Origin of the sequence: Streptomyces sp. M92 (genome assembly GCF_028473745.1) — a bacterium.
Lineage (GTDB): Bacteria > Actinomycetota > Actinomycetes > Streptomycetales > Streptomycetaceae > Streptomyces.
This window is the reverse complement of the sequence record NZ_CP101137.1, coordinates 1,373,644-1,483,628: the sequence shown is the minus strand read 5'-3', so window position 1 is coordinate 1,483,628 and position 109,985 is coordinate 1,373,644. Positions and strand designations below refer to the sequence as shown.

Annotated in this window: 114 protein-coding genes, 1 tRNA gene, 2 rRNA genes, 3 pseudogenes and 3 other annotated features (2 of these 123 only partly in view); of the genes and pseudogenes, 57 read left to right on the top strand and 63 right to left on the bottom strand. The window is 71.5% G+C overall.

From position 1 onward, the window contains the following. From phoU to M6G08_RS06640, 5 genes are all read left to right on the top strand, one after another. Positions 1-246: the 3' portion of a phosphate signaling complex protein PhoU gene (phoU, locus tag M6G08_RS06660; protein ID WP_073729698.1), read on the top strand. 444 nt of this gene lie to the left of the window's left edge; the window shows 246 of its 690 coding nt (coding positions 445-690); the start codon falls outside the window, past its left edge; it ends in the stop codon at positions 244-246. 110 nt (positions 247-356) lie between these two features. Next, positions 357-542: a hypothetical protein gene (locus tag M6G08_RS06655; protein ID WP_272586264.1), complete on the top strand. Its 186-nt coding sequence runs from the start codon at positions 357-359 to the stop codon at positions 540-542. Positions 543-658: 116 nt separating this feature from the next. Further along, positions 659-907, top strand: a complete 249-nt coding sequence (locus tag M6G08_RS06650; RefSeq protein WP_272586263.1) for an SCO4226 family nickel-binding protein — start codon at positions 659-661, stop codon at positions 905-907. Positions 908-1,031: 124 nt separating this feature from the next. Continuing rightward, the gene (locus tag M6G08_RS06645) at positions 1,032-1,403 is read left to right on the top strand and encodes an SCO4225 family membrane protein (RefSeq protein ID WP_272586262.1); all 372 of its coding nucleotides are present in this window, start codon (positions 1,032-1,034) and stop codon (positions 1,401-1,403) included. A gap of 124 nt (positions 1,404-1,527) precedes the next feature. Further along, positions 1,528-2,397, top strand: a complete 870-nt coding sequence (locus M6G08_RS06640; protein WP_272586261.1) for an AraC family transcriptional regulator — start codon at positions 1,528-1,530, stop codon at positions 2,395-2,397. A gap of 12 nt (positions 2,398-2,409) precedes the next feature. Here the strand turns inward: M6G08_RS06640 and M6G08_RS06635 are convergent. Further along, positions 2,410-2,484: transfer RNA gene (locus tag M6G08_RS06635), tRNA-Trp, on the bottom strand. A 150-nt stretch (positions 2,485-2,634) separates the two neighbouring features. On the opposite strand from M6G08_RS06635, the gene M6G08_RS06630 reads away from it, so the two are divergent. Further along, on the top strand, positions 2,635-3,195 hold the full coding sequence (locus M6G08_RS06630) for a DinB family protein (RefSeq protein WP_272586260.1): 561 nt from the start codon (positions 2,635-2,637) through the stop codon (positions 3,193-3,195). A gap of 67 nt (positions 3,196-3,262) precedes the next feature. Here M6G08_RS06630 and M6G08_RS06625 read toward each other — a convergent pair whose 3' ends face one another. After that, positions 3,263-3,598, bottom strand: a complete 336-nt coding sequence (locus M6G08_RS06625) for an ArsR/SmtB family transcription factor (RefSeq protein WP_272586259.1) — start codon at positions 3,596-3,598, stop codon at positions 3,263-3,265. A gap of 153 nt (positions 3,599-3,751) precedes the next feature. Here M6G08_RS06625 and M6G08_RS06620 point away from each other — a divergent pair, with 153 nt between their 5' ends. Further along, positions 3,752-5,359 carry an MFS transporter gene (locus M6G08_RS06620; RefSeq protein WP_272586258.1) on the top strand — a complete coding sequence of 536 codons (1,608 nt, stop codon included), beginning with the start codon at positions 3,752-3,754 and terminating at the stop codon, positions 5,357-5,359. 158 nt (positions 5,360-5,517) lie between these two features. Then, positions 5,518-5,649 (top strand): annotated as a pseudogene (locus M6G08_RS06615) (mycothiol transferase); the annotation flags it as partial. A 201-nt stretch (positions 5,650-5,850) separates the two neighbouring features. Here M6G08_RS06615 and M6G08_RS06610 read toward each other — a convergent pair. After that, on the bottom strand, positions 5,851-6,609 hold the full coding sequence (locus M6G08_RS06610; protein ID WP_272586257.1) for a GntR family transcriptional regulator: 759 nt from the start codon (positions 6,607-6,609) through the stop codon (positions 5,851-5,853). Between the two features lie 193 nt (positions 6,610-6,802). Here M6G08_RS06610 and M6G08_RS06605 point away from each other — a divergent pair, with 193 nt between their 5' ends. Together M6G08_RS06605 and M6G08_RS06600 are read left to right on the top strand one after the other, a co-directional pair. Next, entirely contained in the window at positions 6,803-7,243 is a 441-nt protein-coding gene (locus M6G08_RS06605) for an ATP-binding protein (RefSeq protein ID WP_272586256.1), read from the top strand. A gap of 86 nt (positions 7,244-7,329) precedes the next feature. Then, complete coding sequence (locus M6G08_RS06600; RefSeq protein WP_272586255.1) at positions 7,330-7,812, top strand: hypothetical protein; 483 nt, start codon at positions 7,330-7,332, stop codon at positions 7,810-7,812. 30 nt (positions 7,813-7,842) lie between these two features. Here the strand turns inward: M6G08_RS06600 and M6G08_RS06595 are convergent, their stop codons facing one another. Together M6G08_RS06595 and M6G08_RS06590 are read right to left on the bottom strand one after the other, a co-directional pair. Next, entirely contained in the window at positions 7,843-8,061 is a 219-nt protein-coding gene (locus M6G08_RS06595; RefSeq protein WP_272586254.1) for a hypothetical protein, read from the bottom strand. Between the two features lie 560 nt (positions 8,062-8,621). Then, on the bottom strand, positions 8,622-9,383 hold the full coding sequence (locus M6G08_RS06590) for a phosphoglyceromutase (RefSeq protein WP_272586253.1): 762 nt from the start codon (positions 9,381-9,383) through the stop codon (positions 8,622-8,624). 203 nt (positions 9,384-9,586) lie between these two features. Here M6G08_RS06590 and M6G08_RS06585 point away from each other — a divergent pair, with 203 nt between their 5' ends. Next, entirely contained in the window at positions 9,587-10,870 is a 1,284-nt protein-coding gene (locus tag M6G08_RS06585; protein WP_272586252.1) for an MDR family MFS transporter, read from the top strand. Positions 10,871-10,885: 15 nt separating this feature from the next. Here the strand turns inward: M6G08_RS06585 and M6G08_RS06580 are convergent, their stop codons facing one another. Next, on the bottom strand, positions 10,886-11,353 hold the full coding sequence (locus tag M6G08_RS06580; protein WP_272586251.1) for a PTH2-like family protein: 468 nt from the start codon (positions 11,351-11,353) through the stop codon (positions 10,886-10,888). Here M6G08_RS06580 and M6G08_RS06575 point away from each other — a divergent pair. Further along, the gene (locus M6G08_RS06575) at positions 11,352-12,164 is read left to right on the top strand and encodes an AraC family transcriptional regulator (protein WP_272586250.1); all 813 of its coding nucleotides are present in this window, start codon (positions 11,352-11,354) and stop codon (positions 12,162-12,164) included. The two genes, M6G08_RS06580 and M6G08_RS06575, sit on opposite strands and share 2 nt — an antisense overlap. 7 nt (positions 12,165-12,171) lie before the next feature. Here M6G08_RS06575 and M6G08_RS06570 read toward each other — a convergent pair whose 3' ends face one another. Both M6G08_RS06570 and mshA read right to left on the bottom strand, forming a co-directional pair. Next, entirely contained in the window at positions 12,172-12,747 is a 576-nt protein-coding gene (locus M6G08_RS06570; protein WP_272586249.1) for a type III secretion system chaperone family protein, read from the bottom strand. Continuing rightward, positions 12,740-14,113 carry a D-inositol-3-phosphate glycosyltransferase gene (gene mshA / locus M6G08_RS06565; protein ID WP_272586248.1) on the bottom strand — a complete coding sequence of 458 codons (1,374 nt, stop codon included), beginning with the start codon at positions 14,111-14,113 and terminating at the stop codon, positions 12,740-12,742. Before mshA ends, M6G08_RS06570 begins: the two co-directional genes overlap by 8 nt. A gap of 213 nt (positions 14,114-14,326) precedes the next feature. Here mshA and M6G08_RS06560 point away from each other — a divergent pair, with 213 nt between their 5' ends. The 3 genes from M6G08_RS06560 to M6G08_RS06550 all read left to right on the top strand — a co-directional run bounded on the left by M6G08_RS06560 (position 14,327) and on the right by M6G08_RS06550 (position 18,223). Next, on the top strand, positions 14,327-15,145 hold the full coding sequence (locus M6G08_RS06560; protein ID WP_272586247.1) for a class I SAM-dependent methyltransferase: 819 nt from the start codon (positions 14,327-14,329) through the stop codon (positions 15,143-15,145). A gap of 211 nt (positions 15,146-15,356) precedes the next feature. Further along, complete coding sequence (locus tag M6G08_RS06555) at positions 15,357-16,466, top strand: C40 family peptidase (RefSeq protein ID WP_272586246.1); 1,110 nt, start codon at positions 15,357-15,359, stop codon at positions 16,464-16,466. Between the two features lie 260 nt (positions 16,467-16,726). After that, positions 16,727-18,223, top strand: a complete 1,497-nt coding sequence (locus M6G08_RS06550) for a PP2C family protein-serine/threonine phosphatase (protein WP_272586245.1) — start codon at positions 16,727-16,729, stop codon at positions 18,221-18,223. Positions 18,224-18,253: 30 nt separating this feature from the next. Here the strand turns inward: M6G08_RS06550 and M6G08_RS06545 are convergent, their stop codons facing one another. The 4 genes from M6G08_RS06545 to M6G08_RS06530 form a co-directional block, all read right to left on the bottom strand. Next, positions 18,254-18,589: a DUF2516 family protein gene (locus tag M6G08_RS06545; protein ID WP_198941427.1), complete on the bottom strand. Its 336-nt coding sequence runs from the start codon at positions 18,587-18,589 to the stop codon at positions 18,254-18,256. A 97-nt stretch (positions 18,590-18,686) separates the two neighbouring features. Beyond that, entirely contained in the window at positions 18,687-19,292 is a 606-nt protein-coding gene (locus tag M6G08_RS06540; RefSeq protein ID WP_272586244.1) for a hypothetical protein, read from the bottom strand. A gap of 85 nt (positions 19,293-19,377) precedes the next feature. Continuing rightward, on the bottom strand, positions 19,378-19,851 hold the full coding sequence (locus M6G08_RS06535; RefSeq protein WP_272586243.1) for a helix-turn-helix domain-containing protein: 474 nt from the start codon (positions 19,849-19,851) through the stop codon (positions 19,378-19,380). 134 nt (positions 19,852-19,985) lie between these two features. Continuing rightward, a complete protein-coding gene (locus tag M6G08_RS06530) occupies positions 19,986-20,345 on the bottom strand; it encodes a winged helix-turn-helix transcriptional regulator (RefSeq protein ID WP_272586242.1) in 360 nt (119 codons plus the stop codon). Between the two features lie 51 nt (positions 20,346-20,396). On the opposite strand from M6G08_RS06530, the gene M6G08_RS06525 reads away from it, so the two are divergent. Further along, on the top strand, positions 20,397-21,287 hold the full coding sequence (locus M6G08_RS06525; RefSeq protein ID WP_272586241.1) for an NAD(P)-dependent oxidoreductase: 891 nt from the start codon (positions 20,397-20,399) through the stop codon (positions 21,285-21,287). Between the two features lie 52 nt (positions 21,288-21,339). Here M6G08_RS06525 and M6G08_RS06520 read toward each other — a convergent pair whose 3' ends face one another. From M6G08_RS06520 to M6G08_RS06495, 6 genes are all read right to left on the bottom strand, one after another. Further along, on the bottom strand, positions 21,340-23,397 hold the full coding sequence (locus tag M6G08_RS06520) for a HelD family protein (RefSeq protein ID WP_272586240.1): 2,058 nt from the start codon (positions 23,395-23,397) through the stop codon (positions 21,340-21,342). A 96-nt stretch (positions 23,398-23,493) separates the two neighbouring features. Further along, positions 23,494-24,099: a TetR/AcrR family transcriptional regulator gene (locus M6G08_RS06515; protein WP_272586239.1), complete on the bottom strand. Its 606-nt coding sequence runs from the start codon at positions 24,097-24,099 to the stop codon at positions 23,494-23,496. 9 nt (positions 24,100-24,108) lie between these two features. Further along, a complete protein-coding gene (locus M6G08_RS06510) occupies positions 24,109-25,104 on the bottom strand; it encodes an ATP/GTP-binding protein (protein WP_272586238.1) in 996 nt (331 codons plus the stop codon). An 84-nt stretch (positions 25,105-25,188) separates the two neighbouring features. After that, positions 25,189-26,265, bottom strand: coding sequence for a phosphotransferase family protein (locus tag M6G08_RS06505; RefSeq protein WP_272586237.1), 1,077 nt, complete (start codon positions 26,263-26,265; stop codon positions 25,189-25,191). A 187-nt stretch (positions 26,266-26,452) separates the two neighbouring features. Continuing rightward, positions 26,453-27,241 (bottom strand): HAD family hydrolase, encoded by a 789-nt coding sequence (locus tag M6G08_RS06500; protein ID WP_272586236.1) that lies wholly within the window; start codon positions 27,239-27,241, stop codon positions 26,453-26,455. Continuing rightward, on the bottom strand, positions 27,190-28,065 hold the full coding sequence (locus M6G08_RS06495) for a GntR family transcriptional regulator (protein WP_272586235.1): 876 nt from the start codon (positions 28,063-28,065) through the stop codon (positions 27,190-27,192). Before M6G08_RS06495 ends, M6G08_RS06500 begins: the two co-directional genes overlap by 52 nt. A gap of 148 nt (positions 28,066-28,213) precedes the next feature. On the opposite strand from M6G08_RS06495, the gene M6G08_RS06490 reads away from it, so the two are divergent. Beyond that, positions 28,214-28,402 carry a hypothetical protein gene (locus tag M6G08_RS06490; RefSeq protein WP_272586234.1) on the top strand — a complete coding sequence of 63 codons (189 nt, stop codon included), beginning with the start codon at positions 28,214-28,216 and terminating at the stop codon, positions 28,400-28,402. Here the strand turns inward: M6G08_RS06490 and M6G08_RS06485 are convergent, their stop codons facing one another. The 4 genes from M6G08_RS06485 to M6G08_RS06470 all read right to left on the bottom strand — a co-directional run bounded on the left by M6G08_RS06485 (position 28,403) and on the right by M6G08_RS06470 (position 32,745). After that, entirely contained in the window at positions 28,403-29,308 is a 906-nt protein-coding gene (locus M6G08_RS06485) for a winged helix-turn-helix domain-containing protein (protein ID WP_272586233.1), read from the bottom strand. 305 nt (positions 29,309-29,613) lie between these two features. Beyond that, positions 29,614-30,870: a GNAT family N-acetyltransferase gene (locus M6G08_RS06480; RefSeq protein WP_272586232.1), complete on the bottom strand. Its 1,257-nt coding sequence runs from the start codon at positions 30,868-30,870 to the stop codon at positions 29,614-29,616. A gap of 73 nt (positions 30,871-30,943) precedes the next feature. After that, positions 30,944-31,963 carry an asparaginase gene (locus M6G08_RS06475; RefSeq protein ID WP_272586231.1) on the bottom strand — a complete coding sequence of 340 codons (1,020 nt, stop codon included), beginning with the start codon at positions 31,961-31,963 and terminating at the stop codon, positions 30,944-30,946. 95 nt (positions 31,964-32,058) lie between these two features. Continuing rightward, positions 32,059-32,745: an RsiG family protein gene (locus M6G08_RS06470; protein WP_272586230.1), complete on the bottom strand. Its 687-nt coding sequence runs from the start codon at positions 32,743-32,745 to the stop codon at positions 32,059-32,061. Positions 32,746-32,924: 179 nt separating this feature from the next. Between M6G08_RS06470 and dtd the strand changes: the two genes are divergently transcribed. After that, positions 32,925-33,350 (top strand): D-aminoacyl-tRNA deacylase, encoded by a 426-nt coding sequence (dtd, locus tag M6G08_RS06465; protein ID WP_272586229.1) that lies wholly within the window; start codon positions 32,925-32,927, stop codon positions 33,348-33,350. Positions 33,351-33,374: 24 nt separating this feature from the next. Here the strand turns inward: dtd and ygfZ are convergent, their stop codons facing one another. From ygfZ to M6G08_RS06440, 5 genes are all read right to left on the bottom strand, one after another. Continuing rightward, positions 33,375-34,340, bottom strand: coding sequence for a CAF17-like 4Fe-4S cluster assembly/insertion protein YgfZ (gene ygfZ, locus M6G08_RS06460; protein ID WP_272586228.1), 966 nt, complete (start codon positions 34,338-34,340; stop codon positions 33,375-33,377). 10 nt (positions 34,341-34,350) lie between these two features. Next, positions 34,351-34,788 (bottom strand): Fur family transcriptional regulator, encoded by a 438-nt coding sequence (locus M6G08_RS06455; RefSeq protein ID WP_272586227.1) that lies wholly within the window; start codon positions 34,786-34,788, stop codon positions 34,351-34,353. A 16-nt stretch (positions 34,789-34,804) separates the two neighbouring features. Beyond that, a complete protein-coding gene (locus M6G08_RS06450) occupies positions 34,805-35,380 on the bottom strand; it encodes a heme-binding beta-barrel domain-containing protein (RefSeq protein WP_272586226.1) in 576 nt (191 codons plus the stop codon). Positions 35,381-35,549: 169 nt separating this feature from the next. Continuing rightward, entirely contained in the window at positions 35,550-35,843 is a 294-nt protein-coding gene (locus M6G08_RS06445; protein ID WP_272586225.1) for a DUF397 domain-containing protein, read from the bottom strand. After that, the gene (locus M6G08_RS06440; RefSeq protein ID WP_272586224.1) at positions 35,825-36,667 is read right to left on the bottom strand and encodes a helix-turn-helix domain-containing protein; all 843 of its coding nucleotides are present in this window, start codon (positions 36,665-36,667) and stop codon (positions 35,825-35,827) included. Before M6G08_RS06440 ends, M6G08_RS06445 begins: the two co-directional genes overlap by 19 nt. Positions 36,668-36,838: 171 nt before the next feature. Between M6G08_RS06440 and M6G08_RS06435 the strand changes: the two genes are divergently transcribed. From M6G08_RS06435 to M6G08_RS06425, 3 genes are read left to right on the top strand one after another with little or no spacing between them, the layout of a single operon-like run. Continuing rightward, complete coding sequence (locus M6G08_RS06435) at positions 36,839-37,231, top strand: hypothetical protein (protein WP_272586223.1); 393 nt, start codon at positions 36,839-36,841, stop codon at positions 37,229-37,231. Next, a complete protein-coding gene (locus tag M6G08_RS06430; RefSeq protein ID WP_272586222.1) occupies positions 37,228-37,488 on the top strand; it encodes a hypothetical protein in 261 nt (86 codons plus the stop codon). The genes M6G08_RS06435 and M6G08_RS06430 overlap by 4 nt, the downstream gene beginning before the upstream one ends. A gap of 28 nt (positions 37,489-37,516) precedes the next feature. Continuing rightward, complete coding sequence (locus tag M6G08_RS06425) at positions 37,517-37,879, top strand: DsrE family protein (RefSeq protein ID WP_003974797.1); 363 nt, start codon at positions 37,517-37,519, stop codon at positions 37,877-37,879. A 98-nt stretch (positions 37,880-37,977) separates the two neighbouring features. Here the strand turns inward: M6G08_RS06425 and M6G08_RS06420 are convergent, their stop codons facing one another. From M6G08_RS06420 to M6G08_RS06400, 5 genes are all read right to left on the bottom strand, one after another. After that, on the bottom strand, positions 37,978-38,856 hold the full coding sequence (locus tag M6G08_RS06420; protein WP_443048747.1) for a hypothetical protein: 879 nt from the start codon (positions 38,854-38,856) through the stop codon (positions 37,978-37,980). Next, on the bottom strand, positions 38,853-39,677 hold the full coding sequence (locus tag M6G08_RS06415; protein ID WP_272586221.1) for a hypothetical protein: 825 nt from the start codon (positions 39,675-39,677) through the stop codon (positions 38,853-38,855). The genes M6G08_RS06420 and M6G08_RS06415 overlap by 4 nt, the downstream gene beginning before the upstream one ends. Continuing rightward, a complete protein-coding gene (locus M6G08_RS06410; RefSeq protein ID WP_272586220.1) occupies positions 39,674-40,633 on the bottom strand; it encodes a hypothetical protein in 960 nt (319 codons plus the stop codon). Before M6G08_RS06410 ends, M6G08_RS06415 begins: the two co-directional genes overlap by 4 nt. Before the next feature lie 148 nt (positions 40,634-40,781). Continuing rightward, positions 40,782-41,546, bottom strand: a complete 765-nt coding sequence (locus M6G08_RS06405; protein ID WP_272586219.1) for a glucose 1-dehydrogenase — start codon at positions 41,544-41,546, stop codon at positions 40,782-40,784. A gap of 27 nt (positions 41,547-41,573) precedes the next feature. Then, positions 41,574-42,392 (bottom strand): SDR family NAD(P)-dependent oxidoreductase, encoded by an 819-nt coding sequence (locus tag M6G08_RS06400; protein ID WP_272586218.1) that lies wholly within the window; start codon positions 42,390-42,392, stop codon positions 41,574-41,576. Between the two features lie 162 nt (positions 42,393-42,554). Between M6G08_RS06400 and M6G08_RS06395 the strand changes: the two genes are divergently transcribed. Then, positions 42,555-43,184 (top strand): TetR family transcriptional regulator, encoded by a 630-nt coding sequence (locus M6G08_RS06395; protein WP_272586217.1) that lies wholly within the window; start codon positions 42,555-42,557, stop codon positions 43,182-43,184. A gap of 27 nt (positions 43,185-43,211) precedes the next feature. Here the strand turns inward: M6G08_RS06395 and M6G08_RS06390 are convergent, their stop codons facing one another. From M6G08_RS06390 to M6G08_RS06360, 8 genes are all read right to left on the bottom strand, one after another. After that, complete coding sequence (locus tag M6G08_RS06390) at positions 43,212-43,472, bottom strand: DUF3099 domain-containing protein (protein WP_272586216.1); 261 nt, start codon at positions 43,470-43,472, stop codon at positions 43,212-43,214. A 107-nt stretch (positions 43,473-43,579) separates the two neighbouring features. Next, positions 43,580-43,870 carry a DUF1416 domain-containing protein gene (locus tag M6G08_RS06385; RefSeq protein WP_073729733.1) on the bottom strand — a complete coding sequence of 97 codons (291 nt, stop codon included), beginning with the start codon at positions 43,868-43,870 and terminating at the stop codon, positions 43,580-43,582. Positions 43,871-43,903: 33 nt separating this feature from the next. Continuing rightward, positions 43,904-44,749, bottom strand: a complete 846-nt coding sequence (locus M6G08_RS06380; RefSeq protein ID WP_272586215.1) for a sulfurtransferase — start codon at positions 44,747-44,749, stop codon at positions 43,904-43,906. Between the two features lie 130 nt (positions 44,750-44,879). Further along, positions 44,880-44,960: a putative leader peptide gene (locus tag M6G08_RS35970; protein WP_350203226.1), complete on the bottom strand. Its 81-nt coding sequence runs from the start codon at positions 44,958-44,960 to the stop codon at positions 44,880-44,882. A 188-nt stretch (positions 44,961-45,148) separates the two neighbouring features. Next, a complete protein-coding gene (locus M6G08_RS06375) occupies positions 45,149-45,886 on the bottom strand; it encodes an LmeA family phospholipid-binding protein (RefSeq protein ID WP_272586214.1) in 738 nt (245 codons plus the stop codon). Between the two features lie 129 nt (positions 45,887-46,015). Then, positions 46,016-47,245 carry a hypothetical protein gene (locus M6G08_RS06370; RefSeq protein ID WP_272586213.1) on the bottom strand — a complete coding sequence of 410 codons (1,230 nt, stop codon included), beginning with the start codon at positions 47,243-47,245 and terminating at the stop codon, positions 46,016-46,018. Positions 47,246-47,247: 2 nt separating this feature from the next. Next, complete coding sequence (locus tag M6G08_RS06365; RefSeq protein WP_272586212.1) at positions 47,248-47,502, bottom strand: MoaD/ThiS family protein; 255 nt, start codon at positions 47,500-47,502, stop codon at positions 47,248-47,250. A 63-nt stretch (positions 47,503-47,565) separates the two neighbouring features. After that, positions 47,566-48,414: an alpha/beta hydrolase gene (locus tag M6G08_RS06360; protein WP_272586211.1), complete on the bottom strand. Its 849-nt coding sequence runs from the start codon at positions 48,412-48,414 to the stop codon at positions 47,566-47,568. 275 nt (positions 48,415-48,689) lie between these two features. Here M6G08_RS06360 and M6G08_RS06355 point away from each other — a divergent pair, with 275 nt between their 5' ends. The 5 genes from M6G08_RS06355 (at position 48,690) to M6G08_RS06335 (ending at position 54,071) form a co-directional block, all read left to right on the top strand. Further along, positions 48,690-49,499 (top strand): response regulator transcription factor, encoded by an 810-nt coding sequence (locus M6G08_RS06355; RefSeq protein ID WP_272586210.1) that lies wholly within the window; start codon positions 48,690-48,692, stop codon positions 49,497-49,499. Between the two features lie 42 nt (positions 49,500-49,541). Then, complete coding sequence (locus M6G08_RS06350; protein ID WP_272586209.1) at positions 49,542-50,564, top strand: LacI family DNA-binding transcriptional regulator; 1,023 nt, start codon at positions 49,542-49,544, stop codon at positions 50,562-50,564. Positions 50,565-50,689: 125 nt separating this feature from the next. Beyond that, on the top strand, positions 50,690-51,778 hold the full coding sequence (locus M6G08_RS06345; protein ID WP_272586208.1) for a S1C family serine protease: 1,089 nt from the start codon (positions 50,690-50,692) through the stop codon (positions 51,776-51,778). A gap of 98 nt (positions 51,779-51,876) precedes the next feature. Next, positions 51,877-52,623: a response regulator transcription factor gene (locus M6G08_RS06340; RefSeq protein ID WP_272586207.1), complete on the top strand. Its 747-nt coding sequence runs from the start codon at positions 51,877-51,879 to the stop codon at positions 52,621-52,623. Continuing rightward, on the top strand, positions 52,620-54,071 hold the full coding sequence (locus M6G08_RS06335; protein WP_272586206.1) for a sensor histidine kinase: 1,452 nt from the start codon (positions 52,620-52,622) through the stop codon (positions 54,069-54,071). The genes M6G08_RS06340 and M6G08_RS06335 overlap by 4 nt, the downstream gene beginning before the upstream one ends. Here the strand turns inward: M6G08_RS06335 and M6G08_RS06330 are convergent. Next, a pseudogene (locus M6G08_RS06330) lies at positions 54,062-54,256 on the bottom strand (hypothetical protein); the annotation flags it as partial. The gene M6G08_RS06335 and the pseudogene M6G08_RS06330 sit on opposite strands and share 10 nt — an antisense overlap. A 40-nt stretch (positions 54,257-54,296) precedes the next feature. Between M6G08_RS06330 and M6G08_RS06325 the strand changes: the two are divergent. Further along, positions 54,297-54,588 (top strand): annotated as a pseudogene (locus tag M6G08_RS06325) (hypothetical protein). A 163-nt stretch (positions 54,589-54,751) separates the two neighbouring features. On the opposite strand, the gene M6G08_RS06320 reads toward M6G08_RS06325, so the two are convergent. Continuing rightward, a complete protein-coding gene (locus M6G08_RS06320; RefSeq protein ID WP_272586204.1) occupies positions 54,752-56,590 on the bottom strand; it encodes a bifunctional metallophosphatase/5'-nucleotidase in 1,839 nt (612 codons plus the stop codon). A 182-nt stretch (positions 56,591-56,772) separates the two neighbouring features. Between M6G08_RS06320 and mshD the strand changes: the two genes are divergently transcribed. Beyond that, entirely contained in the window at positions 56,773-57,702 is a 930-nt protein-coding gene (gene mshD / locus M6G08_RS06315; RefSeq protein ID WP_272586203.1) for a mycothiol synthase, read from the top strand. Between the two features lie 7 nt (positions 57,703-57,709). Here mshD and M6G08_RS06310 read toward each other — a convergent pair whose 3' ends face one another. From M6G08_RS06310 to M6G08_RS06290, 5 genes are all read right to left on the bottom strand, one after another. Further along, positions 57,710-58,351: an ABC transporter gene (locus tag M6G08_RS06310; protein WP_272586202.1), complete on the bottom strand. Its 642-nt coding sequence runs from the start codon at positions 58,349-58,351 to the stop codon at positions 57,710-57,712. Further along, positions 58,339-59,865, bottom strand: coding sequence for an MFS transporter (locus M6G08_RS06305; RefSeq protein WP_443048746.1), 1,527 nt, complete (start codon positions 59,863-59,865; stop codon positions 58,339-58,341). Before M6G08_RS06305 ends, M6G08_RS06310 begins: the two co-directional genes overlap by 13 nt. Continuing rightward, entirely contained in the window at positions 59,862-60,728 is an 867-nt protein-coding gene (locus M6G08_RS06300; protein ID WP_272586201.1) for an ABC transporter ATP-binding protein, read from the bottom strand. The genes M6G08_RS06305 and M6G08_RS06300 overlap by 4 nt, the downstream gene beginning before the upstream one ends. Before the next feature lie 91 nt (positions 60,729-60,819). Beyond that, positions 60,820-61,656 carry a cupin domain-containing protein gene (locus M6G08_RS06295; protein WP_272586200.1) on the bottom strand — a complete coding sequence of 279 codons (837 nt, stop codon included), beginning with the start codon at positions 61,654-61,656 and terminating at the stop codon, positions 60,820-60,822. Beyond that, a complete protein-coding gene (locus tag M6G08_RS06290) occupies positions 61,653-62,195 on the bottom strand; it encodes an RNA polymerase sigma factor (RefSeq protein ID WP_272586199.1) in 543 nt (180 codons plus the stop codon). Before M6G08_RS06290 ends, M6G08_RS06295 begins: the two co-directional genes overlap by 4 nt. Before the next feature lie 198 nt (positions 62,196-62,393). Here M6G08_RS06290 and M6G08_RS06285 point away from each other — a divergent pair, with 198 nt between their 5' ends. The 7 genes from M6G08_RS06285 to pstB all read left to right on the top strand — a co-directional run bounded on the left by M6G08_RS06285 (position 62,394) and on the right by pstB (position 70,690). Beyond that, positions 62,394-64,679 carry an RNA degradosome polyphosphate kinase gene (locus M6G08_RS06285; RefSeq protein ID WP_383140157.1) on the top strand — a complete coding sequence of 762 codons (2,286 nt, stop codon included), beginning with the start codon at positions 62,394-62,396 and terminating at the stop codon, positions 64,677-64,679. Beyond that, the gene (locus tag M6G08_RS06280; RefSeq protein ID WP_272586197.1) at positions 64,660-65,841 is read left to right on the top strand and encodes a CHAD domain-containing protein; all 1,182 of its coding nucleotides are present in this window, start codon (positions 64,660-64,662) and stop codon (positions 65,839-65,841) included. Before M6G08_RS06285 ends, M6G08_RS06280 begins: the two co-directional genes overlap by 20 nt. Positions 65,842-65,872: 31 nt before the next feature. Then, positions 65,873-66,310: an NUDIX hydrolase gene (locus M6G08_RS06275; protein WP_272586196.1), complete on the top strand. Its 438-nt coding sequence runs from the start codon at positions 65,873-65,875 to the stop codon at positions 66,308-66,310. Between the two features lie 208 nt (positions 66,311-66,518). Continuing rightward, complete coding sequence (gene pstS / locus M6G08_RS06270; RefSeq protein ID WP_272586195.1) at positions 66,519-67,646, top strand: phosphate ABC transporter substrate-binding protein PstS; 1,128 nt, start codon at positions 66,519-66,521, stop codon at positions 67,644-67,646. Between the two features lie 133 nt (positions 67,647-67,779). Continuing rightward, positions 67,780-68,793 carry a phosphate ABC transporter permease subunit PstC gene (gene pstC, locus M6G08_RS06265; RefSeq protein ID WP_272586194.1) on the top strand — a complete coding sequence of 338 codons (1,014 nt, stop codon included), beginning with the start codon at positions 67,780-67,782 and terminating at the stop codon, positions 68,791-68,793. Then, complete coding sequence (gene pstA / locus M6G08_RS06260; RefSeq protein ID WP_272586193.1) at positions 68,790-69,860, top strand: phosphate ABC transporter permease PstA; 1,071 nt, start codon at positions 68,790-68,792, stop codon at positions 69,858-69,860. Before pstC ends, pstA begins: the two co-directional genes overlap by 4 nt. A 53-nt stretch (positions 69,861-69,913) precedes the next feature. Then, complete coding sequence (pstB, locus tag M6G08_RS06255) at positions 69,914-70,690, top strand: phosphate ABC transporter ATP-binding protein PstB (RefSeq protein ID WP_272586192.1); 777 nt, start codon at positions 69,914-69,916, stop codon at positions 70,688-70,690. 194 nt (positions 70,691-70,884) lie between these two features. On the opposite strand, the gene pitH is transcribed toward pstB, so the two are convergent. Both pitH and M6G08_RS06245 read right to left on the bottom strand, forming a co-directional pair. After that, positions 70,885-71,883: a low-affinity phosphate transporter PitH gene (gene pitH, locus M6G08_RS06250; RefSeq protein WP_073729768.1), complete on the bottom strand. Its 999-nt coding sequence runs from the start codon at positions 71,881-71,883 to the stop codon at positions 70,885-70,887. 7 nt (positions 71,884-71,890) lie between these two features. Then, positions 71,891-72,511 carry a DUF47 domain-containing protein gene (locus tag M6G08_RS06245; protein ID WP_030403626.1) on the bottom strand — a complete coding sequence of 207 codons (621 nt, stop codon included), beginning with the start codon at positions 72,509-72,511 and terminating at the stop codon, positions 71,891-71,893. A gap of 245 nt (positions 72,512-72,756) precedes the next feature. On the opposite strand from M6G08_RS06245, the gene M6G08_RS06240 reads away from it, so the two are divergent. Beyond that, positions 72,757-73,143, top strand: coding sequence for a metal-sensitive transcriptional regulator (locus M6G08_RS06240; RefSeq protein WP_272586190.1), 387 nt, complete (start codon positions 72,757-72,759; stop codon positions 73,141-73,143). 51 nt (positions 73,144-73,194) lie between these two features. Here M6G08_RS06240 and M6G08_RS06235 read toward each other — a convergent pair whose 3' ends face one another. Together M6G08_RS06235 and M6G08_RS06230 are read right to left on the bottom strand one after the other, a co-directional pair. Next, on the bottom strand, positions 73,195-73,392 hold the full coding sequence (locus M6G08_RS06235; protein WP_272586189.1) for a hypothetical protein: 198 nt from the start codon (positions 73,390-73,392) through the stop codon (positions 73,195-73,197). Positions 73,393-73,460: 68 nt separating this feature from the next. Beyond that, positions 73,461-74,357 carry an SCO4651 family lipoprotein gene (locus M6G08_RS06230; protein ID WP_272591267.1) on the bottom strand — a complete coding sequence of 299 codons (897 nt, stop codon included), beginning with the start codon at positions 74,355-74,357 and terminating at the stop codon, positions 73,461-73,463. A gap of 87 nt (positions 74,358-74,444) precedes the next feature. Here M6G08_RS06230 and M6G08_RS06225 point away from each other — a divergent pair, with 87 nt between their 5' ends. Continuing rightward, positions 74,445-74,627 carry a hypothetical protein gene (locus tag M6G08_RS06225; RefSeq protein WP_272591524.1) on the top strand — a complete coding sequence of 61 codons (183 nt, stop codon included), beginning with the start codon at positions 74,445-74,447 and terminating at the stop codon, positions 74,625-74,627. Between the two features lie 40 nt (positions 74,628-74,667). Here the strand turns inward: M6G08_RS06225 and M6G08_RS06220 are convergent, their stop codons facing one another. The 3 genes from M6G08_RS06220 to M6G08_RS06210 form a co-directional block, all read right to left on the bottom strand. Continuing rightward, positions 74,668-75,378, bottom strand: a complete 711-nt coding sequence (locus tag M6G08_RS06220) for a phosphatase PAP2 family protein (RefSeq protein WP_272586188.1) — start codon at positions 75,376-75,378, stop codon at positions 74,668-74,670. A 239-nt stretch (positions 75,379-75,617) separates the two neighbouring features. Further along, positions 75,618-76,637, bottom strand: a complete 1,020-nt coding sequence (locus M6G08_RS06215; RefSeq protein ID WP_272586187.1) for a C40 family peptidase — start codon at positions 76,635-76,637, stop codon at positions 75,618-75,620. Positions 76,638-76,648: 11 nt separating this feature from the next. Then, positions 76,649-77,119, bottom strand: coding sequence for an ATP-binding protein (locus M6G08_RS06210; RefSeq protein WP_272586186.1), 471 nt, complete (start codon positions 77,117-77,119; stop codon positions 76,649-76,651). Between the two features lie 177 nt (positions 77,120-77,296). On the opposite strand from M6G08_RS06210, the gene M6G08_RS06205 reads away from it, so the two are divergent. The 8 genes from M6G08_RS06205 (at position 77,297) to M6G08_RS06170 (ending at position 85,863) form a co-directional block, all read left to right on the top strand. Next, the gene (locus M6G08_RS06205; RefSeq protein WP_272586185.1) at positions 77,297-78,142 is read left to right on the top strand and encodes a helix-turn-helix domain-containing protein; all 846 of its coding nucleotides are present in this window, start codon (positions 77,297-77,299) and stop codon (positions 78,140-78,142) included. 11 nt (positions 78,143-78,153) lie between these two features. Beyond that, the gene (locus M6G08_RS06200) at positions 78,154-78,501 is read left to right on the top strand and encodes a DUF397 domain-containing protein (protein WP_272586184.1); all 348 of its coding nucleotides are present in this window, start codon (positions 78,154-78,156) and stop codon (positions 78,499-78,501) included. Positions 78,502-78,778: 277 nt separating this feature from the next. Next, positions 78,779-79,087, top strand: coding sequence for a DUF8827 family protein (locus M6G08_RS06195; RefSeq protein WP_019326783.1), 309 nt, complete (start codon positions 78,779-78,781; stop codon positions 79,085-79,087). A gap of 166 nt (positions 79,088-79,253) precedes the next feature. Continuing rightward, positions 79,254-80,051: a DUF8175 domain-containg protein gene (locus M6G08_RS06190; RefSeq protein WP_272586183.1), complete on the top strand. Its 798-nt coding sequence runs from the start codon at positions 79,254-79,256 to the stop codon at positions 80,049-80,051. Continuing rightward, the gene (locus M6G08_RS06185) at positions 80,041-81,384 is read left to right on the top strand and encodes a hypothetical protein (RefSeq protein WP_272586182.1); all 1,344 of its coding nucleotides are present in this window, start codon (positions 80,041-80,043) and stop codon (positions 81,382-81,384) included. The genes M6G08_RS06190 and M6G08_RS06185 overlap by 11 nt, the downstream gene beginning before the upstream one ends. After that, positions 81,381-82,940: an SCO6880 family protein gene (locus M6G08_RS06180; RefSeq protein ID WP_272586181.1), complete on the top strand. Its 1,560-nt coding sequence runs from the start codon at positions 81,381-81,383 to the stop codon at positions 82,938-82,940. Before M6G08_RS06185 ends, M6G08_RS06180 begins: the two co-directional genes overlap by 4 nt. 12 nt (positions 82,941-82,952) lie before the next feature. Continuing rightward, positions 82,953-84,365: an ATP-binding protein gene (locus tag M6G08_RS06175; protein WP_272586180.1), complete on the top strand. Its 1,413-nt coding sequence runs from the start codon at positions 82,953-82,955 to the stop codon at positions 84,363-84,365. A 22-nt stretch (positions 84,366-84,387) separates the two neighbouring features. Next, positions 84,388-85,863 carry a type IV secretory system conjugative DNA transfer family protein gene (locus M6G08_RS06170; protein WP_272586179.1) on the top strand — a complete coding sequence of 492 codons (1,476 nt, stop codon included), beginning with the start codon at positions 84,388-84,390 and terminating at the stop codon, positions 85,861-85,863. 21 nt (positions 85,864-85,884) lie between these two features. Here M6G08_RS06170 and M6G08_RS06165 read toward each other — a convergent pair whose 3' ends face one another. After that, complete coding sequence (locus M6G08_RS06165; protein ID WP_272586178.1) at positions 85,885-86,448, bottom strand: GNAT family N-acetyltransferase; 564 nt, start codon at positions 86,446-86,448, stop codon at positions 85,885-85,887. Positions 86,449-86,542: 94 nt separating this feature from the next. Between M6G08_RS06165 and M6G08_RS06160 the strand changes: the two genes are divergently transcribed. Next, positions 86,543-87,796 (top strand): sensor histidine kinase, encoded by a 1,254-nt coding sequence (locus M6G08_RS06160; protein WP_272586177.1) that lies wholly within the window; start codon positions 86,543-86,545, stop codon positions 87,794-87,796. Next, positions 87,793-88,461 carry a response regulator gene (locus M6G08_RS06155; protein ID WP_272586176.1) on the top strand — a complete coding sequence of 223 codons (669 nt, stop codon included), beginning with the start codon at positions 87,793-87,795 and terminating at the stop codon, positions 88,459-88,461. Before M6G08_RS06160 ends, M6G08_RS06155 begins: the two co-directional genes overlap by 4 nt. 61 nt (positions 88,462-88,522) lie before the next feature. On the opposite strand, the gene rrf (M6G08_RS06150) is transcribed toward M6G08_RS06155, so the two are convergent. After that, positions 88,523-88,639, bottom strand: a 5S ribosomal RNA gene (rrf, locus tag M6G08_RS06150). Positions 88,640-88,739: 100 nt separating this feature from the next. Beyond that, positions 88,740-89,607: a sequence feature (23S ribosomal RNA rRNA prediction is too short), on the bottom strand. Positions 89,608-89,611: 4 nt separating this feature from the next. Beyond that, positions 89,612-90,327 (bottom strand) — a sequence feature (23S ribosomal RNA rRNA prediction is too short). A 176-nt stretch (positions 90,328-90,503) separates the two neighbouring features. Next, positions 90,504-91,421: a sequence feature (23S ribosomal RNA rRNA prediction is too short), on the top strand. An 87-nt stretch (positions 91,422-91,508) separates the two neighbouring features. On the opposite strand from rrf (M6G08_RS06150), the gene rrf (M6G08_RS06145) reads away from it, so the two are divergent. Continuing rightward, positions 91,509-91,625 (top strand): 5S ribosomal RNA (gene rrf / locus M6G08_RS06145). 104 nt (positions 91,626-91,729) lie between these two features. Here the strand turns inward: rrf (M6G08_RS06145) and M6G08_RS06140 are convergent. The 5 genes from M6G08_RS06140 to M6G08_RS06120 are packed head-to-tail and all read right to left on the bottom strand — an operon-like array spanning position 91,730 to position 97,385. Continuing rightward, positions 91,730-93,040: a DUF58 domain-containing protein gene (locus tag M6G08_RS06140; RefSeq protein WP_272586175.1), complete on the bottom strand. Its 1,311-nt coding sequence runs from the start codon at positions 93,038-93,040 to the stop codon at positions 91,730-91,732. Then, on the bottom strand, positions 93,040-94,029 hold the full coding sequence (locus M6G08_RS06135; RefSeq protein ID WP_272586174.1) for an AAA family ATPase: 990 nt from the start codon (positions 94,027-94,029) through the stop codon (positions 93,040-93,042). The genes M6G08_RS06140 and M6G08_RS06135 overlap by 1 nt, the downstream gene beginning before the upstream one ends. Beyond that, positions 94,029-95,249, bottom strand: a complete 1,221-nt coding sequence (locus M6G08_RS06130) for a DUF4350 domain-containing protein (RefSeq protein WP_272586173.1) — start codon at positions 95,247-95,249, stop codon at positions 94,029-94,031. Before M6G08_RS06130 ends, M6G08_RS06135 begins: the two co-directional genes overlap by 1 nt. Next, a complete protein-coding gene (locus M6G08_RS06125; RefSeq protein WP_443048745.1) occupies positions 95,246-96,028 on the bottom strand; it encodes a DUF4129 domain-containing protein in 783 nt (260 codons plus the stop codon). The genes M6G08_RS06130 and M6G08_RS06125 overlap by 4 nt, the downstream gene beginning before the upstream one ends. 4 nt (positions 96,029-96,032) lie before the next feature. After that, positions 96,033-97,385, bottom strand: coding sequence for a DUF7847 domain-containing protein (locus tag M6G08_RS06120; protein WP_272586172.1), 1,353 nt, complete (start codon positions 97,383-97,385; stop codon positions 96,033-96,035). A 140-nt stretch (positions 97,386-97,525) separates the two neighbouring features. On the opposite strand from M6G08_RS06120, the gene mtnA reads away from it, so the two are divergent. The 7 genes from mtnA (at position 97,526) to M6G08_RS06085 (ending at position 106,203) form a co-directional block, all read left to right on the top strand. Beyond that, on the top strand, positions 97,526-98,668 hold the full coding sequence (gene mtnA / locus M6G08_RS06115) for an S-methyl-5-thioribose-1-phosphate isomerase (protein WP_272586171.1): 1,143 nt from the start codon (positions 97,526-97,528) through the stop codon (positions 98,666-98,668). 4 nt (positions 98,669-98,672) lie between these two features. Next, positions 98,673-99,362 carry a two-component system response regulator MtrA gene (gene mtrA / locus M6G08_RS06110; protein ID WP_191862447.1) on the top strand — a complete coding sequence of 230 codons (690 nt, stop codon included), beginning with the start codon at positions 98,673-98,675 and terminating at the stop codon, positions 99,360-99,362. A 1-nt stretch (position 99,363) separates the two neighbouring features. Further along, a complete protein-coding gene (gene mtrB / locus M6G08_RS06105) occupies positions 99,364-101,427 on the top strand; it encodes an MtrAB system histidine kinase MtrB (RefSeq protein WP_272586170.1) in 2,064 nt (687 codons plus the stop codon). Beyond that, positions 101,417-103,255 (top strand): LpqB family beta-propeller domain-containing protein, encoded by a 1,839-nt coding sequence (locus M6G08_RS06100; protein WP_272586169.1) that lies wholly within the window; start codon positions 101,417-101,419, stop codon positions 103,253-103,255. The genes mtrB and M6G08_RS06100 overlap by 11 nt, the downstream gene beginning before the upstream one ends. Positions 103,256-103,358: 103 nt before the next feature. Further along, positions 103,359-104,213 (top strand): ComF family protein, encoded by an 855-nt coding sequence (locus M6G08_RS06095; protein WP_272586168.1) that lies wholly within the window; start codon positions 103,359-103,361, stop codon positions 104,211-104,213. A gap of 314 nt (positions 104,214-104,527) precedes the next feature. Continuing rightward, positions 104,528-105,220 (top strand): ribosome hibernation-promoting factor, HPF/YfiA family, encoded by a 693-nt coding sequence (gene hpf, locus M6G08_RS06090; protein ID WP_272586167.1) that lies wholly within the window; start codon positions 104,528-104,530, stop codon positions 105,218-105,220. A 224-nt stretch (positions 105,221-105,444) separates the two neighbouring features. Next, on the top strand, positions 105,445-106,203 hold the full coding sequence (locus M6G08_RS06085; RefSeq protein ID WP_272586166.1) for a response regulator: 759 nt from the start codon (positions 105,445-105,447) through the stop codon (positions 106,201-106,203). Positions 106,204-106,232: 29 nt separating this feature from the next. On the opposite strand, the gene M6G08_RS06080 is transcribed toward M6G08_RS06085, so the two are convergent. Then, on the bottom strand, positions 106,233-107,408 hold the full coding sequence (locus M6G08_RS06080) for a winged helix-turn-helix domain-containing protein (RefSeq protein ID WP_272586165.1): 1,176 nt from the start codon (positions 107,406-107,408) through the stop codon (positions 106,233-106,235). 56 nt (positions 107,409-107,464) lie between these two features. Beyond that, on the bottom strand, positions 107,465-108,034 hold the full coding sequence (locus tag M6G08_RS06075; protein ID WP_272586164.1) for a GNAT family N-acetyltransferase: 570 nt from the start codon (positions 108,032-108,034) through the stop codon (positions 107,465-107,467). A 277-nt stretch (positions 108,035-108,311) separates the two neighbouring features. On the opposite strand from M6G08_RS06075, the gene secA reads away from it, so the two are divergent. Then, positions 108,312-109,985: the 5' portion of a preprotein translocase subunit SecA gene (secA, locus tag M6G08_RS06070; protein WP_272586163.1), read on the top strand. The gene runs 1,173 nt beyond the window's last position; only the first 1,674 of its 2,847 coding nucleotides appear in the window; the start codon lies at positions 108,312-108,314; its stop codon lies beyond the right edge, outside the window.

Here is a 109,985-nt window from a genome sequence, read left to right as displayed (position 1 = left end):
CAGCTGGAGCAGGACGACGACGCGATGGACCTCCTGCACCGCACCCTCTTCCAGCACCTGATGGACGACCGCTGGAAGCACGGCATCGAGACGGCCGTGGACGTCACGCTCCTCGGCCGCTACTACGAGCGCTACGCCGACCACGCCGTCGCGGTCGCCAAGCGGGTCGTCTACCTGGTCACCGGCGAGCACGCGGACGAGCTCCAGCCGGACATCCAGCCGACGACCCAGGCCGAGGGCGCCTGAGCCCACCGGGTTCCCGCCGGGGGCGCGCGCGGACACCCCAATGCGCCGTTGATGCGACTGCCACCCCGGGCGTGCAATGGACCGAGGCACACCAGCCTCCAGGAGGAACCATGCCCGTTTCCCCCAGCACGCCCGGCACCCCCGGCACTCCCGGCACGAAGCAGCCCGACCCCACCCGGCAGCGCCCCACCGAGCAGCCCCCGGAGCCGCGCGCCCTGCCCCTGCTGGCCGCCTGCGGCTGCGGCTCGGGCTGCGGCTGCGGCTGCCAGTCGGGCAGTCCCTGCCAGTGCGGCTGACGGTGCGCTAGCGGCGCAGGCACACGCGACGGGCACGGCGGCCGGTTCGCCCCGGCCGCCGTGCGCGCGCACCCTGGAAGGAGCAGGAAAGCCGCTCCTGAAGGAGGTGCGAGGCCATGGCTCGCTTCATGGACGTGCACCACGGCATGCACGGCATCACCGCGGACCAGCTCCACCGTGCCCACCAGGCGGACCTCGCCCTGGAGAAGGACGAGAACGTCCACTTCGAGCGGGCATGGGCGGACCCCGCCTCCGGCACGGTCTACTGCCTCTCCGAGGGCCCGTCGGCCGACGCGGTCCAGCGCGTCCACGAACGCGCGGGCCACAAGGCGGACGAGATCCACGAGGTCCCGCTGACGGTCTAGGTCCGGTCTCCACTTTGAGTACGGGTACTCAGGCCCCGGAGGCCGCTCCCGCCCGACCCTGGACACACACGTCCAGGCCGGGAGCACCCAGCCGGAAAGCGACCTCCGGGGAGACCGAAACCCGATGAACGCCACCCGCACCACCCGCATACGCACCCTCACGACCCTCACTCGCCTGACCCGCCTGACGGTCGCCAACCGCGTCTCGGCGGCCTACCTCGCCGTGGTCGGCGGCGCGATGGCGGTTGCGGCGCTGACGCCCCTCTTCGCCACCAGCCCCGACGCCTCCCTCATCTGGATCTGGCCGGCCCTCTTCACCTTCCCGGCCTTCGGCTTCGTGGCCTGGCTCGGCGAGTCGGTCTGGGGCGGCGAGGCCCCGACCTGGTTCTTCATCGGCGGCATCGTGCTGTCGGCCCTGGTCCAGTCGCTGGCCCTGGGGGCGACGTGGGAGGGCCTGCGCGGCCGACGCCGGGGGCGGCTGACGACGGCGAGGTGAGCCGGCCGCGACAACCCGTACCGCCGCCTGATCCCGCGCCCTCCCGCACCCGACCGAACCGGACCACGACGATCGGGAAGCGCGCCCCCGCCCCCTGCCACGGTGGATGTCGAAAGGAGGCCTCGTGATCTCGGCACTCAACAAGCTCGTCGACCTCGTCGAGGAACACCTCACCGAGGAACTCGACGTCCCCGCACTGGCCGGAACGCTCGGCACCACCGAGTACCACCTGCGCCGGATGTTCTCGTCCCTGGCGGGCATGCCGCTGTCGGAGTACGTGCGCCGGCGCCGCATGACGGTCGCCGCCGCCGACGTCGTACGCGGTGAGGACGACCTGCTGAGCATCGCCGTCCGGCACGGTTACGGCTCCACGGAGGCGTTCGGACGTGCGTTCCGGGCGGTCCACGGTGCCGCAGCGCGTGACGTACGCCGTGACGGAGGCCCCCTTCAGACACAGCCGCAGCTCAGGTTCCGCCTGACCGTCGAAGGGAGCACCCCCATGGACACCCGCTTCGCCGACCGCCCCGCCTTCCGCCTGATCGGCCACGCGACCCGCGTCCCGCTGATCCACGAGGGCGTCAACCCGCACATCCAGCAGCACATCGCCGCGCTGCCCCCACAGGAGCACGCCCGCCTGAAATCCCTCAGCGACACCGACCCCGCGGGTCTGCTCCAGGTCTGCGACGACCTGGAGCCCGACAGCCCGGAGGGCAGCGAACTGACCTACCTGCACGGGGTCGCCGTCACCCGGGCCACCCCGGCCCCCGACGACCTCGACGCCATCGTGGTCCCGGCCGGCCGCTGGGCGGTCTTCCGCAGCTCGGGCCCGTACCCGGCGACCCTCCAGACCACCTGGGCGGCCACGGCAACCGAGTGGTTCCCGTCCAACCCGTGGCGCCTGCGCCCGGGCCCCTCGATCGTCGCCGTCCTCGACCGCGCGGAGGACTTCTCGACGGCGACCTGCGAGCTGTGGCTCCCGGTGGAGCCCGCGTAAGTCCCCGGGGGGGCGGGACGACCGGATTCGAACCGGCGTCCTCGCGGTTCTGGAGACCGCTCGCGTCGACCACTGCGCTACGTCCCGCCCTTGGCCGCGATCGTATCGGCCGAGGGCGGGACGGTCGCGCGAGATTCGCAGGCGGCCCGCCGCGAAGTAGGACATGATCTGTCCTCAATACTTCTTAACGTGTGCCTACACCGACGGAGCAGGAACCCCGGAAGGCGGACACACACCATGACCTCCAACGAGCAGACCACCCGCGAGGCGACCACCGCGACGACCGCCCTCACCGGTGAGCGCGCCGACCTGCTGGAAACGCTGGCCAAGCACCGGCACTTCCTGCGCTTCACCACCCGCGACCTCACCGACGAGCAGGCCGGGCTCCGGACCACCGCCAGCGAGCTGTGCCTGGGCGGCCTGATCAAGCACGTGGCCTCGGTCGAGCGGGGCTGGGTGGACTTCATCCTGGAGGGCCCGTCGGCGATGGGCGACTTCACGGCTATGACCGAGGCCGACTGGGCCAAGCGGACCGATGAATTCCGCATGCTGCCCGGCGAGACGCTCGACGGCGTACTGGCCGCCTACGCCGAGGTGGCCGACCGCACCGACGACCTGGTCGCCACCCTCCCCGACCTCGACGCCGCGTGGCCGCTGCCGAAGGCCCCGTGGTTCGAGGCCGACGCGCAGTGGTCGGCCCGCCGCGTGCTGATGCACATCATGACCGAGACCGCCCAGCACGCGGGCCACGCCGACATCATCCGGGAGTCCCTGGACGGCGCGAAGAGCATGGGCTGACGCCCGGCGGTACGCCTCTCACCTGCGGCGCGCGCGGGTGAGAGGCCGCGATCGCGCGCTCTCCGCGTCAGGATGTACCGGCGCGAGGCTGCGGCGGGTTCTTCCTGATCAGGTCGAGGAGGCCCGGGAACCGTGTCTCCAGGTCGTCCGCGCGCAGCCGCGCCATCCGGCTGTTGCCGCGGTCGACCTGGCGGATCAGCCCGGCCTCGCGCAGGACGCGGAAGTGGTGGCTGCGCGTCGACTTGGAGACGGGGAGGCCGAACGACGAGCAGTGCCGTTCGGCGTCGTCGGCGGCATGGGCGAGGACCGAGACGACCTCGTAGCGCAGCGGGTCCGAGAGGGCGTTCATCACGGAACGCAGGTGCATCTCTTCGAGTGAGGGGTGTCCCTCTGCGTCGGGCATGGCGGCGGCTCCTCTATCGGGGGCGTACCCGGGTACGGCGCGCCCAGGGGCGGGTCGGGCTGATTCGCAGGGGAGGTTCTACTTGCATCCTACCTACACCGCGTGCCACCTTTAGGTTCGATCAAAACCGAACCTTTATCGGAGTGCCCACGCATGTCCACAGAGACCGAGCCCGCCGGTTCCGCGTCCACGCCCGACGCCCCGGCAGACGCCGCCGGCCCCGCCTCCGCTCCCCCGCCGGCCGCCCCCCGGCAGACGCTCACGCTCGCCGCCGTCCTGCTCGCCGTCTTCGTCGTCCCCACCTCCATCTCGGGCACCGCCGTCGCCCTGCCCGGCATCGGGGCCGACACCCAGGCGGGCCTCGTCCCGCTCCAGTGGGTCGTCAACGCCTTCAACGTGGCATTCGCCTGCTTCACCCTCGCCTGGGGCTCGATCGCCGACATCATCGGCCGCGTACGGGCGTTCGCCGCCGGCGCCGCCGTCTACGCCGTCGCCTCGCTCGGCAGCGCCCTCGCCGGGAACGTGCTGCTCCTCGACGTGGCCCGCGGCCTGGCCGGCCTCGGCGGCGCCGCGATCTTCTCGTGCGGCAGCGCGATCCTGTCGACCGTCTACGCCGGCCCGGCCCGCGCGAGGGCCTTCGCGCTCTTCGGCACGGTCGCGGGCATCGGCGTCGCGATCGGCCCGTCCCTCTCGGGTGTGCTCGTGCAGACCCTCGGCTGGCGTTGGGTCTTCGCCCTGCACGCCGTGGCCCTCGGCCTGGTGCTGCTCGCCGTGCCCGCCATCATCCGCTCGGTGACGGAGCAGCGCCGCACCGGCGTCCGTGTCGACCTGGCCGGCAGCGCGCTCTTCGTCGTCGCCATGCTGCTGCTGACCACCGGCATCGTGCAGGGCTCGCAGTGGGGCTGGGGCAGCGCGGGAGTGCTCGGCCTGTTCGCCGGGACGGTCGTCGTCCTCGCCGTCTTCGCCGCGGTCGAGAAGCGCCGCGCCCATCCCATGCTGGATCTGAGCGTGCTCGCCAACACCCGGTTCCTCGCGCTGTGCCTGGTCCCGGTCGCCGCGTCCTTCGGGTTCGTGACGATGCTGACGTACCTGCCGACGTACCTGACGGCCGTCGGCGGCTACACCAGTGGCAGCGCCGGTCTGGCCATGGTGCTGCTCACCCTGCCGGTGTTCGTCTGCCCGATGCTCGCCGCGAAGCTGGTCTCCCGGGGAGTCCCCGCGCTGGGCCTGCTGTACGCGAGCCTCGCCTGCCTGGTCGTCGGCGACATCGCGCTCACCTTGTTCAGCCCGGACGTCGCCCTCGCCGTCGTCGCCCTGCCGATGCTGGTCACCGGCGCCGGCATGGGCCTGTCCGCCGGGCTCGTGGACGGCCAGGCCCTGGAGAACGTCGCCCCCGAGAAGGCCGGCATGGCGGCGGGGTTCCTCAACACGCTGCGCCTCGGCAGCGAGGCCGTCGCCGTCGCCGTATACGGCTCGATGCTGGCCACCGCGCTCGGCGCGAAGATCGGCACCGGCATCGACGGCTTCCCGGGCGCCGACGGCCCCACCCGGATCGCCAACCAGGTGGCGGGCGGCGACCTCGCCGCCGCGGCCGAAAGCGTCGCGGCCGACCAGCGGGACCGCTTCGCCGGCTTCCTCACCGGCGCCTACGACTCCGCCTTCGACACCCTCCTGTACGCCCTGGCAGCCGTATGCCTCGTGCTGTTCCTCACCGTGGTCGCCCTGTGGCGGCGCGGCGGGCGCGCGGCCACGAAGGCGTAGCGGGAAGAGGACCCCTTCATGTCCCCGACACAGCACTTCGGTCTCGCGGTCGTCGGCGGCGGGCCGGCATGCTGCTCGCCGCCGAACTGGGCCTGCACGGTGTCCGCACCGCCCTGGTGCACGCCGGGAACGGGTGCGAGGCCACGGTGAGCTGGGACGGCACCCGCGTGCTGCTGCACATCATCGCCGAGACCGCCCAGCACGCGGGCCATGCCGACATCATCCGCGAGTCCCTGGACGGCGACCACCGGAACCTGAGTATCAGAATCAATGTCAGTGGTCGCGGCTAGTGTCCTGAACGCGTGGTCGGCTTCCGAGGTGTCCAGCTCCTTAGAGCAGCTGCATCCCCGGTCCTGTCTGGGGGCGGCCCGGGGACAACCCGGGACCCAACCGACGGCCGGGCTTCGTCGATGGCCAAGAGAGACCTGCCAGCGCCGACCACGCAACCGACGTGCGGCGGGGCCAGACACGCCGGCCGGCCGCGCTCGCGCTCAGGCGTCGAAGTCGTACTCCAATACGTACGACGCCGCGTCCAGCGTCATCTCGTTGACCTCGACGGAGCGACCCTCGACCGTGAACGCGGTACGGCAGATGAGGATGGCCGGAGTGCCCGCCGACATGCCCAGCTGTGTCGCCTCGTCCTTCGTCGGCATGCGTGAGCGGATCTCCTCGCGGAAGTGCACCGGCTTGTGGCCGAGTTCGGCGAGCCGGGCGTACGTCCCGCCCTCCCCGGTGTCCTCCTGGGTGATCGCGGACCCTGCGACCAGGGACATGGGCAGGTAGCTCGTCGCGAGCAGGACGGGCTTGCCGTCCAGGACGAAGCGACGCCGCCTCACGCACACCGGCTCCTCGTCGGCCAGGCCCAGCACCGCGCCGACGCGGTCGGGCGAGGGCTCCTCGGACACGGTGAGCCGATCCACCTCGAGGGACCGGTTCTCGATCTCCGCCGACCAGACGGAACGGCCGTTGCCCCACTGCTGCTCGGCCAGTCGCTGGATGCCGCGGCGCCGGAGCGGGCGGAAGGTGCGGACGAACACGCCGGCTCCTTTGCGGGCTTCGGCGATGCCCTCGTCCCGTAGCACGCCCAGCGCCTGGCGTGCCGTCATGCGTGCCACGCCGTGCGTGGACATGAGGTCGTTCTCCCCCGGAAGCCGATCACCAGGACCGTACCGGCCCGCCCGGATCGCCTCGCGCAGAGTGTCCGCGATCCGCTGGTACTTGGGCCGAGGGTCGTCTTCGGCGTGGGCCATCCCGCAGGTCTCCTCCCTCTCTTCTCTAGACACCTTAGGCCACAGGTTGAGCGTTCGCTCGCTGCGCGTAGCCGTCGACTCCGGGCGGCGGCCTCTTCTCGCGTTTCGATTGACGTCTCTAGAGATGTTGCTCCAGAGTGAGATGTATAGAGAGGCCACACGGGGCCTCTGAAGCGAGAGGTGCTGCCCGCCGATGGCCTACACAATCGACCGCTCCCCCTGTGAAGAGTCGCCGCGCCTCGGCGCGATGACCTTGCCCCCCGTCGCGGAATCCGTACCCCGGGCTCGACACTGGTTCCGGAAGTTCATCACCCCCTACGAGCCGGCCCGCCCCGTCGACGACTGCGTACTGCTGCTCTCGGAGCTGGTGACCAACGCCATCCTTCACGGCCGGTCGGACGACGAGCCCTGGGTCGTGCGGGTGGAGTGGTTCCGCGAGGGGAGCGCCCTCCGGGTCGAGGTGCACAACCCGGGGCTCCCGGACGACGTGAGGCTGAGGTGCCCCGACTCCGACGACGCGCACGGGCGTGGGCTGCTCCTGGTCGACGCCATCGCCGACTCGTGGCACTGCGGGCGCAGCCGTTTCGGCGGGACGGTGGTCTCCTTCGAGTTGGCCGGTGTCTGGCCCCTGTGAGAACGCGGCCGGTAGCGATCGGCACGGTTGCCGCACGTCCGAGCCGGCACTCAAGCGCTGTCAGTGCCTCATGTCAGTGTGCCGCCATGACAGAGACCACGGAGCTCACCCTCTTCGCCGACTACTTCCAGCTCCACGTGTCCGACGCGGATTCAGACGGTGACCTGAGCGACGCGTGGACACCCCAGGCCGTTGCCGATCACCTGGCGGTCGCACGGAATGCACTGGGCATCGGCACCGCCGTGAACGTCCACGTGTCCGTCACGGTCGCTCTCCTCCCCCAGGAACCCGACGATGACAGTTCCGAGTTCGACCACGTCGTGGAAGCCAGCCTCGATGTGTCGCGGGGGCGACTGTCGGTTCAGGGATGCACGGACTACGCGCCGGAAGCGGCGGCTTTTGAGGTCCTCCCGGGCTGGAACCGCGTTCGCGCGTCCCGGAGCAACTTGGCACGGGCCATTGAAGCGGACGTCGACTCCGACGACGGCCCCGAGACGACCGAGAAGGTCCGCATCCAAGTGTGGCCGGCCCCAGAAGCCCCCTCAGAAGTCATCAAGCCGTGGACGTAAAAGCCACGGAACGCCGCGAGCGCCCTCAGGTCAGGTACGTCGTCGGGCGAGCCGGAACACCAGGTACGTGAAGCCGAGGATGATGTCCGTCGCCGCCCACAGCCCGATGACGAGTCCGGCGCCGACAACCGTTCCGGCGTCGCCCGCGTCCTCGCACAGTGTGAGGTCGTCGCCTGTCAGGCCCCTGCACGCAGCGGGCGTCTCGCTGCCGCTCACCGCGCCTACGATCACCCAGACCAGGAACAGCACCTGAACGGCCAGGAAGACCCAGGGGAAGACCCTGCGCCGCTTTCCCGGCGGCAGGCCGGACCGGGCTCGGTAGGAGCTTGCGGGCGGCGGACCCTGCGGCGGCGGTGCCGGCCATCCACTCGGCGGCGGTCCGGGATCTTGTGGGGCGCTCGGTCCCCACTGCGGCCCTCGAGCGCGGTGTCTTCTGCTCATGGCGCGCCCTCCTTGTGCTGCTTTCATGGTGCGCTCGGCGCGACGCATTCGCTCGGCAGCGCCCCGACGGCCCCACTCCCCTTTGGCTTCGTCACCGTGAAAGGCTCCTCAGCGGTGACGGCACGCCCACCGCCACTCGGCCCCTCGCTCGCGCAGCACGGCAAGCACCGTGATGGCGAGAGCGGTTGCCGTGAGGGCAGGCCGGCAGCGGACACGCGGACGGATGGGAGTGAAGGGCCGTGTCATGGGCGCGGTCTCCGTGACCGCGAGTTCTTCCCACGCCTCACGCCTCACCCGTCGACGCTCCCAGCACAGGAACAGGCCCCTACCCGCGAGCAACAGCAGGTAGGGGCCCTGATCAGTTCGGGTTACTTCTTCTTGCCCTGGTTCTTGACAGCCTCAATAGCCGCCGCGGCCGCGTCCGGGTCCAGGTACGTCCCGCCCGGGTTCAGCGGCTTGAACTCGGCGTCCAGTTCGTACGTCAGCGGGATGCCCGTCGGGATGTTCAGGCCCGCGATGTCGGCGTCGGAGATGCCGTCGAGGTGCTTGACGAGGGCGCGCAGGCTGTTGCCGTGGGCGGCGACCAGGACCGTGCGGCCGGTGAGGAGGTCGGGGACGATGTTGTCGAACCAGTACGGCAGCATGCGGCCGACGACGTCCTTCAGGCACTCCGTCTGCGGGCGCAGCTCCGGCGGGAGGGTCGCGTAGCGGGCGTCGGAGAACTGGGAGTACTCGGCGTCGCGGTCCAGGGCGGGCGGCGGGGTGTCGTAGGAGCGGCGCCACAGCATGAACTGCTCCTCGCCGAACTCGGCGAGGGTCTGGGCCTTGTCCTTGCCCTGGAGGGCGCCGTAGTGGCGCTCGTTCAGGCGCCAGTGGCGGTGGACCGGGATCCAGTGGCGGTCGGCGGCCTCCAGGGCGAGCTGGGCCGTGCGGATCGCGCGCTTCTGGACGGACGTGTGGACCACGTCGGGCAGCAGGCCGGCGTCCTTGAGCAGCTCGCCGCCGCGCGTCGCCTCCTTCTCGCCCTTGGGGGTGAGGTTGACGTCCACCCAGCCGGTGAACAGGTTCTTCTCGTTCCACTCGCTCTCGCCGTGGCGGAGGAGGATCAGCTTGTACGGTGCGTCGGCCATGCTTCCGAGCCTAATCGAACCCGCGCACCGGCCGCGCGGGGCGCCCGAGGCGCGGACGGTTGACGGGAAGTGTTAATCGAGTGGCTCCCGTACCGGCGCTTTCGTAGGTTGTTCGTACGTCACGTAAGACGTGCTTCCCGGCTCAGCCACTTACAGCTCAGCCGCTTACAGTCTTCGCCGCTCACAGTCTTCTCGGGGGTCCCATGTCCGTCACCGGTGTCAGGCGTGCCGTGCGGGAGTCCGTCTCCGGGCTCCCCCGCGAGTTCTGGTGGCTGTGGACCAGCACCCTGGTCAACCGGCTCGGCGCCTTCGTCGCCACCTTCATGGCGCTGTACCTGACCATCGACCGCGGGTACTCCGCCTCGTACGCCGGTCTGGTCGCCGCGCTGCACGGGCTCGGCGGGGTCGTCTCCTCGCTGGGCGGCGGGGTGATGGCCGACCGTCTCGGGCGGCGGCCCACGCTGCTCGTCGCGCAGGTCTCCACCGCGCTGTCCGTCGCACTGCTCGGCTTCGTGCGGGACCCGGTGGCCATCGCGGCCGTCGCCTTCCTGGTCGGCATGGCGAGCAACGCCTCCCGGCCGGCCGTGCAGGCGATGATGGCGGACATCGTGCGGCCCGAGGACCGTATCCGCGCCTTCTCGCTCAACTACTGGGCCATCAACCTCGGTTTCGCGATCTCCTCCATGGCGGCCGGGTTCATCGCCGAGTACAGCTATCTCGCCGGGTTCCTGATCGAGGCCGGGATGACGCTCGTGTGCGCCGTGCTCGTCTTCGTGAAGCTGCCCGAGTCCCGGCCGCAGGAGGACGTCGTCAACGGGGCTTCCGGTGCCACGGAGGTTCCCGTCTCGCTCGGGACCGTGTTGCGCGACGGGCGGTACATGGGGGTCGTCGGGCTGTCCTTCCTGATCGCCCTGATCTTCCAGCAGGCTTACGTCGGGCTGCCGGTGGCCATGGGCGAGGCGGGGTTCACGCCCGCCGACTTCGGTATGGCGATCGCCGTCAACGGGGTGCTGATCGTCGTGCTCCAGATCCCGGTCACGCGGTTCATCGAGCACCGTGACCCGCGGCTGCTGCTCGTCGGCTCGGCGCTGCTGGCCGGGTACGGGTTCGGGCTCACCGCCTTCGCCGGGTCGGTCGCGGTGTTCGCGCTGACCGTGTGCGTGTGGACGCTGGCCGAGATCGTCAACGCGCCGACCCAGACCGGGCTCGTCGTGCGGCTGTCGCCCGTGCGAGGGCGCGGGCGGTACCAGGGGATGTACACCATGTCCTGGGCGGTCGCCTCCCTCGTCGCCCCGCTGATGTCCGGGTTCGTCATCGACCGCTGGGGCGCCGAGTGGCTGTGGGGCGTGTGCGCCGTCGTCGGTACGGTGGCGGCGGCCGGGTACTGGGGGCTCATGCGGGGGCTGCCGCGGGAGGACGCCGCGGGCACGGAGACGGTTCCCGGCACGCCCTCGCCCGCGAAGACCGCCGAGGTCACACCCACCTGACCGGCGCCGCCCCGCTCACGGGTGCATCCGCGCCCCCTTCAGCACCTTGTCCACCGCGTTCCTCGGGCCGTACACGGCGAGGCCGACCAGGTCCAGGTCCGCCGTCGGTACGGCCCGTACCGCCGCCCGGTTGTCGCGGTCGTTGCCCGTGGTGAACAGGTCGGACGTGAACAGGGCGCGCGGCAGGGCGCGGGACAGCACGCGCGCGTGGGCGGTCGTCAGCGTCTCCTTGGTGCCCTCGAAGACCAGCACCGGCTGGCGGAACATCGGCAGGTAGCCGACCGCGTCGGCGTCCTCGTACGGCTCGCCGATCACCTCGGGACACTGCGATCCCAGGCCGCTCACCAGGAAGGCGGTGACGTTGAGGCGCTGCCAGGTCTCCAGGTCCTCGCGCAGCAGTACGGCGATCTTGGTGTCGAAGCGCGTGTTCATACGGTGAGACTGCCGGGCCGGGTACGGGCGGGTCTTGTACGTTCTTTGCATGGCCGCCGACCAGCGGACGCGCACCGTCTCCGCCTGGCGACCCCGCGTCCCGGGCGTCGTCGAGGTCTTCCACGCCCACTACACCGAGTACGCCTACCCGATGCACGTCCACGACGCCTGGACGCTGCTCATCGTCGACGACGGGGCCGTACGGTACGACCTGGACCGGCACGAGCACGGCACCCCGCACGACACGGTCTCGCTGCTGCCGCCGCACGTGCCGCACAACGGCTCCCCCGCCACCCCGGACGGCTTCCGCAAGCGCGTGCTGTACCTGGACGCCTCCCGGCTGGGCGAGGAGCTGATCGGGCCGGCGGTCGACGGCCCCGACCTGCGGGACCCCGTGCTGCGGCGGCGGGTCGGGCAGCTGCACGCGGCGCTCGCGCTGCCCGGGGAGGAGCTGGAGGCGGAGAGCCGGCTGACGTTGATCGGGGAGCGGCTGCACACCCACCTGCGGCCCCGGGGGCCCCGGGGCCGGGCACGTCGCGATCCCGTGCTCGCGCGGCGGCTGCGGGAGTTGCTGGACGAGCGGGTCGTCCAGGGCGTCACCCTCGACGAGGCCACCGCGCTGGTGCCCGCACACCCTGCCCACCTGGTACGGGCGTTCAGCGGCGCCTACGGCATCGCACCGCACCAGTACTTGATGTCCCGGCGCGTGGAGCGGGCGCGTCGGCTGCTGCTCGCGGGGCGTGCTCCGGCGGAGGTGGCCGGCGCGACCGGCTTCTACGACCAGGCCCACCTGACCCGGCACTTCAAGCGGCTGGTGGGGGTTACGCCCGGGGCCTATCGCACCGGCCGCACCCGGGGCTGACCGGGCGTCAGCCCTCGGAGTCCTCGGAGTCCTCGGAGTCCTCGGAGTCCTCGGAGCGCTCGGAGCGCTCGGAGCGCTCGGAGTCCTCGGTGCGCTCGATCAGGCGCTGGAACGCCTCCAGGTTCCGCGTCGACTCCCCGCGCGCGGTGCGCCACTCGTACTCCTTGCGGATGGCGGTGGCGAAGCCCAGCTCCAGCAAGGTGTTGAAGGCGCCGTCGGCGGCCTCCAGGACCTGGCCGAGGAGGCGGTCGATCTCGTCGGGGGTGACGGCGGCCAGGGGGAGCTTCGCGGTGACGTACACGTCGCCGAGGCGGTCGACCGCGTAACCGACGCCGTACAGCTTGAGGTTGCGTTCCAGGAGCCAGCGGTGGACGGCCGGTTCGTTCTCGTCGGGGTGGCGGACGACGAAGGCGTTGAGGGACAGGGAGTGCCGTCCGACGAGGAGGGAGACCGTCGTGGAGAGCTTGCGGGTGCCGGGGAGTTTGACGACGTAGTTGCCGGGTTCGGGGCTCTCCCACTCCAGCTCGGCGTCCTTCAGGGCGCCCTCGACGACCTGTGCTGCCTTCTGCGCTGCCTCAGCCATGGTGGGAGGGTACGCGACGGCGGTGGGCGTGGACCGCGGCCGTGTAGACGTCGGCGGTCGCGGCGGCGGCGCTGTCCCAGCCGAAGGACTGGGCGTGCCGGGCGGCGGCGTCGCCCATCCGGGGCACCAGCTCCGGGTTGTCGGCGAAATCGCCCAGCACGCGCGCGTACGCGGCGGGATCGTGGCCCTCGACGAGGCGGCCGGTGTGCCCGTCGCGCACGGCGACCGGGAGGCCGCCGACCGCGGCGGCGAGGACCGGGGTGCCGGCCGCCTGGGCCTCGATGGCGACCAGGCCGAAGGACTCGCTGTAGGAGGGCATGACGAGGACGGAAGCGGCCCGGAACCAGTCGGCGAGCTGTTCCTGGCCGACGGGCGGGCGGAAGCGGACGACGTCGGCGATGCCGAGCCGCGCGGCGAGTTTCTGCAGGCCCTCCGGCTTGGCGAGGCCGCTGCCGCTGGGGCCGCCGACGACGGGGACGAGGATGCGGGAGCGCAGCTCGGGGCGCTCGTCGAGGAGGACGGCTACCGCGCGCAGGAGTATGTCGGGGGCCTTGAGGGGCTGTATGCGGCCGGCGAAGAGCGGGATCAGGGCGTCCTGGGGCAGGCCGAGGCGGGCGCGGGCGGCGGCGCGGGCGTCGGTCCGCTCGCCGGGGCCGGGCTCGGCGCCCTTGGGGAAGGGGCGGAAGCGTTCGAGGTTCACGCCGGGGTGGACGACGGCGACCCTGGCCGGGTCGGCGGCGTAGTGGCGGACCAGTTCGTCGGCCTCCTCGGCGGTGTTGGCGATCAGCCGGTCGGAGGCGGCGACGATCTGGGTCTCGCCGATGACGCGGGCGGCGGGCTCGGGGGTGTCGCCGTCGGCCAGGTTGGCGTTCTTGACCTTGGCCATGGTGTGCATGGCGTGCACCAGGGGCGCGCCCCAGCGCTGGGCGGCGAGCCAGCCGACGTGGCCGGAGAGCCAGTAGTGGGAGTGGACCAGGTCGTAGTACCCGGGGCGGTGGCCGGCCCAGGCCTGCATCACTCCGTGCGTGAAGGCGCACAACTGGGCCGGGAGGTCTTCCTTCGCCAGGCCCTCGTACGGTCCGGCGTCGACGTGGCGGACGAGGACGCCGGGCGCGAGCTGGACGGAGGGCGGGAGTCCGCCGGCCGTCGCGCGGGTGAAGATCTCGACCTCGATGTTGATCGCTGCGAGGCGCTGCGCGAGCTCCACGATGTAGACGTTCATGCCGCCGGCGTCGCCGGTGCCGGGCTGGTGGAGCGGTGAGGTGTGCACGGAGAGCATGGCGACGCGCCGGGGCCTGCGGTGCAGCCTCAGCCGCGGGGAGGCCGCCGGTGAGCGACGCCCGAGCCTGCTGACGTACTGGCTCACGAGCCATTCCTCCTCGCTGCGGGCATGCCGGTCGGAGGAACGCGCCGCCCTCCGAAAGGTGCGAACGCCGGAGCGGGGCGCTCCATTTCCGGATTCCCCACCTTTGCCGAATCATTACCGGTGGTCGATCAACCGTTCGATGGGTGGCTGCGTCACCATCGCGGGGGGCGGACGCGTCCGGACGGACGGCCCCGGCCGCATACCCTCGTACGCATGCCCTCCCGCGCCACCGCCCGCACCGCCCCCGTGGGCACGGTCACCCGCGGGACGACGAACCCGAACCGGCTGCGCCGGATGGACCGCTGGATCGCCGCCGTCCACGGAGCCGAGCTGCGCCGCGCCGCCGACCCCGTCGCCGTGGACCTCGGGTACGGCGCGGCTCCCTGGACGGCCGTCGAGCTGCTGCACCGCCTGCGCACGGTCGCGCCGCACGCGCGTGTGGTGGGCGTCGAGATCGACCCGGCGCGGGTGGCGGCCGCCCAGCCGTACGCGCGCGCGGGGCTCGACTTCCGGCACGGCGGCTTCGAGGTGCCCGTCTCCCCGCGGCCTTCGCTCATCCGCGCGGCGAACGTGCTGCGGCAGTACGACGAGGGCGAGGTGGCCGCGGTCTGGCGGCGGCTGTGCGCGCGGCTCGCGCCGGCGTCGGAGCCCTCGCGCGGGGGGCTCCTGGTCGAGGGGACGTGCGACGAGATCGGGCGCCGGCACGTGTGGGTGGCGCTCGGGCCCGAGGGGCCGCGCACGGTCACCCTCGCCACCCGGCTGGGCTCCCTGGACCGCCCTTCCGACCTGGCGGAACGGCTGCCCAAGGCACTGATCCACCGCAATGTCCCCGGCGAGCCCGTGCACGCCTTCCTGCGCGACTTCGACCGCGCCTGGGCCGCCGCCGCGCCCTACGCCTCCTACGGCGCCCGCCAGCGCTGGATGCGGGCGGTGCGGGACCTGGCGGCCGACTGGCCGGTGACCGACGGGCCGGGGCGGTGGCGCCAGGGCGAGGTGACGGTGCGGTGGGAGGCGCTGGCGCCGCGCGGCTGAGCCGGACGACGGACCCGCCGGGTCCGGCGATGGCTCAGGGGGAGGAACGATCTCCGTGCGGCGTTCGTCACACAAGCGGGGGAATCGTCGTACGGCGCGGCAGAAGGGGGGATGCAGGAGGGAAGCACGACCTCTGTCGCTTTCCGCGCGGGCATGGCACGATCCCCCAGGCGACGTAAGTTACTGACGGTTAATCAGTTGGGGGCGAGGTATGCGCACGGGGAAGCATGGCTGGACGACCGCTGCCGTGTCCGTGGTCTGCGCGGTCACCGTGCTGGCGGCACCGGGCACGGCGTTCGCGGACCCGGGGCCCTCCCCCTCGCCCGGCACGCCCAGCGCCTCGCCCTCCGCCCCTGCCGCCACCCCCGGCAAGGACCTGGAGGCCGTGCGCAAGAAGCTCGACGGGCTCTACCGCGAGGCGGCCTCGGCCACCGAGGAGTACAACGCGGCCGAGGAGAAGGCGGACAAGCAGTCGGCCGAGATCGTCGAGCTGGCCAAGAAGATCGTCAAGGGCCAGGAGAAGCTGGACGGCCTGAAGGACCGCGCGGGCGCGGCGGCCCGCTCCCAGTACCGCACCGGCGGCCTGCCCGACGAGGCCAGGCTGATGCTGAGCGACGACCCCGAGGACTTCCTCGACGGCACCGGCCGCGTCGTCCAGGGCCAGCGCGCCACCAAGGGCCTGCTCGCCGAGATGACCCGCACCCAGCAGGACCTGGAGGCCTACGCGGCCGACGCCTCGGCACAGTTCGAGAAGCTGGAGGCGAACCGCAAGGCCAAGGCCACCGCCCAGAAGAAGATCGAGAAGCGGATCAAGGCGGCCGAGAAGCTGGAGTCCGAGCTGGAGCAGGAGGAGAAGGAGCGCCTGGCCCGGCTGGAACGTGAGGCCCAGGAGCGGGCCCAGACCGCCTGGCTCGGCTCCGGCATCCTGAAGGACCTCGACAGCGAGGCGACCGATCGGAGCCGCAAGGCCGTCGAGTACGCCACCGCCCAGGTCGGGAAGCCGTACCAGTGGGGCGCCGAGGGCCCTGAGGCCTACGACTGCTCCGGCCTGACCTCACAGGCCTGGGTGGCGGCCGGCACGGCGATACCGCGCACCTCGCAGCAGCAGTGGAAGCAGCTCCAGCGTGTCGACATCAAGGACATGCGCCCCGGCGACCTGATCATCTACTTCGACGACGCCAGCCACGTCGGCATGTACGTCGGTGACGGCTCCGTCGTGCACGCCCCGCGCCCGGGGCGCTCGATCACGATCGCGGGGGCGGGCACGATGCCCATTCTCGGGGTGGTACGACCCGGCACGGACGCATCCGCCCCCAAGTGACCCCTCGCGCCGGGAACGTGAACCGGGCCACGTGACCCAGTCCACGCCCGGCGCCCCGCCCCGCGTGACGTTCGTCATCCCGGGCCCCCGGTCGACGTGTCCAACTCCGGTACACAACGCGGCATATGACAGGGGCCGACGACCGTCCGGCGTGTCCTGGACCATTCCGCAGCGGCGGCGTCACCCGCTATGGTCCCCGTCGGTGGGTCGAGGTCCCTCGCCCCGCCATGCCCTCGGGGGGAGGGAAGGAAACCAAGACGATGCCCGTACCCGTACCGCGGCCAAGGGCGATCCCGGCCGTGGAGTGCGGTCAGGCGCCCGCCGCGTCCCAGGACCGCGGCCCCTCCACGGAACAGGCCCCGCCCGGGACAGCCCCGGCCGAGAACCTCTCCGGCCGGCCGGAGAACCGCACCCAGAAGCGCGAGAAGACCACGGAGAACCGCGAGAACACCCCGCCCCGGACCGCTGCCCAGACCACGGACCGGACCACGGACCGGGCCCCCGGCCGTGCCACGGACCACCATGGGAGCGCCGTCCCCACGAACCTGACGGTGCTGCTGATCGAGGACGACCCGGGCGGCTCACCGATCGTGCCCGACCTGCTCGACCAGTCCGGCAAGCCGATCCGCGTCCGCACGGCCCGCAACCTCACCGAGGCCGGCCGGCTGCTGACCGACGACGTCCACTGCATCCTGCTGGACCTCGCCCTGCCGTCCCCCGCCCCGGCCCCGGCCCCGCCCCGCACCAGCGCCGACGACGACGGCGACGGGGACGCGGAGGGACACGACGAGCTGGCGGTGCTGAGGCACGTGCTGGAGCTCGCGCCCCGGCACGCCGTGCTCGCGCTCACCTCCTCCAGCGACGCCGAGCGCGGCGCGGAGGCCGTGGCCGTCGGCGCCCAGGACTACCTGTTCCGCGACGAACTCGACGGCCGGCTGCTGAGCCGCGCGATCCGCTACGCCGTCGAGCGCAAGCGCTCCGACTCGGCGGAGCGGCGCCTGGCCGAGGGCCGGCTGCGCGCCCAGGAGAACCGCCGGCTGGAGCGCGGTCTGCTGCCGACCCCGCTCCTGGAGGGCTCCCCGCTGCGCTTCGCCGCCCGCTACCGTCCGGGCCGCTCCCGTGCCCTGCTCGGCGGCGACTTCTACGACGTCGTCCGCACCCCGGACGGCACCGTGCACGCCATGATCGGCGACGTCTGCGGGCACGGCCCGGACGAGGCGGCGCTCGGCGTGGAGCTGCGGATCGCGTGGCGCGCGCTGACCCTGGCGGGGCTCTGCGGCGACCAGCTGCTGGGCACGCTGCAGCAGGTGCTGGAGCACGAGCGGGCGCACGACGAGATCTTCGCGACGCTGTGCGCGGTGGACATCGCCCCGGACGGCCGCCGCGCCGGCCTGTGCCTGGCCGGGCACCCGGCGCCGCTGGTCGCCGGTCCGGGCACGCCCGCGAGGCTGCTGCCCTACGACAACAACGGCCCGGCGCTCGGCCTGCTGCCGGGCGCCCGCTGGCCGCGCATGCAGGTCGAGCTGGGCGCCGAGTGGAGCCTGATGCTCTACACCGACGGCCTGATCGAGGGCCACGTCGGCGAGGGCCGGGAGCGGCTCGGCCAGGACGGCATGGTGGAGATGGTGCGCCGGCAGTTCGCCGAGGGCCTGCAGGGCGAGCAGTTGCTGCGGGCGACCGTCAACGAGGTGCGCGAGCTGAACGGCGGCGAGCTGGCCGACGACGTGGCCGTGGTCCTGCTGGACCGGACGCCCTGAGCCGCCCGGTCCGCGCGCCGGTGGGGCGGGTCAGCGCCCGCCGTTGTACGGACCGTACGGGCCGTCGCTGCTGGAGCCTCGGCGGGTGCTGCGCCCGCCGCCCGGCAGGCCGCGCAGGGCGGGCCGCACGTCGACCATGTAGACGATCGTCGCGATGAGCCCGATGATCGGCAGGAACGACAGGATGTTGAAGACCAGGTTCACCACGAAGGCGAGCCCGAGGATGATCAGCCAGAACGGCTTGGTCTTCTTGTCGGCCGCGCGGTAGGCGTCCTCACGGCGCGTGGCGGCGTCGATCAACGCGAAGCCGCTGAAAAGGATCAGGGCGATGCTCAGCAGCCACATGAAGCCTGCGAACCCCTGCATCAGCACAACGTCCACCACCCGAGTCGGAGCGTCCTTACGCGGTCACCGTACCCGTTGAACGGGCCGGACATCCCAGAGGTGCCCGGCCCGGAGCCGGCTACTTCGCGGGCGGCGTCGTCTTCTTGGCGGCGGCGCTCTTCTTGGCCGGGGCCTTGCGCGGCGCCGGCGTCTTCTTCGCCGCGGCGGGCTTGTCCTCGGTGACCTCGACCGGCTCGGACTTGGCGGGCTCGGCGGGCTCGACGGCCACGGCGAACTCCTCCACGCCCTCGGCGACGTCCTCGATGCCGTCGGCGGCCTGGCCGCGCCAGGTGCGCACCGCCTGCTCGCCGCGCTCGGCGACCTTCTCGTAGGCCTCCCGTGCCTTGACGGCGTACTCGGCGGCGACGCCGACCGAGCGCAGGGCGAGGTCCTGGGCGTTCTCGCCGAGTTTCTTGAAGTCGGCGTCGAGGGAGCCGAAGAGCTCGTTGGCCTTGGCCTGGAGGGTGCCCTGGGTCTCCTTGACCCGGGCCGTCGCCTTCTCCTGGACGGCCTTCGGGTCGGTGTTGCGCACGGCCTCGATCCGCGCCGGAGCCTCGGCGCGCAGCTGCTCCACCAGTACCGGCACCCTCTTGGCCTGCTGGAAGGCCAGGTCGGCGGTGCCCGCGGCGAAGTAGAGCGGGGTGGGGTCGCTGAAGGTCTTGCGCAGGTCGTCGGTGATGGCCATGGTGTCTGGTCCTCCGGAATCGCGTTCTGCTGAGGGTTTTGGGGTTGTGCGGTGGTCCCGCGCCCGGCCGGCCACCGGTTGTCGGCTACGGCTCGCCGCCGCCGGCCGTACGGGTGCCGGGACCCGGTATGGAGTCCGCGCCCCCGGCGGCGTCGCCCGCCGCCGCGTCCTGGGCCGGCGCCGCTTCCTCCGCGTCGGTCCCGAACCCGTTCTCCTTGCGGAAGGACTCGTAGATCTGGAGCAGCACCTGCTTCTGCCGCTCGTTGAGCGAGGGGTCGGCGAGGATGACCGCACGCGTCTCCACGTCGTCCCGGTCCCGCTCCGCGTCGAGGATCCCGGCCCGTACGTACAGCGTCTCGGCGGAGATCCGCAGCGCCTTGGCGACCTGCTGGAGCACCTCCGCGCTCGGCTTGCGCAGCCCGCGCTCGATCTGGCTCAGGTACGGATTGGACACGCCCGCGGCGTCGGCGAGCTGCCGCAGCGACAACTGCGCGTTGCGCCGCTGCTCGCGCAGGTACTCACCGAGGTTGCCGAGATTGCCGACGTTGAGCGAGGCCATGCCTCCACCATGCACCAGCTTGCTAACTATTGCAAGCAGGTGCTTGCAATAGTGCCCGCACCCACTTTTTTGTGCGTACTGGGCAACGCGCCCCGCCCCGTTCGAGACTGAAGCGGCAGGCAGGCAGGCAGGCGTCAGGAGGCCGCGCGGACGGCGGCCTCCGGTTCCGCCAGCAGCTCCAGGCGACGGTGGCCCCAGTCGGAGAGGGGGGAGAGGGCCTCGGCGAGATCGCGGCCGAACGCGGTCAGGGAGTACTCGGTCTTGGGCGGCAGCACGTCGTACACCTCGCGGTGCACCACGCCGTCCGCCTCCATCTCGCGCAGCGCCTGGGTCAGCACCTTCTCGGTGAGACCCGGTGCCTGACGGCGCAGTTCGGCCGGCCGGTGGGGCCCCGACTCCAGCAGCCACAGCAGCGTGGTCTTCCACTTGCCCTCGATCACGGCGATCGCGGCGGTCACTCCGCAGACGTTCGGATCGATGCGCCGGTGCGCCATGCCCTGCCCCCATTCATCAGCAATTATTCTTCACAGTACGGGAGTTGAAGCATGTCCGCACACACCGACCAGCCCTTGGCCGTCACCGTGCTCGGCCTGGGCCCGATGGGCCGGGCGCTGGCCGCCGCCTTCCTGGCCGCCGGGCTGCGCACCACCGTCTGGAACCGCACGCCCGGCCGGGACGCCGACCTGGTCGCCCAGGGCGCGATCCCGGCGGCCTCCGCCGAGGAGGCGGTCGCCGCCGCCCCGCTGACCGTCGTCTGCGTGGTGAACTACGACGCCTCCGACGCCGTACTGCGCCAGGACGCCGTCACCGCCGCCCTCAAGGGCCGCACGGTCGTGAACCTGAGCGCCGACACCCCCGCGCGGGCCCGGGACACGGCCGAGTGGGCCGACCGCCACGGCGTCCGCTACCTCGACGGGGCGATCATGACCCCGACCCCGACCATCGGCACGGACGACGCGGTGTTCCTGCACAGCGGCCCCGAGGAGCTGTACCGGGAGCACCGGCCGGTGCTGGCGGCGCTCGGCGGCACGCACACCCACCTCGGCGAGGACACCGGGCGGGCCGCGGCGTACGACATCGCGCTGCTCGACATCTTCTGGACGGCGATGGCGGGCTACGCGCACGCCCTCGCCGTGGCCCGGGCGGAGGGCGTCACCGGCGCCGAACTCGCACCGTTCGCGCAGGGCATCGCCGCGATCCTGCCGCCGCTGTTCACCGAGTTCGCCGCCGACACCGACGCCGGTACCTACTCGGGCGAGCTGAACCCGATCACCTCGGCCGCCTCGACCATGGCCCACGTCGTCCACGCCTCCGAGGCGCACGGCATCGACGCGAGCCTGATGCGGGTCGTCGAGGGGCAGGCCCGGCGGGTCATCGCGCGCGGGCACGGAACGGACGGGTACACCCGTGTCGCGGACGTGATCACCGGGCGCTGACCCGGGCGGCGGCCGCCGGAAAGGCACGGGGCCGGCAGGAGGGCGGCGGCCGTCAGAAGGGCAGCGGCCGCGCGTGCACCACGTCCAGCCGGGACACCGCGCGGGTGAGCACCACGTACAGCCGGTGCAGGCCCCGCCCGCCGGCGCCCTCCGCCTCCGCGATCGCCGCCGGTTCGACGGCCACGACGTGGTCGTACTCCAGCCCCTTGACGACGCCCGCCGGCGCCACGGTCACCCGGGCGCCCAGCTCCTTCGGCCCCCCGGCCGGGATGCCGGCCGCGTCGAGGGCGTCGCGCAGCCCGGGTACGTCCGCGTCGGCGGCGACGACACCGACGGAGCCGTCCCGGGTGAGGGCGGCCCGTACGGCGTCGACGGCCGCGTCCACGACCCGGCCGTCGGCGACCGGGCGGACCGACAGCTCCCCGTCCGCGCGCAGCGAGCGGGCCTCGGGCACGTCCACGCCGAGCCGCGCCAGCAGCCGGTTGGTGAGGCCGACGACCGCCTGCGGCACCCGGAAGCCGGTGGTCAGCGGTGTCACCGGGGCGTCCGGACGACCGAGGTGGGCGAGGGCCGTGCGCCACGACCGGGCGGCCCACGGCGTGGTGCCCTGGGCCAGGTCGCCGAGGACGGTGAGCGAGCCGAAGGCGGCCCGGCGGGCGATGGCCCGGTACTCCATCGGGGACAGGTCCTGGGCCTCGTCGACGACGATGTGCCCGTAGCCCTCGGGGTGTTCGAGGAGTCCGGCGACCTCGTCGAGGAGGACCAGGTCGGCGGCGGTCCAGCGGGCCGACCGCCACGACCGCCGCGCGTCGGCCGCCGTCCACAGCAGCGCCTTCTGCTCCGCGTCGTCCAGCAGCCCCTCGGCGGCCCGCGCCAGCGCGCCCGGATCGCCGAGGAGCCCCGCGACGACCTCCTCGGGACACACCCGGGGCCAGGCCGCGTCGAGGAACGCGGTGACGGGCCGGGCGCGTTCGATCCGGCGCGTCCAGGCGGCCGTCCGCGGCCCGCTCCGCCGCTCGGCCTGCTCCTGGACGTACCGCACGATCCGGGCCCGCACGCGTTCCCGGCCCACGGTGTACGGCGGCCCCTCCTCCCGTACGTCCGCCACGATCCGGATCAGCTCGCCGGCCGGGACCCGCCAGCGGTACGAGCCGTCCGGCACGGCGAGGGAGCCGGCGGCGTCGGGGCTCACGCGGGCGTACAGGGCGCGGCGCAGCACCTCGGCCGTCCGGGCGTCGTGCTTCACGGCGGCGGCCCGCTCGTCGTCGGTGGCGGTGACCGGGTGCCGGGCGATCTCCCGGGCGAGGGTGGACTGCCGTACGCCGGTCTCGCCGAGGGCGGGCAGCACCTCGGCGATGTAGGCGAGGAAGGTGGGGTTGGGGCCGAGGATCAGCAGGCCGCCGCGGGCGATGCGCCGCGGGTGGGTGTAGAGCAGGTAGGCGGCCCGGTGGAGGCCGACGGCGGTCTTCCCGGTGCCCGGGGCGCCCTGGACGCAGACCGTGGCGGTGAGGCCGGCGCGGACGAGGTCGTCCTGCTCGGGCTGGATGGTGGCCGCGATGTCCCGCATGGGTCCGACGCGGGGCCGTTCGATCTCCCGGGCCACGATGTCGCTCGCGCGGGACTCGCCCCGGCCGAGGTGTTCGTCCTCCAGTCCCGTGAGGTCGGCGCAATCCCCGCGGCTGCCTGGCGCCCAGCCGAAGCGCCGGCGGACGGCGACGCCGCGCGGGTCGGCGGCGGTGGCCTGGTAGAAGGCGCGGGAGACGGGGGCGCGCCAGTCGACGACCAGGGGCGGGGCGGCGGGGTCCTCGGTGATCCGCAGCCGGCCCAGGTGATACGTCTGCCCCGCGTGATCGCCCGCCGGGTCCGTCCCGGCGAAGTCCAGCCGCCCGAAGAACAGCGGGCCCTCGGGCAGTTCGCGCAGTTCCTTCGCCCGGCTGCGCAACCGGTACCCGAGCACTTCGGCGTCGGCACCGGAGGCGGAGACGTCCTCGCCGGTGACGACGTGTTCCCGGGCGCCGTCGGCCATGGCGGCGAGGGCGGTGCGGCAGTGGTCGTGGTGGGCGCGTTCGCGGGCGAGGGCGTGCCGCAGGGCGGGGTCGGGTGAGCTCATTCCGTCGAGCGTACCCAAATTCCGAGACTAGGTTAAATTATTTACCGCAACTCAACCTGGCTCGACTCAACCCGACTCATTCCGACTCGGTCCGGCTCAGGCGATCCACGGCAGCCCGGCCGCCAGCACCCCGAACGCCCGCTCCGCCGCCGCCACCGCGTCCCCGCGCACCGCGGCCACCCGCTCCCCGGCCGCGATCCGCCGCCAGTTCTCCAGCGCGAGCACCCGCTGTACGGCGATGATCTGCCCGGCCGCGAGCCTGGCGTCCAGGTCCCCGCCCAGGGCCTGGCCCAGCGCCGCCTCCGACCGCTCCAGGTGGGTGTGCAGCCGGGCGACTAGTGCGGGCGTCCCGTACAGCAGCGTGTGGAAGGCGAGTACGCCCGGATCGTCGTTGAGCCCGGTCACCGGGTCGCACCGCTCCAGTCCCGCCAGGAAGTGCCGGCGCAGCGCCGCCAGCGGCGTGGGCCCCTGCGCCACCACCCGCGCCGCCTCGCCCTCGTGGTCGGCGACGCGGTGCAGGACCAGGTCCTCCTTGGCCGGGAAGTACCGGAAGAGCGTCGGCTTGGACACCTCGGCCGCGGCGGCGACCTCCGCCACGGACACCGCGTCGAAACCCTTCTCCACGAAGAGCTCGATCGCGACGTCCGACAGCACCTGGAACATTCGCTGCTTCTTGCGCTCACGCAGACCGGGCTCACTCATGGGGCGAGCCTACGCACCGCTCCCGCCACGCGCGGACCGTGCCTCCAGCGAGGTCGCCGCGTCCCAGAGGGTTCCGAAGAACGCGCGCCTGCGGGCGACGACCTCGCGCCCCAGCTCACCGTCGTACCGGCTCCAGCGGGTCAGCAGCGAACCGTGTCCGATGAGGTCGAGCAGCTGGTCCCCGTCGGCCTCCGGGTCCGGCGGCACCGGCGCACGGTACTCGTCCGGCCTGACGTCGAGCTTGTCGTAGATCCCCTCGTACACCACCTCGTCGCCGACGACGTACAGCTTGAGGAAGGGGGACATGTGCACCGTCCGGAACTCGACGGACAGTGTGCCCTGGGCCTTGCGGGCCATCCTGCCGCGCATCGTGCGCAACCCCCGCTCGTACCCGGTGATCGTCTCCACCAGATGCCGGCGGAACCCCGGGGCGTCCGCCAGCCTGCCGTCCGCGAGCCGCACCAGGCCGGGGACCTCGATGGGGCGGGTGAAGTCCGGCACCAGAACGCGGACCGACACGCTTCTCGACGGGTCGGGCGGCAGGTCCTCCAGCACTCTGCGCAGCGGTTCGACGAAGGTCTCCCCGGTGAAGCACATGGCCCACAGCTCGATCTCGCCGCCGCGCCGGAGCGCCTGCGCGCACTCCTGGAGCAACCGGTCCGCGGTGGCTTCCTCGCCCGACTGCGGGCGCAGCCGCGCGGTCAGTTCCCGCACCTCGTCGCTCAGCCGCCGGACGGTCTCGTGCAGCTGCCGCGTCCCCTCCCGCTGCGCGTCGTGCGCCGTGTTCAGCCGCAGCACCTCGGCGTAGAGCACATAGCCCACGATGCTGAGCAGCGCTCCGCCGATGTAGGTCTTTCCCTGCAGGGCGTCACCCACCGGCTTGACGAACTGGGCCAGGAGGCCGACGCAGAAGACCGCCAGGAGCAGTCCTTTGGTCACCGTCGTCTCGGCACGACTCCAGCGCGCCGCCACTCTGCCGCCCAGCGACGGTCTGCCCTCAGCCACCAAGTCCCCCCGCCGGCACTCGGGTTGGAGCCGACCGGCCCATGGTGCCCGCCGCGGCGGCGGTCCGGAAGAGGGTGGTGCGCCTCATTCCCGCGCGGCGTGCCACTCCCGCAGGGCTTCTACGACCCGGTCCCGGCCCGGCAGGTCGACCAGCCGCAGCGGCTCACGGGCCCGCCGCGTCGCCCGTTCGATCCGGTCGGCGGCGGCGTGGAAGCGGCCCGTGTCCGCGTCCTCGGGCAGCTCGAGGGCCGCCCGCATGATGTCGGGGAACACCGACTGGGCGTACTCGAACGCGATGTAGACGGGAAGGTCCTCGTGCAGGCCCGCGGTCAGCTCGGCGAGCCCGGCGTCCGTCATGGCCTCGGCCCACAGCCGCGTCATGCGCTCCTGCTCCTCCTTGCTGTACGCCATGCGCACCAGGTGGGTCGCGAGGTCGTGCAGAGGATCGCCGAATATGGCCAGCTCCCAGTCGATCACCGCGAGCCGGCTGCCCCGTACGACGACATTGGCCCGGTGCACGTCCGTGTGCAGGAGCCGGAACGGACGCGAGGCCCGGCAGCGGTGGTGGGCGGCGAAACGCCCCATCGCGTCGTCCGGGACGCCGACGGCGTCGAACAGGGCGCCGAACCGGTCCCGGTTCGGCGCGTGCACGCGCTCCCGCGTGAAGCGGACCAGCCAGTCCAGGAACCCCTGGCTGTCGCCGTCGGGCGGCCAGTCCTCGGGGCGGGCCGGCAGTTCCGTCACGGGGATGCGCGCGGTGCGGACGAAGAAGGACGCGAACGAACGCATGATCTCCTCGCCCACGTCCGCGGCCGCCCCGCTGTCGCTGAGCGCCCGGCCCGGCCGGTACCGGTGCACGGAGCCGCCCCCGAGGTCGGCGAGGCAGGGCGGGACCTCCCGCAGGTACCGGCAGACGACGCCGAGCACCTCCGCCTCCCTCGGCCAGATGCGCGGCACGACCTCCACCGTCCGCAGCGGAACGCGGTACTTGAACCGGGTGAACGGTACGGCGCCCAGCAGCAGCGCCAGCACCAGACCCGAGCGCCGGACGTAGTTGACGTTGTGGTGCCCTCGCAGTACCTCACCCCGGCCACGGAGTCTGCGCGACTCCACGAGCTGGTGCACGAGCGCCTTGCGCGCCCGGTGGTGCAGACGGTGCATGGCCGGAGAGTAGCGCTCCCGGCCCGTCTCGGAGGGCGGCGTGACGGAGCTGTGGGCAAGAGCTCCCCGGGACACGGGCCGGCGCGGACCGGGCTCTGTCCGGCAGATCAGGTCACAGGGAGCTGACGGCACCCGATCAGTGCAGGTGAGCGGAGCCGACGGGGTCCCTCCAGCCGCCGGACAGGCCCTAACGGCCCGGACCGCGCAGTAGCTCCAGCAGCGGCGCGAAGGAGTCGACGACCGTGTCGGCGCCGGCCTCGGTGAGGAGCCGCGCCTTTCGGCCGTCGCGCCCGTACCCGAGGAAGGGGACCCCGGCACGCCGGGCCGCCTCGCAGTCGGAGGGGGAGTCGCCGATGAACAGCGAGGCCGACGGTTCGGCCCCCATCGCGCTGAGGGCCCGGACGAGGGTGTGCGGGTCCGGTTTGAGCAGCCGCAGCTCCTGAGTGCGGCCGTAGATGTGGGGGGCGAAGCACGGCAGCAGGCCCCGGCCGGCCAGGTAGGCGCGCACGACCCGCGGGGAGTTGTTGGTGGCGACGGCCAGCCGCACCCCGATGCCCGTCCAGGTGCGGATCAGCGGGTCGGCGTACGCGGTGGGCATCGCGGAGGCGGTGGCCCGCAGCTCCTCCTGGGTGAGGCGTTCCTCCAGCTCCTCGACCAGGTCGCTGCGCGGGTGGCGGCGGTCGACGGCGCGCAGCACCGCGTGGGGGTCGGGTGACTCGCGTTCCGTCTCGGTGAGCAGGCCGTGCAGTCCCCGGCTGCCGAGCCAGTCGACGAGGTCCGCCGCGACGTCTTCCGCCGTGTGGCCGGCGAACAGGCGGCAGATCGGCCCGTCGAAGTCCCACAGCACGAAACGGGCGCCGCCCATCAGCCGCCCGAGCCGAGTCGTGTCCGTCACCGCTGCGGTCCGCGTCGTATCAGAAGTCACTAGGAGAGTGTCATGTCCGAGGTGATGGTTTCCCAGAGGGCGTCGAACCACTTCTGTGATTCCTCCACGAACACCGCGTCCCGGTGGCCCGCCCGCTTCAGGAAGGAGAACAGCAGCGACTGGGAGCCCAGGGCGTCGTACATCTCCAGCGTCCGGCTCTCGTACTCCTCCTCGCGCCGGGTCAGCATGTAGTAGCCGTACAGGGCCTCCTCGCCGTTGAGCAGGTAGAGCTTCATCGGCGGGGTGAAGGGCAGCGCGCGGAAGGCGATGCGCACGTCGACGTGGTGGGTGGAGCGCACGGCGTGCAGGTTGTGCTGGAGGACGCGGGCCTGGGCGTTGCGCATCTGGAGCCAGCGCTGGTGGACCGGGTCGTCGTCCTCCTCGTCCACCAGGACGGGGAAGGCCAGCTCGATGTCCCGCGACGGCATCAGGACGCGGAAGTCGATGGACTGGGGGCGGATGCGGCCCTCGTGGATGAGGCGGAGCGGCTCGCTGAGGGCGAGCATCAGCGTCTCCGAGGTGTGGCAGACGACGTCGACCTTCACGCGCGGTACCGAGAACGCGTCCGACAGGCGGGGCCCGAGGGCCACCATCGTCGGCTGGGGCTCGTCCCGGGGCGTGGCGGGCTCGGCGATGCGGGGCGGGCTGCCCTTGCTCACGTTGGTGAGCAGGCCGTCCTCCTGGAGCGCGCGCAGGGCCTGACGGACGGTGCCGCGCTCCACCCCGAACTCGTCGGCCAGTTCGGCCTGGGTGGGCAGGCGGTCGCCCGCCTTGAGGTCTCCCTCGCGGATCCGCTCCCGCAGTATGTCGGCGATCTCCTGGGACGAGAGCCTTCTGCCGCCGTTCACGGACACGTTCTCCTGGGTCACGACCAAACGCTACAACTTCGAGCTATCTATAGGGAGTTGTTTGGAACTTGTTTATAGGTAGCAGCCAAGCGGGGACAACCTAAGTGGAGTTGGTTGCCAACTTTAGCCAGTTGGCGGAAGTTCTTCTTCCCGAACCTCCGAAGGGGGAAAGACAGTGCCCGTCCTCGCCTTAGTCTCCGCGATCCTCTTCGTCGCCCTCGAGCAGCTCGTCCAGTGGAAGTACGGCGCCGCCGGCATCGTCGGCCTGCTCCTGCTCACCGTGGGCGTCAAGGCCAAGAGCCCGTCCGTCAGCTCCGCCGGAGCGGTGGTGCTGGCCCTCCTGGTCGCGGCCCCGGCGCTCTGATCACGTCGTGAGCAGCAGCTCCGAACTGATCGTCTCCCACAGCGCGTCGAACCACAGCCCCGACTGCTTCACGAACACCCCGTCCCGCACGCCCCCGGCCTGCGCGAACGCGAAGAGCGTCGAACGGATGCCCTCCACGTCGTACATCTCCGTCGGCTCGTGATCGATCTCGCGCTCACGCCGGCCGAGGGTGTAGTACGCGAAGAGGGCCTCCGCGCCGTTGAGCAGGTACAGCTTCACCGGCGGAGTGAAGGGCAGCGCGCGGAAGGTGACGCTGACGTCGATGCCGTGCGTCGCCCGCAGGCTCAGCAGGTTGTGCTGGAGCACCTGCCCCTGCGCGTTGCGCATGGCCAGCCACCGCTCGTGCACCGGGTCGCCGTCCCCGCGGCCGGCGACCGCCACCGGGAAGGCCAGGTCGATGTTCCGGCCCGGCAGCAGCACACGTACGTCGATCTTGGCCGGTTTCCGCCGCCCCGCGTGGATCTGGCGCAGGGGTTCACCGAGGGCGAGGGCGAGGGAGACCGAGGTCAGGCACAGGGCGTCGATCTCCACGTGCGGGGACGCGAAGGCCTCGGCGATGCGGGGCGCGAGGGCGACCGTGGTGGGCGCGGGCAGGGCGGCCGGGCCGGTCAGGGCGGCGCCGGGGTCGGGTGCGACGGTCGCCGGGCTCCCCTTGGACACGTTGGTGAGCAGGCGCTCCGACTGGAGGATGCGCAGGGCCTGGCGGACGGTGCCGCGCTCCACGCCGAACTCGTCGGCCAACTGGGCCTGGGTGGGCATGCGCTGGCCCGCCCGCAGCCGACCGGACCTGATCCGGGCGCGCAGCTCGTCGGCCACCTCGCGATGTGTCCTCTGCGGCCGCTGCGCTCTCCTGCGGTCGTCGACGAGGGCGTGTTCCGGCTCCACGACCGAACACTACAACTTCCCGCCATCTTTGGGCAGTTCAGTGGAAGGTGGTTATGAGACGCGCCCAAGCGGAGATAAGTACAGAGAAGTTGGCAGCCAACTTGAGCAACGTGGTCAGACCTCCAGAGGGTTGGCCGACCGAGCCGGCCCACTGCTGTCCGGGCCCCCTTCCGGAGGGGAGCCGGGGACCCGGACGGGCAGTCGCACCACGCACCACGCACCACGCACCACAAGCACACGCACGACCACAACCGAAGAGCGCTACGGATGCGCACACCCACCGTCACCGGCAGAAGGGAGCCGCCTCAGAACAGGTCCGGGCACCAAGGCCGCCTGGACGTACGCAGCAGGGCGTCGGCCACACGGGCGGCGCCCGCTCGTTCTTCCCGGACCCGCCCGAGCGCGGCCAGCCGCACGGCCGACTCGTCGCCGAGCCACAGCGCCGCCAGCTCGCCCACGTCGAGCTCGAGATGGGCGCTCTCGGTGGTCGGCGTGCAGGACGCCCCGTCCGGTCCCGCCTCCAGCCGCCACCGCCCGCCGGCCGGCCCCGCCCGGTCCGCGACCTCCAGCACCAGCGACCCCCGCCCCTCGTACGCGCGCGCCTCCAACGCCCGTACGACGTCCAGGATCCGCACCCACAGCCAGTCCGCCTGCGTGGTGATCCTGGCCGCGCGCGGGTCCGGCAGGAGGTACGGGAGCAGGTCGTCGGGGGCGCGCCAGCCGCTCTTGACGGTCGTGATCCAGTCGATCGAGCACAGGTAGCGCCACAGCGCGCGCTCGGCGGCCGGGGAGACGGCGATCAGCCACTCGACGGTCGCCGTGTTCAGCGGCTGCTTGCCGTCGCCCCAGTGGTCGTCGCTCCGGTAGCAGACCAGGCCCTCCACCTCGCCGTCCGCCGAGCGGTACAGGGCGTAGTAGGGCTCGGTCCACGGGGCGCCGCTCCAGTTGACGGCGCCCGTCCGCATCTGCCACCACAGCTCGGTCCGGCTCACCGCGCCCGGCTGGGCCCGGCGCAGCCGCTCGTGCAGTTCGGGGCCGAGCTTGCGGACGTCCTCGCCGTCCACGAGGTCGATCCGCCCGCCGTCCTCCGGGGCCGACCGGCGGGGGTCGAGTCCGGCGCGGGGGACGTCGACGGTCCACTCGGTCATGGTGGTGGCGGGGCCGAAGCCGTAGCGGCCGTAGATCGGGTACTCGGCGGCGATCAGCGTCGCGACGACGTCCCCGCGGTCCTTCGCGGCGGCCAGGTCCCGCGCCATCATCCGGGTCAGCAGGCCGCGGCGGCGGTGGGTCGCGGTGACGGTGACGTTGGAGATCGCGTCGGCTTGGACGGGGGTGCCGCCGACGGCGGTGACCTCCTGGTCGAAGGACCGGAAGGTCGCCACGCACCGGGCGCCGTCGAAGGCGCCGAGCAGCCGGCCCGGCACGAACTCGGCGCGGCGGCTCTCCGCCTCCTCCGCGGTGACGGCGGGCGGCCTCAGGAACCCCGTCTTCAGGGCCCGGAGCCAGTCGGCGTACTCGGCTTCGGTGATGGGACGTACGTCTGTGTCGGTGCGGCTGCTCATGGGCTCACGGTAGGCCGGTCCCCCCGCCCGCGTCGCGGGGATTTGCGGGCCCCGGTGCGGGCTGCCGGGCTGGTCAGAAGGCCGCCCGGATCTCCCCCACCTCGCGCCCGCCGCCCAGCAGCGGCGTACGGCCGATGCGCTCGACCACGGGGCCCTCCACCCCCATCAGTGTCAGGGCGCGGGCCAGGACCGGGCCGAGGGCGCGGGTCGCGCCGTCCTCGACCTTGAAGGCCAGGGCGCGGCCGTCCGGCAGGGCGACGGCCTGGACGGCCTCGGCGCCCATCTTGGAGAGGGCGCCGGGCACCTCGCGCATCAGCCAGGTGTCGGGGCGCCGGGTGCCGGCGACGTACTCGGGATGGGCGCGCATCGCGTCGGCGACCCGGCGCTCCGCCGAGCCCGGCTCGGCGGCGACGAAGGAGCGGAAGGCGCGGGCCAGCCCGACCAGGCTGATCGCCATCAGCGGCGCCCCGCACCCGTCCGTGCCGACGGCGGCGACCGGCTCGCCCGCGGCGTCCTCCACAACCCTGTGGATGATCCGCTGGAGCGGGTGCTCCGGGTCGAGGTACGTCTCCTGCGACCAGCCCCGCTCGGCGCAGACCGCCAGCATCGCGGTGTGCTTGCCGGAGCAGTTCATCGTGACGCGGTCGGCGACGGCGCCCGAGGTCAGGTACGTGTCCCGCTCCTCGGGGTCCAGCGGCAGGTCGGGCGGGCACTGGAGCTGGGCCGGGTCGAGGCCGTGCTCGTCGAGCATCTTGCGGACCAGGTCACGGTGAAACGATTCTCCGGAGTGGCTCGCGGCGGCCAGCGCCAGTCGTTCCCCGGCGAGCTCCAGTCCGGCCCGCAGGACGCCGGCCGCCTGCATCGGCTTGTTGGCGGACCGCGGGAAGACCGGCTCGGTCACCTCCCCCAGCGCCAGCTCCACGGCCCCGTCCGCGGCCAGCACGACGAGACTGCCCCGGTGCCGCCCCTCGACGAACCCGGACCGGACGACCTCGGCGAGGACGGGCGGCACGACGGGCGACAGGGCGGACGTGGGGGCGGACTGGGGCGACCGGCGCGGCTGCGACGGTTGGGGCTGCTGGGGCGCGGACATCGGCGGTGGGGCCTTCCGGACGGGTGACCCGCCGCGCGGCGACGGCCCGGGATCACCGGGCCTGCGGTGGGCGGCCGGACCGGCCGCCCCTCACGTCACACGAGCAGGTCGTCGACTTGTGCTTCCCCTTCACGGTACCGGCGTGCGATCTCGCCGCTGCAGTCGTCGGCGGTCCGCTGGAGCCGCTGCCTGCGCCGGGAGACCTGCTGCTCGTACCGGACGAGCCGGCCCATCCCGCCGGTCAGCTCCGCGTCGGTGCGGGCCGTCAGGTCGGACAGCTCCACCTCGCCCAGCATCTCCGCGGCCAGCCGCCGGCACTCCTCGGTCCGCGGAGTGGCGAGCGTCACATGCCGCGCGGAGGACCGCTGGCGGGCCGGGGCGTCCGCGAGGATCTCCGACAGCCGTTCCACGACGGACCCCGTCGCCGCGGTGGTGACCACGGACGACGACGGGCCCGGACCGCGCCGCGCCAGCTCCGCGCGCAGGATGTCGATCCGCCCCTGAAGCAGCCGTCGTACGTAGCTGAGATCGGCCTCCTCGCGCTGGGCGTCCCGGCGCAGCGTGCGCAGCTCGGGCAGGCTCAGCGTGGTCAGGTCGTGCGCCCCCGTGTCCCCCGTGCCCCCCGTGCCCGAAGGGCCCGGGGGGCGGTCCGCGGGAAGCTCCGCGGGCAACTCCGGGCTGTCCGTGCGCTGCACGGGCGGCCGCGGTGCCTCCAGGCCGCCCGGATATGTCAACGCGACAGCCCCCAGCGACTGCCCCGTCCCCGTACTGGTTGTGCTCATGCGCCTCTACCGTCCCCTCGACCGGCGTCTGGGAGCATCGTGCCACCCCAGGTGGTTGTTATGTGACCGAGTGCCCACGATCGGACCCGATCGGCCCCAGATGGGGGGTTAGGGAGCGAAAAGAAACCCCGTACGGGCCCGCCTGCCCGCGCCCTGGGGGCGCACGGCATCATGACGGGATGCGTGCAGTGGTACAGCGGGTGGACGGCGCGAGCGTCGTGGTGGACGGCGAGACCGTGGGGGCGATCGAGGGCGAGGGCCTGTGCGTCCTGGTCGGCGTCACCCACGACGACACCGAGGAGAAGGCCGCGCAGCTCGCCCGCAAGCTCTGGTCGGTGCGGGTGCTGCACGACGAGAAGTCGTGCAGCGACATCGACGCACCGCTCCTGGTGATCAGCCAGTTCACTCTTTACGGTGACGCCCGCAAGGGCCGCCGCCCCACCTGGAACGCCGCCGCCCCGGGCGACGTGGCCGAACCCCTGGTCGACGAGGTCGTCGCGCGGCTGCGCGCGCTGGGCGCGACGGTGGCCACGGGCCGCTTCGGCGCGCAGATGCGGGTGTCGCTGACGAACGACGGCCCCTTCACGGTCCTCGTCGAGGTCTGAGCGCCGGGGTCCGAGCGCGGCCGGCTACGGCTCGACGACCGTCTCCTGCGCGGCGGCCGTGTCCTCGGCCACCAGCCGGGCGTCCACCGGAACGTTCCGCTTCACCAGGGCGAGGGCGACCGGCCCCAGCTCGTGGTGGCGTACGGACGTGGTCACGAAGCCGATCTTCCGGCCCTCCGGCCCGTCGTCCGCGAGCCGCACCTCCGCCCCGTTCGGCGGCAGGTGGACCTCGCTGCCGTCCAGGTGCAGGAAGACCAGCCGGCGCGGCGGCTTGCCCAGGTTCTGCACCCGGGCGACGGTCTCCTGCCCCCGGTAGCAGCCCTTCTGCAGGTGCACGGCGGTACCGATCCAGCCCAGCTCGTGCGGGATGGTCCGGTGGTCGGTCTCGAAACCGAGCCGCGGGCGGTGCTGCTCGACCCGGAGGGCCTCGTGGGCGAGGATCCCGGCCGGCGGCCCGGCCTGCGCGGCGTACGCCTCCAGCTCCTCCCTCGGCAGGAACAGATCACGTCCGTACGCCGTCTCGCGGACCACGGCGCGCTCCGGCGCCTCGGCGATCGACCCGGCCGGCAGGTGCACGACCGCGGTGTCGGCGGTGCGGTCGGCGACCTCGACCCGGTAGAAGAACTTCATCGACTCCAGATAGCCGATCAGCGACTCCTGACTCCCTGGCTCCACGTGGGCCCAGGTGGTCGTGCCGTCGTCGACGAGGTACAGGGCGTGCTCGATGTGGCCGTTGGCGGAGAGGATCAGCGCCTCGGTGGCCTGCCCGGCGGGCAGCTCGCTGACGTGCTGGGTGAGCAGCAGGTGCAGCCAGCTCAGCCGGTCGTCGCCGGTGACGGTGACGACACCGCGGTGGGAGAGGTCGACGAATCCGGTGCCGTCGGCGAGGGCACGCTGCTCGCGGAACAGGTCGCCGTAGTGGGCGGCGACGCCTTCGTCCACGCCCTCGGCGGGGACGGCGCCGGGCAGGGACAGCAGGGGGCTCTTCATACGCCCTAGCCTACGACTCGGTAGTTGAACCCTTCGGGGAGCAGTCCTCGCACCGGCCGAAGATCGCGAAGTGCTTCAAGTCGGTGTCGAAGCCGAACTGCCGCCGCAGCTTGGCGGTGAACTCGGCGGCCACCGACAGGTCGGCCTCGATCACGTTCGTGCAGTCCCGGCACACCAGGTGGATGTGGTGGTGCCGGTCGGCCAGGTGGTACGTGGGCGCCCCGTGCCCCAGATGGGCGTGGCTGACCAGCCCCAGCTCCTCCAGCAGCTCCAGCGTGCGGTACACCGTGGAGATGTTCACCCCCGACGCCGTCTTCCGCACTTCGCCGAGGATGTCGTCGGGGGTCGCGTGTTCGAGGGTGTCCACGGCTTCGAGCACCAGCTGCCGCTGCGGGGTCAGCCGGTAGCCGCGCTGTCTGAGGTCGCTCTTCCAGTCGGTGCTCACCACACCCCTGAGTCTAGGACTACTTGAAGAAAGCGATCCCGTCGTCCGGCATGTCGTCCGGGAGGGCCTTGGCCCAGCGCTCGACGTCCTCCGGGGTGACGACCTTCTTCAGGTGCGCGGACATGTAGGGGCGCAGCTCGACCTCGGGGGTCTGCTTCTCGCCGACCCACATCAGGTCGCTCTTGACGTAGCCGTAGAGCCGCTTGCCGCCGGTGTACGGCTGAGAGGCCGCCGTGCGGGCCACCGCGTCCGTCACCAGGTCGATCTGGGGCTTCTGCTCGGCCATCTCGCCGTACCAGATCTCGATGACGCCGTCGTCGCGGGTCATCGTCACCTCGACCTTGCGGTTGGCGTCGATGCGCCAGAAGCCGTGCTCGGACTCCAGCGGGCGGACCTTGTTGCCGTCGTTGTCCAGCACCCAGGTGTGCGACTGGTACTCCAGGAAGTCCCGCCCGTCGTGGGTGAAGGAGACCTCCTGGCCGAAGTTGCACTTCTCGGCGCCGGGAAAGTCGTGCACGCCCGCGCCCGCCCAGTTCCCGAGGAGGAAGGCGAGGGGGACGAGGTCCTTGTGGAGGTCGGACGGGATCTCGATCATGAGGGGTACTTCCTGGCGTCGGTGATCAGCGCTGGCCCTGGTACAGCTTCTTCACGGTCAGACCGGCGAAGGCGAGGACGCCGACGCAGACCAGGACCAGCAGGGCTTCGAAGAAGATCTCCACGGGGTGCTCCTTGAGCGGGGGGCATACGACAGGGCCGCCCCCAGCTTACGCGGCCCCTCCGGACGCTTCCCGTCGGACTCCGCCCACGAAGGCGGCCCACGCGGGCGCGGTGAAGAGGAGTGCTCCGCGGGAGGGGTCCTTGCTGTCCCGGACGGGGACGAGGGAGGGGAGGTTGGGGGCGACCTCGACGCACTCGCCGCCGCTCGCGTTGCTGTAGCTGCTCCTGCGCCAGTCGGCGGCGCGGAGGAGGTCGTCGGAGACCTCCACGCAATCGCCGCCGCTCGTGTTGCTGTAGCTGCTCCTGCGCCACGAGACGGCGCTCAGATCGATGACTCGCACGGCGCTTCCTCCAACGTCCGCAGGATGAAATCGCGCGACTGCGCCGGGGACAGCGCCAAGTCGCGCATCGCATCGTACCTACGTTGCAGCAGCTCAACTGAGGCGTTTTCCTCCACGAGTTCACCGCGCAGATCGTTCTCGGTGTAGGCGACGACGCGGCCGTTCGGCAGGCGCAGGAACTTCACCGCGGTGTTCATCAGGCCGTGCGGGCCCGCACGGAACGGCAGGACCTGGAGGGTGATACTCGGGCGCCCGGCCATCTCGGCCAGGTGGGCCAACTGCTCGCGCCAGGCCCCCACGTCGCGCAGCGACGTGCGCAGCACCGCCTCGGAGAGAATGACGCGAAACGGCGGTGGAGCCTCCCCCTCCAGCAGTTGCCGACGGCCGAGACGGGCCTCGACCTGCTGCTCCAGTTCTGGCCCCTTGAGCCAGCCCACGGCAAGCGTCTCGCGCGCGTAGCCGGCGGTCTGGAGCAGGCCCGGCGGCGCGCTGACCGCGTAGTGCCACAGGCTGATCGCCTCGGCCTCCAGGATCATGTACCGCCGGTACTGCTCCCGGAACTGCGTCGGATCGGCGACCGCCAGCTCCCACAGCGTGAGCAGCATTCCGCCCGTGCCGAAGTACTGGTCCAGCGCCTCGACGATCTCCGGGCCGCCCAGCGTGTGGCCGTTCTCCATCTTTCCGAACTGGGACGCGTCCCAGCCCACCGCCTCCGCCATGCCCCGCAGGGACACGCCCCGCCCCTGGCGGAGCAGCCGCAGCTCCTCCGCGAACCGTGCCCTCGGTTCCTGACTGCGACCCGTGATCGCCCTCCGCTGCGGCACCGCACCCCTCCCGGCTGTGGAATTTGTGGAATTTGGAGCGCCCGGTGTGGCACTAGCGGCCGTTCCGGGCCTGGCGACCCCCGGTCTGGGTCATGCTCTTACTGCCCACCACTACGCAGAGTAGGGCAACTGTCGCATTCCGTATAGATGTTGACGTAAGGGAGCGAACTCGTGAGAACAGAACCGGCCACCTTCCAGCTCGGTGCCGTGCTGTACGACCCGGCCGCCGCGAAGGTCGGCGCGTACCAGGGCCGGTCCGGGCCCCGCGCGCTGCTCCGTCCCGTCGGCGGTGGCCGGGAGTGGGAGGCGGACCCGGCCTCGCTGCGCCCGGCGACGGACCGCGAACGCCTCAGCGCGGGCGTGCGCGCCGCGAACGACCGCGCACGTACCGCACCCCCGGACCCCGGTGACCTGGACCGGCCCCCGGCGCCCGTCCCCGGCTGCGCGGCCTGCGCCTGGCTGGACGACCGGCGGGAGGCGGCGCGCACGGAACGCGACCACAGCGCGGTGACGGACGCGAACGTGCTGCTGCGCCAGCACCAGCGGGCGGAGCACGAGGCATGACGTACGAAGGCGGCCTGCCCTACGAGGAGTGCCGACGGGCCCAGCGGCTGTCGCCCCGGCGCGACCGGACGCCCCTCTCACCCGGTTTCGCGATGCCCCCGTTCCACCCGGACCACCCGCCGAGGCCCGCTCCGAGGCCCGCTCCGAAACCCGCGCGGTCCCGGCCGTACGTCAGGCCGGACGGCGCCACCGTCAGCGGCCTGCTCACCGTGCTGTGCGTCGCGTCGCTGCTGGTGACGATCGCCCTCACCGTCTGACGCCGCCCGCGAGGGCTACGCTTCCGGCATGGCGAAGAAGCTCGTGATCAAGGTGACAGCGGGGGCCGATGCCCCCGAGCGCTGCTCGCAGGCGTTCACGGTGGCGGCGGTGGCCGTGGCCAGCGGGGTCGACGTGTCCCTGTGGCTGACCGGGGAGTCCGCCTGGTTCGCGGTGCCGGGGCGCGCGGCCGAGTTCGAGCTGCCGCACGCCGCGCCGCTGCCCGACCTGCTCGACTCCCTCCTGGCCGGTGGCCGGGTGACGCTGTGCACCCAGTGCGCGGCCCGGCGCGACCTGACCGAGAAGGACGTCATCGAGGGCGTGCGGATCGCCGGCGCCCAGGTCTTCGTCCAGGAGGCACTGGCCGACGACACCCAGGCCCTCGTCTACTGACCCCCTCCCCAAAAAGCGCGAACACCCAGCACCCGAGTGTCCTCCAACCGCTCATTCGAGCGCCCCGAGGACACTGGAGGGCGAAGTGTTCGTGCTTCTCAGAGAAGCAGTCGGGTCTGCAGGGCCACGGTCTGCTGGAAGGGCACCTCCGCCGCCCCGCCCGCGCGGCTCTGCACCACCACCGCCAGGACGTCGCCGGCCCCGAGGTAGGCCTCGCGGACCTGTTCGTCGCCGTACGGCTCAGGTTCGGTGAAGACGGCGGTGAGTACGTCGTCGGACTCGGCGGCCTCCGGGAAGTCCTCGTCGGGTTCCACCGTCTCCGCGCCCCGCACGGCGTAGACCGGGCTGTCGTACGGCGCCAGCTGCATGGTGTGCAGGTCGTCCACGACGGCCGCCGTACCGAACTGGAGCAGGTAGATCCGCGTGTGCGTCCCGTCCTCGGTGGTCCAGCCACGGGCGGCGATGTGACGCAGCCCCGCGTCGACGATCTTCAGCCGCAGTGCCTCACGGTCGGACTCCTCCCCGTACTCCGCGAGGAAGGTCTCCGTCGCCAGCCAGCCGTCCGTGCCGCGCAGAGCCGGGTCAGCTGTCGCCCCGTCGGGCGCCGGCAGGACCAGGTCCCGCAGATCGGCGTAGTGGGCACCGGCCGCGTTCCCCTCGGCGAACGGCCCCGGGCTGCCGGACGGCAGCGGCGCCGCGGTGAGTGTCGGGTACTTCCAGCGCCCGTCCGACGCGGTCGCGAGCCCCGGCACGTCCGTCCGGTCCATCCGCGTGACGCCGTACGCCGTGGCCGATCCGACCGCCGCGAAGACGGCGACGGCGGCGGTCCAGCGGAGCACGGCGCGCAGGACGCGGCGGTCCTTGCCCGACGGAGTCGGAGCGCCGGGCGGCGGGGCGTCCGGCAGGGGCGGCAGGGCGGGGGCCGACGGGGTGGGGGCCGACGGGGCGGGGGCCGACGGGGTGATCTGCTCGGTCACACGGACTCCCCGGGTTCGACTATGCGGTCCAACTGGTCCTTCAACAGCGCGGCGACACCGTCGGCGTCGAACGGCTGCACTCCTTCGGCGGTGGCGACGACCGCGATGTCTCCGGTGGAGGCGGAGCAGAACATCGCGTCGAGTTCCTCGTCGTCGCCGGAGCCGGAAGGCGAGCGATAGCAGGCGGCGTTCTCGTAGCCCTCGATCTCGGGGCCCTCGCGGAAGATGTCGAGGGCGTCCAGAAGCTCGTTCCGGCCCGTCGTCACGGAACTGGCCGCGGCCTGGTCCTCCATCCGGGCCAGGACGATCGTCATGGTGGCGGCGCCCGCCATACGGCTGGCGTCCTCCTCCATGGTGAAGGCGTAGCTGCGCATCGCCATCTCCTTGACGCGCCGGCGGTCGATCTCCTTCTCCAGCTCTTTGCGCTCGGTCCGGGGCAGCCCGGCCAGCGACTCCTTGAACAGGGCGGCCGTCCGGTCTCCGTTCAGCACGGCGTCCGAGCCGAACTCGCCCAGGTCGGGGCCGCGCCGCCAGTTGTGGGGCCGGTACGGCACGAGGGTCCAGGCCAGACTGCCCGGCTCGGCCGCGGCCGCCGTCCGGTCCTCGGTGGGCTGGGGACGCGCCCAGGAAGGGACGCCCGGATCGCGGTCGGCGTCCGCGACGGCCACGGCGGTGTACGCGACGGCTCCGACGACGGCACCGGTCAGCAGGAGTGCTCCGGTGACGGCGGCGATCCGGCGGCGGCCTCGGCGTCCGGGGGCGGGAGAGGGCGGTTCGGTGGGCTCGGCCGTGGACGGGGCGTCGTTCCGGTTCTCGTTCACAGCCGCTCCATCTGCTGCTCGGCCAGGTCCAGGATCATCTTCTTGTCGATCGGCTCGGCACCGCTCACCCAGATCTCCATGGCGATGTCGCCTCGCCGGGCGTGCGCTTCCGCCCGGTAGGGGAACTCCGAGCTGTCGAGGCCGGGGACAGGCTCATCGTTGACGAACACGCGGCCGTCCCCTGTGCCCGGGATGCTCCAATCGCCGACGCGGAGGCCGTCGCCGGGCACGAAGTACTCGTCCGCCAGGTCGGTAGCGAAGTACTGGTTCTTCTCGTTGGCCTCGGTGGCGCCGAGGACCTCTTCCTGCCGGTACTGGATCAGCCGGATCTCCACGGAGTACGTCTCGCCGACCTCCCAGCCGGTGACGGCGGCCCGGCGGAACTCGTTGCGGAGCAGGTTCTCGTACGCACGCTGCGGATACCCGAAGGTCCCGGCGTAGCCCGCCAGGTCCATCCAGCCCTCGGAGCCCTTCAGCCAGTCGAACTCCTCCGCCCCGCGCGGCTTCTCCAGCAGCAGGTCACGCAGGTCGCCCTCGGTGCGCACCTGGCGGTCCTGGTCGGCGGGCAGCGGCTTCGGCGCCTTCCCGGTGCTGGGTGCGAGCGCGGCCTGCGACAGCGGCGGCAGCTTCGTCGGCTTCCGGTCCGCCTGCACGAGCACTCCGGCGCAGGTTCCGGCGACCAGTCCCAACACGGTGGCGACACCGATGAGCAGTGCCGTACGCCCGCGCCTCCGGGGGCGTACGGGCTCCTCGACGGGCGCGGAAGGGCCACCGGCCGGCGGCGCGTCCTCGTCCGGCGCCACCGGCCCGTCCGGCGGCTCGCGATCCTGCTCGTCGGCTGTCGCCCTCTCCGGCGACGTGTGGCCCGCGTCCACCACGGACTCGACCGGTGGCGTGCCGTCGTCCGGCGTCGTCGGCTCGGCGGGTGCCGCGGGTCTCCCTGGTTCCTCTTCCATGACGTCCCCCCACAGAATGTGAAGCGCGCGTTCCGTATACGCGCACCCAGGAGACCCACCGCCGACGTCCGGGGTTGCGGCGAAGTTGATCACGATTCGGCCATGGTGAACCCGGTGGCCGCGTCTGCGGCAGTCTTGAGACTGACGCTCACTTCCCCATGACGTACGCCACCGTCGGGCCGGTGGTCCAGCCGCCGTCCACCGCCAGTTCCGCGCCGGTGACGTAGGACGCGGCGTCCGAGAGCAGGAAGACGACCGCGCCGGCGATCTCGTGGGCCTCGCCCACCCGGCCCATGGGCGTGTTGGGGTAGTTGCCCTCGCCGCGCTCGATACCGACGGCCACGGTCATCGGGGTGTACGTCATCCCCGGGTGGACGGAGTTGACGCGGATGCGGGCGGTGCCCAGTTCCACGGCGCCGATCTTCGTCAGCCCGCGCACGCCCCATTTGGAGGCGCCGTAGCCCGCCGTGAGGGCGAGGCCCATCAGGCCCGCGGCGGACGAGACGTTGACGATCGAGCCGCCGCCGGCCTCCTTCAGCGCGGGGATCACGGTCTTCATGCCGATGAAGACGCCCGTGAGGTTGATGTCGAGCACCTTGCGGAAGTGCTCGACGGACTCCGCCTCCAGCAGGGTGCCGGTCGAGATGCCGGCGTTGTTCACCAGGCCGTGCAGCGAGCCGAACGCGTCGACCGCGAGGTCGGCGGCGCGGCGCCAGTCCTCCTCCGAGGTCACGTCGTGGTGCAGGAAGCGGGCCCGGTCGCCGAGTTCGCGGGCGGTGGCCTCGCCCTCGTCGTCCAGGACGTCGGTGATCAGGACGTGCGCGCCGGCGGCGACCGCCTGGCGGGCGGCCTCCGCGCCCAGGCCCCGGGCGCCGCCGGTGATGATCAGGTTCTTGCCGGTCAGGTCGTGCATGTCGGGCTCCTTCCAGGGGCGGGCAGGTCAGAAGTGGGTGCCGCCGTCGACCCGGATCTCGGTGCCGGTGATGAACCGGCCGTCCTCGGAGCCGAGCATCGCGACCACGGACGCCACGGTCTCCGGGCCGGCGAAGCCCCGGCCGAGGGCGGGCGACAGCTTCGCGAAGAGGCTCATGTCGGCGTCCGCGGGCAGCCCGGGACCGGCGCTCTGGCCGCTGGCCCCGCTGCCGTCCGTCATGCCGGAGGAGATGGACCCCGGCTGCACGGCGGTGAAGCGGATGCCGCGGCCCGCGTACTCGCCGGCCAGGGCGTGGGTCATGGACTGGATGCCGCCCTTGCTCGCCGCGTAGGCCGCCATGTACGGGTGGGCGAACGCCGCCGAGGTGGAGCTGAAGTTGACCACGGCCGCGTCCCGGCCCGCCAGGAGCGCCGGGATCGCCTCGCGGATCACCAGGAAGGTGCCGACGAGGTTCACCGTCAGGACGCGGGTGAAGTCCGCGAGGCTGGTCTCCTCGGTGTGCGAGGAGCGCAGGATGCCGGCGGCGTTGACGAGGACGTCCAGTCCGCCGAGGGCGTCCGTCGCGGCCTTGACGCCCTCGCGCACGGAGGTCTCGTCGGCGATGTCGACGACGCCGGTGGTGAGGCGGTCCGTGTGACCGTGAGCGGCCGCCTTCTCGAAGGTGTCCTTCAGACCCTTCTCGCTGACGTCCGCGGCCACGACGGTGCCGCCCTCCGCCAGCAGCCGCAGCGCGGTGGCCTGGCCTATGCCCGAGCCGGCGCCGGTGACCAGGGCGCGGCGGCCTTCGTAGCGGTTCAGGGGGGTCAGGGGGTTCAGGTGGTTCATGTGTGCTCCAAGCCGGGTCGGCGTTGTCCGCCGGCCGGTCCCTTGCGGCGCCCGCTCTCTTCCTGCGGCGCCCGGATTCCACTTCACGGTACGCCTAGGTGACACGGTTTGCCACTACGTCACGGCATGCCGCCGAGTGGTCGCGGGTCGTACGCTTCTGGGGTGAGCACCGAGCCGCCGACCCCGTCCCTGACCGAGCGCCGCAAGGCCGCCACCCAGCTCGACATCGCGCACGCGGCGGCCGAGCTGTTCGCCACCCAGGGCCCGCACGCCACGACGGCCGAGGAGATCGCCCGGCGCGCCGGGGTCGCGCTGCGCACCTTCTACCGGTACTTCCGCTCCAAGCAGGACGCGGTCGGTCCGCTGCTGACGGTCGGCGCCGACCGCTGGCGTGGGCTGCTCGCCGACACGGAGCCGGGCACCCCGCTCGGTCCTGCGCTGCGCACCGCGGTCGAGGAGGCGCTGGCGGTCCCGGACGACCGGGCCGCCGAGGCGATGCTGCGCACGCGCGGGCTGCTGCGGGCCGCGCAGGACGATCCGGCGCTGCGCGCCGTGTGGTACCGCGTGAACCAGGAGTCGGAGGAGCGGCTGGTCCCGGTCGTCGCGCGCCTGACGGACGGCGCCGCCGACCCGCTGGAGGTACGGCTGCTGGCGGCCGCGGCCACCGACGCCATCCGGATCGCCATGGAGACGTGGGCCGGCACGGAGGCGGGGCCCGAGGGCCCCGGTTCACCGGCCGAGCTGGCGGTGCGCTGCCTGGGAGGACTCGTCGGGGGGCTGGACCAGATGTAAATGACGGGGGGCGGTGGGGGAGGGTGGCTAGTGGCGCCCCTTCTTGCCGTCCAGTTCGGCCCACCACTCGTCGGACTGCGGGTCGCCGGACGGGTCGTCCCACCAGCGGTCGTCGGGGCCGCGACGGTTGGCGACGACGGCGGCGAGCGGCGGGATGACCATGGCGACCACGCACATGGCGACGGCCGCGGGGACCGACCAGAGCCGGACGACGCCCCAGGCCAGGACGAACAGCGCGATGCAGATGCCCATCATCACGAAGTAGCGGTGCCGCCGCCGCGCGTACATAGGTCCAGGGTAGGTCCGCAACCCGGTCCCCGGACATGCCGAGGGGCCGCACCCCGGGTGTCCAACCCGTGGGGTGCGGCCCCTCGCCGTCACCGTCGCCGTCGCCGTCAGACGGCGATCGCGACCTCCGCGAGCCCGCCCTGCTGGGCGACGACCGTGCGGTCGGCGCTGCTGCCGCCCGGCACGAGCGCGCGGACGGTCCAGGTGCCCTCGGCCGCGTAGAAGCGGAACTGGCCCGTCGCGGAGGTCGGGACCTCCGCCGTGAACTCGCCGGTGGCGTCCAGCAGACGGACGTAGCCCGTCACCGGCTCGCCGTCGCGGGTCACCTGGCCCTGGATGGTGGTCTCACCGGGCTTGATCGTCGAGGCGTCGGGGCCGCCGGCCTTCGCTCCGCACATGTCGTACTCCTGAGGGGTTGAGAGGGGGCGGGCTTACTTGTTGGCGCCGAGCTCGATCGGCACGCCGACCAGGGAGCCGTACTCGGTCCAGGAGCCGTCGTAGTTCTTGACGTTCTCCACGCCCAGCAGCTCGTGCAGCACGAACCAGGTCAGGGCCGAGCGCTCACCGATGCGGCAGTAGGCGATGGTGTCCTTCGCCAGGTCGACCTGCTCGTCGGTGTAGAGCTGCTTGAGCTCGTCGTCCGACTTGAAGGTGCCGTCGTCGTTGGCGTTCTTCGACCACGGGATGTTGCGGGCGGACGGGACGTGGCCCGGACGCTGCGACTGCTCCTGCGGGAGGTGGGCCGGGGCGAGCAGCTTGCCGGAGAACTCGTCGGGCGAGCGGACGTCGACCAGGTTCTGCGCGCCGATCGCCTTGACGACGTCGTCGCGGAAGGCACGGATCGAGGTGTCCTGCGGCTTGGCCTTGTAGTCGGTGGCCGGGCGCTCGGGCACGTCGGTGCCGTCGACCAGCTCGCGGGCGTCCAGCTCCCACTTCTTGCGGCCGCCGTCGAGGAGCTTGACGCTGTCGTGGCCGTACAGCTTGAAGTACCAGTAGGCGTAGGACGCGAACCAGTTGTTGTTGCCGCCGTAGAGGACCACGGTGTGGTCGTTGGAGATGCCCTTCTTCGACAGGAGCTTCTCGAAGCCCTCCTGGTCGACGAAGTCGCGGCGAACCGGGTCCTGGAGGTCCTGGGTCCAGTCGATCCGGATCGCGTTCTTGATGTGGTTCTTGTCGTACGCGGACGTGTCCTCGTCCACCTCGACGATCGCGATGGTCGGGTCGTCCAGGTGGTCCTGCAGCCAGTCGGCGTCGACCAGGACGTCGCTGCGGCTCATGATTTCTCCTCCGGGGCAGGTGCGGCGGGGCGTGCGGTGAGAGGGTGCGCGCGCTCGGGCCGGTGGGCGGCGCGCGGGTGCCCAGGGCAGGGCGAGGTGAGGGGACACGGACGGCGGCGTCGCCGTCCGCTCAGACGGTGCGACAGAGCATGGCGGCGACACGGCACAGGTCGACTGCCCGCCGCTTCGTGAGATCCGCCTGTCGCTTCATAGGCCCGATCGTAGGGACGGACGGCGGGGCGTGTCACCGGCGTGTCGAATTATGAGACATCATTGTCCGTCATATGGGATACACACTCCTACCGGGCACCCCCGCGCGCCTCCCTCGACCGGATGCGCCCGCCACCCATCTACGCTGCGGACGGCCACGTCTCGCCAGTCGGACGCCCCGGCGCCGTCCTACCCGGCCAGCCTGACGTCCGAACCCTTCACCGTGATCTCGACGCCGTCCTTCGCCGCCTCGACCTTGTCCAGCTGGACGCCGCCGGGCAGCTCGTCGATGGTCTGCTGGAAGTCGGTGATGGCCCGGATGCGGGACTCGGCCAGCTCCTTGCCGCCGATCTCCGGCAGGCCGTCGGCGACGACCTCGACGTTGTTGTCCTTGACCGTGACCGAGCTGAGGACGTCGACCGGCTCGGGCAGTTCGACGCCGAACGCCGTGGCCTGGAGGGAGACCTTGATCTTGCCGTTGCCGCCGTCGGAGAGGCCGACGACCTTCGCGGTGACGCCCGGCGCGACGGTGGTGGGCTCGGACTTGGCGGCCTTCATCAGCTCGTCGTAGGCGATGGTCGCGGTGCCGGTGGCGGTGGCCGCGGTGGCGGAGCTGAAGTCGCTGGAGAAGCCGACGCCCTTCATGTTCGCGCGCAGGTGGTCGATGCGGATCTTCTCGGCGCCGTCGCCGGTGGACGCCTCGTAGCCGTCGATGCCGATCTCGACGTCGTCCAGTTCGCCGCCGACGACCTGGGTGAGGAAGGGGAAGCCGTTGATGGAGACGTCGGGCGTCGAGGCCAGGTTCTCGGTGCTCTTCAGCTGGTCCGCCGCCTCGCCCTCGGCGAAGTTGACCGCCACCCGGTCCGCGATCACGAAGAGACCGCCCAATATCACAACGACGATCAACAGTATTCGCAGTGCACGCATGCGGTGTTCCCCCACCTCGGGCGGTCGACGACGGCGGTCTCCGACGACCGGCGGCCGTCCAGCGCGAGAGTAACGCGCCGGACAAGGGCCACCGGAATTTTGTCGATCACCTGTGACAGGCGGCCGGTTTCAGCCGAGCGCCCGGCCCAGCAGGTAGACGGCCGGCGCGGCGGCCGCCAGCGGCAGGGCCACGCCCGCCGTGAAGTGGACGAAACGGGACGGGTAGTCGTACGCCGCCACCCGGTGGCCGATCAGCGCGCACACCGCGGCGCCCGCGCCGAGCAGCGCCCCCGACGATCCGAAGTCCGTCATCGCGCCGGCCGCGATCCCCGCCCCGGCCGCCGCGAGCAGCGCCACGACCATGGAGGCCGCGGTCGGCAGCGGCAGGGCCCGCGCCACGGCGGCGACGGCCACCGCGATCGCGCCGACCGTCACGGCATCCGCGCCGGCGGCCAGGTACCCGCCCGCGACCACGGCCAGGGCCGCCGCGACGATGGTCGCCATCAGGCCGTACATCCGCTCGTCCGGGTCGGCGTGCGAGCGCAGTTGCAGCACGAGGGAGAGCAGCACCCACACCCCGAGGGTGCCGATGATCGCCGCCGGGGAGCGGTCGGACACCAGCATCGCCGCGTCGGCGGCGAGCGCGGCGGCGAAGCCCAGGGCGATGCCCTGCCGGGCGGGCCACATGCCGTTCAGCCGGAACCAGCCGGCCGCGGTGACCGCCTGGAGGACGACGAGCGGGACGAGTAGCGCGTACGTGCCGAGCGCCGCCCCGCCGGCCAGCAGCAGACCGAGCAGCGCGGTGAGTCCCGCCGGCTGCATGCCGGGGTCGATGATCGGCGAGCGCCCCTCGGCACGGGCACGCTGGGCGTCCGTTATCCGCGTGTTCCCGGCGAGGGTCGCGGGGCCGTAGCCGGGCTCGTCGGCGGAGGCGGGGGGCGCGGCGGCGGGTGCGGCCGGGGCGGGAGCGGCCGGCTGGGGTTGCGGCTGCGGCTGCGGCTGCGGCTCGGGGTAGTAGCCGTACGTCTGCGCGTGCGCCTGGTACGGCTGCTGCGGCTGCTGCGGCTGCTGCGGCTGCTGCGGCTGCTGCGGCTGCTGCGGCGGGAGGTACGCCGTCTCCTCCACGGAGACCGGCGGCTGCACCTGGGTCTCCCAGGTCTGCCCCTGCCACTGCTGGGTGTACTGGGCGGCGTCCAGGCCCTCGTACCCGTTCTGGTGCCCCTGCTGGTCCTGGGTGCCCTGATACGCCTGCTGCCCGGACGGCCACGCCTGGGCGTCGTATCCGTCGTATCCGTTGTATCCGTCGTATCCCTCGTACGGCTGGTTCTGCCCGTACGGCTGATGCGGCTGGTCGGTCATGCTCACCCTCCCGCGAACGGCGGGAGGACCTCGACCGTGCCGCCCTCGGCCAGCCGTACCGTCTCGTGCTCGCGCGTTCCCACGGGGTCGCCGTCGACGAGGAACGAGCAGCGCAGCAGCACGCGCGTCAGTTCGCCGGGGTGCCGCTCGCGCACCGCCCCGAGCGCGTCCGCGAGCGTGGCCGCGTCGTACGCCTCCTCGGCCACCCCCGCCGCGGCCTTCGCGGCGGCCCAGTAGCGCACCGTGACCTTTGCCATCTGGATCCTTCGTCGCCGGTGCCGATCGGCGTCGGGTGCCGTTCGGCGGTGAACCATGTCAGGCTAGCCCGCCCGCGCCACCGCCCAGTCGCCGATGCGGCGCAGCAGTTCCTCGCCGGACGCGTGCTCGGCGTGGCCCATGCCGGGCTCCACCCAGAGTTCCCCGTGGTCACCGGCCGCCTCGGCCAGCATCCGGGGGTGGTCGAGGGGGAAGTAACCGTCCCGGTCGCCGTGCACGACGAGCAGCGGCCTGGGCGCGATCCGGGGCACCGCCTCCACCGGCGACAGCGGCACCGGGTCCCAGTCCCGGTGGTGGATTCGGGTGCGCATGCCGTAGCGGCCCACCAGGCGCCCGGCGGGACGCATCACCAGCCAGTGCAGCCGGCGCATGGGTGCCGTGCCCCGGTAGTACCAGCGGGCGGGGGAGCTCACCGACACGACGGCGTCCGTGCGCGCATCGCTGTCATCGCCGTACAGCGCGGCGTGCCGCAGCACCACCGAGCCGCCCATGGAGAAGCCGACGGTCACCACGCGGGCGTGCCCGAAGCCGCGCGCCCAGGTGACCGCGGCCGCCAGGTCCAGCACCTCGCGGTCGCCGACGGTGGACCGGCCGCCGGAGGCACCGTGCCCGCGGAAGGAGAACGTGACGACGGCACCGTCGCGCGCGAACACCTCCGCGATGCGGCGCACGTGCGGGCGGTCCGCGTCGCCGGTGAAGCCGTGGGCGACGACGAACACCAGGTCAGAGGCGCCGTGGGCGGTCGCGCCGGGCTCGTACACGGCGTCGATCCGCACCCCGTCGGACGTGCGGAGGAAGGTGCGTGCGGGCGTGCGGCGTTTCGTTCCACCCGGCGTCTCGGCATTCGGACGAATGGTGGAACGCGCCACATGACCTGCCGGTCGGTTGCTCATGTCGGCTATTCTGCTGGGCAGAGGACTCGGGCAACGTAGCCCCCGGGTCCTTTTGTGCTTTCGGGAGCGACGCGGAGCGGTCGCCGAACGGCCGCCGGGCGTTCACCTCCCGGACGCGCGGCAGGTCCCACGGGCACGGGACCCGCCACCCGCACAACCGTACGAAGCAGTGCCGCAAACGTCCTCGCAGGGACCCAGGAGGAACCAGACGTTATGGGCGAGCGAACCGGGCACGACCAGCACGACCACAGGACGACCCAGGCAGGTGGGGCGCGATGAGTTCTCTGCTGCTCCTGACCAACGCCCTCCAGCCGTCGACGGAGGTGCTTCCCGCCCTCGGCCTGCTGCTGCACAACGTCCGCGTCGCGCCCGCGGAGGGCCCCGCGCTTGTCGACACCCCCGGCGCCGACGTGATCCTCGTCGACGGGCGCCGCGACCTCCCCCAGGTCCGCAGCCTGTGCCAGCTGCTGCGCTCCACGGGGCTCAGCTGCCCGCTGGTCCTGGTCGTCACCGAGGGCGGCCTCGCCGCCGTCACCGCCGACTGGGGCATCGACGACGTACTGCTGGACACCGCGGGCCCGGCGGAGGTCGAGGCCCGGCTGCGCCTCGCCATGGGCCGCCAGCAGATCGTCGGCGACGACTCCCCGATGGAGATCCGCAACGGCGACCTGTCGGTGGACGAGGCGACGTACTCCGCGAAGCTCAAGGGCCGGGTCCTGGACCTGACCTTCAAGGAGTTCGAGCTGCTGAAGTACCTCGCCCAGCACCCGGGCCGGGTCTTCACCCGCGCCCAGCTGCTCCAGGAGGTGTGGGGCTACGACTACTTCGGCGGCACCCGCACCGTCGACGTGCACGTACGGCGGCTGCGCGCCAAGCTCGGCCCCGAGCACGAGTCGCTGATCGGCACCGTCCGCAACGTGGGCTACCGCTTCGTCACGCCGGAGAAGCCGGAGAAGTCCGAGCGTCAGCCGGAGAAGGCCGAGCGTTCGGCGGAGGAGGCGAAGGGGAAGGCCGAGGAGAAAGCCGAGGCCGGGACCCGGTCGCAGCCGGCCCCCGCGGCGCGGGCGACGTCAACCAAGGTGTGATACGCCCTGCCCAGGGCGGTTCCATCCGCGTAGACTCCGCGCGTGGCCAAGGTGACTCGGGATGATGTGGCGCGACTGGCGGGGACTTCCACCGCCGTCGTCAGCTACGTCATCAACAACGGACCCCGGCCGGTCGCCCCGGCCACGCGCGAGCGTGTCCTCGCCGCGATCAAGGAACTGGGGTACCGCCCGGACCGGGTCGCCCAGGCGATGGCGTCGCGGCGCACGGACCTCATAGGGCTGATCGTGCCGGACGCGCGCCAGCCGTTCTTCGCGGAGATGGCGCACGCGGTCGAGTGGGCCGCCTCCGAGCGCGGGAAAATGGTCCTCGTCGGCAACTCCGACTACGTCGGCGAGCGCGAGGTCCACTACCTGCGCGCGTTCCTCGGCATGCGGGTCTCCGGCCTGATCCTGGTCAGCCACGCCCTGAACGACCTGGCCGCCGCCGAGATCGAGGCCTGGGACGCCCGGGTCGTCCTGCTGCACGAACGCCCCGAGGCCATCGACGACGTCGCCGTCGTCACCGACGACCTCGGCGGCGCCCAGCTCGCCGTGCGCCACCTGCTGGAGCACGGGTACGAGTACGTCGCGTGCATGGGCGGCACCGCCGAGACCCCGTCCGTCGGCGACCCGGTCTCCGACCACGTCGAGGGCTGGAAGCGGGCGATGAAGGAGGCCGGCCTCTCCACCGAGGGCCGGCTCTTCGAGGCCCCGTACAACCGCTACGACGCCTACCGCGTGGCGCTCGACCTGCTCTCCGGCCCGCAGCGCCCGCCCGCGATCTTCTGCTCCACCGACGACCAGGCCATCGGCCTGCTGCGCGCGGCCCGCGAGCTGCGCATCGACGTGCCCGGCGAGCTGGCGGTGGCCGGCTTCGACGACATCAAGGAGGCCGACCTGGCGGACCCGCCGCTGACGACGGTCGCCTCCGACCGCTCGGCGATGGCGCGGGAGGCCGTGGACCTGGTCCTGGACGACGGCCTGCGGGTGGCGGGCTCGCGGCGGGAGCGGCTGAAGGTCTTCCCGTCCCGGCTGGTGGTCCGCCAGTCCTGCGGCTGCGGGTAGCCTCCGGCGGCCTTCCGGGCAGTCACGCGGGCCTTTGCCGCGCAGGTCTTTATATCGGGCATACGAGGTTCTGCCGGGCTTCTCAGGCAGCACTCAGGCCGCTCTCATACGCGGGCGGGACGCTCATGGACATGACCGAGAGCCTCCGCCGGAACGGCGAGTACGAGCACGCGCAGGAGAACCCGCACCAGAACCCTCACCAGAACCCGTACCAGGGAACCCACGAGCACGCCTCCTCTCCCGTCGACCCCACGTGGCCGCCCCCGCCGCCCCGGCCGACCCAGCCGCCCGCCGCCCCCTTCGCCTCCTTCCAGGACGGGCAGCCCGAGCAGCCGCGCGAGAAGCGCCGGGCCCGGCGCGGCCCGGTCGCCCTCCTCACGGCCGTGGCGATCGTCGCGGCGGCCGTCGGCGGCGGCACCGCCTTCGGCATCCAGGAACTGACCGGCGGCGACACCGTCGCCTCCAGCTCCAGCAGCACCAACGTGGTGCCCTCCAGTCAGAAGGGCACGGTCTCCGGCGTCGCCTCGGCGGTCAGCCCGAGCATCGTCGAGATCAGCGCCACCTCGCCCGCCGGTTCCTCCACCGGCTCCGGCGTGATCATCACCGGTGACGGCGAGATCATCACCAACAACCACGTCGTCTCCGGCGCCTCGTCCGTCAAGGTGACGACCAACGACGGCAAGCAGTACGCGGCCGAGGTCGTCGGCACCGACAGCAGCAAGGACCTCGCGCTGATCAAGCTGGAGAACGCCTCCGGCCTCAAGGCCGCGACCCTCGGCGACTCCGACGCCCTGAAGGTCGGCCAGCAGGTCGTGGCGATCGGCTCCCCCGAGGGCCTGACCGGCACCGTGACCAGCGGCATCGTCTCGGCCCTGGACCGCGACGTGACCGTCTCCACCGACGGGGGCCAGCAGCAACAGCAGCAGCGGCAGGGCGGCGGCTGGCCGTTCGAGTTCGGCGGCCAGGAGTTCAACGGCGACACCGGCTCGTCCACGACGACGTACAAGGCGATCCAGACCGACGCGTCCCTGAACCCGGGCAACTCCGGCGGCGCGCTGATCGACATGAACGGCAACATCGTCGGCATCAACTCCGCGATGTACTCGTCGGCCGAGTCCTCCGCAAGCGCGGGCAGCGTCGGCCTCGGCTTCGCCATCCCGGTCAACACCGTCAAGGCCGACCTGGCCAAGCTGCGCGCGGGCGCGGACGGCTGAGCGGGCGTCCCGCGCGGCTGCCCGAGGCCGCCGCGAACATGCGAGGCTGAAGAGGCCCGCAGCCGCACCCCGACACCGCACCCGAGGAACCCGAGCCCATGAGCCCCGCAGACGGCGACCGTGACCGCGACCGCGAGATCCAGCGCATCCTGATCGTCGACGACGAACCGGCGGTCCGCGAAGCCCTCCAGCGCAGCCTCGCCTTCGAGGGCTACGACACCGAGGTCGCCGCCGACGGCGCCGACGCGCTGGAGAAGGCGTCGGCGTACCGCCCCGACCTGGTCGTCCTCGACATCCAGATGCCCCGCATGGACGGCCTGACCGCCGCCCGGCGTATCCGCGGCGCGGGCGACACGACGCCCATCCTCATGCTCACGGCCCGCGACACGGTCGGCGACCGGGTGACCGGCCTGGACGCCGGCGCCGACGACTACCTGGTCAAGCCCTTCGAGCTCGACGAACTCTTCGCCCGCATCCGCGCGCTGCTGCGCCGCAGCTCGTACGCGGCGGCGGTGGAGGCCACCGCCGAGGACGACGACACCCTCGCCTTCGCCGACCTGACCATGGATCTGTCGACGCGGGAGGTCGTACGCGCCGGACGCCCGGTCGAACTGACCCGTACGGAGTTCACGCTCCTGGAGATGTTCATGGCCCACCCGCGCCAGGTCCTCACCCGGGAGCAGATCCTCAAGGCCGTCTGGGGCTTCGACTTCGAGCCGTCCTCCAACTCCCTCGACGTGTACGTCATGTACCTGCGCCGCAAGACCGAGGCGGCCGGCGAGCCGCGCCTCGTCCACACCGTGCGCGGCGTCGGCTACGTCCTGCGGCAGGGCGGCGCGGAGTGACGAGCCTGGCCCGCCGCGTCCGAGCCCTGCCCATCCGGGCCCGGCTGTCGCTGCTGGTGGCGTCGGCGGTGGCGTTCGCTGTGGCGGCGGTGTCGGTCGCCTGCTGGTTCCTGGTCCGCGAGCAGCTGTACAACCAGCTGGACGACCAGCTGCGCGGCGAGCAGGTGTCGAAGGGCCTGCTGAACAGCATGCTGCGCAACTGCCAGTCGGGGTCCCCGCAGGAGATCCCCCAGGTACCGAACGCCCCCGTCGTCACCATCCTGTACTCCGACGGCTCGACCTGCGTCAATCCAGGCGACGAGGAGGTCCCCGTGCAGCGGGAGGACCTGGAGGTCGCGGACGGACGCGCGAAGAACGCCCTGCACACCACGCGGTCCACCGACGGGACCGCCATGCGGGTCTTCACCGGGCGGGTCCTGGACGCGACCACCGGCCAGGTGCAGCCCGGCATCGCCGTCTCCATCGCGAAACCGCTCGAGGACGTCACCAAGCCCCTGTCCTCCCTGGTCTGGATCCTCCTCATCGTCTCCGGCATCGGAGTCGTAGGAGCCGGTGCCGCCGGTCTCGCCGTGGCCCGCGCGGGCCTGCGTCCCGTCGACGAACTCACCGACGCCGTGGAACACGTGGCCCGCACCGAGGATCTGGCGATCCGCATCCCCGTCGAGGACGACAGCGACGACGAGATCGCCCGCCTCTCCCGCTCCTTCAACAGCATGACCTCCTCCCTGGCCAGCTCCCGCGACCTGCAACAACAACTGATCGCCGACGCCGGCCACGAACTCCGCACCCCCCTCACCTCCCTCCGCACCAACATCGAGCTCCTGACCCGCAGCGAGGAGACCGGCCGCCCCATCCCGGAGGCGGACCGCAAGGCCCTGCTCGCCTCGGTGAAGGCCCAGATGACGGAACTGGCCGCGCTGATCGGCGACCTCCAGGAACTCTCCCGCCCCGACACCGGCCAGCACGAGGGCCGCACCCGCATCCTCGCCTGGCACGACGTCGTCGAGTCCGCCCTGCGCCGCGCCCGCCTGCGCGGCCCGGAGCTGACCATCACGGCGGACGTCCACCCCTGGTACGTACGCGCGGAACCGGCCGCCCTGGAACGCGCGGTCGTCAACATCCTGGACAACGCGGTGAAGTTCAGCCCCAAGGGCGGCACGGTCGACGTACGCCTCACCGACGGCGCCCTCACCGTCCGCGACCACGGCCCGGGCATCCCCGCCGACGAACTCCCCCACGTCTTCGACCGCTTCTGGCGCTCCCCTTCCGCCCGCGCCCTCCCCGGCTCCGGCCTGGGCCTGTCCATCGTGGCCCGCACGGTGCAGCAGGCGGGTGGCACCGTCAGCCTGACGCCGGGCGAGGGCGGCGGCACGACGGCGACCGTACGGCTGCCGGGAGCGCCGGTACCGCCGCCGGAGACGGGCGGGGACGGCGGGAGTCAGTGGTAGCCGAGCATGCCGGGGGAGTCGATGTCGACGGTGACGACACCGGGCGGGTAGGCGTCCTCCCTGTCGGTGAGGAGGATGGACATGCCCGTGAACTCGGGGCGCGGCAGCGCGCAGTACAGGGCGTGGCAGGTGTCCGCGCCTCCGTACCCGTCCCGCACCATGGTCCCGACGGTGACCGAGCCGATCGGTAATCACCACCGGTCAGACGCCGAAGGGACATGAGCCATGAAGTCGTCGCCACTGCGCCTCCTCCCCTGGACCACCCCCGAAGGCAACCCCTGCTACCTGAGCACCGACAACGACGACAGTCGGCTCTCCCGGCTCGCGGACGACGTCGAGGAAGCGCTGGTGGAGTCGGGGGAGGAAGTGCTCGCGGGGGCCAGGGCCGTGCTCGGGGACCGGCGGGCCGGGGAGCGGGCGGTGCGGTGCGCGTTGGTGAGGGGCGGCCGAGGCGCTTCAGGATGTGCTCCGGGTCGCGGTCAGCCGGGGAGCGCGGATCGGCCTCGGTCGCGAGTGACATCCTCGCGGCGAGGACAGTCGCGGGTCGTCTGTTGGCCGCGAGCTCATATGAGCGCGGCGCGGACAGTTCGCGGCTGAGTGTTCACGCTTCGGGGCAATACAGAGGGGCCCGGCACCCGCACCCCTGCGGACACCGGGCCCCTCTCCCAGACGCGCAGCGCCTACTGCACGACCGTGATCCGGTCCGCCGCCGGCGGGGCGATCGGGTCGGTGGCCGAGGAGTTGGCCGTCAGGTACTGCTCCAGGGCCGTCAGGTCGTCCGCGCCGACCAGTTCGTTCGTGCCCTCGTTCAGGGTGGGGAAGCCGTCGCCGCCGCCCGCGAGGAAGCTGTTGGAGGCGACGCGGTAGGTGGCCGACGGGTCGATGGGCGCGCCGTTGAGGCGGATGGAGTCCGTCAGCACGCGGTCCGCGCCGGACTTGGTCAGGTCCAGGGTGTAGGTGAGGCCGGAGGAGATCTGGAGGATCTTCGGGGAGGCCTCGTTCGGGCCGGTCACCTGCTCCTTGAGGATCTGGATGAGCTGGGCGCCCGTGTAGTCCTTCAGGTTCACCGTGTTGGCGAAGGGCTGGACCGTGAAGCCCTCGGCGTAGGTGACGACGCCGTCGCCCTCGGCGCCCGAGGCCGCGTAGGTGAGGGGCGCGCGGATGCCGCCCGGGTTCATCAGGGCCAGGTCGGTCTCCGGGTCCTGGGACTTGCCGTACGCGAGTTGCGCGTCGGCGATCAGGTCGCCCAGCGGGGACTCGGTGCCGCCCCGGTCGATGTCGCCGGAGACGTAACCGATGGCGCGGTTGCCGATGGGAGCGGCGAGGGTGCTCCACTTGTCGATCAGGCGCGTCATGTCCGGCGCCTTCGGGACGTCCCGCGTCACCACGTGGTTCGCCGACTTCACGGCCGTACGGGCGATGTCGCCCGTCGCACGGTCGTAGGTCAGCGTCGTGTCCGTGTAGAGGCGGCCGAAGGACGACGCCGAGGTGACCATGCGGGGCTTGCCCGCCGGGTCGGGGATCGTGCAGACATACGCCGCGTGGGTGTGGCCGGTGACCAGCGCGTCCACCTGGGGCGTCACGTTCTTCGCGATGTCGGCGATCGGGCCGGAGATGCCGTCGCCGGCGCCCGGGGAGTCGCAGTCGTAGTTGTAGGCGGAGGAGGCCGGGAAGCCGCCCTCGTGGATCAGGGCGACGATGGACTTCACGCCCTGGCGCCGGAGCACCTCGGCGTACTTGTTGATCGTCTCGACCTCGTCCTTGAAGGCCAGGCCCTTGACGCCCTCCGCGGAGACGATGTCCGGGGTGCCTTCCAGGGTCACGCCGATGAAGCCGACCTTGACGCCCCGCTGCTTCCACACCCAGTAGGGCTTCAGGATGGGCTTCTGCGTCTTCTCGTCGAGGACGTTCGCCGCCAGGTACGGGAAGTCGGCGCCCTTGAACTCCTTGTCGGTGTAGCAGCCGTCGGTGGGGTGGCAGCCGCCGTTCTGGAGGCGGGCCAGTTCCCTGGCGCCCTCGTCGAACTCGTGATTGCCGACGCTCGTCACGTCGAGGTCCAGCTTGTTCAGCGCCTCGATGGTCGGTTCGTCGTGGAAGAGGCCGGAGAGGAGGGGGGACGCGCCGACCATGTCGCCGCCGGCGGCGGTGATGGAGTAGCGGTTGCCCTCGCGCGCCTCGCGCAGGTGGGTGGCCAGGTACTCGATGCCGCCCGCGTCGACCGTCTCCGTCGTGCCGTCCGGCTGGATCTCGGTGACCCGGCCGGAGGAGCCGGCGGGCGGTTCGAGGTTTCCGTGCAAGTCGTTGAAGGAGAGGAGCTGGACGTCCTGGTAGCGGCCATGACCGTGGCCATAACCGTGGCCGTGGCCGCCGTGGCCCCGGTGGTTCCCGGCCGTGCTCGCCGACGCCGGCAGTGTCGCCGCGGCGAGCGCGCCCGCGGTGACGACGGTGGCGGCAGCGGCGAGGAGACGGGTCGTGCGGCGTCTGCGGCGCGGATGGTGCGACTGTGCTGTGGCTGGCATGCGCCCCCCTGTGGGTGTGCGTGACGCGGGCCGTTGAGGAGACGGCCCACCGGCGCGACAGCCTAGAGTCAACGCGCGTAGCGCGACAGGGGGTGACGGGTTACATCCTGGTGTACCTCCGCATCGGGCCGACTCCTGCGACCACCGCCCCTTTGCCGTGCCCGCCCTTTACCCTCGTACGCATGACCAGCGACGACACCGTGCGGCCCGGCCGCTCCCGTTCGATCGACACCCTCTCCGAACTCGCCCCGGAGCAGACGGGGGCCGTCCTCGCCCTGCTCGCCGAGGCCGCCCGGTACGACGGTCAGCAGGCCGTGTCCGAGCAGGGGCGGTTGCAGCTGCGCGGGCCGGCGCGGGAGGGCGTCTCGCACCTGCTGCTCACCGTCGACGGCGGCGAACTCGTCGGCTACGCCCAACTGGAGGGCACCGACCCGATCGAGCCCCCGGCCGCCGAGCTGGTCGTCCACCCCTCGCACCGGGGGCAGGGACACGGGCGGGCGCTGGGCTCCGCGCTGCTCGCCGCCTCCGGCAAGCGGCTGCGGATCTGGGCGCACGGCGGCCACTCCGCCGCCCGGCACCTCGCGCAGGTGCTGGGGCTGACCCTCTTCCGCGAACTGCGGCAGATGCGGCGCCCGTTGGAAGGCCTGGAGCTGCCCGATCCGCGCCTGCCGGAGGGCGTGACCGTGCGGACGTTCGTGCCCGGCCGGGACGACGCGGCGTGGCTCGCGGTGAACGCCGCCGCCTTCGCCCACCACCCCGAGCAGGGCTCGCTCACGCAGCGGGACCTCGACGACCGCAAGGCCGAGGCGTGGTTCGACCCGGAGGGGTTCTTCCTGGCGGAGCGGGACGGGGAGCTGATCGGCTTCCACTGGACCAAGGTGCACGCCGAGGAGCGGCTCGGTGAGGTGTACGTCCTCGGCATCCGCCCCGACACCCAGGGCGGCGGTCTCGGCAAGGCCCTGACCACCATCGGCCTGCGGCACCTGGCGGAGCGCGGGCTGCCCACGGCGATGCTGTACGTCGACGCCGACAACACGGCGGCGGTGTCCGTCTACGAACGGCTCGGGTTCGGCACCCACGAGACGGACCTGATGTACCGCACGGAGTCCTGAGGCGGCCTCACCGGACGCGCCCGCCGCGCCGCCCCACCGGCTCCGGTCCGCACACCGCCCACGCCACGGCCACCGCCGCCAGCAGCACCGCCCACCGGTCGTGGGCGTCGGGCCACCGGGGGTCCTCGGCCGGGACGAACAGCGCCCAGCCCTCCGGCGTCAGCAGGGGCGCGGCGACGGCCGCCAGGAGCAGGGCCGCCGCCACCGCCGGGCCGGGGCGTGCCTCGTCCGTCAGCCGTACCGCGGTCGCGGCGGCCGCGAGGGCCAGGACGCCCACCGCCGCCGCCTCCAGGGTGATGTCACCGGCCGGGGGCCGGGACGCCGACGGGGCGATCAGCAGTACGGCCGCCCACCACAGGGCGACGAGCGGGGCGGCCAGGGCCACCCGCAGGGCCTGCCGCAGCGGGCGCGGGACGGGGACGGGCGCGGTGAGGTGGCGGGCCGGGTCGTCCAGGAGGAAGGCCAGGCCGAGGGCGCCGATGAGCGCGACGCCACGGAGCAGGACGAGTGTCTGCCAGGGGGCGGGCTCCGCGCCCGTCAGGGCGGGCGCGGCCGCGGCCAGCAGGCCGAGTGCTCCGGCGGCGGCCAGGGCCGGCCACGGCAGCGTGCGCCACACGGGGACGACCAGGGCGCGCGTCACTCCTCGCACGAGTCCGGCCTGTCCGGTCCCCGCACACCCAGCAGCTCGGCGACACGGGCCGTGGTGACGCCCGGCTCGGTCAGCTCGTCCCAGTGCGCCTTCACGCGCTGCCCGGTTCCGGCCGGCGGGTTCTCCAGCAGCCGGCGTACGACGTCGGTCTGGCCATCCTTCATGATCATCGGATCGGTGGGCGACAGGACGACCGCCGTGCCCCTCACGTCGTCGTCGAGCCGGACCCGGCGCAGGGCGTCCATCGGGTCGTCCTGCCAGGCGAGGGACAGCCACATGGCGGTGACCATCCGCCCGTCGCAGAGCTCGCTCCCGGCCGCCTCGGTGCCCGCGACGAGCACGGCGGCGACGGCGCTGGAGAACTCGGGGACGCGGTTGCCGCCCCAGGCGGTGCCCACGGTGACCTGGCCGGGCTCGGTGAGCGCGGGGATCGCGGCGTCGCCCGCCGGCCCGTACCGGGCGTCGATCCGCTGCCGTACGACGATCCGCCGCTCCCCGGCCGTACCGCCCGCCAGGGACCGGACGCGCTCCACGACACCGGCCCAGGCGCCGACGCGGGGGACCCACTCGTCGAAGGCGCAGTACGTCGCCCCGTCCCGCTCCACGCACGTCTGCTCCGGCCGCACCGAGGCACGCTCCCGGGCCGCGGTCAGCTCCGGCGACGGTGCCGCGCCCCGGGCCTGGAGGACCCCGCCCGTCACCGCCAGCGCCAGGGTGAGGGCGAGGCCCGTCCGGACGGCCAGGTTCCGTCCGCCGGAGAGGAGCACGGCGAGGAAGGCGGCGCACAGGGCGGCGCCCGTCAGGTAGAGGGCGTGCCAGGCGGCGGGCCGGCCCAGCAGTTCGGAGGGCAGGGGGTCGCCGCCGATCGCGGCGACGACCGGCGAGAGCCAGGAGGTGCCGTCCGAGCCGCTGGGTCCCGTGCCGAGCACGAAGGCGAACAGCAGCAGCACCACCGTGAGCGGTGCGGCGAGCGGCGACCGCAGCACCCGCGCCAGCAGCACCCCGAGCATGCCGAACAGCAGCACCGTCAGCGGCCCGACGGCCAGCTCGGCGAGCGAACCGTGCCCGACCGCGCCCGGCTTGAGGGCCGCCCAGGTGAACTGCCCGGCCACGCACACCGCGGTGAGCAGGGCGGCCGGTACGACGGACAGGGCGTGGGCGGCCGTGCGTTGCCAGGCCGGCAGGACCAACACCGCGAAATGCGGTTCGGTGCCGTGCCGCCGGGACCGCAGCATCGCGGAGTTGACGCCGACCAGGACCGCCAGGCCGACGAACATCGGCATGCTCTGGGTGGCGCGGTCGGCGTCCTGGAGGGCCGGGTAGCCGTCCCATGCGCTGCGGCCGCGCCAGACGATCCAGGCGACGTATCCGAGGAGGACCAGCACGACGGGGACGCTCGTCAGCATCCGGCGCGCCTCGAACCGCGCGAGGGCGAACACGGCCTTCGCACCCGTCCCGCGGGGACCGGAGTCCACGGTGTCCGGGGCGGTCGTCGTCAGTACGGCGGCGCTCACGCGGCCACCTCCGTGTCGGCGCCGGCGCCGTCGAGGGTGAGCAGGTAGCCGTCCTCGAGCGTGGGCTCGACCAGTTCGGCCCCCTCGGGCGGATCGCCCACGTTCCGGAACGACCCGTCGCCCGTGCGCCACCCGGCCCTCGCCCCCGCGTCGCGCGCCGCGCCGCTCCACACGCGGCCGGCGGCCCGTGCGGTCAGTTCGGCCGGGGTGCCGTCGAAGCGCACCGTGCCGGCGGCCATGACGACCACCCGGTGGCAGAGCATCGCCACGTCCTCGGTCTGGTGGGTGGAGAGCAGCACGGTGCGTCCCTCGCCCGCCCCGGCGATCAGCTCCCGGAAGCGCATCCGCTGCTCCGGGTCGAGGCCCACGGTGGGCTCGTCGAGCACGAGGAACCCGGGGTCGCCGACCAGCGCGGCCGCGAGCGCGACCCGCTGCCGCATCCCGCCGGACAGCTTCTTGATCCTCCGGCCGCGCACGTCGCCCAGCCCGACCTCCTCCAGCACGCGCCGCACCTCGCGGTGGCGGGCGGCACGAGGCGTCATCTCCTTCAGGACGGCGACGTAGTCGACGAACTCGAACGCGGTGAAGTCCGGATGGAAGCCGGGCGTCTGCGGCAGGTACCCGAGCCGCCGCCGCACCTCCTGGCGCCCGCGCGCGCTCCCCGGGTCGTGCCCGAGCACGGTGAACGCGCCCCGGTCGGCGGGCACTGCGGTGGCGAGCACCCGCAGGAGGGTGGTCTTCCCGGCTCCGTTGGGTCCGAGCAGCCCGGTGACGCCCGGGGTGAGCCGCAGCGACACGTCGTCGAGGGCGCGGGTCCGGCCGTAGGAGAGGCTGAGCCCGGAGGCGGAAACGGTGGGGGTCATACGGCACTCCCGTGCGAGAAGTCCAACGAGCGGATCAACGAGAAGTTCGGAAGGAGGAAGGAGGAAGGAGGAAGGAGGAAGGAGAAGGGGCTCACGCGACACCGCGCGCGGACACGTCGAACCGGTCGCGCAGCAGGAACAGCAGCCCGGCGCCCAGCGCGGCCACCAGCCCGGACACGCCCTGCCCCACCGCCGTGAACGGCGCCGGCACCGCGTCCCCGGCCCCACTCGCCGCGTCCGCGGCCAGCAGCACCGCCGCCCACGCCCCCGCCACGACGGACGGCGCGGCCACCGGCCCCAGCCGGGGCGTCAGCGCCAGCCCGGTCGTGGTCAGGGCGAGCCCCGGCAGCAGCCAGGCCAGCGCCCGCAGCCCGTACCCCGGCATGGCCAGACTCGCCAGCCCGCCCGCACCCACCGCCACGGAGAGCACGGCGACGGTACGGATCATCAGCAGCCGGAAGCCGTGCAGCGGCGAGACGACGGCCATCTCGTACGTCGGGTCCAGCGCGGGCCCGTACGCGAGCGCCACCGAGGCCAGCGGCAGCAGCGGGGCGACGGCGAGGAAGAGGGTGGGCCGGTCGGCCGCGCCCGCCGCGTAGGCGACGAGGAACGCCGTCAGCAGTACGGAGACGACCGCGCCGAGCCAGGAGCGGCGCAGGACGGGGGTGGCGGCGAGCAGCCGCGCGGTGCCGTCCCCGACGCCGCACCGCACCAGCAGCGCCTCGAACCACCCCGGCCTCGGGGCGTCCAGCTCGGCGTCGAGCCGTTCCCACCCCGCGTCCAGGGCGGCGCTGTCGCTCGCCCCGGCGAGGACGGCGCGGCAGTGGGCGCAGGCGGTCAGGTGGGTGTCGGCGGACCAGAGCGCGGGCGCCGCCAGCTCGCCCCGGGCGTAGGCCCGCAGGTCGGCCTCGTCAACGTGCCAGGTCATGCCAGCGCCTCCCGCAGCTGTCGGCGGGCCCGCATCGCCCGTGTCTTGACCGTGCCCGGCGGGATGCCGAGCAGGACGGCCGCCTCGCGGGTGGTCAGCCCGTCGACGACGGTGGCCTGGAGCACCGCGCGCAGCTCCGGCGAGAGCCGCACGAGCGCACCGGCGAGGTCGCCGTGCTCCACCCCGGCCAGGACGCGTTCCTCCGCCGAGGCCTCGTCCCGGTGCCGCAGCCGCGCCAGGGCCTGCCGCAGCCGGCCCCGGGCGCCGTCGCCCCGCACCACGTCGATCAGGCGCCGGGACCCGATCCGCCACAGCCACCCGGCCACGTCGCCGTCCTCCCGGTAGCGCGCGCTGCCCCGCCACACCGCCAGGAACGTCTCCTGTACGACGTCGTCGACGATCCCGGGGTCGGCGCAGCGGCCGCGCAGGCGGGCGGTCAGCCAGGGTGCGTAGCGGCGGTACAGCTCCTCGAAGGCACGCCGGTCGCCGTCGGCGGCGACGGCCCGCAGCAGCTCGCCGTCGCTTCTCGTTCCGTTCACGTCTCCTCATCGCACGGGGTGGGGCCGGCGGTTCACGATCCCAGCCCGCTATCCCAGACGTCATGTCCCCGTAACCATCGATTCAGACTGCCTTGCGACGCTCACCGAATGCAGCCGACCGTGCCGGAGCAACCAGGAGCAGGGCATCAGGCGCCTTCCGACGCGCCTGTCCTGCGCGCTGCGCGGAAGAATGGGTTCATGAGGCAGCCGAACACCCAGGCAGAGGTCCAGCACCCGCAGTCCGCGCAGTCGGCGGCGCACGCGCAGCACCCGCAGCCCTCCGTGGGCTCCATCGCCGCGCACCGCCCGCACACCGTGGCCGCCACGGTCTCCGACCTGGAACCGGACATCGACGCCGACCTCGACGCGTACGAGGAGTCGGAGGAGTCCCAGGGGCTCCAGGCGGACGGCACCAAGCTCCCGCAGGGCCGCTTCCTGGACCGGGAGCGCAGCTGGCTCGCGTTCAACGAACGTGTGCTCGAACTGGCCGAGGACCCGAACACGCCCGTCCTGGAGCGCGCCAACTTCCTCGCGATCTTCGCCAGCAACCTGGACGAGTTCTTCATGGTCCGCGTCGCCGGCCTGAAGCGCCGCATCGCCGCCGGCGTCGCCACCCGCTCCGCCTCCGGCCTCCAGCCCCGCGAGGTGCTGGAGATGATCTGGGCGCGCTCACGCGAGCTGATGGCCCGGCACGCCGCCTGCTTCCAGGAGGACATCGCCCCCTCCCTCGCCGAGGAGGGCATCCACCTGGTCCGCTGGAACGAGCTGGCGGAGAAGGAGCAGGCCCGGCTGTTCACCCTCTTCCGGCACCAGATCTTCCCGGTCCTCACCCCGCTCGCCGTCGACCCCGCGCACCCCTTCCCGTACATCTCGGGCCTCTCCCTGAACCTCGCGGTCGTCGTCCGCAACCCGGTCACCGGCCACCGCCACTTCGCCCGCGTAAAGGTCCCCCCGCTGCTCTCCCGCTTCCTGGAGGCCTCCCCGGGCCGCTTCGTCCCCATCGAGGACGTCATCGCCGCCCACCTGGAGGAGCTGTTCCCGGGCATGGAGGTCCTGGAGAGCCACGCCTTCCGCGTCACCCGCAACGAGGACCTGGAGGTGGAGGAGGACGACGCCGAGAACCTCCTCAAGGCGCTGGAGAAGGAGCTGATGCGGCGCCGCTTCGGCCCGCCGGTGCGCCTGGAGGTCGAGGAGTCCATCGACCGCGAGGTCCTGGACCTCCTCGTGCGGGAGCTGAAGGTCAGCGAGGCCGAGGTGTACCCGCTGCCGGGCCCGCTGGACCTCACCGGCCTCTTCCGCATCCACGGCCTGGACCGGCCCGAGCTGAAGTACCCGAAGTTCGTCGCCGGCACCCACCGCGACCTCGCCGAGGTGGAGTCCGCCTCCGCGCCGGACGTCTTCGCCGCCCTGCGCAGCCGCGACGTCCTGCTGCACCACCCGTACGACTCCTTCTCCACCTCCGTGCAGGCCTTCCTGGAGCAGGCGGCCACCGACCCGGACGTCCTGGCGATCAAGCAGACGCTGTACCGGACCTCCGGGGACTCCCCGATAGTCGACGCGCTCATCGAGGCCGCCGAGGCCGGCAAGCAGGTCCTGGTGCTGGTCGAGATCAAGGCACGCTTCGACGAGCACGCGAACATCAAGTGGGCCCGCAAGCTGGAGGAGGCCGGCTGCCACGTCGTCTACGGGCTGGTCGGCCTGAAGACCCACTGCAAGCTGTCGCTGGTGGTCCGCCAGGAGGGCGAGACGCTGCGCCGCTACAGCCACGTCGGCACCGGCAACTACCACCCGAAGACCGCCCGCCTCTACGAGGACCTGGGCCTGCTCACCGCCGACCCGCAGGTCGGCGCGGACCTCTCCGACCTGTTCAACCGGCTCTCCGGCTACTCCCGGCGCGAGACCTACCGCCGCCTCCTCGTCGCGCCGAAGTCCCTGCGCGACGGCCTGGTCTCCCGCATCCACAAGGAGATCCAGCACCACCGCGCCGGCCGCCCCGCCTACATCCGCATCAAGGTCAACTCGATGGTCGACGAGGCCGTGATCGACGCCTGCTACCGCGCGTCCCAGGCGGGCGTCCCGGTCGACGTGTGGGTGCGCGGGATCTGCGCGCTGCGCCCGGGCGTGGAGGGCCTGTCGGAGAACATCCGGGTCCGTTCGGTCCTCGGCCGCTTCCTGGAGCACTCCCGCGTCTTCGCCTTCGGCAACGGGGGCGAGCCCGAGGTCTGGTTCGGCAGCGCCGACATGATGCACCGCAACCTCGACCGCCGGATAGAAGCCCTGGTCAGGGTCGTCGACCCGGCCCACCGGGCGGCCCTGAACCGGCTGCTGGAGACCGGCATGTCCGACTCCACCGCGTCCTGGCACCTCGGCTCGGACGGCGAGTGGACCCGGCACGCGACGGACCCGGACGGCCAGCCCCTGCGCAACGTCCAGGAGATGCTCATTGACGCCCGGAGGCGCCGGCGTGGCACAGCAACACCTTGAACCGACGGACCCCGCGGCCGCCGCAGGGCCGCCGCCGGTGCCCGCGGGCGGTGACGCCCTCGCGAGCTACCTGCGCGCCCAGGCCACGGAGTTCCTCCGCGCCCTGCGCCTGCACCGGGAGACCGGCACGGGCGCGCACGCGACCGGGGCGCAGGGCACCGCGGCACGCGGCACCGGGGCCCACGCCGCCCCGGACCGGGCCGCCCCGGCCGCCGACGGCCCCGTCGACGCGGCCCGTGCCCTGCGCCGTGCGGCCCGCCGCCTCAGCGGCACCCTGCACACCTTCCAGCCGCTGCTGGACACCGAGTGGGCGGAGTCCATGCGCCCCGAGCTGGCGTGGCTGTCCGGCACGCTGGCGCTGGAGCACGCCTACGCGTCCCGCCTGGAACGCCTGCTCCAGGCCCTGCACCGGCTCTCGGGGACGGCGCTGCTCCCCGCCCAGCAGCAGACGGGCCCCGCCGCCCCCACCGGGTCCGCGCCCCTCACTCCCACCACCACCCGCCCCTCCCCCGCCGACCGAGGCGGCCTCACCGTGGGCGCGGCCAAGGCGGGCGCGCTGCTCGACCGCCAGCTGACCCTGGCCCGCACCCGGGCGCACTCCACGGCCCTCCAGGCGCTGGGCAGCAGCCGCTTCCACGCGGTCGCCGACAAAGTCGCCTTACTGGCCAGCGAGGTACCGCTGAAGGACACCACGGACTCCACCACCGACCTGCGCCCCCTGGCCGCCGCGGCCCGGGACCGCCTCACCGACGCCGTCGCCGCGCTCCCACTGGTCACCGCGGGCAACCCGTACAACGCCCAGGCCCTGGTCCACGGCCTCTCCCCGGACCCGGCGCCCCACCCCCAGGACACCCAGTGGCACCAGGTCCGCCTGCTGCTGCGCCTGCACCGGTACGCGCTGGAGGTGCTGTCCGGCGAGTACGCCGACGAGACCGACGGCGGCACGGACGTACGCCTCCTGGCGGCCGGCGAGGCCCTGGACCGCCACCGCGACGCCTCCGAGGCCGCCGCTGCCGCCGCCCAGGCCGCCCGCACCCCGCGCATCGCGCCCGCGACTGCGTACGCGCTCGGCGTGCTCCACGCCGACCAGCGGCATGAGGTGGAGGCGGCGAGGTACGCGTTCCAGCACAGCTGGCGCAAGGAGCCCGTCAGGCTGCCGTAGGCCCGTCGCAGGACTGGAGGCGACCCACACCGTGAGCCCCGGCGAGGTCCCCGTCGTCCGCGCGGCCGGCTGCGTCCTGTGGCGCCGCTCACCCCGCCCGCCCGGCCTGGAACTCTGCCTCGTCCACCGGCCGAAGTACGACGACTGGTCGCACCCGAAGGGCAAGCTCAAGCGCGGCGAGGACCCGCTCGCGGGCGCCCTGCGCGAGGTGGCGGAGGAGACCGGGTACGCCGCCGCGCCCGGCGCCGAGCTGCCCCGCGTGCGCTACCTCGCCGGGGGCCGCCCCAAGGAGGTCAGGTACTGGGCGGCGGCGGCCACGACCGGCGCCTTCACCCCCTCCGACGAGGTCGACCGCATCCTGTGGCTCGCGCCCGCACAGGCCCGCGCCCGCCTCACCCGGCCCGGCGACCGCCCCCTCGTCGACGCCCTCCTCGCCACGCTCCCGCCCGGGACCACTCCGTGTCCTTGACGTAAGCGTTCCGTGACCTCACCGCACCGACCACAGGGGTTCACCCCGCGTTCATTTACGGCCATCGGCGGCTTCACCTGTTCTGCCTAATTTCGGCCTTACCGATACGGGACGCATCCCGAGAACGCGGCCGTATCGCCCAGTCTTCATCGCACTCCTCGCACGCCGCCGAATTCAGGACGGCGGCTCCTGGAAGGAACTCCCTCAAGTGAAGCTTCAGCGCAAGAACCGGCGGGCCCTCGCTCTCGGTGCTCTCGCCGTCTCCGGCGCCCTGGCCCTCACGGCGTGCGGCTCGGACGACACCGGCGGCAACAGCGACGGCGGCGGCGCCAGCGCCGCCGCCAACAGCAACATCAAGTGCGACGACGCCAAGGGCCAGCTCCAGGCCTCCGGCTCCTCCGCGCAGAAGAACGCGATCGACGCCTGGGTCAAGGCGTACACAGCGGCGTGCAAGGACGTGCAGGTCAACTACCGCCCCGACGGGTCTGGCGCGGGCATCACCGCGTTCACCCAGGGACAGACCGCGTTCGCCGGCTCGGACTCGGCGCTGAAGCCCGACGAGATCGAGGCCTCGAAGAAGGTCTGCAAGGACGGCCAGGCCATCGACCTGCCCATGGTCGGCGGCCCGATCGCCGTCGGCTACAACGTCCCGGGCGTCGACACCCTCGCCCTGGACGCCTCGACCCTCGCCAAGATCTTCGACAGCAAGATCACCAACTGGAACGACCCGGCGATCGCCAAGCTCAACCCCGAGGCCAAGCTGCCCGACCTCAAGATCCAGGCCTTCCACCGCTCGGACGAGTCCGGCACCACGGACAACTTCACCAAGTACCTGAAGGCCGCCGCTCCGAACGACTGGAAGTACGAGCCGGCCAAGGCCTGGGCGGCCAAGGGCGGCCAGTCCGCTCCGCAGTCGTCGGGTGTCGCCCAGCAGGTGAAGCAGACCAGCGGCGCCATCTCCTACTTCGAGCTGTCCTACGCCAAGGACGGCATCAAGACCGTCGACATCAAGACCGAGGCGGCCGAGCCGGTCAAGGCCACCGTCGACAACGCCACCGCCGCCATCGGCGCCGCCAAGATCGTCGGCACCGGCAAGGACCTCGCGCTGGAGCTGGACTACACCCCCGAAGCCGACGGCGCGTACCCGCTCGTCCTGGTGACGTACGAGATCGTCTGCGACAAGGGCAACAAGGCCGACAGCCTGCCCGCCACCAAGTCCTTCCTGAACTACATCGCCTCCGAGGACGGTCAGGGCCTGCTGGAGGACGCCGGCTACGCCCCGATGCCCACCGAGATCATCACCAAGGTCCGCGAGACCATCTCGGGCCTGAGCTGACCCGAGTGCGGTCCGGGCCCCGCCCGGGGTCCGGACCGCACCGTCCGGTGCACCGCCGCCAGGAGCCCCGCGAGACCCGCTGTGGCTCCGCCCGAGCCGTCGCCCACGACGGCTCCGCAGACCGGAGAACCCGATGGACATAACCACTGATCCCCAGAAGCCCGCACCAGCCCCCGTACCCCACCAGCCCCCCGGGACCAAGGACAAGGGCGCCGGACGCGGCGTCACCCGCCCCGGCGACCGGATCTTCCTCGGTCTCTCCCGCGGGTCCGGCCTTCTCGTGCTGGTCATCATGGCCGCCATCGCGGCCTTCCTCACCTACCGCGCCTCGATCGCGATCAGCGAGAACGAGGCCAACTTCTTCACCACCTTCGAGTGGAACCCGACGGGGGACCCGCCGGAGTTCGGCATCGCGGTCCTGGCCTTCGGCACCGTCGTGTCGTCCATCATCGCCATGGCCATCGCCGTCCCGATCGCGGTCGGCATCGCCCTGTTCATCACCCACTACGCCCCCCGGCGTATCGGCGGGGGCATCGCGTACGTGATCGACCTGCTCGCCGCCGTGCCCTCGATCGTCTACGGCCTGTGGGGGGCCATCGTGCTCGTCCCCCACATGAGCGGGCTCTACGGCTGGCTGGACGACTACCTCGGCTGGACCGGCGTCTTCGAGTGGAACGGCGGCGCACCGCGCTCCATGCTCACCGTCGGCATCCTGCTCGCGATCATGATCCTGCCGATCATCACGAACGTCAGCCGCGAGGTCTTCCGGCAGGTCCCGCAGGCGCACGAGGAGGCTGCCCTCGCCCTCGGCGCGACGCGCTGGGAAGTCATCCGCATGTCGGTGCTGCCCTTCGGCCGCTCCGGCGTCATCTCCGCCTCGATGCTCGGTCTCGGCCGCGCCCTCGGCGAGACGATGGCCGTCGCCATGGTGCTCTCCCCGGCCTTCGACATCAGTGCCAGCCTGCTCGACCCGGGCGGCGGCACCTTCGCACAGAACATCGCCAGCAAGTTCAACGAGGCCACCCCGATGGGCCGTGACGCACTGATCGCGTCCGGTCTGGTGCTCTTCGTCATCACCCTGCTGGTCAACGGCGGAGCCCGCATGATCATCGCCCGCCGCAAGGAGTACTCGGGGGCCAACGCATGAGCCACACACGCCTCGCCGACAACGCCTCCGGGCGTCTGCCCAGCTCGCTGCGCGGTGCGACCCTGCCCAAGTGGTTCCCCTGGGCGGTCGCCGCGGGCTCCGTCGCCCTGGGCCTCGGCATCAGCGCCGCGGCCGGCCTGCAGAGCTCCGTCCAGTGGGCACTGATCGCCGCCGCCCTCTTCGTCCTCGGCTCCTATGCCATCTCGGCCAAGGTCGAGGGCGGGCGCCAGGCCAAGGACCGGATCGCGACCAGCCTGGTCTGGGTCGCGTTTCTCCTGGCCGTCGTCCCGCTCGCGTCCCTCGTCTGGGAGACCGCCGAGCGGGGTGTGAAGGTCTTCGACGGCTACTTCCTCACCCACTCGATGGGCGTGGTCGCCGACTCCGAGCCGGGCGGAGGCATCTACCACGCCCTCCTCGGCACCCTGGAGCAGGTCGGCATCGCGACCGCCATCTCCGTGCCGCTCGGTGTGCTCACCGCGATCTACCTGGTCGAATACGGGCGCGGCAAGCTGGCCAAGGCAGTCACCTTCTTCGTCGACGTGATGACGGGCATCCCCTCGATCGTCGCCGGTCTGTTCATCCTCAGCCTGTGGATCGTCATCCTGGACATGGGCTACTCCGGCCTTGCCGGGTCCCTCGCCCTGTGCATCCTGATGGTCCCGGTCGTCGTCCGCTCCACCGAGGAGATGCTCAAGCTCGTACCGAACGAGCTGCGCGAAGCCTCCCTCGCGCTGGGCGTGCCGAAGTGGCGCACCATCCTCAAGGTGGTGATACCGACGTCCATCGGCGGCATCACCACCGGCGTGATGCTCGCTGTCGCCCGCATCACCGGCGAGACGGCCCCCGTGCTGCTGCTGGTCTGGGGTACGAGCTTCATCAACTCGAACCCCTTCTCGGACCCGCAGGCGTCCCTGCCGATGTACATCTACCTGCAGTACGGCGCCGGCTTCGACGCCTCGCACGACCGTGCCTGGGCAGCGGCCCTGACACTCATCGCGTTCATCATGATCCTCAACCTCGCGGCGCGCCTCATCGCGCGCTGGAAGGCCCCGCAGACCGGTCGCTGACGCGCGGCCCCCGGACAGTACGTCGTCAGCGACCGAAAGAAGAAGTGATACCCATGGCCAAGCGCATAGACGTCAGCGGCCTCAACGCCTACTACGGCTCCTTCCTGGCCATCGAGGACATCTCGATGACCGTCGAGCCCCGCTCCGTGACCGCCTTCATCGGCCCCTCCGGCTGCGGCAAGTCGACCTTCCTGCGCACGCTCAACCGCATGCACGAGGTCACGCCCGGCGGCCGCGTCGACGGCAAGGTCATGCTGGACGACGAGAACCTCTACGGCCCCGGCATCGACCCGGTGGCGGTGCGCCGCGAGGTCGGCATGGTCTTCCAGCGCCCGAACCCGTTCCCGACCATGTCGGTGTACGACAACGTCGCGGCCGGCCTGAAGCTCAACGGCAAGTACAAGAAGTCCCAGATGGACGACGTCGTCGAGAAGTCGCTGCGCGGCGCCAACCTCTGGAACGAGGTGAAGGACCGCCTGAACAAGCCGGGCTCCGGCCTCTCCGGCGGTCAGCAGCAGCGCCTGTGCATCGCCCGCGCCATCGCGGTCGAGCCGAACGTCCTGCTCATGGACGAGCCCTGCTCCGCCCTGGACCCGATCTCCACCCTCGCCATCGAGGACCTGATCGGCGAGCTGAAGGAGCGCTTCACGATCGTCATCGTGACGCACAACATGCAGCAGGCGGCGCGCGTCTCCGACCGCACGGCGTTCTTCAACCTGGCGGCGGTCGGCCAGCCCGGCAAGCTGATCGAGATCGACGAGACGGAGCGCATCTTCTCCAACCCGTCGGTCCAGGCCACGGAGGACTACATCTCCGGCCGCTTCGGCTAGACCCCACCCCGATCCCCTCGCGGTGCTGCATGGCGGTGCCACCGCGAGGAGCACAAAGGGCCCGCCCCCTCCGGGGGCGGGCCCTCTTATCCGGCGTAGCTGCGGGCAGTCGTGCCTCCCCCAGTGCCTGAACAGCCTGGGAGGTACCCCCAGGGCGGCACGGGTGGGCGCAGCGGCACCCGCCCAGCCCGGAACTACAGGAACACCAGATTGACCACCCAGAACGACACCGCCGCCACCACCGCGGCCGCCGGCATCGTGATGAACCACCCCACGATGATGTTCCGCGCAACCCCCCACCGCACGGCATTCACCCGCTTCGTGGCTCCCACACCCATGATCGACGACGTAATGACATGCGTAGTCGAGATCGGCGCGTGGAAAAGAAACGCCGACCCGAACATGATCGACGCCCCCGTCGTCTCCGCGGCGAACCCCTGCGGCGGGTCCAGCTCGATGATCTTCCGACCCAGCGTCCGCATGATCCGCCAGCCCCCCGCGTACGTCCCCGCGGACAGCATCAGCGCACACGCGATCTTCACCCACACCGGAATGGGATCACCGTAGTCCTCGACATCGGCGATGACCAGCGCCATCACCACGATGCCCATGGTCTTCTGGGCGTCCTGCAGACCGTGCCCCAGCGCCATGCCCGCCGCGGACACCGTCTGCGCGATACGGAAACCCCGCTTCGCCTTGTGCGGGTTGGCCCGCCGGAAGATCCACATGATGGCCGTCATCACCAGGTAACCGGCGATCAGGCCGACCACCGGCGACACGAACATCGGAATGACGATCTTGTCGACGACCCCGTGCCAGTACACGGTCGTGCTCCCGGCCAGCGCGGCCCCCACCATCCCGCCGAACAACGCGTGCGAGGACGAGGACGGCAGCCCGAAGTACCAGGTGATGAGGTTCCAGACGATCGCGCCCACGAGCGCCGCGAAGAGGATCCCCATCCCCTTCGAGCCCTCGGGCGTCTCGATCAGTCCCTCGCTGACGGTCTTGGCGACCCCGGAGCCGAGGAACGCGCCGGCGAGATTCATGACGGCGGCCATCGCGAGCGCCGCGCGGGGCGTCAGCGCACGCGTCGACACGGACGTCGCGATCGCGTTCGCCGAGTCGTGGAAACCGTTGGTGTACGTGAAGAAGAGCGCGACCCCGATGGTCACGACCAGAGCGAAGGTGTCCATGAAGGGGTCAGGACTCCTTGACCGCGATGGTCTCCACCGTGTTCGCCACGTGCTCGAACGCGTCGGCCGCTTCCTCGAGCACGTCGACGATCTGCTTGAGCTTCAGCACCTCGATGGCCTCGTACTTGCCGTTGAAGAGGTGGGCGAGCAGCTTACGGTGGATCTGGTCGGCCTGGTTCTCGAGCCGGTTGACCTCGATCCAGTACTCGGTGAGGTTGTCCATGGTGCGCAGGTTCGGCATGGCCTCGGCGGTCAGTTCCGCCGCCCGCGCCAGCACCTCGATCTGCTGCTCGACGCCCTTGGGCAGTTCCTCGATGTTGTAGAGGACGACCAGGTCGACGGCCTCCTCCATGAAGTCCATGATGTCGTCGAGGGAGGAGGCGAGGTTGTAGATGTCCTCGCGGTCGAAGGGCGTGATGAACGAGGAGTTCAGCTGGTGGAAGATCGCGTGCGTGGCGTCGTCACCGGCGTGTTCGGCGGCCCGCATACGCTCTGCGATCTCGGCCCGGGCGGATGCGTCCGCCCCGAGCAGTTCCATCAGGAGTTTCGAGCCCGTGACGATGTTGTCCGCGGATGCGGCGAACATGTCGTAGAAGCTCGTCTCCCTGGGGGTCAGACGAAAGCGCACGTGGGGTCCTCGGGGTGCATCGGTTTCGGTCAGGCTGATGCTAGGCGCATCATCCGGCCACGGCTAACGGGCCGTCCCCCAGTGTCGCCCATCAGGAAGACTGATGAGCAGGGGGGCGACACCCGGACGACGCCCAGGCCACTGCCAGGGTTTTCTTCCAAGGACCCCTTACCCCGCAAAGTTCGTTACGATATACCCGCCAGGGGTATATGTCCGCTATCTGCCCAATCTCACAGGAGGACGCGATGACGACCACTGAGGCCGGCGCAGGTGCGCCCTCCCCCTCCGTCGACGAGGTGACCGGGGTGGAGACGGACGGCACGGACGTCGTGACCGACCACGACCGGGGCGTGCACGGCTACCACAAGCAGAAGGACGAGCACCTCAAGCGGCTGCGCCGCATCGAGGGCCAGATCCGCGGCCTTCAGCGGATGGTCGACGAGGACGTCTACTGCATCGACATACTGACCCAGGTCTCCGCCTCCACGAAGGCCCTGCAGTCCTTCGCCCTGCAACTCCTGGAGGAGCACCTGCGCCACTGCGTCGCCGACGCGGCCGTCAAGGGCGGCGCCGAGATCGACGCGAAGGTGGAGGAGGCGACGAAGGCGATCGGCCGCCTGCTGCGCACCTGATCCCGGGCGGCTCCGCAGGGCGGCCGGCCACTGCCGGGCGCCGGTCGGCCACTACCGGTCGGCCGGATACCGATCGGCCGGAGCGGCCCTGCGCTCCTCGGCCACCCGCAGCACCTCGTCGATGCTCTCCAGGCTGAGCCGCTCCCGGGCTGCCGACGCCGCGATGATCAGCTCGCCGCACAGCTCGATCTCGGCGAGGGCCACGTGGTCCTGAACCGCCGTACCGCCGACCGGAGCCACGCGCGTCACCTCGTCTCTGCCGTCACCGACTTCCTAGAGTAGGGAGCGGCCTACACACCGCGCATGGCACGGAAGGGCTAGTTCTTGCCGCCCGTCCCCTCGCCCGGCCCCGCGGCGATCTTGCCGGCGTAGATGTCGGCGTCGTCCGGCAGCCGTACGCGGACGGCGGCGCCGAAATCGTAGAGCAGCGTCGTCGAGGCGACGTCGACGGTGCCCTCGTCCCGCCCGTTGACGAAGCTGAAGCGGTGCCGGACCTTGCGGATGCGGCCCTCGTCGTCGAGGTAGGCGTCGAAGGGCACCTCGGCGGTGGCGAACCCTTCGGCGGCGGAGGCCAGCGCCTCCTTGTTCGCGTCGGACGCGCCCCGCGCCGCCCGCGCCAGGTCGGCGGTGCCCCGGTAGTGCCGCACCTCGGTCCCGCCGACCTCGGTCCGCCCCACGTACGTCGCCGTCCGCGTCCCCCGCAGCACCTCGGCGGCGGCGAAGGGGTCGGTCGCGCCGCCGGTCACGAGGTTCCCGTCGGACAGCGAGGCGGTCTCCACCCGCACCCACTTGTCGTCGGGCACGCCGGCCCCCCGGTTCTTCATGAACAGGGCCCCCGGCGCCAGCAGTTCGGTGATCGGCCGGTGCTCGCTCGTGCCCGCGGGGTCCTGCGGCAGCCGCACCTCCAGCCTGCCGAACCGCCGCTCGAAGTCGTAGACGCCCTCGCCCCGGATGGTGACCCGCGTCCCGCCGCTGGCCATCTCCATCGCGGTGCGCGCCTTGGCGCTCCCGGCGGCCACCAGCCGGTCGGCGGCCCGGTGCAGCACGGCGACCGGATCGCCGCCGCCCGCTCCCTGGACCGCGGCTCCCTCCCCGGAACACCCGCTCCCGGCCAGCCACACACAGACCACACCCCCGACGACGGCGAGACCACCGACCGCCACCCGGCCCCGCCGCTCCCTCTCCCGCTCCCGCTCCCGCTCCCGCCCGACCATCGCCACCTACCCCAGCCGTCACGCCCGCTCCGGACCCCCTGCCGACCCGGTTAACGAGGGGTGGGTGACGCCGGTAACGTGGACGGCGTGGCGCAGCAGGACGGGCTGGAAGCCCCCGGGGAAGCCCCCGGACCGGAACCGGAACACCTCACGACGACGGCCGAACAGGGCCGCTTCTGCCTGGCCCGTTGCAGCTGCGGCTGGCGGGGCCCGGCCCGCAGGGCGAGAAGCCAGGCCCGGACGGACGCGGAAACGCACGCGGCGGCCTGAAAAGGCCGCCGCGTGCGTTTCCGGTACGGAGAGGTCCGCCTTACGCGGCGAGATCCCGCTCGTCCGCCTCGGTGCTCTCCCTGCGGGCCCCCGGGATCACGGCGTCGCGCCCGTCGGCACCGTCTCGCCCCCGCGCGCGCACCAGCCACCCCACCCGGGGCGACCGCTCGACGGCGCGGGTCAGCGGCGTCAGCAGCGCCATGGCGACCGGCGACAGCAGCAGCGCGACCGCCGTACCGAGGGCGAAGCCTCCGATGACGTCCGTCGGGTAGTGCACACCCATGTAGACCCGGATGAAGCCGCCGAACACCGCCAGCACGATCGCGCCGAGCCCGAACTTCCGGTTGGCGACGAACAGCGCGACGGCGAGCGCCATGCACAGAGTGGCGTGATCGCTGACGAACGAGAAGTCGTCCTTGCCGGCGACCAACACCTCCAGCCCGTCATGGGTCTTGAACGGCCGCGGCCGTTCCACGAAACCCCGTATCGGGACGTTGACCAGCACCGCGACACCGGCCGCGAGCGGCGCCCACACGAGCGCGGCCACCGAGGACGCCGCGTCCTCACCGCCCCGCCGCCGCACGCCCCACCAGCACCACAGCACCAGCAGCACGATCGCGAACAGCAGTCCGTACTCACCGACGAACTCCATGACCCGGTCGAACCAGTGCGGTGCGTCCTTGGCCAGGCCGTTGATGTCGTAGAGCAGCTCGACGTCGGGGTTCGACCCGGATTCGGCGAGTCCAGCCATGGTGCAGCGGCCCCTTCGTCATGTCCTGCGGCGCACCGTACGCACGCCTTTTCTCTGCCACCCCCGTGGTCAGTAGATCCGCCGGCTCCTCTTGTCCCGCACACCTACACGACAACAGGAACGCACGGCCCCCGTTGATACGTTCCACCTTCCACTGAATGATCACGCAGACGTTATCGAAGAGAGACACGTCGTCGCAGCTCAGGGCATGGGTTCACGCTGTGTCCAAACCATGGCATTCACACCGTGGTGGGCAATGCTTTCGCGCCATCTTCCGTCACCCGGGTCGCCCCGAAGTAATCCGGGGTGTCGATCGGATCGAACCGGATCACGGCCCCCGGCCGCGGCGCGTCGATCATGTATCCGCCACCGACGTAGATCCCCACATGCCGAATGGCCCGCGAATTGGTGAGATCGTCCGAGAAGAACACGAGGTCACCCGGCAGCAGTTCGTCCCGCCCCGGATGCGGCCCCGCGTTGTACTGGTCGTTGGCCACTCGCGGCAGCGTGATCCCCACACTCTCGTACGCGGCCTTGGTCAGCCCCGAACAGTCGAACCGCCCACCCTGGTCGGCGGTCCCGTTACCGCCCCACAGATAGAGCGTCCCGAGCTTCTCCTGCGCGTAGGCGATGGCCCCGGCGGCCTGCTCGGAGGGTTCGACCCTGGTCTCCGGCGCGGCGAAGCTCTTCTCCAGGCTCCGGATGACCTTGACGTAGTTCCGGGTCTCCTTGTACGGCGGCACGCCCTGGTACTGGATCACCGCACCGGCCCCCGCGTTGTAGGAGGCCAGCATGTTCTCGGTCGGGTTGCCGGGGACGTCCTTCACGTACGAGGCGAGGGTGCAGTCGTACGACGCCGCCGACGGGATGGCGTCCGCCGGGTCCCAGACGTCCCGGTCCCCGTCACCGTCCCCGTCGATCCCGTGCGTGGCCCAGGTCCCCGGGATGAACTGCGCTATCCCTTGCGCGGCCGCGTGGCTCTGGGCCTTCGGGTTGAAGCCGCTCTCCTGGTAGAGCTGGGCGGCGAGCAGCGCGGGGTTGATGTCCGGGCAGAGATTGCCCCACTTCTGCACGAGCGCCTGGTACGCCGCGGGAACGGACCCCTTCGCGAGCCTCTTCGACCCGCCCCCGACACCGTTGGCCAGGTTCCCGGCGACCACGTAGACGCCCACGACGAGCAGCATCACGAAGCCCATCCCGAGGGCAACCGCGACGCCGGCCCCGACCCACAACTTCCGCATGGCCCAACCTTCCCCCATCCTCGGGCCGTTCAATAACACTTTCCAGCCATGTCGCGCCTCTCTTCGGGACGACTCCGGCACTCGGCCCACAGCAGCTTCCCGCCCTTCGACGCGCCCAGCTCGCGCAGCACGGACACGCCCACGGCGTCCGCACAGGCCCGCACCAGCTGAAGCCCCCGTCCGCTCTCGGCGTCCGCCGGGGCCGCGGCGCCGGGCGGCTCCTCGTCCCGGAAGCCGGGCGGCACCCTCCAGTCGGTGTCCCACACACCGACCCGGAGCCGCCCCGGCTCGCGCGACAGGATGCGGAGGGAGTAGGGGCCGGTGGTGTGCAGGTGGGCGTTGGCGAGGAGTTCGGCGGCCAGCAGCTCGGCGGTGGGCGTGAGCTCGCCGAGTCCGTGCGCGGCGAGGGTGGCACGGAGGGTTGTGCGGGCGATCCCCGGTGCGCGTGGATCGTGCGGGAGGTGGAGGGTGTAACCCCAGGACGGGTCTACGGTGGCCATGGAAGTCTCCGATCAGTGCGGGAAGTTGGTTGACGGACGGGTGCCCAGTGGCCTGCCGGTCCGTCGACCGGTGCGCTTCTGGGCGGGGCGCCACCAGTAAGCTAGGCATAGTTCTTATACGGCGCTAGAAAAGAACTTAGATGACACTCGTGTGAGTGACAGAGAGGCAAGAGTGGCGTGAGAAGCAACCCGACGGGCCGTCAACTCCGTTTGGGTGCCGAGCTGCGCAAACTGCGCGAGCGAGCCGGGCTGACCTCCACACAGGCCAGCCGCCTCCTCGGCGTACAGCAGAACCAGATCAGCAACGTGGAAGCCGCACGGGCGGGAGTGAGCCCCGAGCGGGTCCGCGCACTCGCGTGCCACTACGACTGCGGCGACGAAGCCCTCGTCGACGCGCTCAGCGACATGGCGACCGAGCGGACGCGAGGATGGTGGGAGGAGTACCGGGAGCTCCTGCCTGCCGCACTGCTGGATCTGGCCGAGGTGGAGCACCACGCCGAGCGCCTGCGCGCAGCCGTCACGCTGCACATCCCCGGCCTCCTGCAAACGACGGACTACGCCCGCGAGGTCTTCCGCCAGGACGTGCCGGCGATGGCGCCCCCTGACGTCGAGCACCGGGTCTCCTTCCGCATCAAGCGTCAGGCGGTCATCTTCCGGACCTCCCCGACACCACATCAGGCGACCATCCACGAAGCGGCACTGCGCATGCGCCTCGGCGGCGCCGACGTCACGCGCTCGCAGCTACGCCACCTGCTCGACATGAGCGAACGCGACCACATCACCCTGCGCGTCCTGACGTTCGACGCCGGAATGCTTCCGGGCTCGGGACAGTCCTTCTACTACTCCTCCGGCCCCGTTCCGCAGCTCGACACCGTCCACCTCGACCAGTCCCATGGCCCGGTCTTCCTCGACGCCGGGGCCCAGCTCGACAAGTACCGGGTTCTCCTGGACCGAATCGACGCCAGCGCTCTGCCGCCCGACAGGTCACGGGATCTCATCCACAAGATCGCGGAAGAACTGTGAGGAAGGTCGACATGAAGCAACTCGCCTGGCAAAGGTCCTCCTACTGCGCACAGGGCGACTCCTGCGTCCACGTCGCCACGACACCCGGCGCCGTCCATCTCACCGAGAGCAGCGACCCCACCGACTCCATACTCACCCTCCCCCCGGCCGCCTTCGGCGCCCTGCTCACGGCCCTGAAGGCGAACACCCACCCCGCGCCCGTCCAGGTCACTTTCACTCCCGCGAATGACGCGGGCGCCCCCGTCCGCGTCCAGGGCCCCGGCGCCCACGGCCCCGCCGTCACGACGGACCGTCAGAAGTGGGACGCCTTCGTGCTCGGCGTGAAGGCCGGCGAGTTCGATCACTTCGCGGGTGCCTAGAAGGGCCCAACGACACAACCACGCGACAGGTTGCGCACCAGCATCATTGCTAGGCGTAACATGGCGTGATACACAGAGTGACCATACGACTCATCGCATACCGGTCCGCACGACCCCCCTAGGGGCCGACGCGGGCCGGTGGCAAGCTATCCGTACGAAACCTGCCAATCAATGACGCCAAGTCGACATACGACGGCGGATTTGTCGGCGACAATGAGGCCTGACCTCTGCACGTCCGCAGAGGGCGCGGAACTACCCAACAGGGGCGGTGACTTACATGCTCTTTGCGGCCGACGAGGGAGACATCAACACCATCATCGGGGGGATCGCTCCCGACTGGGGCCCCTTCGGTGCGCTGGGGGCCGAGGCGAAGACGATGGTCCAGGTCGTCATGGCCGTAGCCATCCTGCTCTGCCTCGGCATCGCCATCTGGGGCGCCGCCAAGCAGCGCATCGGCGCCACGGCCCTGCGGGACACCTTCAGCGCGGAGCAGGGCAAGGGCCTCATCATCGCCGGACTGACGGGCGTGTTCATCATCGGCTCCCTCGGCACGCTCTTCACCATCGTGTACGGGATGGCCGTATAGCCACGCGCACGTCCGTTCCTCACCCTCCACCCCACCCGCCCGTCGTGCCAACCGGCTGAGGTTGCGTTTCCCTGATGTCGAGTCACCACACCGCGCCCGCGCGGGAACCAGCACGGCTACCGTCGTACTTCTACGGCAGGCACGAGGTCGAGGGGGCGTACGCGGCATGAGTCTCGGAGACGACCAGCAGTCCTCCGGCGGCTACGGCGGCAGGAGCGGGACGCGGATGCGGCTGCCCGAGGACGAGGGCGGGCACCGGCGCGGCGGCCGTTCGTCGTCCAGAAGCCTGGTCACCGTGGTCGGCGTCGTCGTCCTCCTCATCGCCGCGATCGCCTTCGCGAACCGTGGAGGAGGGGACTCCGGTTCCTCCGATGCGGCCGCGGACAAGCCGAAGACGTCATCGACGGCCCCGACAGGCACCACGCCGGTCCAGTCGGGCTTCGCCCATGACGAGCAGGGGGCGCAGAGCGCTGCCGCGAACTATGCGGTGGCTTTGGGGTCAGCCGACATGTTCGACAAGGCCAAGCGGTCCTCCATCCTCCAGGCGATCATCGTTCCCTCCAGCGCGGCAGACTTCGAGGCCACCCTGGACAAGGCTTATAGCCCTCAGTTCAACAAGGCTGTCGGCCTGAACGAGGACGGCTCGACTCCGAAGGGCTACACCTTCGTGAGCCGTACCAGCCCGATCGGTACCAAGGTCACCGAGAGCTCGGCCGACAACGCCACGGTCGAAGTCTGGTGCAGTGGGCTGCTCGGGCTCGCAGGTAAGAACTCCACAACCCCGGTCACGAGTAGCTGGTTCACCATCACCATGAAGCTCGAATGGGTGGACGGTGACTGGAAGATCGTGACGCACTCCCAGAAGGATGGCCCGGCACCGATCCCCGGCGACAACAAGGCCTCCAGCGCGGACGAGATGGCGAAGGCAGTCCAGGAGTATGGAGGGTTCAGCTATGCCCGCTAACCGCCGCGTCGTCAGGTTGACCGGTGTCCTCGCGGCCGTGCAGGTGGCGGCCGTCCTCTGCACCACGCGTGCTTTCGCTGCCCCCACGCCCACGCCCACGCCGAGCGACGACCCCTGCGACCTCATTCACGGCCCCGCCAAGGACTACTGCGAAGACGGCAACTCCGGCTCAGGAGGCGGCGGCGGAGCCGACACCCCGGAGATCTCCTCCACCCTCGACCCGCTCTCCTCCCTCGCCAAGGGCTGCGCCGACGCCGCCGCGTGGACCGTCGACAAGCTCAGCGCCGCCGTCGAGGACACCGCGAACGTCGACTTCACGAACCCGCAGTTCCTCCAGCAGTACGCCGTCGTCTTCGCGGCGTCGACCGTGCTCACGCTGATCCTCTGGCTCCTCGCGGTAGCGAAGCGCGCCGTGCGCGGCGTCCCGCTCGGTACCGCCCTCTCCGAGGCCATCGGGTTCCTCTGGCTCACCGTCCTGGCATCGGCCTTCACGCCGCTGATCCTCTACACGGTCGTCTCCGCGACCGACGCCGTCACGGACGTACTCGCCAAGGCCACCGGCGACCAGACGAACACGTTCTTCGGCACGTTCTCCGGCGCCCTGGAGAAGGGCGAGGACATCGGCGGCGGCCCGATCATGCTGATCGTCGTCTCCCTGGTGTCGATCCTCGCCGCCGGCGTCCTCTGGCTGGAGCTGGTCATCCGCGCCGCGCTGCTCTACGTCGGCGCCCTGCTCGGCACCGTCGTCTACGCCGGCCTGGTCGACAAGAACCTGTGGGGTCACGTCCGCCGCTGGGCCGGGATCATGATCGCGGTCATTCTGGTGAAGCCCGTCATCGTCATCGTGCTCGGGCTCGCCGGGGCCCTGTCGGCCGACGAGGGGCCGGACGCCTTCTCCGCCGTCGTCTCCGGGCTCGCGATCATCCTGCTCGCCATCTTCGCGTCCGCGATGATCTACCGCTTCGTCCCCGGCTTCGGCGACGAGATCGCGAGCGGCCGCAACAACCGGATCATGCAGGGCGCCGAGGGCAAGGCCGCCGCCGTGATCAGCTCCCCGGCCAACCTGGTCGCCCAGGGCATCAGAACCCACAGCTCCCGCCACAACGGCGACGGCGGAGGCGGCGGCCAGGGCAGCAGCGGTTCCTCCTCCGCGTCCCGCCCCTCGAACCCCGCCTCCGGCGGAGTCGCCGCGCACAGCTCGCGCCCCTCGAACGGCGGCGGCGGAACTGTCCCCTCCGCCGCGCCCGCACCGCGCTCCGGCAGCCCGGTGAACACCCCGCACGCCAGCAACAACCGCAACAGCAAAAACAGCACAGGAGGTGACGGGCGTTGACGACCGAGTCCCACGTGTCCCATCCGGTCACGCCCCGCCGTACGTATCTCATCGGCCGCGCCCGGCCGAACGCGATCGTCGGCCGCAACCGCGAGACCGGTGAGATCGCGCTGATCGTCGTCGGCGCGTTCCTCGGCATGATGTGCGGGCTCCTCGTCCCCGTCCTGACCCTGCGCATCGTGCTGCTCGTCGGCTTCCCGCTGCTCGCGCTCGCCGCCGTCTACGTGCCGTACAAGCACCGGACGTTCTACCGGTGGTTCGAGATCAACCGCAGCTACAAGCGGACGCTCCGCAACGGCACCACGTACCGCTCCGGCGCCATCGAGGCCGGCACCCGGCTCGACGGCCGGGAGGTCGAGGTCGGCCCGCCGCCCGGCATCGGCCGCATCACCTGGCTGGCCGCACCCTTCGGGCCGGACGAGATCGCCGTACTGCTGCACGCCGACCGCAAGACGGTGACGGCCGCCATCGAGATCGAGGGCCCCGGCGTCGGCCTGCGCGACTCCGAGGACCAGGAAGCCCTCGTCGACCGCTTCGGCACCCTGCTCAAGCACGTGGCCAACGGCGACGGTTTCGTCACCCGCATCCAGATGCTCGCCCGCACCCTCCCGGCCGACCCCGACGCGCACGCCAAGGACGTCGCCCAGCGCGGCGACGAGAAGGCGCTGCCGTGGCTGCGACAGTCGTACGACCAGCTCCAGTCGATGGTGTCGACCAGCAGCGAGCAGCACCGCGCCTACCTCGTCGCCTGCATGCACTACACCCGCGAGCTGGCGGCCGAGGCCAACGCCATGGCCCGCGCCGCCCGCCCGCAGAACGGCCGCAAGTTGGACCGGGACGCGGGCCTCGCGGTGGTCATGGCGCGCGAGCTGACCGACATCTGCTCGCGCCTCCAGGAGGCCGACATCCGCGTACGCCAGCCGCTGGGCCAGGGGCGGCTCGCCTCGCTCGTCCACGCCATGTACGACCCGGACCACCCGATCGACCACATCCAGGCGATGACCCAGCGCAACGCCTGGCCGGCCGAGCTGGACGCCATGGAGCCCACCTACCTCCAGGCGAAGACCCGCGAGTCCTCCACCCGCGCCCCCTGGTGCCACGCCACCGCCTGGGTCAAGGAGTGGCCGATGACCCCGGTGGGCGTCAACTTCCTGGCGCCCCTCCTGGTCCACACCCCGGACGTCATCCGCACGGTCGCCGTCACGATGGATCTCGAACCCACCGAGATCGCCATCGAGCGCATGCTGACCGAGAAGACCAACGACGAGGCCGAGGCCTCCCGCGCCGCCAAGATGAACCGCACCGTCGACCCGCGCGACATCGCCGCCCACGGCCGCCTGGACCAGCGGGGCGAGGACCTCGCCAGCGGCGCGGCCGGCGTCAACCTGGTCGGCTACATCACCGTCTCCTCCCGTTCCCCCGAGGCGCTGGCCCGCGACAAGCGGACGATAAGGGCCTCGGCCGGAAAGTCGTACCTGAAACTGGAGTGGTGCGACCGTGAGCACCACCGCGCCTTCGTGAACACACTTCCGTTCGCCACCGGCATCCGAAGGTAGGGGCTGACCCTGATGCGGGACCCGCTGACCGTTCTCACCGACGCCTTCACCTCCTTCCTCTTCGGGAAGGTGGAGACCACCCGCCTCCCCGTCCGCACCTCCACGGGCCAGGCGCAGGCCGTCTACCTCCCCACCGCCGCGCCCGGCCTCGGCGACTCCGGCGTGATCATCGGCCGCGAGGTCTACTCCGGCAAGGGCTACATCTACGACCCCTTCATGCTCTACGGCCAGCAGCTCCCCGCCCCGCACTGGCTGGTGCTCGGGGAGTCCGGCAACGGCAAGTCGGCGCTGGAGAAGACGTACGTCCTGCGCCAGCTCCGCTTCCGCGACCGCCAGGTCGTCGTGCTGGACGCCCAGGGCGAGGACGGCGTCGGCGAGTGGAACCTCATCGCCGAGGAGCTGGGCATAACTCCCATCCGCCTCGACCCGATGGCCGCCCTCGACCACGGCATCCGGCTCAACCCGCTCGACCCGGCGATCACGACGACGGGCCAGCTCGCGCTGCTCCGCACGATCATCGAGGTCGCGATGGGCCACGGCCTGGACGAGCGCTCCGGCTTCGCGCTCAAGGTCGCGCACGCCTACGTCAACGAGACCATCGTCGAACGCCAGCCGGTCCTCACCGACATCGTCGAGCAGCTCCGCCACCCCGAGCCGGAGTCGGCCGAGGCGATGAACGTCGCCATAGACGACGTACGGGCGTGGGGCCTGGACGTGGCGCTCGTCCTCGACCGCCTCGTCGACGGAGACCTGCGCGGCATGTTCGACGGCCCGACGACGGTCGGCATCGACCTGGACGCCCCGCTGATCGTCTTCGACCTCTCCCACATCGACCGCAACTCCATCGCCATGCCGATCCTGATGGCGATCGTGGGCGTGTGGCTGGAACACACCTGGATCCGCCCCGACCGGAAGAAGCGCATCTTCCTGGTCGAGGAGGCCTGGCACATCATCAACAGCCCGTTCGTGGCGCAGCTGTTCCAGCGGCTGCTGAAGTTCGGGCGACGGCTGGGCCTGTCGTTCGTGGCGGTGGTGCACCATTTGTCGGACGTCGTGGACGGGGCGGCGGCGAGGGAGGCCGCGGCGATCCTGAAGATGGCCTCCACCCGCACCATCTACGCCCAGAAGGCCGACGAGGCCCGGGCCACCGGACGCGTCCTGGGCCTGCCGCGCTGGGCCGTGGAGATCATCCCGACCCTCACGCCCGGCATCGCGGTCTGGGATGTCAACGGCAACGTCCAGGTGGTCAAACACCTGATCACCGAGACCGAACGCCCGCTGGTCTTCACCGACCGGGCGATGACCGAGTCCTCCTCGGACTTCGGCGACGACGCCCTGCGCGCCGCCGAACTGGAGGCGGAGGAACGGGCGGCGGCGTTCGTGGAACAGCACATCGGCGACTCGTCCGAATCGACGGTGGCCTAGGCGAGGGGGAGGCACGGGGCAGATGAGACCGGACGACCGGCGGCGGGAGGGTCAGGGCGGCGGCATCCCGGACGGGCTGCTGATCGGCATACTCGCCTTCCTTCTCGGCATGACCCTGCTGGTGTGGACGGCGACCGGTCTCGCCGCCCTGTTCGCCCACGGCTCCTGGCCCGCCGGCGTGACCTTCACCGGCACGCCCGTGGCCATGCGTCACCTGGTCGCCGAACCCCACGACCTCCCCGGCGCCTGGCCGGACACCCCCGCCTCCGAACTCTCCGGGTGGGGACTGTTCTGGGGTCTGTTCATCGGCCAGCTGATGGTGCTGGTCGTGCTGACCGTGTTCGTGATGGGCACGGTGGCGCGGTGGCGTGCGGTACGGCAGCGGCGGCGGGCTGCGGCGAGGGCGACGGCCGTACAGGAGCCGGAGCAGGTGCACGAGGTCCCGACCCCGAGGAGCCCGCAGCCACCAGAACAGCCGGAACCGGCATTGGCACCGGCACCGGCACCGGCGGAGGAATCCCTCATCTCTGTGGCCGACAGTAGACGGGTGGGTGGATGGGAAACCCCCCGCGCCGAAGGCGCCGTCCACTACGGCCCCCCGACCACCCGCGCCGAAACCGCCGCCAACGCCCTGCGCGAAGCAGAAGGCGCCGCCCTCGTCATCACCTCGAACCCGGGCCTCTGGTCGGACACCAAGGACGCCCGCGCCAAACTGGGCCCCTGTCACCTCTACGACCCCGGCCACCTCTGCGACACCCCGGCCCGCCTCCACTGGTCCCCCACCACCGGCTGCGAGGACAGACAGACGGCCACGGTCCGGGCGGCCGCGCTCCTCGCGCCGGTCCGCCCCACGGCCCGGCTCGACCAGGCCCTCGGCGACACCGCCGAACTGCTCCTGCGCAGCTACCTCCACGCCGCCGCCGTCGACGGCCGCACCGTCCGCCACGTCCACCGCTGGTCCCAGGGCCTGCAGATCCAGGACGCCGTACGCATCCTCCGTACCAACCCCAAGGCCGCAGCCGGTGCCGCGGGCGAACTCGAAGGCGCTCTCACCGCCCACCCCGACCGCCGGGACATGGCCCAGCAGCTGACCAGCCGGGCCCTGGCCGCCCTCTCGACGGTCAACATCCGCGAGGCCTGCACTCCCAACCGAACTGATGCCCTCGCCTTGGATTCCTTCGTGCACGAACAGGGAACCCTTTACGTGGTGGGTAAATCCATCGAGGACCCTCGGACGAGCCCCGGCGCGATGCCGCTGCTGACGGCGCTCGTCTCAAGCGTGGTCGAGAGCGGCCGGCGCATGGCCGAACGGTCATCCTCCGGTCGCCTCGACCCACCACTCACCCTGGTCCTGGACGACGTGGCGGCCGTCGCGCCGCTCCCCCAGCTCCCGGAGCTGCTCACCAGCGGAGCGGAACTCGGCCTGCCGACCCTGGCCCTCCTCCGCTCCCGCGAACAGGGCCGTGCCCGCTGGCCCCACGACGAACTCCCGGTCTGAGCCCGCGCTCACGCGGCCGCGTCAGCGCTCGACCACGAACTCCAGCTCCCTCTCCCCCGGCTCCCCGCCCACCAGCGGCACCGTCCGCCCGCTCGGCGCGAACCCGGCCTTCCGGTAGGCGGCCTGCGCCCGCCCGTTGTCCGGGTGGACGATGAGCCGCACCCGCTCCAGACCGCTCGCCCAGGCCCATTCCAGCCCGGCGGCGAAGAGCGCCTTGGTGAGCCCGCTCCCCCGCCACTCGGGCCGTACGAACACCCCGACCACGTGCCCCTGCCGCCGCTCCACGGGCAACCCGGCCCAGTCGTTCGTCCCGGCCTCCTCGACCAGCACGGTCAGCGTGCCGAGCCATGCACCTCCCGGCCCCTCGGCGACGATCTGCCGCGCCCCGGACCCGCTCTCGGCCGCCTTCGCCGCCCGCTCCCGCCAGTACGAGTCCGGCCGGCCCGCGGCGTCCTCGTACGTCTCCAGGTACGCGAGGTGCGCCAGCGGGTCCCGCAGCGCACGCAGCCGCAGTTCCTTCACGGCGGGCCACTCGTCGGCGCGTATGGAGCGGATCACGTAGTCACCGGGGACCGAGGCACTCATGCGGGCCACCGTAATACCCCGGTACTACGCCCCTCACCTCATATACGGCCCCGAGGCGGACGCCCACCGGCCCCGGAAGCCCGACGATGGTCCGATGGAGCCCGTGACCGAGGAAAGAGCCGCCGACCCCCTCACCGAGCACGTCCAACGCGTCGTCCGCCGGGTACGGGCCTTCGACCGGCGCCGACCGCTCGTCTGGGACCTGCACCTCACCGCCTTCTGGGTCACGGCCGGCCTCATCGACTACACCGGCGGCGGCTGGCGCAACATCGCCCACAACCTGGACGTCCCCGGCTGGCTGCTGCTCGCCATGACCCTGGGCTTCACGGTCCCTCTCCTGTGGCGCCGCAGCCACCCGGGGGCGGTGCTGCTCGCGATGGCCCCGGTCGCCGTCGTCAACGCCTGGACCGGCGCCATCCTCCAGGCGGCCATGCTCCAGCTCCTCGTCGTCTTCCACATCGCCCTGCGCCGGCCCCTGCGCTCCCTGTGCTGGGCGACTCCCCTGGTGCTCACACAGGTCCTCGTCTCCGGCCTCCGGCACGGGGACAGCGCCGGCTCCTGGAACCAGCAGTTCGGCTCCCAGCTCCTCTCCATCGGCGTGGCGACCCTCATCGGCGTCACGGTCCGCACCCGCCGGAACTACACCGCCGCCCTCGAGGACCGCGCCCAGCGCCTGGAGGTCGAACGCGACCAGCAGGCCCAGCTCGCCGCCGCCGCGGAACGCGCCCGCATCGCCCGCGAGATGCACGACATCATCGGCCACAACCTCTCCGTCATCACCGGCCTCGCGGACGGCGGCCGGTACGCCGCCACCAAGTCCCCGGAGCGCGCCGCGCAGGCCCTCGACGCGATCGGCAACACCAGCCGCCAGGCCATGGGCGAACTCCGTCGTCTGCTCGACGTCCTGCGCGACGACGAGCAGAGCCGCCAGGAACCGGCCGAGCTGGCTCCCCAGCCCTCCCTCACCGACCTCGCCCCGCTCATCGACGGCGTCCGCCGGGCCGGTCTCCCCGTCCGCACCACCGTGGACGGCCGGCCCGCCCTCCCCGCAGGCCGCCAGCTCGCCGTCTACCGCGTGATCCAGGAGGCCCTGACCAACACCCTCAAACACGCGGGCCCCGACGCCACCGCCGACATCGACCTCTCCTACGGCGACGGCGGCGCCGTCACCCTCACGATCACGGACACGGGCCGCGCCGCCCCCGCCGCCACGACCGACGGCCGGGGACTTCCCGGGATGCGGGAGCGGACCGCCCTGTACGGCGGCACACTTGAGGCCGGCCCGCGTCCCCGCCCCGAGCAGGGCTGGCGCGTCCATCTACACCTCCCGGAGGAGTCCCCGCAGTGACCACCGTCCTCATCGCCGACGACCAGCCTCTCCAGCGGTTCGGTTTCCGGATGCTGCTGGAGAGCCAGGACGACATGACGGTCGTCGGGGAGGCGGCCAACGGCGCGGAAGCCGCCCGCATGGCGGCCGAACTCCACCCCGACGTCGTCCTCATGGACGTCCGTATGCCCGGCCTGGACGGAATCGAGGCCACCCGCCGCATCGTCGCCTCCGGAGGCCGCACCCGGATCCTCATCCTCACGACCTTCGATCTCGACGAGTACGCCTACGCCGGTCTGCGCGCCGGCGCCTCCGGCTTCCTCGTCAAGGACGCCCAGCCCGAAGAACTGCTCTCCGGCATCCGGGCCGTGGCCTCCGGCGACGCCGTGGTGGCCCCGAGCCTCACCCGCCGCCTGCTCGACGCCTACGTCCACCATCTGCCGGCTCCTGCTGCGGATACGCCGGACTCCCCCGATGCACGCCTGGCCGCCCTCACCGACCGGGAGAGCGAGATCCTGCGCGTCCTGGGCCTCGGCTGGACCAACACGGAGATAGCGGAGCGCCTGCACCTGGCCGAGTCGACGGTGAAGACGCACGTGGGCCGCATCCTCGCCAAGACCGGCTCACGCGACCGCGTCCAAGCGGTCATCCTGGCGTACGACACGAAACTCGTGAAACCGTCCTGAAAACCCCAGAAATGCAGAAAGCCCCGCACCGTTCCCGGTGCGGGGCTTTCTCGCAACAATTGTTCGGCGGCGTCCTACTCTCCCACAGGGTCCCCCCTGCAGTACCATCGGCGCTGTAAGGCTTAGCTTCCGGGTTCGGAATGTAACCGGGCGTTTCCCCTACGCTATGACCACCGAAACACTATGAAACTCTCAACCGCACCACGCCTGTGACGAGCGTGGGGTTGTTCGTGGTTTCAGAACCAACACAGTGGACGCGAGCAACTGAGGACAAGCCCTCGGCCTATTAGTACCAGTCAACTCCACACCTTACGGCGCTTCCATATCTGGCCTATCAACCCAGTCGTCTACTGGGAGCCTTACCCCATCAAGTGGGTGGGAGTCCTCATCTCGAAGCAGGCTTCCCGCTTAGATGCTTTCAGCGGTTATCCCTCCCGAACGTAGCCAACCAGCCATGCCCTTGGCAGAACAACTGGCACACCAGAGGTTCGTCCGTCCCGGTCCTCTCGTACTAGGGACAGCCCTTCTCAAGACTCCTACGCGCACAGCGGATAGGGACCGAACTGTCTCACGACGTTCTAAACCCAGCTCGCGTACCGCTTTAATGGGCGAACAGCCCAACCCTTGGGACCGACTCCAGCCCCAGGATGCGACGAGCCGACATCGAGGTGCCAAACCATCCCGTCGATATGGACTCTTGGGGAAGATCAGCCTGTTATCCCCGGGGTACCTTTTATCCGTTGAGCGACGGCGCTTCCACAAGCCACCGCCGGATCACTAGTCCCGACTTTCGTCCCTGCTCGACCCGTCGGTCTCACAGTCAAGCTCCCTTGTGCACTTACACTCAACACCTGATTGCCAACCAGGCTGAGGGAACCTTTGGGCGCCTCCGTTACTCGTTAGGAGGCAACCGCCCCAGTTAAACTACCCATCAGACACTGTCCCTGATCCGGATCACGGACCCAGGTTAGACATCCAGCACGACCAGACTGGTATTTCAACGACGACTCCACCCACACTGGCGTGCGAGCTTCAAAGTCTCCCAGCTATCCTACACAAGCCGAACCGAACACCAATATCAAACTGTAGTAAAGGTCCCGGGGTCTTTCCGTCCTGCTGCGCGAAACGAGCATCTTTACTCGTAGTGCAATTTCACCGGGCCTAGGGTTGAGACAGTCGAGAAGTCGTTACGCCATTCGTGCAGGTCGGAACTTACCCGACAAGGAATTTCGCTACCTTAGTCTGGTTATAGTTACCACCCCCGTGTACTGGCGCTTAAGTTATCATCTTCGCCAGGACGAATCCCAGCGAACCGCTCCCCGTAAAGATCCAGCACCGGGCCGGCGTCAGTCCGGATACCTCGCCATAAGGCTTAGCACGGACCGGTTTTGTTAGTTCTCAGTCGCTTCTCGCAGGTCTCTGCGGCCACCCCCAGCTCAGACCGTAAAGATCATCACCAGGTGTGGCCCCCCTTCTCCCGAAGTTACGGGGGCATTTTGCCGAGTTCCTTAACCATAGTTCACCCGAACGCCTCGGTATTCTCTACCTGACCACCTGAGTCGGTTTAGGGTACGGGCCGCCATGAAACTCGCTAGAGGCTTTTCTCTCAATTCTTCCTTTGACTCTCTTCCGCTCCCTTTTTTGTTGCTATGCACACACACAAGGCATTCTCTCCCCTCCTATCTCTTTCCTTCTTCCCGCCCTACAAGACTGATATGTGCAGTATCTCATACTATTCTTTCGGGTTAACTATTTCAACTCCTCGTCAAACCAATTCCCTCCACCTATCTAATGCTTTTCCACGCTGTTTCTGTTTACCCTTAGCTTTTGGGGTTGTTCTCCTCGACCCGGGTAGCCGCTGCGTTATAACCAACCCCTGCCTTTAAGCGGTTACTTTCTTAAGTGAGACGTCTTGCGGTTGAACGTTAGGGGCCCTGATTTGATCGCTGCTAAGCTAGAGAATAACGCGCAGACACGGCTGGTTTAACACAACATCAAGGTAGCGAAATCTGCGGTAAGTCGACCCTGCACGCGGGCGTAAAAGGACACTCGCGGACTACAGTGTGTCAACACCGCCGTATGTGCCCCCTCGGGAAAATCCAAGAGTACAATATGCTGTGCTCAGCAGGCGGCCAGACCCGGGCCTACAAGTGAATGGGTTCCGGTCGGGCGGTGTCGGAAGAGGGGAGACCTTTGAAGCTCGCACGCAGGGGTGGAGTCGTCGTTGAAATACCAGTCTGGTCGTGCTGGATGTCTAACCTGGGTCCGTGATCCGGATCAGGGACAGTGTCTGATGGGTAGTGTAACTGGGGCGGTTGCCTCCTAAAGAGTAACGGAGGCGCCCAAAGGTTCCCTCAGCCTGGTTGGCAATCAGGTGTTGAGTGTAAGTGCACAAGGGAGCTTGACTGTGAGACCGACGGGTCGAGCAGGGACGAAAGTCGGGACTAGTGATCCGGCGGTGGCTTGTGGAAGCGCCGTCGCTCAACGGATAAAAGGTACCCCGGGGATAACAGGCTGATCTTCACCAAGAGTCCATCTCGACGGGAGGGTTTGGCACCTCGATGTCGGCTCGTCGCATCCTGGGGCTGGAGTCGGTCCCAAGGGTTGGGCTGTTCGCCCATTAAAGCGGTACGCGAGCTGGGTTTAGAACGTCGTGAGACAGTTCGGTCCATATCCGCTGTGCGCGTAGGAGTCTTGAGAAGGGCTGTCCCTAGTACGAGAGGACCGGGACGGACGAACCTCTGGTGTGCCAGTTGTTCTGCCAAGGGCATGGCTGGTTGGCTACGTTCGGGAGGGATAACCGCTGAAAGCATCTAAGCGGGAAGCCTGCTTCGAGATGAGGACTCCCACCCACTTGATGGGGTAAGGCTCCCAGTAGACGACTGGGTTGATAGGCCAGATATGGAAGCGCCGTAAGGTGTGGAGTTGACTGGTACTAATAGGCCGAGGGCTTGTCCTCAGTTGCTCGCGTCCACTGTGTTGGTTCTGAAACCACGAACAACCCCACGCTCGTCACAGGCGTGGTGCGGTTGAGAGTTTCATAGTGTTTCGGTGGTCATAGCGTAGGGGAAACGCCCGGTTACATTCCGAACCCGGAAGCTAAGCCTTACAGCGCCGATGGTACTGCAGGGGGGACCCTGTGGGAGAGTAGGACGCCGCCGAACAATTATTGCGAGAAAGCCCCGCACCGGGAACGGTGCGGGGCTTTCTGCATTTCAGGGGAAGAACCGCTGGGAAGGCGGGGCGGGAGAGCCCCGCCTTTCGCCGTTTACAGGCGTCCTGCCGCCTTGAGTTCCAGATAGGCGTCGGCCAGAGCCGGGGCCAGCTCGTCAGGGACCGCGTCGACGACCGAGACTCCGTGCCGGTGGAGCTGCTCTGCGGTGCGGTCCCGCTCTGCCTGAGCCTGCGCCGCCGCCGCTGCTTCATAGACGGCGTCCGTGGTCCCACGGGCCTTGGCCATCCGGGAGATGTACGGATCGGCCACCGACGCTACGAGGACGGTGTGGCGCTGGGTGAGTTGTGGCAGGACGGGGAGCAGGCCCTCTTCGATCGGGGCCGCGTCGAGTGTGGTCAGAAGGACGATCAGGGAGCGGCGGGGGGCGGACCGCAGTGCGGTGGCGGTGAGGCCGCGTGCGTCGGTCTCCACGAGCTCCGGTTCCAGGGTCGCCATCGTGTTGACCAGGGAAGGGAGTACGTCGCCCGCCGTGCGGCCCTGGACGAGGGCCCGTACACGACGGTCGTACGCGAGGAGGTCGACGCGGTCGCCGGCGCGGGAGGCCAGGGCGGCCAGGAGCAGAGCGGCGTCCATGGACGCGTCGAGGCGCGGGGCGTCGCCGACACGGCCGGCAGAAGTGCGGCCGGTGTCGAGGACGAGCAGGATGTGCCGGTCACGTTCGGGGCGCCAGGTGCGTACCGCGACGGCGGACTGGCGGGCCGTGGCGCGCCAGTCGATGGAACGGGTGTCGTCTCCGGGGACGTACTCGCGCAGGCTGTCGAACTCCGTCCCCTCTCCACGCGTGAGCACGCTGGTGCGGCCGTCGAGTTCCCGGAGACGGGAGAGCTTGGAGGGGAGGTGCTTGCGGCTGGTGAAGGGGGGAAGGACACGCACCGTCCAGGGGACCCGGTGGGTGCCCTGTCGAGTGAAGAGGCCGAGGGGGCCGAAGGAGCGGATGGTGACCCGGTCGGCCTGACGGTCGCCCCGGCGGGTGGGGCGCAGGCGGGTGGTGACGCGTCGGCGCTCACCGGCGGGCACCGTCAGGTGATGGCGGGAGGCCGCCGTCTCCGTGCCCCGCTGCCAGCTGCTGGGCGGCCAGGCGTCTCGGAGGTGGGCACGGAGCGGTCGGTTGGACGGGTTGGTGAGCGTGAGGGTGACGTCGGCGGTGTCGCCCAGGCGCGTCGAGGTGTCGCCGGATCGGGTCAGAAGCAGGCGTCGCACGGGGGCGGCCAGGGCGAAGTCGCAGGCGCAGGCTACGGCGAGCGGACCGTTGACGGCGAGGATGCCGGTCCAGCTCGGGTCCCAGATGCCGACGGGGAGCGAGCCCAGGGCCGCGAGGAGCGCGGCGCGTCCGGTGAGCGCCATCAGCGGGGGACGGGGACGTGGGCGAGGATCGCGTTGATCACGGAGTCCGTGGTCACGCCCTCCATCTCAGCCTCGGGGCGGAGCTGGACACGGTGGCGGAGCGTGGGGAGGGCCAGGGCCTTCACGTCGTCCGGGGTGACGTAGTCGCGGCCCGTGAGCCATGCCCACGCGCGTGCCGTCGAGAGCAGTGCCGTGGCTCCGCGCGGGGAGACGCCGAGGGTGAGGGACGGCGACTCGCGGGTGGCGCGGCAGACGTCGACGACGTAGGCCGTGATCTCCGGGGAGACGGATGTCTTGGCGACCTCCGCGCGGGCTGCCTCCAGGTCGGTGGCGTTCGCGACGGGGCGTACGCCGGCGGCGTGCAGGTCGCGCGGGTTGAAGCCGGAGGCGTGGCGGGTGAGGACGTCGATCTCGTCCTGGCGGGAGGGGAGGGGGACGGTGAGCTTGAGGAGGAAGCGGTCCAGCTGGGCTTCCGGGAGGGGGTAGGTGCCCTCGTACTCGACCGGGTTCTGGGTCGCCGCGACCAGGAAGGGCTCCGGGAGGAGGCGAGGGGTGCCGTCGACGGTGACCTGGCGTTCCTCCATCGCTTCGAGGAGGGACGACTGGGTCTTGGGGGGCGTGCGGTTGATCTCGTCGGCGAGGAGGAGGTTGGTGAAGACCGGGCCGGGCTGGAAGGAGAACTCGGCGGTGCGGGCATCGTAGACCAGGGAGCCGGTCACGTCGCTCGGCATGAGGTCCGGGGTGAACTGGACGCGTTTGGTGTCGAGTTCCGTAGCGGCGGCCAGGGCGCGGACGAGGAGGGTCTTGGCGACGCCGGGGACGCCTTCGAGGAGGACGTGGCCGCGGCACAGGAGCGCTACGACGAGGCCGGTGACGGCGGCGTCCTGGCCGACCACGGCCTTGGCGATCTCGGCGCGCAGGGCCTCCAGGGCGGCACGGGCGTTGCCCGCGTCCCCGGTCTGCCCGGCGTTGTCAGTGGTCGGGTCCATCATGGACGGCGTACCTCTCTTTCGAGGGCGTCGAGTTGGTCGGCGAGGGCGATGAGGGCCGCGTCGTCGCCGGGCGGCGGGCCGAAGAGGAGGGAGTGCAGGGTCTGTCCGTCGCCGTGTTCGCCGCGGAGGTGGGCGGACAGGGCGGGGAGCAGAGCCTCGGGCGTGTGTGCCTGGGCGACGGGGGTGCCTACGAGGGGGGCGAGGCGGGTGCGGGTGGCGGAGCGAAGAGCGGTGGCCGCGCGGTCGCGGGCGTTGGCCTTGCGGTAGAGGCGGGCGCGGCCTTCGGCGGTTTCGGAGGCGCGGACCGCCACGGGGAGTTTCTCGGGCACCAGGGGGCCGAGCCGGCGCGCCCGCCAGAGGGCCGCGAGGGCCGCGGCGATGAAGAGTTGCAGAGTGCCCCAGAGCCAACCGGAGGGGAGCAGGTCGAAGAAGCTGCGTTCGTCGTCCGGTGCCGTGGTGTCGGAGACCGAGGGGAGGTACCAGACCAGGTGTTCGCGGGAGCCGAGGAGTTGCAGGGCGAGCGAGGCGTTGCCGTGCTCGTCGAGGTGGTTGTTGTAGAGGATGTCGGGGGCGCCGAGGACGACGGTGTCGCCGGGGGTGCCCTCCCGGGCCGGTTCACCGGCTGCGTCGGGGATGCGGAGCAGGGTGGCCAGGCGTCGGCTGGGGTAGCAGGCGTCGGCCTCGATGTGGCTGCTGCTGTAGCGGAGGCCGCCCGTGTCGGCGGAGCCCGCGCGGCGGGCGGCGGGCAGGTCGCAGGCGGGGGCCAGCGTCGAGTCGAAGCTGAGCGCGGGGTCGGCGGTGACGCCGGGGGCGAGGCGTTCGACGGCGGGGCCGCCGGGAGCCACGAGGAGGGTGCGGCCACCGGACCCTTCGGTGGCGGAGTGCAGCTGTGTCTGCTGGCGTTCGGAGAGGAGGTCGGGGACGGCGACCAGGAGGGTGGTGTCGGGGCCCGCGGCGGCGCGGGCGTCGTCCAGGGTGGTGACCACACGGGTGGACACGCCCCGGTCGGCGAGGAGTTCGGCGACGGCCCGGCTGCCGTAGGGGTCGGCGGAGCGCGGGTCGAGCTGGCCGTGCCGGGCGTCGGAGCGGACGACGGCGATCGCGACGGCGCCGGCGAGCAGGACGACGAGCGCGAGGGTGATGCCCCGGGCGCGGGTCCACACCTGGCGGGCGCTGGGCGAGGCCGAGGTGGTGGGGAGCGTGGCCTCGGTGGTCATTCGGCGGCTCCCGGGCGGGTGTCGCGCTCCGCGGCGTCGGCCGTCCCGCCGGCCGTGCTGGTCGCCAGTTGCGGCTTGCTGCGTTCCAGGTCGCGGTCGAGTTCGGTGAGCCGCTGGTACGACTGCTCGGTGCCGGGGCGTCCGCCGTACGTGACGTCGTCGAAGTCCCGGGCGGCGGCGCGCAGCCGCTCGCCGTGGTCGGGCAGGGCGCGGCCCGCCTCGCGGGCGGCTTCGTCGGCGGTACGGCCGGGGCGGGCGTCGAGGAGGGCGCGTTCCTCCAGGGCGCGGACGACGGCCCGCATGCGTTCCTGGACGGCCTGGTTCCAGTGGCCCTGGGCGGCGTGCGCGTCGGCTGCGGCCCGGTGGTCGGCGGCGCTGCGGGGGCGGTCGTCGAACAGGGCGGGGGCGGAGACCGGCTGGCGGCGGGGGGTGCCCAGCCGCCACCAGAGGGCGCCGAGCAGGGTCACGACGGCCACGATGACGACGACGAGGCCGAGCGCTCCTCCCGGGGTGGCGGAGGACGCGCTGCTGAACAGCTCGTCGATCCAGTCCCAGAAGGCGTTCAGGGCCTGCTGGAACCAGCTGGGGTCGTTCTCGTGGTACATCCGCTTGGACAGCTCCCGCCGGGCTGCCTCCCGCGCGGGGTCGCGCGGGATGGTCACCGGAGGTTCGTCGCCGGAGTGTGGCAGCGACAGCACGGGGCGGTCGCCGGCGTGCGACACCGACCGTGCGGCGGTGCGTGACAGCACCTCTGTGAGAACTCCCCCCGCCCGGCTCACCGCATCAGCTCCCCGGGTTGGCGCCGGGAGCGCCGGGACCCTGGGTTCCGGCGGCGCGGGCCAGGTCGAGGTCGAGGGCCTCGCGGCGGATGCGCTGGTCGATGTAGAGGAGTACGGCGACGCCCGCGGTGATGGGGAAGGTGATCATCGAGCCGATCACGGAGCCGATCCCGCTGACGATGAGGAAGGTCCAGCCGAGATTCCCGGTGCCTTCGATGAAGCCGCCGATGCCGTCACCGCTGAGGGCCGCGGCCAGGAAGGCGAACGGGATCACGATGATCGACGCGACGACGTTCGCGATGATCGTCGCGAGCAGCTGGATGCCGAAGACCCGCCACCAGGAGCCGCGCACCAGCTTCGTGGAACGGCTCATGGCCTTCTTGATGCCCTGCTTCTCCAGCATCAGCGCCGGGGAGGCCAGCGAGAAGCGGACCATGAGCCACACCGCGACGATGCCGCTCGCCAGGAAGCCCAGGATGGTCAGGGCCAGGCCGGCCCCGCCGGCGCCCGTGGCCGCGATCACGAGGCCCGGTGCCATGCCGGCCGTGACGATGCCGGCGACGATCAGCAGGAGCAGGACGATCAGGCCGAACAGTCTCAGTACCTGCGGGCGGGCGTCCCGCCAGGCCTCGCCTATGGTCACCTTCCGGCCGAGAACGGCGCGGCTGGTGACGGTCGTCAGCAGGGCGGTGGCCAGGACCGTGCCGATCAGGGAGATCAGGAAGATGACGCCCGAGTTGATCGTGGTGTCGGCCATGGCGTCGCCGAGCTCGCTCAGCGTGGCGTCGGGGTCGTTGAGGGCCTCCGAGCCGACGTCGTCCAGGACGAGACCCTGGAGCAGCACGACGATGATCTCCGTGAACACCGCGACGGTCAGCGAGATGCCGAGGACCGTGCGCCAGTAGGTGCGCATGGTGGAGACGGCGCCGTCGAGGATCTCGCCGACGCCCAGCGGACGGAGCGGGATCACACCGGGCTTGGCCGCGGGCGGGGGACCGCCCCACCCGCCTCCCCAGCCGCCGTAGCCACCGGGAGGGCCGTAACCTCCGTAGCCGCCGCCGTGACCCCCGTAGCCACCGGGGCCGCCAGGAGGCGGGGTGCCCCAGCCCGCGTTGGGCGGGGGAGGGGGCGGGGCCTGCCCGGGGCCGGAGGGGGCGGACCACTGGCCCGCGGGCGGCTGCTCCTTGGACCACTTCCCGCCGGGCCCCGTCGGCTCCGTGCCCGGCTGGTCCGCGGGCTGCGCGGGCCGGTCGGGACCGCCGGGACGGTCGGCGGGCTCGGCGGGGCCGGACGCGCCGGGCTCCCGCCCGTCGGACGGGGCGGATCCGGGCGAGGCCCAGCCCGGAGTGTCGTTCATCGTCGCTCCTTAACGGTGCCCGTCCGCGGTCGCGGCGGCAGGTTGGCAGCCATCGTGCCATGGGGTGCTCCGGTGCGGACCGGGCGCGGTACGGGGCGCGCACCTTCAATTGTCCGCCGGACAGGGGGCAGACTGACCGCATGGCTGATCAGGACGCGCGAAGCGGCGAGGACAAGCGGCCGACGGGGATTCCGGCACTGCGCTGGGAGGAGCCTCCCGAGGGCCCGGTGCTGGTCCTGCTGGACCAGACCAGGCTGCCGGCCGAGGAGGTGGAGTTGGTCTGCACGGACGCGCCCGCGCTCGTGGAGGCCATCCGTTCGCTCGCCGTGCGCGGGGCTCCGGTGCTCGGCATCGCGGGCGCCTACGGCGTCGCGCTCGCCGCCGTCCGGGGCTTCGACGTGGCGGAGGCCGCGGACGCGCTCGCGGGGGCCCGCCCGACGGCGGTGAACCTCTCCGTCGGCGTACGCCGGGCCCGGGCCGCCCATCAGGAGGCGCTCGCCAGGACCGGGGACGCCGGTCAGGCCGCCGCGGCTGCACTGGCCGCCGCGCGGGCACTGCACCGGGAGGACGCCGAGGCCAGCGTGCGGATGGCCGCGCACGGGCTGGCGCTGCTGGACGAGCTGCTGCCCGGGGGCGGGCATCGGGTCCTCACCCACTGCAACACCGGGGCGCTGGTGTCGGGAGGTGAGGGCACGGCCTTCGCGGTGGCGCTCGCCGCGCACCGGGCGGGGCGGCTCAGGCGTCTGTGGGTGGACGAAACGCGTCCGTTGCTGCAAGGTGCTCGCCTGACGGCTTACGAGGCGGCGCGCAACGACATGCCGTACACCTTGCTCACCGACAACGCGGCCGGTTCGCTGTTCGCGGCGGGTGAGGTGGACGCGGTATTGATCGGTGCGGACCGCATCGCGGCCGACGGTTCGGTCGCGAACAAGGTGGGCAGCTATCCGCTCGCCGTGCTCGCGCGGTACCACCATGTGCCGTTCATCGTGGTGGCTCCGGTCACCACGGTGGACCCGGACACGCCGGACGGGGCGTCCGTCGAGGTCGAACAGCGCCCCGGATATGAAGTGACCGAGGTCACAGCACCGCAGGTGCCGGTGACGGGAGCGGGAGGCGGGATTCCGGTGGCGCCCCTGGGGACCCAGGCGTACAACCCGGCGTTCGACGTGACTCCGCCCGAGCTGGTGACGGCGATCGTCACCGAGGAGGGCGCGGTTTCGCCCGTGACCGCCGAGGCTCTCGCCGAGCTGTGTGCCAGGTCACGCCAGGTCACGATTAGCTAATGGGATGATGGCGTTTATGAAGGGACGAGTCCTTGTCGTCGACGACGACACCGCACTGGCCGAGATGCTCGGCATTGTGCTGCGTGGTGAGGGTTTTGAGCCATCGTTCGTAGCCGACGGCGACAAGGCGCTGGCCGCCTTCCGGGAGACCAAGCCCGATCTGGTGCTGCTCGACCTGATGCTGCCCGGCCGGGACGGCATCGAGGTGTGCCGCCTGATCAGGGCGGAGTCGGGTGTGCCGATCGTGATGCTGACGGCGAAGAGTGACACCGTCGACGTCGTGGTGGGCCTGGAGTCGGGCGCCGACGACTACATCGTGAAGCCGTTCAAGCCGAAGGAGCTGGTCGCCCGCATCCGGGCGCGCCTGCGGAGGTCGGAGGAGCCGGCGCCGGAGCAGCTCGCGATAGGCGACCTGGTCATCGACGTGGCCGGTCACTCCGTGAAGCGGGACGGGCAGTCGATCGCGCTGACGCCGCTGGAGTTCGACCTGCTGGTGGCGCTGGCCCGCAAGCCGTGGCAGGTGTTCACGCGGGAGGTGCTCCTCGAGCAGGTCTGGGGCTACCGGCACGCGGCCGACACCCGGCTGGTCAACGTGCATGTGCAGCGGCTGCGCTCCAAGGTCGAGAAGGACCCGGAGAAGCCGGAGATCGTGGTGACCGTCCGTGGCGTCGGTTACAAGGCCGGGCCGAGCTGACATGAGCAAGGACAGTGCCGCTTCGGCGCCCGGCCGGTCCGGGGCCCGCGCCGGACGGCCTGTCGGCCCCCCGCCCGCAAGGTCCCGCTGGAACCGTCTGCTGGAGGGCGGCCTGCTGAACGGCGGGGTGCAGGGCAGCCCGGTGCTCCGGCTGTTCATGCGCTGGGTGCGCCGGCCGCTGCTGCCCGTCATGCGGCTGTGGCGGCGCAACATCCAGCTCAAGGTCGTCGTCACCACCCTGCTGATGTCGCTGGGCGTGGTGCTGCTGCTCGGTTTCGTCGTGATCGGGCAGGTCCGCAACGGCCTGCTGGAAGCCAAGGTGAAGGCGTCCCAGAGCCAGGCCACCGGCGGGTTCGCGGTGGCCAAGCAGCGGGCCGAGGAGGACGCGGGCGCCACCGGGGACGACGGCGTGTCCGTCGGAGACGCCCGTCCCTCGCAGAACGTCATCCAGTGGATGAGCGAGCTGGTGAAGTCGCTCTCCAGCGGCGGCCAGGGCGCCTTCGACGTGGTCACCCTGCCCATGGGCGGCGAAGGCGGCAGCGGGCGCGGTCCGCGCGCCTCCGGGTTGGTCAACTGGTCGGTCAGTGTGCCGGAGGAGCTCCGGGAGCGGATCGACAGCAGCACGGCGGTGGTGCAGAGCTACACCCGGATCGTCTACGACTCCGACCAGCCCTCCCAGCCCGGCCTGGTCATCGGCAAGCAGGTCAACGACCCGAACGGTGAGCCGTACCAGCTGTACTACCTGTTCCCGTTCACGCAGGAGGAGAAGTCCCTCAGTCTGGTCAGGGGCACCCTGGCGACGGCCGGGCTCTTCGTGGTGGTCCTGCTCGGGGCGATCGCCTGGCTCGTGGTGCGCCAGGTCGTCACGCCCGTACGGATGGCGGCCGGCGTCGCCGAGCGGCTGTCCGCCGGGCGGCTGCAGGAGCGGATGAAGGTCACCGGCGAGGACGACATCGCGCGGCTCGGCGAGGCCTTCAACAAGATGGCGCAGAACCTGCAGCTGAAGATCAGCCAGCTGGAGGACCTGTCGCGGATGCAGCGGCGGTTCGTCTCCGACGTGTCGCACGAGCTGCGGACGCCGCTGACGACCGTGCGGATGGCGGCCGACGTCATCCATGACGCGCGCGTGGACTTCGATCCGGTGACCGCGCGGTCGGCGGAACTCCTCGCCGACCAGCTGGACCGGTTCGAGACGCTGCTCGCGGACCTGCTGGAGATCAGCCGCTTCGACGCGGGGGCGGCGGCGCTGGAGGCCGACGCGACAGACCTCCGCGAGGTCGTACGGCGGGTCGTCAGCGGGGCCGAGCCGCTCGCGGAGCGCAAGGGCACGCGGATACGCGTTATCGGCGACCAGCAGCCCGTCGTCGCCGAGGCGGACGCCCGCCGCGTGGAACGCGTCCTGCGCAACCTCGTCGTCAACGCCGTCGAGCACGGCGAGGGCAACGACGTGGTCGTCAAGCTCGCCGCGGCCGGCGGCGCCGTCGCCGTGGCGGTGCGTGACTACGGCGTCGGACTCAAGCCGGGAGAGGCCACCCGGGTCTTCAGCCGCTTCTGGCGGGCGGACCCGGCACGCGCGCGTACCACCGGCGGCACGGGTCTCGGCCTGTCGATCGCCCTGGAGGACGCGCGGTTGCACGGCGGCTGGCTGCAGGCCTGGGGCGAGCCGGGCGGCGGCTCGCAGTTCCGGCTGACGCTGCCCAGGACCGCGGACGAGCCGCTGCGGGGCTCCCCGATACCGCTGGAGCCGACGGACTCGCGGCGCAACCGAGGGCTGGGCGACGCCGCCGCGTCGCGGAGCGCGGAGAAGGCGGCCACCGTTCCGGCGCAGACGCCGGCCGGTCAGACGGCCTCGGCATCCGCGCGGGGACCGATTCCGCCGCGGTCGGCGACGGCGGCACCCACCGCCGACCCGACGGCGCTGCCCGGCAACGGCGCGCGCGTGGTGCCGCGGCCCCAGTCGGGCGCCCGGAGACAGGACGACGGGCCCGCGCCGGAGGCGGCGAGCCGCCCGGACGCCGGGCCGGAGGAATCGAGCAGGCAAGGGGAGGCAACTCGTGGGCGCTGACCGCGAGGGGAGCGGCCGACGGCCGGCGCGCGCGGTGACGTACGCGGTCTGCGGCGTCGTACTGCTGGCCGGTTGTGCGTCCATGCCCGACAGCGGGGACGTGCGCGGGGTGGACTCCACACCGCGGCAGGACCCCCAGGTGCGGGTGTTCGCGATGCCGCCGCGGGAGGACGCCCCGCCCACGGAGATCGTCCAGGGCTTCCTGGAGGCGCTGACCAGCAACGACCCGCAGTACGAGACGGCGCGCAAGTACCTGACGGGTGAGGCGGCCAGGACCTGGCGGCCTCAGCGGTCGACGACGGTGCTGGCGGGCGGGCCGGGAACGGAGACCGACCACTCGGGGAACCGGGAGGAGGCCAACGACTACTCGGTCACCCTGACCGGCACCAGGGTCGCCACGGTGGACGCGCAGCAGTCGTACACGCCGGCGGAGGGGGAGTACCGGGAGTCGGTCCACCTCACCCGGGCCGGCAAGAACCGGCAGTGGCGCATCGACGTGCTGCCGCAGGGCGTCATCATGGGCAAGTCGGACTTCCAGCGCACCTATATGTCCGTCAACAAGTACTACTTCGCCTCGAACACCTCTCCCACCACGCGGGCCGGCACCAGCCGGCAGCCGGCGGCGGTCGCCGATCCCGTGTACGTGCGCCGGCTCGTGGACCCGATGACCCAGGTGGTGGAGTCCCTGTTCAGTGGGCCGACGCGGCTGCTGGGGCCCGTGGTCAGGTCGAGCTTTCCCACGGGTACGGCGCTTGCGAAGACCACCGACCCGCTGACGCCCGACGACCACAACAGGCTGACGGTGCCGCTGAACGACAAGGCGGCCGGCGTCGGCAGGGACAAGTGCGGCGAGATGGCGGCGCAGCTCCTGTTCACGGTGCAGAGCCTCACTCCGGTGGTGGACGAGGTCGAGCTGCGCGCGGGTGGCGAGCAGTTGTGCTCGCTCACCGAGGACCGGGCGGAGACGGTCGCGATGCGCGGTTCGGCCCACCGGCCCGACTACCTGTACTTCGTCGACGACCGGGACCGTCTGGTACGCATCGCCGCCGGCAGCAAGGGGACGCGGGCCGAGCCCGTCCCCGGGGCGCTGGGCGAGGGCACGGTGGCCCTGCGGTCGGTCGCGGTCTCGCGCAACGAGCACAGCGCGGCCGCCGTCGGTCTCGACAACAAGTCGCTGTACGTCGGCTCCCTGGTGTCGGGCGGCTCGCTCGGTGAGCCCGTGCTCGTCAGCAAGGGCAAGGCGGAGCAGGACCGGCTGACAGCGCCGAGCTGGGACGCCCAGGGCGACCTGTGGATCGCCGACCGCGACCCGGGCGACCCCCGTTTGCTGCTGCTGAAGGAGGGCGCGGGCGAGCCGCTGGAGGTGCGGACCCCGGGCCTGGACGGGCGGATCCAGGCCGTGCGGGTGGCGGCCGACGGTGTGCGGATCGCGCTGATCGTGGAGAAGGACGGCAAGCGCTCGCTGCTCATCGGGCGGATCGAACGGGACGGGAAGGCGGGCGATCAGTCCGCGGTCACCGTCCACGAGCTGCGCTCCGCGACCCCCGAGCTGGAGGAGGTCACGGCCATGTCCTGGGCCGGTGACAGCCGGCTCGTGGTGGTCGGACGCGAGCGCGGGGGCGTTCAGCAGATCGGGTACGTCCAGGTCGACGGCTCCACACCGGAGGTCTCGGTGCCCGCCGCGCTGACCGGGGTGAAGGAGATCGCCGCGACCGAGGACGAGACGCTGCCGCTGGTGGCGTACTCGGAGGACCTGATCGTGCGGCTGCCGTCCGGGCTGCAGTGGCAGAAGGTGACGGAGGGGACGGCGCCGGTCTATCCGGGGTGACGGCCGCCGTGGGGCTCCCCGTTTTCCACAGGCCGTTTCCCCTCGTTTTCCTCGTTTTCCACAGGCCTGGTGGGGATGTGCGGGCCTTGGCACAGTGGTGGCCGTGCGGGAATGGTGGCGTGATCTCACGGACCTGGTGCTGCCGGCCGAGTGCGGAGGCTGCGGCAGGGCCCGGTCGGTGCTGTGCCCTCGCTGCCGTACGGCGCTGAGCGGGGCCGCGCCGAGCCGGGTGCGGCCGGTGCCGGAGCCGCCAGGGCTGCCGGTGGTGCACGCGGCCGCGCGGTACGCGGACGAGGTGCGGGCCGCTCTGCTGGCCCACAAGGAGCGGGGCGTGCTGGCGCTCACGGCACCGCTCGGCGTGGCGCTGGCCGGGGCGGTGCGGGCGGCCGTACGCGCGCGGGAGCCGGTGCTGCTCGTGCCCGTGCCGTCGGCCCGCCGGGCGGTGCGCACGCGCGGACACGATCCGGCGCGGCGGATCGCTCTGGCGGCCGCGGGGGAGCTGCGGCGGACCGGGACCCCGGCACGGGTGCTGGCCGTGCTGCGGCAGCGGCACGCCGTGGCCGACCAGTCGGGCCTCGGTGCCCGGGAGCGGCTCGACAACCTGGCCGGCGCGCTGGCAGTGGTCCCCGGTGGCGGCAGGCTGCTGTGCGGCGGTGGGCCGGTCGTTCTGGTCGACGACCTCATGACTACCGGGGCGTCGCTGACGGAGGCGGCGCGGGCCCTGCGCGCGGCGACGGCGGAGAAGAGGCCCTGCGTGTCTGAGCGGACGACGGGTCCGGGAACGTACTGGACGGCGAAATCGCCTGTGTATCCCGCGGTGGCAGGGGAAGGCAGAGAGGAACGGAAGGCCGGACCCCGAATGGCGGGTCCGAACGGAGGCGGTGGCGTGATCGGTGAAGTGATCTGCGCGGCGGTGGTCGCGGCTTCGCCGGATTCTTTCGAATTAAACCGGAACTGACTGAGAACTTATGTCGTTGCAGGTGATGAGAGGATCAATTCACCGGAACGGAGGTACCCCGCGGTAGAGGGTGACGACATCCGTCCGGGCGAGATATGTTCGGTTGTGAGGCAAAGCCGCAGGCCACACCTCTTGAATCCGAATGCCGTGCTGCGGGTTTTCACCGTCATCACCCGCACCGGTGGAGTGGAGATCCCGCCCACGGGGGAGGAGGTGGACGTCACCGAGTCCGAGGTTCCGGGACAGACCGGGGCCTGGTGCGAAAGGGAGATGCTCCGCCGTCGAAGCGGAGCGATCCGGGAACGGAGTTCTGCGTGGACATCGTCGTCAAGGGCCGCAAGACCGAGGTGCCCGAGCGGTTCCGGAAGCACGTGGCCGAGAAGCTGAAGCTGGAGAAGATCCAGAAGCTCGATGGCAAGGTGATCAGCCTCGACGTCGAGGTGTCCAAGGAGCCGAACCCCCGGCAGGCCGATCGTTGTGACCGAGTGGAGATCACCCTCCGCTCCCGCGGTCCGGTCATCCGGGCGGAGGCGGCGGCGAGCGACCCGTACGCGGCGCTCGACCTGGCGGCGGAGAAGCTCGGCGCCCGGCTGCGCAAGCAGCACGACAAGCGCTTCTCGCGCCGCGGCGCGCGCCGGATCCCGGCCGCCGAGGTCGCCGACCACGTCCCCGGCGCGGCGACGCTCAACGGGCACGGCGAGGTCGTCCCCGAGGAGCAGCAGGACGCGGTACCCACCAAGAAGATCGGCTCGCTCGAGGTGCAGGGCGACGGCCCGCTCGTCGTCCGCGAGAAGACCCACGTGGCCGCACCGATGAGCCTGGACCAGGCGCTCTACGAGATGGAACTCGTAGGGCACGACTTCTACCTGTTCGTCGACTCCGACACGAAGGAGCCCAGCGTCGTCTACCGGCGGCACGCCTACGACTACGGCGTGATCCACCTCACCACGGACACGATGGTCACCCAGGCGCACGCTCCCGAGGCGGGCGACGCGCTGGGCGGCTGACGACGCCGGATGACAGCACAACCGGTGCCCCTGGAGCGTGTGTGCGCCCCCAGGGGCACCGGCGTGCGACGGTGCGCGAGGGTGTGCGACCCCTTCGTGGCCCGCTGGTCGCCCCGGTGTCGGCCGGGCATGGAATCATGGCGGCAACGGCCCAACCGGTGGGGCGTTGCCCTGGGTTGGCGATGGCTCAGGACCACGGGCCGCGGCCTTCAGGGGGAGGAACGATGGCGGAGACTTTCGGACCGATGCGGGGCGAGGGCGTCGACGACGTGATCGACGACCGGACGGCCGGCATGGGCCCGGACGCGGCCTCTGCGCGCGAGGAGCCGATCAGGGTCCTGGTCGTGGACGACCACGCCCTGTTCCGCCGAGGCCTGGAGATCGTCCTGGCGGCCGAGGAGGACATCCAGGTCGTCGGGGAGGCCGGTGACGGCGCCGAGGCGGTCGAGAAGGCCGCCGACCTGCTGCCGGACATCGTCCTGATGGACGTGCGGATGCCCAAGCGCGGCGGGATCGAGGCCTGCACCTCCATCAAGGAGGTGGCCCCCAGCGCCAAGATCATCATGCTGACGATCAGCGACGAGGAGGCCGACCTCTACGACGCGATCAAGGCGGGGGCGACGGGTTACCTGCTCAAGGAGATCTCGACGGACGAGGTGGCCACCGCCATTCGCGCGGTGGCCGACGGGCAGTCGCAGATCAGCCCGTCCATGGCGTCGAAACTCCTCACCGAGTTCAAGTCGATGATCCAGCGGACCGACGAACGCCGGCTGGTGCCCGCGCCGCGGCTCACGGACCGCGAGATCGAAGTCCTCAAACTCGTCGCCACGGGAATGAACAACCGGGACATCGCCAAGGAACTGTTCATTTCCGAGAACACCGTGAAGAACCACGTGCGCAACATCCTGGAGAAACTGCAGCTGCACTCCAGGATGGAGGCGGTGGTCTACGCGATGCGCGAGAAGATCCTCGAGATCCGCTGACGGCCGGGGCCGCGGCGGTCGCCGCCGGTTCAGGCGAGCAGACGGGCCAGCTCTGCCGTGAGGGCTTCGCGCAGCTCGGGCGCGTCGACCCGTTCCACCCGTACGTCCGTGCAGTCCACCCAGCCCGCCGCCTCGACCAGGGCCTGAGCCACCGGCGCGGCGGCCTTGGGGCCGTCCAGCGTGATCTGCCTGGCGACCAGGGTGCGTCCCTCGCGCGCCGGGTCCACTCGGCCGACGAGCCGGCCACCGGCCAGGACGGGCATCGCGAAGTAGCCGTGCACCCGCTTCTGCCGGGGCACGTAGGCCTCCAGGCGGTGGGTGAAGCCGAAGATCCGCTCGGTGCGGGCACGCTCCCAGACCAGGGAGTCGAAGGGCGAGAGCAGCGTCGTGCGGTGACGGCCGCGCGGGGGTGTCAGCAGGGCCTCCGGATCCGCCCAGGCCGGCTTGCCCCAGCCCTCCACCGCGACCGGGACCAGGCCCGAGTCGGCGATCACCGCGTCGACCTGCTCGGCCTTGAGACGGTGGTAGTCCGCGATGTCCGCGCGCGTGCCGACGCCCAGGGACCGGCCGGCCAGACGGACCAGGCGGCGCAGGCACTCGGTGTCGTCCAGGTCGTCGTGGAGCAGGGCGGCGGGGACGGCGCGCTCGGCCAGGTCGTACACCCGCTTCCAGCCGCGGCGCTCGACGCAGACCACCTCGCCGTACATGAGCGCCCGCTCGACGGCGACCTTCGTGCCCGACCAGTCCCACCACTCGCTGGTCCTCTTCGCGCCGCCCAGGTCGGTCGCGGTGAGGGGGCCTTCGGTGCGGAGCTGCTTGACGACCTGGTCGTAGACACCGTCGGGAAGCTGGTGGTTCCAGTGCGGGCGGTCGCGGTAGGCGCGGCGGCGGAAGGCGAAGTGGGGCCACTCCTCGATGGGGAGGATGCAGGCGGCGTGGGACCAGTACTCGAAGGCGTGGGTGTCTCTCCAGTAGGCGTCCTCGACGGTCTTGCGGCCCACCGCGCCCAGGCGGGCATACGGGATGAGTTCGTGGGAGCGGGCGAGGACGGAGATGGTGTCGAGCTGCACCGCGCCCAGGTGACGGAGGACGCCGCGGACGCCCGCGCGGCGGTCGGGGGCGCCGAGGAAGCCCTGTGCGCGCAGGGCGATGCGGCGGGCCTCGTCGGCGGAGAGTTCCGTGGCTGGGGGCGGGAGGGTCGTCATACGTCGGCACGATAGGGGGTGGGTCTGACAGTGGGCGGCGTCGCGGTGGGCGCGGGTCAGGTTCGTGCGGGCAGGTAGGGGGCCGTCGACGGGAGGGAGAGGTCCGAGGGGAGGAGGGAGCCGATCCAGGCGTCGCGGCGGGTGCCCTTGTTGTTGAGCGCGGAGCGCAGCGTGCCCTCCATGGTGTAGCCCGCGCGCTGGGCCACCGCGCGGGAGGCCGTGTTGCCGACCTCGGCGCGCCACTCCAGGCGGTCGATCGCGCGCTCGGTGAAGGCCCAGCGGGAGACGGCGACGGCGGCTTCGGTGACGTAGCCGTGGCCGCGGTGTTCCTTGGCGCCCCAGAACCCGATCTCGCCGACGCCCAGGGAGATCATCGTGACGCCGAGCATCCCCACCAGGTCCCCGGCGGGGAGGAAGAGGCCGAAGGTGAACATCGAGGCGTTCGCCCACCCGTCGGGGACCATCTGCTCCGTGAAACTGCGTGCGTGCTCGTGGAGGTAGGGCGAGGGGATCGTGGTCCAGCGCTGGATGTCGGGGTCCTGCGCGGCGGCGTACACGGCCTCGGTGTCCTGGGGGCCCACCGTGCGCAGGACGAGGCGGCCGGTGGTGAGCGTGACGGGTTCCATCGGCCGATTCTGCGGGGCGCTCCGCGGTGGGCGCCAACTTTTTGCCGTGCGTGAACAGGCGGTCACTTTTCGCGTGATTCGTCGACGGGTGCGGCACCATCCGCGGTGCCCGGACGTTGAACCGGGTGACGGCAGACCGGAAGCTGGATGAAGGAGCACATGGTCCCCGTTACAGCGGGCTCCCGGGGCGGCGGGGTCCTCGCTTACGATGGCCGTTGCTCAGTACGTCACAGGAAACCGACCGTCCCAGGCCCGACCGGCAAGGAGACCAACCCCCGTGTCCGTCCTCTCGAAGATCATGCGTGCAGGCGAAGGCAAGATCCTGCGCAAGCTGCACCGCATCGCGGACCAGGTCAACTCCATCGAAGAGGACTTCGTCGACCTCTCCGACGCCGAGCTGCGGGCCCTCACCGATGAGTACAAGCAGCGGTACGCCGACGGTGAGAGCCTGGACGACCTGCTGCCCGAAGCCTTCGCCACCGTCCGCGAGGCCGCCAAGCGCGTCCTGGGCCAGCGCCACTACGACGTGCAGATCATGGGCGGCGCCGCCCTGCACATGGGATACGTCGCCGAGATGAAGACCGGTGAGGGCAAGACCCTCGTCGGCACCCTGCCCGCCTACCTCAACGCCCTGTCCGGCGAGGGCGTGCACATCGTCACGGTCAACGACTACCTGGCCGAGCGCGACTCCGAGCTGATGGGCCGCGTCCACAAGTTCCTCGGGCTGAACGTCGGCTGCATCCTGGCCAACCAGACGCCGGCCCAGCGCCGCGAGATGTACGGCTGCGACATCACCTACGGCACGAACAACGAGTTCGGCTTCGACTACCTGCGCGACAACATGGCCTGGTCCAAGGACGAGCTCGTCCAGCGCGGCCACAACTTCGCCATCGTCGACGAGGTCGACTCCATCCTGGTGGACGAGGCCCGTACGCCGCTGATCATCTCCGGACCGGCCGACCAGGCGACCAAGTGGTACGGCGACTTCGCCAAACTGGTCACACGGCTGAAGAAGGGTGAGGCCGGCAACACCCTCAAGGGCATCGAGGAGACCGGCGACTACGAGGTCGACGAGAAGAAGCGCACCGTCGCCATCCACGAGTCCGGTGTCGCCAAGGTCGAGGACTGGCTGGGCATCGACAACCTCTACGAGTCGGTGAACACGCCACTGGTCGGCTACCTGAACAACGCCATCAAGGCCAAGGAACTCTTCAAGAAGGACAAGGACTACGTCGTCCTGGACGGCGAAGTCATGATCGTCGACGAGCACACCGGCCGTATCCTCGCCGGCCGCCGCTACAACGAGGGCATGCACCAGGCGATCGAGGCGAAGGAAGGGGTGGACATCAAGGACGAGAACCAGACGCTCGCCACGATCACCCTGCAGAACTTCTTCCGCCTCTACAAGCGCCACGACCACAACGGCAAGGAACAGCCCGGCCTGTCCGGCATGACCGGTACGGCGATGACCGAGGCCGCCGAGTTCCACCAGATCTACAAGCTCGGCGTGGTGCCCATCCCGACCAACCGGCCGATGATCCGCAAGGACCAGTCGGACCTGATCTACCGCACCGAGGTCGCGAAGTTCGAGGCGGTCGTCGACGACATCGAGGAGAAGCACCGCAAGGGCCAGCCGATCCTCGTCGGCACCACGTCGGTCGAGAAGTCCGAGTACCTCTCGCAGCAGCTCAGCAAGCGCGGCGTCCAGCACGAGGTGCTCAACGCCAAGCAGCACGACCGGGAGGCGACGATCGTCGCCCAGGCGGGCCGCAAGGGCTCCGTGACGGTGGCCACGAACATGGCCGGTCGTGGTACGGACATCAAGCTCGGCGGCAACCCCGAGGACCTCGCCGAGGCGGAGCTGCGCCAGCGCGGCCTCGACCCCGAGGAGCACATCGAGGAGTGGGCCGCGGCCCTGCCCGCCGCCCTGGAGCGGGCCGAGCAGGCGGTC

What these genes read in the sequence shown, in the direction of transcription:
- M6G08_RS06135 (WP_272586174.1), bottom strand. Translation starts at nt 94,029, where the DNA reads ATGGACCCGACCACTGACAACGCCGGGCAGACCGGGGACGCGGGCAAC.
- M6G08_RS06555 (WP_272586246.1), top strand. Translation starts at nt 15,357, where the DNA reads ATGCGCACGGGGAAGCATGGCTGGACGACCGCTGCCGTGTCCGTGGTC.
- M6G08_RS06425 (WP_003974797.1), top strand. Translation starts at nt 37,517, where the DNA reads ATGGCGAAGAAGCTCGTGATCAAGGTGACAGCGGGGGCCGATGCCCCC.
- M6G08_RS06610 (WP_272586257.1), bottom strand. Translation starts at nt 6,609, where the DNA reads ATGGCCCACGCCGAAGACGACCCTCGGCCCAAGTACCAGCGGATCGCG.
- M6G08_RS06300 (WP_272586201.1), bottom strand. Translation starts at nt 60,728, where the DNA reads ATGACCCCCACCGTTTCCGCCTCCGGGCTCAGCCTCTCCTACGGCCGG.
- mtrA (WP_191862447.1), top strand. Translation starts at nt 98,673, where the DNA reads ATGATGGCGTTTATGAAGGGACGAGTCCTTGTCGTCGACGACGACACC.
- M6G08_RS06220 (WP_272586188.1), bottom strand. Translation starts at nt 75,378, where the DNA reads ATGGCTGGACTCGCCGAATCCGGGTCGAACCCCGACGTCGAGCTGCTC.
- M6G08_RS06080 (WP_272586165.1), bottom strand. Translation starts at nt 107,408, where the DNA reads ATGACGACCCTCCCGCCCCCAGCCACGGAACTCTCCGCCGACGAGGCC.
- pstB (WP_272586192.1), top strand. Translation starts at nt 69,914, where the DNA reads ATGGCCAAGCGCATAGACGTCAGCGGCCTCAACGCCTACTACGGCTCC.
- M6G08_RS06385 (WP_073729733.1), bottom strand. Translation starts at nt 43,870, where the DNA reads ATGTGCGGAGCGAAGGCCGGCGGCCCCGACGCCTCGACGATCAAGCCC.
- M6G08_RS06620 (WP_272586258.1), top strand. Translation starts at nt 3,752, where the DNA reads ATGTCCACAGAGACCGAGCCCGCCGGTTCCGCGTCCACGCCCGACGCC.
- mtnA (WP_272586171.1), top strand. Translation starts at nt 97,526, where the DNA reads ATGGCTGATCAGGACGCGCGAAGCGGCGAGGACAAGCGGCCGACGGGG.
- M6G08_RS06185 (WP_272586182.1), top strand. Translation starts at nt 80,041, where the DNA reads ATGCCCGCTAACCGCCGCGTCGTCAGGTTGACCGGTGTCCTCGCGGCC.
- M6G08_RS06475 (WP_272586231.1), bottom strand. Translation starts at nt 31,963, where the DNA reads ATGTCCGCGCCCCAGCAGCCCCAACCGTCGCAGCCGCGCCGGTCGCCC.
- M6G08_RS06515 (WP_272586239.1), bottom strand. Translation starts at nt 24,099, where the DNA reads ATGAGTGAGCCCGGTCTGCGTGAGCGCAAGAAGCAGCGAATGTTCCAG.
- M6G08_RS06195 (WP_019326783.1), top strand. Translation starts at nt 78,779, where the DNA reads ATGCTCTTTGCGGCCGACGAGGGAGACATCAACACCATCATCGGGGGG.
- M6G08_RS06400 (WP_272586218.1), bottom strand. Translation starts at nt 42,392, where the DNA reads ATGAACCACCTGAACCCCCTGACCCCCCTGAACCGCTACGAAGGCCGC.
- M6G08_RS06585 (WP_272586252.1), top strand. Translation starts at nt 9,587, where the DNA reads ATGTCCGTCACCGGTGTCAGGCGTGCCGTGCGGGAGTCCGTCTCCGGG.
- M6G08_RS06480 (WP_272586232.1), bottom strand. Translation starts at nt 30,870, where the DNA reads ATGAGCAGCCGCACCGACACAGACGTACGTCCCATCACCGAAGCCGAG.
- M6G08_RS06600 (WP_272586255.1), top strand. Translation starts at nt 7,330, where the DNA reads ATGACAGAGACCACGGAGCTCACCCTCTTCGCCGACTACTTCCAGCTC.
- M6G08_RS06405 (WP_272586219.1), bottom strand. Translation starts at nt 41,546, where the DNA reads ATGCACGACCTGACCGGCAAGAACCTGATCATCACCGGCGGCGCCCGG.
- M6G08_RS06215 (WP_272586187.1), bottom strand. Translation starts at nt 76,637, where the DNA reads ATGGGGGAAGGTTGGGCCATGCGGAAGTTGTGGGTCGGGGCCGGCGTC.
- M6G08_RS06390 (WP_272586216.1), bottom strand. Translation starts at nt 43,472, where the DNA reads ATGTACGCGCGGCGGCGGCACCGCTACTTCGTGATGATGGGCATCTGC.
- pstA (WP_272586193.1), top strand. Translation starts at nt 68,790, where the DNA reads ATGAGCCACACACGCCTCGCCGACAACGCCTCCGGGCGTCTGCCCAGC.
- M6G08_RS06230 (WP_272591267.1), bottom strand. Translation starts at nt 74,357, where the DNA reads ATGGTCGGGCGGGAGCGGGAGCGGGAGCGGGAGAGGGAGCGGCGGGGC.
- M6G08_RS06240 (WP_272586190.1), top strand. Translation starts at nt 72,757, where the DNA reads ATGACGACCACTGAGGCCGGCGCAGGTGCGCCCTCCCCCTCCGTCGAC.
- M6G08_RS06650 (WP_272586263.1), top strand. Translation starts at nt 659, where the DNA reads ATGGCTCGCTTCATGGACGTGCACCACGGCATGCACGGCATCACCGCG.
- M6G08_RS06520 (WP_272586240.1), bottom strand. Translation starts at nt 23,397, where the DNA reads ATGAGCTCACCCGACCCCGCCCTGCGGCACGCCCTCGCCCGCGAACGC.
- M6G08_RS06210 (WP_272586186.1), bottom strand. Translation starts at nt 77,119, where the DNA reads ATGGCCACCGTAGACCCGTCCTGGGGTTACACCCTCCACCTCCCGCAC.
- M6G08_RS06535 (WP_272586243.1), bottom strand. Translation starts at nt 19,851, where the DNA reads ATGGCCTCGCTCAACGTCGGCAATCTCGGCAACCTCGGTGAGTACCTG.
- M6G08_RS35970 (WP_350203226.1), bottom strand. Translation starts at nt 44,960, where the DNA reads ATGAAGCGACAGGCGGATCTCACGAAGCGGCGGGCAGTCGACCTGTGC.
- ygfZ (WP_272586228.1), bottom strand. Translation starts at nt 34,340, where the DNA reads ATGAAGAGCCCCCTGCTGTCCCTGCCCGGCGCCGTCCCCGCCGAGGGC.
- M6G08_RS06380 (WP_272586215.1), bottom strand. Translation starts at nt 44,749, where the DNA reads ATGAGCCGCAGCGACGTCCTGGTCGACGCCGACTGGCTGCAGGACCAC.
- M6G08_RS06170 (WP_272586179.1), top strand. Translation starts at nt 84,388, where the DNA reads ATGAGACCGGACGACCGGCGGCGGGAGGGTCAGGGCGGCGGCATCCCG.
- M6G08_RS06320 (WP_272586204.1), bottom strand. Translation starts at nt 56,590, where the DNA reads ATGCCAGCCACAGCACAGTCGCACCATCCGCGCCGCAGACGCCGCACG.
- M6G08_RS06340 (WP_272586207.1), top strand. Translation starts at nt 51,877, where the DNA reads ATGAGCCCCGCAGACGGCGACCGTGACCGCGACCGCGAGATCCAGCGC.
- M6G08_RS06140 (WP_272586175.1), bottom strand. Translation starts at nt 93,040, where the DNA reads ATGGCGCTCACCGGACGCGCCGCGCTCCTCGCGGCCCTGGGCTCGCTC.
- mshD (WP_272586203.1), top strand. Translation starts at nt 56,773, where the DNA reads ATGACCAGCGACGACACCGTGCGGCCCGGCCGCTCCCGTTCGATCGAC.
- M6G08_RS06580 (WP_272586251.1), bottom strand. Translation starts at nt 11,353, where the DNA reads ATGCAAAGAACGTACAAGACCCGCCCGTACCCGGCCCGGCAGTCTCAC.
- M6G08_RS06075 (WP_272586164.1), bottom strand. Translation starts at nt 108,034, where the DNA reads ATGGAACCCGTCACGCTCACCACCGGCCGCCTCGTCCTGCGCACGGTG.
- M6G08_RS06365 (WP_272586212.1), bottom strand. Translation starts at nt 47,502, where the DNA reads ATGGCAAAGGTCACGGTGCGCTACTGGGCCGCCGCGAAGGCCGCGGCG.
- M6G08_RS06375 (WP_272586214.1), bottom strand. Translation starts at nt 45,886, where the DNA reads ATGCGTGCACTGCGAATACTGTTGATCGTCGTTGTGATATTGGGCGGT.
- M6G08_RS06505 (WP_272586237.1), bottom strand. Translation starts at nt 26,265, where the DNA reads ATGCACCGTCTGCACCACCGGGCGCGCAAGGCGCTCGTGCACCAGCTC.
- M6G08_RS06175 (WP_272586180.1), top strand. Translation starts at nt 82,953, where the DNA reads ATGCGGGACCCGCTGACCGTTCTCACCGACGCCTTCACCTCCTTCCTC.
- M6G08_RS06285 (WP_383140157.1), top strand. Translation starts at nt 62,394, where the DNA reads ATGAGGCAGCCGAACACCCAGGCAGAGGTCCAGCACCCGCAGTCCGCG.
- M6G08_RS06525 (WP_272586241.1), top strand. Translation starts at nt 20,397, where the DNA reads ATGTCCGCACACACCGACCAGCCCTTGGCCGTCACCGTGCTCGGCCTG.
- M6G08_RS06645 (WP_272586262.1), top strand. Translation starts at nt 1,032, where the DNA reads ATGAACGCCACCCGCACCACCCGCATACGCACCCTCACGACCCTCACT.
- M6G08_RS06295 (WP_272586200.1), bottom strand. Translation starts at nt 61,656, where the DNA reads ATGACCTGGCACGTTGACGAGGCCGACCTGCGGGCCTACGCCCGGGGC.
- dtd (WP_272586229.1), top strand. Translation starts at nt 32,925, where the DNA reads ATGCGTGCAGTGGTACAGCGGGTGGACGGCGCGAGCGTCGTGGTGGAC.
- M6G08_RS06190 (WP_272586183.1), top strand. Translation starts at nt 79,254, where the DNA reads ATGAGTCTCGGAGACGACCAGCAGTCCTCCGGCGGCTACGGCGGCAGG.
- M6G08_RS06360 (WP_272586211.1), bottom strand. Translation starts at nt 48,414, where the DNA reads ATGAGCAACCGACCGGCAGGTCATGTGGCGCGTTCCACCATTCGTCCG.
- M6G08_RS06120 (WP_272586172.1), bottom strand. Translation starts at nt 97,385, where the DNA reads ATGAACGACACTCCGGGCTGGGCCTCGCCCGGATCCGCCCCGTCCGAC.
- M6G08_RS06410 (WP_272586220.1), bottom strand. Translation starts at nt 40,633, where the DNA reads ATGGAAGAGGAACCAGGGAGACCCGCGGCACCCGCCGAGCCGACGACG.
- M6G08_RS06560 (WP_272586247.1), top strand. Translation starts at nt 14,327, where the DNA reads ATGCCCTCCCGCGCCACCGCCCGCACCGCCCCCGTGGGCACGGTCACC.
- M6G08_RS06570 (WP_272586249.1), bottom strand. Translation starts at nt 12,747, where the DNA reads ATGGCTGAGGCAGCGCAGAAGGCAGCACAGGTCGTCGAGGGCGCCCTG.
- M6G08_RS06630 (WP_272586260.1), top strand. Translation starts at nt 2,635, where the DNA reads ATGACCTCCAACGAGCAGACCACCCGCGAGGCGACCACCGCGACGACC.
- M6G08_RS06540 (WP_272586244.1), bottom strand. Translation starts at nt 19,292, where the DNA reads ATGGCCATCACCGACGACCTGCGCAAGACCTTCAGCGACCCCACCCCG.
- M6G08_RS06605 (WP_272586256.1), top strand. Translation starts at nt 6,803, where the DNA reads ATGGCCTACACAATCGACCGCTCCCCCTGTGAAGAGTCGCCGCGCCTC.
- M6G08_RS06200 (WP_272586184.1), top strand. Translation starts at nt 78,154, where the DNA reads ATGAAGCAACTCGCCTGGCAAAGGTCCTCCTACTGCGCACAGGGCGAC.
- M6G08_RS06165 (WP_272586178.1), bottom strand. Translation starts at nt 86,448, where the DNA reads ATGAGTGCCTCGGTCCCCGGTGACTACGTGATCCGCTCCATACGCGCC.
- M6G08_RS06130 (WP_272586173.1), bottom strand. Translation starts at nt 95,249, where the DNA reads ATGACCACCGAGGCCACGCTCCCCACCACCTCGGCCTCGCCCAGCGCC.
- mtrB (WP_272586170.1), top strand. Translation starts at nt 99,364, where the DNA reads ATGAGCAAGGACAGTGCCGCTTCGGCGCCCGGCCGGTCCGGGGCCCGC.
- M6G08_RS06430 (WP_272586222.1), top strand. Translation starts at nt 37,228, where the DNA reads ATGACGTACGAAGGCGGCCTGCCCTACGAGGAGTGCCGACGGGCCCAG.
- pitH (WP_073729768.1), bottom strand. Translation starts at nt 71,883, where the DNA reads ATGGACACCTTCGCTCTGGTCGTGACCATCGGGGTCGCGCTCTTCTTC.
- M6G08_RS06550 (WP_272586245.1), top strand. Translation starts at nt 16,727, where the DNA reads ATGCCCGTACCCGTACCGCGGCCAAGGGCGATCCCGGCCGTGGAGTGC.
- M6G08_RS06345 (WP_272586208.1), top strand. Translation starts at nt 50,690, where the DNA reads ATGGACATGACCGAGAGCCTCCGCCGGAACGGCGAGTACGAGCACGCG.
- M6G08_RS06625 (WP_272586259.1), bottom strand. Translation starts at nt 3,598, where the DNA reads ATGCCCGACGCAGAGGGACACCCCTCACTCGAAGAGATGCACCTGCGT.
- pstC (WP_272586194.1), top strand. Translation starts at nt 67,780, where the DNA reads ATGGACATAACCACTGATCCCCAGAAGCCCGCACCAGCCCCCGTACCC.
- M6G08_RS06655 (WP_272586264.1), top strand. Translation starts at nt 357, where the DNA reads ATGCCCGTTTCCCCCAGCACGCCCGGCACCCCCGGCACTCCCGGCACG.
- M6G08_RS06530 (WP_272586242.1), bottom strand. Translation starts at nt 20,345, where the DNA reads ATGGCGCACCGGCGCATCGATCCGAACGTCTGCGGAGTGACCGCCGCG.
- M6G08_RS06370 (WP_272586213.1), bottom strand. Translation starts at nt 47,245, where the DNA reads ATGACCGACCAGCCGCATCAGCCGTACGGGCAGAACCAGCCGTACGAG.
- M6G08_RS06160 (WP_272586177.1), top strand. Translation starts at nt 86,543, where the DNA reads ATGGAGCCCGTGACCGAGGAAAGAGCCGCCGACCCCCTCACCGAGCAC.
- M6G08_RS06470 (WP_272586230.1), bottom strand. Translation starts at nt 32,745, where the DNA reads ATGAGCACAACCAGTACGGGGACGGGGCAGTCGCTGGGGGCTGTCGCG.
- M6G08_RS06085 (WP_272586166.1), top strand. Translation starts at nt 105,445, where the DNA reads ATGGCGGAGACTTTCGGACCGATGCGGGGCGAGGGCGTCGACGACGTG.
- M6G08_RS06590 (WP_272586253.1), bottom strand. Translation starts at nt 9,383, where the DNA reads ATGGCCGACGCACCGTACAAGCTGATCCTCCTCCGCCACGGCGAGAGC.
- M6G08_RS06575 (WP_272586250.1), top strand. Translation starts at nt 11,352, where the DNA reads ATGGCCGCCGACCAGCGGACGCGCACCGTCTCCGCCTGGCGACCCCGC.
- M6G08_RS06545 (WP_198941427.1), bottom strand. Translation starts at nt 18,589, where the DNA reads ATGCAGGGGTTCGCAGGCTTCATGTGGCTGCTGAGCATCGCCCTGATC.
- M6G08_RS06355 (WP_272586210.1), top strand. Translation starts at nt 48,690, where the DNA reads ATGAGTTCTCTGCTGCTCCTGACCAACGCCCTCCAGCCGTCGACGGAG.
- M6G08_RS06450 (WP_272586226.1), bottom strand. Translation starts at nt 35,380, where the DNA reads ATGATCGAGATCCCGTCCGACCTCCACAAGGACCTCGTCCCCCTCGCC.